This window comes from Providencia sp. PROV150 (assembly GCF_028481025.1).
Taxonomy (GTDB): Bacteria; Pseudomonadota; Gammaproteobacteria; order Enterobacterales; family Enterobacteriaceae; genus Providencia; species Providencia hangzhouensis.
On the sequence record NZ_JAMPPJ010000027.1, the window covers coordinates 1 to 115,343 of the forward strand.

The window sequence follows — 115,343 nt, forward strand, 5'->3', positions numbered from 1 at the left end:
ACATTACAAGAGTATTTGGGCAGTGAAATATATCTTAAATAATCAAAAACCGAGTTATTGAGATATTTATTTACATCCGTTTATGAGTTTGAAATGACTTTATCGCGTTAGATTAATTAACTCGCATAGAAAACTAGTCTAATCGTTTGTTTTATAATGTTATTTTTGATGGGGTTAAATGAAGGCGATATTCTGATGTTTTTCACTTATTTTTATCCGGTAAAGTAGATAAAACAAAATTTATTACAAAACAATTGGTTAGAATATATCATGTCTAATGGAACTATTACGGGACTTATTTATCCCATGCATTTCTAGGGCGAATATGGGATGAAAATGTGGGTTTTCTACTATTAAAGAAAAAAGGATTACAACCTCAACGTAACAATAGCTTGTCACTTTATGCAAATCAGTCGACAGGGCTATTACAAAATACTGGATAGGATTGAGGAGCGAAAGAAAGCTGATCCATCATTAAGGTCGGGGGATACAATCTTGTTCTTCGGAGTATCAGGAAATACATAAAGAACATAATATTCAATATTCTATGATAGATAGCTACGATTGTTGCCAAAATGCTTTAGCGGAACGAATTAATGGAATATTGAAAATGGAGTACTTTCTGATAAAACCGAGTAATCTAGAGCTAGTGAGAAAATTAGTTGAAGATGCCAAAAACGAAGGTAAAAAATTCATACTAACTAGGAGGCGCCGACCAAAAGACTCTGCTTTTAGTGCTGCCTTAAATTCAGATGTACTTGGCGCACCATGTTTAAGAATTTAAAACATTTCTACGATTCTTGAGAATATTGTTTTTATTCCATTTTTTTATTCTATTATGGTTAACTAATAAAAATGATATGGATAATAACGAAATATTTAAAGAATGTAGGAATGAATAATCTTAATAACTTCAATAGGTAGGGCATTTAGTTAAGGGCTTAATAAAGCCTCAAGAAAGTTTATAGTCTTAAAGTTTATTATTTTTTTAGGTACGGGTATAACCAAGTTTTGGTGATATAAAATTCCATTAAAAAGAAAATGTTAACATCTTGTTAATTAATGACATGTGGCGTTTAAGACTTGTTGGATAAAAAAACTGTTTTTTTTAAATATATGAGATAAGTAACTATATTTAGTGATGGTGTTTACCCGAAAAATGACGAGTTCGTTAGACATTGTTTCATAAACCTTACTTATATTAAGGGTAACCAGATATTAATAGTTAATAATCAGCATTTTCAATAAATAAAATTAATGTTTGGTTTTATTTATTACTCGTATGTGAGTTTGTTATTTTTATTTTATTTAATTAGTATTGCTCGCAGTTAGTTATTCTTACGTTATTCAGTATCTACTTTGTATTTTTCAGAAAGGAAATAAAAATGGCAGCTAGATATCCTATTGCCAAAATAGTAGGGAGCAGAATAAAGAAGCTTAGAAGGGAGTATGGATTAACAGGAACTGAAGTGGCAATGGCTTTGAATGTTAGTCAACAGCAGTTTTCTCGCTATGAACGAGGTATTAACAGAATAGATATTGATTCTTTAGTTATGATTGCAGACTTCCTTAAAGTCAGTGTTCATTATTTCCTTGAAGATATAGATTTAGAACAATCAAATAGCTGGACCTCTGAATATAACTCATTATTAAGTCATGGTTTTTATTCAAACAATAAAAAAAATGAAGGTTAGTATTTGTTTTAAGGATCTCCTTATATTTACGGTTCATATTAGTGGTTATATTACTTCACATGTTATCGAACATCTCAAGTCATTAAAATAATGATAAGAATAAAGTTAACTAAATTCTAGTTATATCAATAAAACTATTGATATGGCTGTGTACCAACTAAGGTATTGCCTTAGTATATATTAATAATATCATGAAATAAGGGTTTAAAATGAAAAAGACGCTATTAGCATCTTCAATTATCGCATTAACATTCACTGCTGCATCAACTTCATTTGCTGCGGATGTAGGAAGCGGTACTATTGAATTCAATGGTACTGTGAATACTGGTGCTTGTACCATTGCTCCTTCTTCTGTTAACAAAGAAGTTCAATTAGGTTCTGTTCCAGCGGCATCATTACAAACAGCTGGTTCACAAGGTCCAAATGTTGATTTCACATTAGAATTAACGGATTGTATTTTGGACCCTACCGCAAGTGGTACTGATTATTCTAAAGTAACAGTTAAATTTACGGGCCAAATGGATGCAGCTGGCACCTTATGGGCAAGTACTGGTACTGCTACCAATGTTGGTGTGTTATTCCAAAATGCAAGTGGAACAAATTTAAAAACAAATGATACTGTTGAGCAAAGCTTAAACGCAGGGACAAATGTTATTAATTTATCTGCTCGTATGCAGGCATTAGGTGCAGCTACAGCCGGTTCTGTTAAATCTACAGTCGCTTACGTTTTAGATTACCAATAAGTATTAATATAAAAACATTAAAAAAATAATAAATCTTATATTTGCTGATTATGCTGTGTATAGCAATTGCTTCACAGCATTTTCAGTTATATGAGTTCATTCAATAAATTCATTATAGAATATTGCGGCTAATGAAAAAGAACAATTTTAATAAAAACATAGTGACTAGTTTAGTATCTAGTTTATTATTTTACACTTACTATGTTAATGCGGATTCTGTTCAATTTAATGAAGACGCATTATCTATTTTGGGTAATACTAATATAGATTTAAGTGCATTTGAGAAAAATAAAATTAGTGAAGGTTCTTATTTTTCTAATGTATCGGTAAATGGTCGAAGAATCAATTATTTTGATCAAATAAATTTTTTAAATAAAGACGAAAATATACAACCTTGTATTTCTAGAAACTTAGTAGAAGTTATTGGGTTAAAAGAAGAATTTATTAAAGAAGTACCAACATGGGAAAATGGTCAGTGTTATGATCTTGCATCACAGGATAAAAATATTCAGGCAAGATTCGATGATGAAAAGCAAGAGTTAATGCTTTCAATACCTCAAGCTTATTTTCAGTATTCTGATGACAATTGGGTTCCGCCCATGCAGCGGGAAGTTGGAGTTAATGCACTCGTATTGGATTACAACTTTGTTGAAAACTATATTAAGTATAAGAATACTCGAGATATTAATAATTTTAGCTCATTCGGTTCTATTGGTGCGAATGTAGGGCGTTGGCGTGTTCGCAGTAATTATCAATATCAAAAAGATTTTAATGATAATAAAAATGATAATTTTAAATGGGTGCAAACTTATTTATTTACAGATTTACCTAGTTTATCCGCAAAATTTTTTGCGGGTAAGTATTATACAGTAAGTAATGTATTTGATTCTGTACGCTTTAGCGGCGTTAGTGTCTTTACGGATGAGAACATGCTACCGGCTTCTCTAAGGGGGTATGCACCGAGTGTCACAGGAACCGCGACAAGTAATGCGACAGTCACTATCTCACAAAATGGACGTATCTTGAATCAAATGAAAGTGGCACCAGGGCCTTTTTCAATTGATAATTTGAGTTCCTCTTTATCAGGGACTCTTGATGTTAAAATTACAGAAGAAGATGGCTCTATACGTGAGTACCAAGTTTCCTCGACCAATATTCCTTTTTTAACACGCCCAGGCATGGTGCAATATAAACTGAATGCAGGCCGGTTAGACCCAATGGGATATAAAAACATCAATGATGACTTTATATCAACTGAAGCTTCTTGGGGGATCCTCAACAATTTATCTATTTTTGGTGGTATTTTTGCAACCTCTAATGATGAATATCATGCCTATAATGCAGGTGTTGGGGTAAATATGGAACGCTTTGGTGCAATATCTTTTGATATTACACAGTCGAAGAATCAACTACAGGATATCGCTTTACGTACTGGTGAAAGTTACCGTATTAATTATGCAAAACGTTTTTCGAATTCAAGTCGATTGGATTTAACAGGGTACCAGTTTTCTAATGAAGGCTTTATGTCAGTGAATGATTATATTAGCTTAAAAGAAACTCCGTTAACGCCACATTATCGGCAGAAAAATGTATTTACGACTTCTTTTACACAACAACTCCCTGATTTACAGGCAGATATAAGTTTAAGTTACTCACGGGAAAGTTATTGGAAAGAATCAAAAAATAACAATACTCTCAATTTATCGTTTAATAAAACCATAAATACAAGTTTTATAAATAATGCGATTTTATCATTATCAATTGGTGAAAGTAGCTACGTAAAAGGTAAACGCTCTAAGCAAGCATATCTTTCGTTAAGTATACCATTTGGTGGTGAAAGAAACTCACGGATTCAATACTTTAGTTCTTATAATGATATTGATAAAAAATATAATAGTAATATTAATTACAATTCTAAAATTAATGACAATAATGTTAGCTTAGGTTTATCAAGTAAAGACCTTTTTGAAAATGCGGCAATGAATGCATCCGTTTATCGTGATACGCAATATGGTACTGCACAACTAACGGGATCGTATGGTGAAGATTACCATACATTAAGTGGGTCACTAGATGGCTCCTTGACGATTACCAACCAAGGCCCAGTCTTACACCGACGAGTTTATGATAACCAAGCTCGTATGGTTATTGATACAGATAAAGCGAAAGGGGTATCAATTAATAAAAATGAATCAGTTACGAATGGGTTTGGTTTAGCCGCAATTAGTAATGTTCCAACCTATTATAGGTCGACCCAGTATGTAGACCTTAATAATGTACCAGACAATGTCAGCATTGATGACAGCGTGATTGAATCAAATTTAACTGATGGTGCGGTTGGTTATTCAAAACTCAATACATTAGTGGGGGAAAAAGCGTTAGTTACAATTAAATTCCCTGACGGAAATACGCCTCCATTTGGTGCTTTAGTTTATGGCTCTGATAATAATAGTGTATTGGGAATGATTGCAGAGGAAGGGCAAGTTTATTTAACGGGCTTCCAACCAGATCAAAAATTAACGGTTAAATGGAGTGGTGACCAGTCATGTCGAATTATGTTAGGAAAACAAAGCCATTTAGCCAGTAAGAATATAACCTGTAATAAAGAATAGAAAATCATGAAAAAATTTAAATTAATAATAAGTGCTTTAATCTTGATTAGCACATACACACATGCATCAATTTCTGTTGACCGTACTCGCGTTATTTATGATGAAGCAAGTAAAGGTGTTAGCGTTGTGATTGAGAATATTGATAAAAAAGACCCTTATTTAGTTCAGTCATGGGTCGAGAATGAAAATGGTGAAAAAATTTCAGAGCCACTAATTGCTTTGCCTTTACTGCAACGTGTTGAAGCGAATCAAAAGAAACAGGTTAGAATTAGTTTATCAAAAAATGACGTGAAAATACCGAACAACCAAGAGTCTTTATTTTACTTTAATGTCTTGGGTATTCCACCGAAAACTAAACTAGAAAATGCTGTTGAAATTGTTATTCAATCACGCTTTAAATTATTTTATCGTCCAAGTGAATTGAAAAAATACCCTAACAATGACTGGCAGAAAGAATTGAAAGTGGAAAAAATGGGAAACTCGTTAAAATTAACTAACCAGACACCCTATCACATTGTTGTGATTAATGTTAATGATAATGAATCTAAAGTTCCTGATTTTAAAGAAATTGTCATAAAGCCAAATAGCAATTCAACATATTTTCTATCAGATAAACAAGTGAAATCGCCGAAAATGGTTATTACTTATATTGATGATTATGGAACACCAAACTTATTGAAATATACATGTAATACAACTTGCTCCTTATCAAATGAAAAGGATAAGAGATAAATTATGTTAATTTTTAATAAAATAAATTCATTCGCTATATTATTTTTATTTTTGCTAAGTTTTCAATCAGTAGCTGCGGTTAATAATTGTATACCGAGTTCAGGAGCTACAACTATAGAACAAGAATTAACCTTTGATATTACAAATAGTAGTACTTCAATTCCAAATGGTACCTTATTGACATCAGCATTGAGCTCATATATATCAGTGAGATGTGAGTTTACTGGCTCATCAAGTACAACTAATGCCGTTTACTTTAAAAATACAATGCCAACTGCAATTAAAACATTATTGATTAATAGTGGTGTCAGTGTGACGCAACAAAATGCAATTTCATCTCCTAGTCCAGTAACGATAACCAACCCAACTGTTCCAAATATTTATTTGGGGTATTGGAGTCAACCAGAAACAGGAATTACACGCAATATTGCTTTCATGTATAACTTTTATGTTTATAAGGGGGCAAACGCTCTTAAACCTTTTGATACAGGGCTATTTTTATTAGGAACCCATGTGGATTATTTAGGTAAGGATTTAGGCGGGCCAACTTATGTGCGCATTAAAGGTAACTTAACCTTGCTCTGCCCTGCACCTGCGGTGAATATCACGGCTTCTAATGGGGGAAGTGTAAACTTTGACTCAATTTCACCTAAACAAATGAATGCGGGAGAAGTGGTTAGCCGAACTTTTAATTTAGGTATGTCAGTGCCACAAGACTGCGAAACAGGGCTAAATATATCAGTACGTTTTGAACCCAATAATAATACGGTGCTAGGTGGAAAATATCTTGATATGGGCAATGGGTTACAAACACTATTAACCCGTAATTCAACTGATATTAACTATAATGAAAGCTACAGTATTGGTGAAATCATGCCACAATCACCGATTAATGTCCCTTTTACTGCGACATTAAGCAAGATAGCGGGCAGTACTATCGCTTCTGGTCCGTTTTCTAAAACAGTTCGAGTTGTTGTTTCATATTAAGAGTGTTAATTGACATTTTTTCTATGGTGTTATATTGAATATACATATTCTGATGCTGAGTATTATTAAATGAAAAAACTCAAATTAGTATTAGTTGATGATCATCCCATTGTGCTTTCAGGTTTGAAAGATACACTTTCTCAATCAATGAATTTAGACATTTTAGGTGCTTACACTCAGGATGCTGAACTATTTGCTTTTTTGAAAAAAAATGAGGTTGATGTGATCGTAACTGATTATATGATGCCTAATAATACCCAATCTAGCGATGGACAGAATTATATTCAATTTTTACGTCGTCAATATCCAAATATTGCAGTGATTGTATTAACGATGGTTTCTAACCCAATGATTGTACAAATGTTATATGATTCTGGGGTGAGTGCGGTGGTGTCAAAAGAGGCACCATTAGGTGACCTAATGAAAGCTATCACATTAGCGGGGCAAGGTCGCCAATATCGTGTTCCTGTTGCAGATATGACAACGACATTAAAAAGCCGTAATGCAGTAACATTAAATGATAGGGTAAAGACATTATCACCTCGTGAACTTGAGGTACTGCGCCTTTTTGTTCAAGGTAAGCCTATTGTTGATATTGCTAAGCAATTAAACCGCAGTGATAAAACTATCAGCCTACAGAAAAATGCTGCAATGCGTAAATTGGGTGTTGATAATAATCAAGCGTTAATTAGTTATTGCCTCACACATCATTTGTTTGACTAATTTTTTTTATCCAATTAGCTAATTGGTTGCAGATATTCTGACTAATCTGGGTATCAATGTATGTTGATGTCCGTGAATCTAATGCTGTTTCAAACTCACGAAGCTGATTAGCTAACTCACGTTGTTCAACACTAATTAATGCACCACGGATACGATGGGATAACTGTTTTAATTCTTCTGTGTTGTTATTTTCAACCGCTTGGCAAAATTGAGTAATATCACTCACAAAATGACGAATAATTTTTTCTCTATCTTCCCCATTTAGCGGGTTAATCACTTTTATTGGCCCTATTTCTGAAGCTGAGGAGGAGTAAATCGGGAATAAACGGTTGAACAATTGAACTAAGGTTTCTAGCTCTATAGGTTTTACAAGCCATGAATCCATTCCAGATTCTAGGCATCGCTCTTCTTCTTCTTTTAATCCATTAGCAGTAACACCAACAATCGGGCATGTTTCGCCTTCACTGCGCAGCTGCTGTGCAAGCTCATAACCATTACGATAAGGCATATTAACGTCTGTAAGGATGATATCAACAATTTCGTTATCCCAGATCACCAACGCTTCTTCACCATCATTGGCAATAAATACCTTACAACCAAGTAGTTCAAGTTGCTCTTGTAGAACAACTTGGTTAATGGGGTTATCTTCAGCAATTAAAACGCGAAGCGGGTATTTATGCATATGAGTTTGTATACGAGATGTTGGACAAATAAGGGGTATCGGTTCTTTATTATTTTGTAGTAAGAATAACTGCTGATTTAACTCGGATAGTCTGAAATTCATTTCAGTGCTTACCCATTGTTGCCCATCCCAATTAGTTGGCAGAGGAAACGATGGAATTAAGATGCCGACGGCAATAACGGATGAGGTATCTATGGGGAGGCTATTTTCTGTGAAATATACATTGGCCCCCCAACGTTTTAGCCATTGCGTTATATTTTCAGTCAATAATGGGTTTGGGGTTTGCAACCAAATATTGGTGTTTTTGAGTGATAGCCAGTGTGTTTGCTGTATATCGAGTGCTAAAGGTAGTGTCACGAGAAACGAGCTACCAACTCCAGTTTCGCTTTGTAAGCTTATTTGCCCATCCATCAATTTGATAAGCTTAGAGCAAATAAATAGGCCTAAGCCAGTACCACCATAAGCATGAATTTCTGAATGAGCTTGATAAAATGGCTCAAATAATTTTATTTGTTGTTCAGGGCTAATTCCAACACCTGTATCACTGACACGTAGTAATATATTATTTTTATTACTTCTTTTAAGTTCAATAGTAACAGTACCTCTGTGGGTAAATTTAATCGCATTACTGAGTAAATTACCTAAAATTTGTTGCAGTCGGGCAGAGTCACCAATTCTATTTGCTTGTACATTTGGGTCAATAATAGCAAATAGGAGCAACCCTTTTTGCTGAGCAATTCCTTGATATAGTTGGACAGTTTGTTGTACTAGTTCTAATAAATCAAATGGTTGATTATGAATTTGAATTTGATTAGCTTCTATTTTGCTAATATCTAAAATATCACCAATTAACTGCATAAGTAATTGGGATGTTGTTGATATTCGATCAATAAAGTGAGCTTGTTGAGATGAAAGAGAGGTATTTGCCAGTAATTCTAATGTACCTATTAGACCATAAAGTGGGGTTCGTATTTCATGGCTCATTGTTGCTAAAAATGTGGATTTAGCTCGGTTGGCTTCTTCTGCAAGTCGCTTAGCATCATCAAGTTGTTTTTCAGTTTCTGCTTGGATCGTAATATCAGTAAATGCGCATAAAATAACAGGGCGCTGCTGGTAATAAGTTGCTGTGCTTACGACATAAAGAACATGTTCCCCAGACTTTAAATTAGTTTTAACCTGTCCTGTGTCAGAAAGAACCTTGATAAGTAATTCATTATATTCATTTGAGTCGTGGGGAGTAGATATATTGGTTATTTTTAGCCAATAACGAGCTAACTCATTCGCAAAGCGTAACTGCTGGGTTTCTTTATCTATTACACATAAGCCGATAGGGGTTGTCGCAATAAGTGTTTGGTTAAAAGATTCATTTTCTAAGATAGCTTGCTGGGAGTCTATTGCGGGTTGTAATATTTTTCGTTGGTACCAGCGGTGATATCCCCATCCACAAAATAAGCTAAAGAAAAGTGCAATAACTAAACTGATAGGAAGCCACAGGTTGTCTTCAAAAAAAGCAGCATAACTAATTCTATAATATCCAGTCCATTCATCAGTTTTAGATGAAAGTTTAAGAACTAGGCCATCTCTGGTATAAAAAATACCTTCTAATGCTTCTTCCTCAGGTGCTTGGGTTGTTCCAAGTAGCTGACCATATTTTGCATGAATCAGCCAAAATTGATGTGTGAGTGTGGGGTTTAACATTCGCTCCAGCACGCTAAGCCTTGCTTGGCTTAACATACTGACTGCATAAATATTTTTAGGAGAAATGTGAGCATTCTGCCATAAATGTTCATCAAAACCAGCAGGGATGATCCCAATGAGAATATGATCAAATGGCTCAGGACGTAACCAGATAATGTCTTTTGAATCGCTTTCTTGTGATCCTAAAAATTGAGCATGAATAGTAGGTAAATTTTTTCTAATACTATCAATGACGGAGTAATACAAATTTGGAGAAATAGATTCATTTCCTAAAACTGTTCCAACGGAAGGAACGCTGATGCTAATTTGGTCGTGTTCGTTGACAAAAAATACTGCAGCAGCTGGAAAATATGAGCCTCCCCAAAAAGTAGAATAGTAATCAGCTAAATAGGCCCCTAAAGAAAATAATATACTGGGAACGTTGGAACACTCTAAACTCTTGTCACAAGCTAGGGTAAATGGCATTGCAACTAAAGATTCTTTACCTTCGAGTAGATATAATGGCGACCTTGTTGGTAAGAACTGTTCTTGTATTGCATAGGTTCGGCTTTCAACTAACTCTATTAAATCTTGATTTTGCTTATTTAAAGATCGTAAAAACTTTTCTTGTTCATTGATATAGCCTATTAGTGACCTAAAATCGACTTCTAGGCGTTTAGTTTCTTGTTGAACAATTCGCTCTGCACTCCAAATCAATGTTGTTATTAGAATAAATAACAAAGGAAAAGCAATGGTAAGTATGCTATTCGTGCGTCCTGATGTGCGAGTTATCCTTGAAAATGCAGTCGGAGAAGGGGTAGACATAGCGCTGTTCTCATCGATTATAGGCAAACTCCATGATTTTCATAATAATATAAAATAAAGAAATTAAACAATATTTCTTTACGCTAAAGGTTATACAATTGCTGAATTATAATAGTCTTTCAAATCATCTAATTCCCAGCCAAAACCATTTAAATTAGTGATATAGTGTGAAAGTTTAGGATGATGACTCACGACATAGAATAGCCTATGGTAAAAATCTGGGAAATTAATACCGAGTATAAGAATAAATTTAAACAATACATCTACGGTTAATGCATTCTCTCCTCGTTCATAGCGCGATAATTGCTGTTGGCTAATGCCTAACTCTTTCGCAATGTTCTCACCACTAATTCCTAATTCTTGCCGGTATTCTTGTAAGCATTTACCAACTAGTTGGCTGATATAATAAGTTGTATCTTTTTTCTTTTTCATGAGGAAACTTGACCCTAGTATCATTGATTCATAAAACTATTTTTATAGCTAAGAGTAAATTATGACGAAAAGAAAATTTTAGAATATAAGGTATTCCTTAATTGAAAGTTTTAAATAAGATTAAGTCATTTATTTTAGGTTCATATGCAGAGTCTTATTCTAAACATTATAGTTATTTGCACTTTGTTTTATGGGGTTATTTTTATTACTTAACAATATGTTAAGCAGAAATTGTGAGTTGTTCGGTAAGGTTGAGTAGGTTTTATTACATTAAGGCTTAGTTACCTTTTTATTACAAATTATTATTAGCACTTATTGATTAATATTGTATTTGATTATTTTTTTAGCTCAATAGCTAGGAATAAAAAATGATATTGTGGTTTTTTAATGATTTATTTTCATAACTATTAATATAAAAACTTATTTTTAGGTTCTTAGATAAGACAATAGGCTAATAAAAACACGTAATATGAGTTAAGCTTGGCTGTCTAATGGATGAAATGAGAAAAGGGTGAGAATAATAATCTAATTATAAACTTTAGTGTTTGGTTTTTTTTAGGTAATTCCTGGTTATTTGGTATAAGTCAAGTTAATTGACTTTATATTATAGCTGATTGTATATCAATATTCTGTATAGTGGCGGACTAACCATGTCTAGTAGACCGAAAGGGTATAGAAATAAGTGTTTAGGTTAGATAAAAAAAAGATTATAGATTTCAGATTCTTTAGCCGAGTACTCAACTTGAGCTTAGAAATATAAAAGCAAAAAACCGCCTTTTGGGGCGGGTTCTTTAAATATGTGGTGCCCAGACTCGGGAACATTCAGCTATTTAATGAATTGATTTTCAAAGTAAATCTATTTTATCTTTTTGTCAAGACCCATAATATGCCTCTTTTTTCTACATTGATTGCCATGTTCTGAGCTGACACCCCACCACGGTAAATAATTCAGCTCGGGTGGGGTGGTCTATGAAATCTACCCTCTCAGGCAAACTTGAACTGGCTGCACTTCTGTCGGGCCGGTTCAGGAAGTCATTCGCAGCTTGTTAGGCTATAGCAACCCCGTGAGTTCAGGCTTCCGGACCTTCGCTCCATGACCGGCGGTATTGTTGTTAGATGAGCCTTTGTCGAGCTTAGATCCAGGTAGCCGTTAACGTTTAGGGCTGGAAGTGAGAGATATCTTGCGGGAAGCTGGGCAAACAGCACTGTTAGTGACTCACAGCGAAGATGAAGCACAATTGATGGCTGAAAAATTAACTATCTGAAAAAGGGCAGATTAATTCAGAATGATGATCAATTGAAAGCTGTAAAGCATATGGGGAAGACATCTGATTCGGTATAGCCCAGATACAGGTCCCCTTGATCCGCAGTGGTGAAAATAGATTTGGAATTTAATATGAAAAAACGAGTTATAGGTTTGTTTTTATTGATAGGACTACCTTTGGTTGCAATAGCTGATAATATTCACGTGACGGTGAATTCCTCTATGTACTCTTACCCTGATAATCGGGCGTGTATTAACCCCATTTAACGAGATGTATGCCAGTGTTGATGTAAAAAATACAAGCACAATTCAATGCCAGTCAATCTTGTCAAAATAAAGAGGGCAGTAAGAGTATTTTTGTACACCAAAAGATTACAGCAACTGTGACACTGAGTAATGGAGATAGTTGTCACCAGAGGCTCTCTACCATTGCATTATTTCATGGATTTGATCAAACAGGTCAGTATTTGCTGGTAAATGAAAGTATTGATGATGTTAGTACATATAATTTTGGTAACAAGATCATGTCGTTTGATATTTCGGATGGACAATGCGGTTTTTCAAAAAAACTTTCAGGGTGACTATTATACCCGCTCTTCAGGAAAGGGAGATGCAGATGATTTTCCACACAGCGTTAGCTCAATGAAAATACTTCGAAAGAGGTAAACTGACAATAAAAATATAACTTGTTAATTTACTTGCGTGAATTATGTCCGCTTTAATCGTTATGATTACATCTCGTTATTTTGTATTTCATGATCTTGTGGGTTTTATCCAGTATCTGTGTAAATGGTTTCTGATAAATTATTTAGAAAGACATATGGTTTATGGTTATCACAGATGAAGCATACCAAAGATGATATGCATATTTATTGGTTTTTTGATTTGTTTTGTTAGGCTATGGTGTGAATGGGGCGAATAGATGGAGATATAGCTTTAGATGATTTTAATGGCGCATGTGTGAAATTGTCAGAGTTTTTTCCGATTAAAGATGGGATGTGATATAAATAACTCTGAATAATACCAAGTATATAATCCTACACTTATAGCATATGATAACCTGACTTATCACTCATTATTTTCGACTATTAAAATAAATAATAAAAAAATAATATATATATTTTCCATTATGGAGATTTTATGTCATTGAACACAAATGATGGTTCTAAAGTATATACACCTCTCTCTTTGGCTCTATATGATTGGTGGGTACTAAATATATCTAATAACTATGCATGGCGTTGTAATACTGATGAATTTTTAATTCCTCACTTTAAATCTCATCTTGGTAACAACCATATGGATATTGGTGTTGGGACTGGTTTTTATTTAAAAAAAGCTGCAGATGAAATTAATAAAATATCACTTTCCGATCTTAATATTCACAGTTTAGAATATGCTAAAAAATATATTTCTGATGAGAAATTAAACTCTTGTTTCTGTCATGATATTTTTAATAGATTTACTGGTGAGTTGAGAGGGGCATTTGATTCAGTATCCATATTTTATTTATTACATTGCTTGCCAGGGAAAATGAGTGATAAGAAACAAGCGATAATAAATATCAGTGAAACACTTAAGGATGATGGCACTTTATATGGTGCGACTATTCTTGGAAAGGGGGTTAAGCATAATCGTTTTGGAAGTAAGCTAATGTCAGTCTATAATAAAAAAGGAATTTTTAGCAATGTTTATGACTCTGCGGATTCACTTGAAACGACACTTGCTTCTTTGTTTGAAGATGTTTCTGTTAATATTCAGGGGGCGGTTGCATTATTCACTGCTAAAAATAAAAAAATCAAGTGTAGTAAAATATAATTATCTGTAATAAAAAATGATTTGCTTATATAGGTGACAATATATTCTTTTTTTGATTTTACACATGATGTTATTCAGCTTAATCGGATAACTGATTGGGGGAATATTTTAAGAAATAAAGAGTGGCTTTCACTTCGAAGGCCACTGTCATCATCAAATGGGGGAGATGTAAAAAAACAAGCTTGTGTTGTTAATACTCAACAAGAGTAAAGTTAATTATAGAAAACCGGCCGCTTTAAATTTTGCTAATGCATCCGTTTTTTGTGCTGCAGTTAATGGGCGTAGTGGACGGCGGGGGTCACCAACATCAATACCATGTAATTGCATTGCAACTTTACCTGCAGCAACACCACCGTATTCTACCAGCACACGAATAATTGCAATTACTTTATCCATACATGCAGCGATACCATCGTAATCACCAGTGTTAAATTTCTCAATTATTTCAAGATATAAAGGAGCCGCATAGTTATAGGTGCTTCCTACAGCGCTTAACGCCCCACAAGCTAACCCTGCCGGTATAAATTCATCTACACCAAATGGAATGTCGTATTTACCGCCATCAACACGTAAACAACGTTGAAATTCATACATATCAGGAGAATTAAATTTCATTCCGGATAAATTCGGAATTGTTTTTCCTGCCGCTTGTAAAAATTTTTCCATGTCAATGTTTAGACCTGACATAGTAGAGTGGTAGTAATAAAAGCCTTTAGAAGGCGAATTCATCGCTGCTAAACGACAATATTCAACTAAGTCATCTACATTGCTTGGTTTAAAGAAACAAGGACCAATTACTGATGTAGCTTGAATATCTAACGTTTCAGCATGACGGGATAGCTCTATAGTGTCTGCAATACTGAGTGCACCTGTATGAACAATGATATCTAGTTGTCCTTGACTGGCAGCAGCCCAGCATTCAGCGACTTTTTTGCGTTCTTCGACAGAACAATGGATACCTTCTCCTGTTGTTCCTAATACGTAAGCACCAGTGACACCACTTGCAATAAGATGTTCTGCAATTTTATCAATGACAGGATAATTAATACTGCCATCGGCAGCAAAAGGTGTATGAGGTGCAGCGATTAATCCAGAGAGTTTTTTCATTATCATTCCTTTTTTGGAGGTTGATTTCTTTATTTATTATGATATGGAGTTTTACTCTATATTAAGGCTCAATCGTTCAGAACGCAATAATGAAATTAGCGTTAAAGAAAGAGAAAAATGAAAGTGTGATCTTTAGCTGGTTTTTGTTCAAGACCACATAACACTGATTATAAACTCATGCTGAATTGGTATTTTTTAATGCATTTAGTGTACGCAGTTTTTGCTCTTTGACCATTTCAGGTTGAGCTTGGACAAGTAGGGTATATAGTAAGTCTAAAACGAACAGTTGTGCTGTTTTTGTACCAATAGAATCACCTTGTAATTTCCCCTGTCGATTACCATTAATCAGATAATAATTGGCATATTCCATAATGTGTGAACCTAAATTATGCGTTAGCGCAATTGTGGTAGCCCCTGCTTCTTTTGCAAGTTTCAGTGCATGAACTGTTTCCGGTGAGTTTCCGGAATGGCTGATACCAATCGCGATATCACCCGGTTTCAATAAGGAAGCCTGCATATACATAAAATGGTTATTGGTAACAGCATCCACTCGATATCCAATACGCATCAGTTTATTTTTTAGATCCTCTGCTGTGATCCCTGAGGAACCCACACCGCAGATAAAAACATAATTCGATGATAGCAACGCATTTACAGCATCTTGAACTTGCGTCATATCAAGTAAATTTAATGTTTCTGATAACACATTATTGATGGTTGCTTGTAATTTTAAACCTATAGTATGGATATCATCCTGATGGCTAACTTCAGCATCAAGGATTGGTGATTCTTCACTATCCGATGTCGCCATTTCAATGGCTAAATCCATTTTAAAGTCTTGAAAGCCCTTATAGCCTAAAGTGCGGCAAAAACGCACTACAGTTGCCTCACCCGCCTTAGTCGCTTGGGAAAGTTGTGCGATGGAAAGCTGAGTGACTTCAACAGGATGAAACAGGATATATTCAGCAATACGCTGTGATACTCGCGTCAGGCTATTTTTCATTGCCCCTAGTGTGTCGAGTATTTTACCTGGCTTCAGTCTGGTAACTGACTGTTTTGTCATGAAAATTATCCTTGTTTGCCGAAGTTCAAAGGGAATGGAATTCTGCTAACAAGAGTATCAATTCTGGCGGGTTAAAAAAAGCCTTGCTCTTATAATTATGTGATAATAACAAAACGCTTTATTCCATTTGCATCAATATACAATTTATTGATGCATTAGAAATAAAGCGTTTAATTGGAACTGATGAAAATTAACTTGTCAGCAAATTAAGGTTTACCTTAATTACTGCTTTTTTTAATATACTGTTTCCTTCCTCTGCTGCTATACCTGGTTTATGGGGTTCATAAGGCATAAAAATAGCAAACATAGAGGGTGTTAATGACAATGTTTGACAATTTTCAATGACATCTGTGAGTTGGTAGTCATCCGCTTCACTGTAAACAGTGGCATTTTTAGCCGAATTTCGAACGCCGTAATCTATAACTTCCTCACCGGATAGTAAAATTTGTATATCAATATAGCGATGATGTAATTCTGCACATTTTTGTTCTCGAGATTGTGTTTCAAATGACATTACATTCATGAATACATCATTATCATCAATAGGGTAGCTTCCCGGTTCTAAAGAGAATGGGTCGAGTGCGAGTGCCTTTTTAATTATATTACGTAATACCAAATTCATTTCAGGCATTACTGCCGCGTCAGATATATGACCAAATAACATAGATACCTCCTATGAGTTCCTTGATATTTCACTATCATCCAATGAAATTTGTTTTGCTGCCGAGAAAAATGGCGCAGTAATTGTACCAATAATGACTACTGACATAGCACCTATTACACCATAGAAGAAAAAGTTAAGGTCACTGCCATAACGGGCTGCTAATACAGCAATGATACTTACTATAATGCCTGCGACCGCACTACCTGCATTAGCACGTTTAACAAAAATACCTAACATAAATAGTCCGGTCATAGGGCCACCCATTAAACCGATTAAGCTGTTAAAAGCATCCCATATTTCAGACTCGTCAGATAAAACTAGCCAAATTGTGGCTAAACTACTGAATACTCCAGCTATAATTATAACTAATCTGGCGACTTTCATTTTTTGTTCTGAACGCCGTTCAACTTTACTTAAGCGAATATAGATATCAGAATTAAAGCAACTAGAAATACTATTTAAGCTACTAGATATGCTCGATTGAGCAGCGGCAAAGATAGCTGCAATGATTAGCCCAGAAATACCCACTGGCATTTCTGTAACAATAAATAAGGGTAAGATACCTCCGGTATTAAAACCTTCAGGTAACAAACTTGGATTTTGTTTGTAATACACAAATAGGGCTGAACCAATGGCAAAAAAGAAAATAGGAATAATGGCAACTAATTTAGCATTTGTGATTAAAGTACGTTTAGTTTGTTCGATAGAATCAGTCACAATGTAGCGCTGGACAACATCTTGGCTTGCAGTAAATTGTTGAATATTGGCAAATAAAAAACCAATCATTAATACAGGAATAGTACTGTCAGTCCAACTCCAGCGTAACTGTGCATCCGGGAAAAATTTATCAGCCTGTGCTGTTGTGGTAAAAATCTCACTAATACCTCCATCAACTTTAAAACAAATCATGATAAAGATTAAAACAGCACCACCTGAAAGTAACAATCCCTGAATAACATCTGTCCAAATAACGCCTTCAATCCCTCCCATCCATGTATAAATAATACATAATAGACTAATCAGTACAACTAATATAATAGGGTCTATCCCTATGAAAGGACGTAGTGCGAGTACGGTCAAATAAGTGATAATTGCAATACGACCAATATGAAATAACATAAATGACAGGCTGGCAAATAAACGACTTCGTATATCAAAACGGGCTTCTAAATACTCATAGGCTGAAGTAATTTTTAATTTTCTAAAGAAAGGAATATAGAAATAAAATACTAATGGCAAAATGGCGATCGCTAAATATTGGCCAATAATAAAAGTCCAATCAGAAGTATAAGCTTTCGCTGGAATTGACATAAAGGTAATTGAGCTTAATGTTGTTGCAAAGACAGAAACACCGGCAGCCCAACCGGGAACCCGCCCCCCGGCACGAAAATAATCATCCGCTGTTTTTTGGCGTTTAGAGAAATAAACACCAACGAGTAACATTGCGGCTAAATATCCAAATAGCACTGCATAATTAACGAAACCAAAATCATGTAATTGCATTTTTTTAGTCCTGCCATATGTAAGGTAAAAGGTAAGAAGTACGACAGTTTTTTAGTGTTTCCTAGCCCAAAGAACGGCTCCCCAAAGTCCAGCATTATGATGATAGTGAGCAGCTAAAATAGGGACTTGTAACGCCTCGGGCTGTTGTCTGATAGCTGCTTGAACAAGCTCGATATATCCATTTGCTAATCCAACACTTCCACCAAGAACAACACAGTCGGCATCTATTATTGCTTTAATATCAGCAACTAAATTAGCTATAGTACTTGCTGAGTTTTCAATTATTGTTTTCGCTTGAAGGCTTCCCTGGTAATAGGCAGTAAAAATAGCTTTAGCATCTTTACCTGCAAGTTCATTTACAGCTTGTGAAGCAATGGCACGGCCGGAAGCGATAGCTTCGACACATCCATAACGACCACAGCCGCAAAGAGGGCCATGAGGATCAGCTATAGTGTGGCCTAGATGGCCTGCAATACCTCGTTTTCCTAGCTGTAATTGTCCTTGTTGAATTAGGCCGCCCCCAACCCCTGTCGATACTGTAATAAATGCCATATCAGAGATATTTTCATGGCGGTAATCATATTCAGCCCATGCAGCAGCTTGAGCATCATTGAGTAACCAGCAAGGCAAACCGGTTATTGTAGAAAGTGTTTTTTTTAACGGGAAATTTTTTAATCCTCCCAAATTATTAGGATTTAATGCAGTTAATACGCCATCACAGATAATCCCTGTAGAGGCTACGGCGACACCATCTGCATACGCTTTTAGTGGTGTAGTTATCGCCACCAAAGCTTCATAGAGTTGAGTTGGTGATGCACTTGCAGGGGTTGTAATTTGAGTATGGTGCGTAAGTTGATTGTCTCGACTGATTAATGCAGCCGAAATCTTTGTTCCTCCAATATCAATTGCTAATATATTCATTTAACTAATTCCTGCTGTAACTTGAGGGCATGGGTAAACCAATCACAGACATGTTCAAGTCGGGTTAATGCGGAACCAACTGTGACAGCCCAAGCTCCAGCTTGTATAGCTCTTGCTGCAATCATAGGTGTGTTATAGCGGCCTTCGGCTATTACACGGCATCCATTTTCAGCGAGTGCTGCCACTAATTGTAAATCAGGTAATTTTGGTATTTCACCACCGGTATAGCCAGACATAGTTGAACCAATAAATTCTGTTCCTAATTCCTGGCAATACATTCCCTCATTAAATGTGGAACAATCTGCCATTGCCAACCTATTGAAGTGGTGTATGCAAGCCAATAACTCATTGACTGGAACTGGGCGTACACGATCCGTACCATCAAAAGCGATAATATCGGCACCTTCTGTTGCTAGTGCTTCTACATCACTTAACCAAGGTGTGATCCTGACAGGACTATCCAGTAAATCGCGTTTGACAATACCAATAATTGGCACATCAATAAGAGGGCGAGTTGCTTTTAAATTATCTATTCCCTCAATTCGTACTGCTACTGCACCTGCATTAACTGCAGCTTGAGCCATTGCAGCAACAATTTCTGGCTTATCCATAGGGCTATTATCGACAGGCTGGCAAGAAACGATCAGCCCTCCTTTTTGTTGAATATCCGTAGTCATCTTTTCAATCAATGCCATTTTGAACTCACCATTTTATTTTGAAGTATAACTCCAGTTAATGTTATTTTATGAAGCTAAATTCCTCAATTACGAAAGTCGTAATTTGTGAAGAAGATCAAATAATAAAATATTTTTCTTAATTTATTGATAAATATAAAAAAATAATATAGTGAGTAATGGAGTAATTACTCACTATAATTTTTGGCATCTTTTTACATAAGATTTAAAAGTGGAATTGTAATCCTAAACGATACCTAGTTTGACGGGCGTCACTGGTCGGGCTTACCGCAACATTTCCAACTTCAATATAAGGAGTGAATGTGTCACTCAATTGGTAAGAGAAAGAGACATTATGTTCATAATTACGTTTCTTATTATCATATTTTATGCCATCGCTATACATTTGTGTGTAGTCATATTCAATTTTGTATTTATTATATTTATAGCCAATAAACGCATCAAAGCGATTTGTTTTTTCGTCATCAACAGCTTTTTTTGTTTTTCTGGCATAATCAAAACGATAACGGCCTGCAATATATAAACCGTTATCAAAATTATATTGCGCCTTTAAATAAGGTTTATAAATTGATGTGTCTGTAACTGTTTCAAAAATTAATCCCGGTTGTAACGTTATACTTTTATTTATCTTATGGTTGTAACTTAGCCCCATTTCGATAGCATTATTAACAACATCACTAAATACTTTATCTTTTTCGCCGTCAACACCACCTGACTTTATACTGGCATCAATATAAAATCCGATACCATTTGAAAATGAATGAATAAAGGCAATGCGATCTTTATTTATTCTGGATGAATCTGAATATTCATGACGAAAGTCTAGTGTAGTCGCATTTAATTGAAATGACATAAAAAAAGTACAACATGCCAATAAAATTTTATTATTAAACATAGTTTTTACCTGAGTGGATAAGACTCCATAAATTTAATATGGAGTTCTTGGTTGGTTATTATAATTTATAAATTTAACTGGTTTAGTTAATAATTAGCTCTTTATCTTTTAATGTTAAAGTGATTACAGAATTAACTGCCTCACCTTTTGTAGTTTCACCTCCGATTAAATATAGTGAATTACCATGCTCAATAGTGATTCCATAACCAAGAGGGATCGGTAATTCACCAATTACTTTCCATTGATTATCAATCAACCCATAAATTTCTTTATGCCATTTTTTGTCTAAATCCTGATGTGCAAAATAATGTTTCTGTGAATACTTAGCCTGAGACCCAGGGAAGTTAGCACCCCCAGCAACAAGTAAGGTATGAGCACTATAACCTGCAAATGCACCAGCCAAGCCATCTTGCTGCTGCTCAGGTGATGGTGGAGGAAGTTTCTGTACAGTAGTATTCCACTGTAGTTGATTATTTTCTAATATAGCCGTTTGTATTTCACTAGTACGTAACCCAGGTTTTAATTCACCGTTAATCAAGGTTATTGAATTGTTATCATTTACTACTAATGAAGAACCCGCAGTTCCATTAAAAGGAATAGTGCCTAATGAACCCCATTGATTATTATCTGCATTATAAGTTAGTATGACTCGATTAAAAAAATAGCCTTCTATGGGTTTATTAAAGTAATCATTAATAACTTTATTTTTAATAGATGAATTGTTTTTAGCATTATTTAAATTAATGAAATATTTATCAAATATTTGCTTGTTTACTCCTCCAAGAATGATAGCTTTATTGGTGCTGATACTAACTCCTGCATGACCAACCAAGCCATAAGGTGAACTAGTATCTATTTTTTCCCATTTGTCTTCACTTGGTGAATAACGATAAACATCTGTTAATGAGCTTATTGTTTCACTATCAATATTTTCTTTTCCCGCTCCGCCGAATATATAAATATTATTATTTAACTTAATTGCTATAGCTTGGTCTCTTGGCGTACCCGGAAAATCAGCTATTTTTTCCCATTTTTTTTTATTTTCATTAAGATCAAGTTTATACCATGAGTTTCCTGTACTACCTAAACCTATGTAAATAATATTTTGGTTAATTACTCCGGTTCCATTTTTTAATGTCACAGGAAGGGCGGGGAGTTTCTCAGCAAAACTGGTCGATGAGAATATTGGTGAAGACAGTATTATGGTGAAAAAGAGATAAGATATTTTCTTTATTATTTTCATACGCGTTCACTCTTGTAGTGGTTATAAGTGAGATTTCTATTTAGAATTAAACTCCAATATAAAACATCAAATGAAGTGTAACTTCAAATTAATGTTTTATAAAATGTGAAGATGGTCAAGTTATCTTTTTAAACTCTATATTTTTTCCTTACCTGAAGGTTAGTCTTAATTTAATTTTGAATTAATACGAGCTATGTAAACATGTGTTACTAATTGATAATATTGATATTTATATTACGTTGGTGATATAAGAACACGCAAGCCATGCTAACGCTTACTGCTATAAAACATCCCGACATAGTTGAATATGCCGCTCCGGGTTTCTTTCCATATTTCGGATAAAACTCATTAAATAGCGCAGCATATTGCTACACATATTATTTTATGTATATCTGCCAGACACATTAAAGCGTAGCATGACTGTATCAGCTCAGATTTAAGCTGACAGGTTTCGTAGATAGAACACAATTCAATCTGATAGCCTAGTGTGAATGAAAAGCTGAAATTGACATATCTGTTAAAGTTAATGATTTGTTTTTATGGAATACTTACACAAGAAAATAAGAGATAGGTTTATGAGGGGGTATAGGTGTCTTTAACAGCAAAGAACATCTGCAAAAATGGCATGAAATCCAGTAAATAAATAACGTGTTGCAACGACCTGAAATCTACCGTAGCTAGAAAAGCAAAAAACCGCCTTTTGGGCGGGTTCTTTAAATAAGTGGTGCCCGGACTCGGAATCGAACCAAGGACACGGGGATTTTCAATCCCCTGCTCTACCGACTGAGCTATCCGGGCAACGGGGCGCATTAAACCGTATTCAGCCGTTTGCGTCAATGCATTTTTAATAAAAAACCACTTTTTTTTACTGAGTGTTTTCTTTTTCAGCAAAATGTGTGTGTTTAGTATGCGTTAGTTGTTTTTTTAACTTAACGCTCCTTTTTTACGGCATAGTGCGATTGTTAGGATATCCTCAGAAAGGTGTTGTGCAATCTCGACATCTTGAATGTCTCTTTGTACTAATAAACGGTTTAAACAGCCTTCAAGTACTAGTTCCATTTGGTTAGCAACCAATACAGAGTCTTCAATATCTAGCTCTTCTAATAGGTTTTTAGTGAAGTGAAACGAATTGTCTTTTTGCAAGCGACTTAATTGGTGGATAGGGTGCTCTGCATCTGGGTAATAATTACATGCAGAAATAAATAAACAGCCAGGGAAACGCCCTTGGCTGACTTTTTCTGATAATTGTTGGTAGCGAGCCATTAATTTTTGCTGTGGGCTTAGGGACTCATCTAGCAAAGTCTGTCGCTGCCATACTTCGATTTGCTGGCTATGATAGCGTAAGCAATCATAAATAAGCGCCTCATCGTCTGGCCAGAACTGGCGAATAGTAGAGAAATCAGATTCAATTTCACTGAGTAAATTCTCTGTAGATGCGGATAAGCCTTGAATTTCCAATTGATTTAACGCATGGCTCAAAATAATTTCGCGTTGGATAGGCATTGTTAACTCCATCACAATAATGTCTGATTTTTATCCATCATAACAATGTTCAATTGTGAATTATAGCGGTTTGCAGTGCTATTATGAGTCGTCGTTTTCGAAGGAGAACGAAATCAAATAGGAAATTAAGAGGGGGAGTTTAAAGCAAACAGGAGGGGGAAGAACCCCCCTGAAACGAACTTCATGGATTTATATCGGTCTTAGTTGATCAACTTAGCTTCTAATGCAGCATCGATATAATAAAACTGAAAGACTTTTTTCATAAAATCATCAATATCATGTGTTCGTAATTCGAGAGCTTGTAAAATATCTAAAAGACCTTGGATCGTAATCGCATTTTTACCTCTTTCATAACGAGAAACTTGTTGTTGGCTAATTTTTAAGCGAGAAGCTAATTGTGAGCCAGTTAAGCCCACCACTTTTCTACGGTGTTTTAAAAAGCTTCCAATATAAACGGTTACATTTGTATTTTCATTTCTTTGAGTATTTAGCATTACTCCTCCAAATATATAAATATTGAACAAATAAGTTATTTTTCTATTAAAGTTTCGTGATGTTTAATTTGTGTCACTCAGAGTGATTAAAAGATAATTATCAGACTTTTCGGATATTATTAAACAAGGGTCAGTTAATTATTACCAATATTTATGGCGGATTGATTTTAAATTTTTGATAGATGATTTCTATCTTTGGTACTCTCAATTCGTGTGTGATGAGAGGCTTTTTAGTGTTATTGTTTGTTTGTTTTTGTTTTATCAGTGATTTATTTTGATAGTTATTTGTTTTTACTTTATTTTTGAATTTATATTTCTATTTGTGATTTTGAAGAAATGAATGAAGCAGCTTGTCATTATATGATTATAGTCATTGTTTGTTACACTTATATGTAGAGTATTAATATAGATATATTGTTAGAAAAATACTTATTTCTGATTTTAATTTAATTATTAACAACCGAGTTCAATATATTTTAAATATATTTTTAATAAATGGCTTAGTTTTTTATCTGAATGATTATTATATTTTTATAATTTCCTCCGTGACTTTGTATAGAATAACAAAAATAATATGTTATATGTAGGCATAGAAAACCCGTGCGATTTGCACGGGTCTTTATAATATTAATTGATACTAATATAAACTATAGGATCATACCGCCGAATAAGAAGCCGAATGAAACAGCTAATGCGACAGCGATGGTACCTGGAATAAAGAATGGATGGTTAAAGACAAATCGGCCAATACGTGTTGTCCCTGTATCATCCATTTGTACTGCTGCAACCAGTGTTGGGTAAGTAGGCAGAATAAATAGGCCAGAAACCGCAGAGAATGATGCGATAGCCGTTAGTGGGCTTACATTCAGCGCTAATGCCATAGGCATCAATGCTTTTGCTGTTGCGGCTTGTGAGTATAGTAAAGCAGAGCAGAAGAAGAAAATTACCGCTAACATCCAAGAGTGCTCATGGATTAAATCACCAGCAGTTTCTTTGATCCAGTCAATGTTATGCTGTACGAAAGTATCACCTAACCAAGCAACACCTAAAATACAAATACATGCGCTCATACCTGCTTTAAAGGTACTTGAGTTCAAGATTGCATCAGTATTAACACGACAGAAAATAGTGATTAATGTCGCTACAGTCAGCATGATAATCAAAATAGCATTTGTGGTGTTCATTAATGGGGTTTCGACAATCCCTAAGCTTGGGCTGTTAATGATGGCATAACAGACAACGCCAACAACCCCAAGTAAGAACAGCAGTACAGAAGACTTAGCACCGGCTTTGATTTCTTTTACTTGGCTACCACGCAGTTCAACTAAACCTTCAGCTAAACGTTTTTGGTAGATAGGGTCATCGGATAATTTAGAGTTAAAAGTCCAAGAGATGATGAACGACATCAAAATGATAGCAAGGAATGTCGCAGGTAATAGAACACTTAAGAGAGAGATGTAACTGACTGTGTTACCTGCACCAACCATTGCAGGGTTTTCCATGACGGATGCCATGTAAACCACTGCAGCAGAAATTGGTGATGCTGTAATACCTATCTGAGCAGCAACAACCGCAGTTGATAATGGACGGCACGGTTTTACGCCTTGCTCTTTTGCAACTTCTGCAATAACAGGCAGTGTTGCTAAAGAGATATTACCTGTCCCTGCGAAAAGTGTCAGGAAGTAGGTAACAATGGGTGCAAGAATGGTGATGTATTTAGGATTGCGGCGCAGTAATTTTTCGGTTTGGGCAACTAAATAGTCCAGACCTCCAGCAATTTGCATTGCAGAGATAGCGGCAATAACAGCCATGATGATTGAGATAACGTCAAATGGAATGGTTCCTGGTTTTACGCCAATAGCAGCGAGTACCAGTACCCCAAGGCCACCGGCGAAGCCGATACCTATCCCACCTAAACGGGCCCCCAAAAAGATGGCCAGCAGAACAATAATAAATTCTACGGCTAACATAGTGTTTACTCCTCGACAAAATGAAAATTAAAATTATGAAACTGTTATGTTAATTATTTGTGTGTGTATCAATCAAAAAAGGCACGCTTTCTATTGAGAGGCGTGCCTTTATTTTTAAGTGTTATTTATGATAAACATAAATTTTTAGTCATCAAAGCGTTTTGCTTTATAAGCTGGGTGTTTTAAGTTCTCAATAGAGAAAATATCATCCAGTTCAGCTTCAGTCAGTAAACCGCGTTCTAAAACAACTTCGCGGACGCTCTTACCGGTTTCAGCACAAATTTTACCCACGATGTCACCATTATGGTGGCCAATAAATGGGTTTAAGTAAGTGACGATACCGATGGAGTTAAATACAAATGCTTCACAGATTTCTTTGTTTACTGTAATGCCGCTAATGCATTTTTCTTGCAGATTACGACATGCGTTGCTCATTAAAGAGATGGATTCGAACATCGCTTGGCCAATCGCTGGTTCCATTACGTTTAATTGCAATTGACCCGCTTCAGCAGCCATTGTTACGCAGATATCGTTACCAATAACTTTGAAACAAGCTTGGTTAACAACTTCAGGAATTACAGGGTTAACTTTTGCTGGCATGATAGAAGAACCAGCTTGTAACTCAGGTAAATTGATTTCTTTCAGACCTGCACGAGGACCGGAAGATAACAGACGTAAGTCGTTACAAATTTTAGACAGTTTCATTGCCAGACGTTTTAAGCCCGCGTGAACTGTGATGTAAGCGCCGCAGTCAGAGGTTGCTTCGATTAAGTCTTCTGCAGGAACGCATGGTAAACCAGTCACTTCAGCTAATTTTTTAACGGCAAGCTCTGAGTAACCAGGTGCAGTATTCAAGCCTGTACCGATAGCAGTAGCGCCTAAGTTAACTTCGAGCAGTAATTCGATGCTGCGTTTTAAGTTTTTCTCTTCTTCTTTTAAGAGAGTAGCGAAAGCATGGAATTCTTGGCCGACGGTCATTGGAACAGCATCCTGCAACTGGGTACGGCCCATTTTCAGAATGTCTTTGTATTCTTCAGCTTTAGCTTCAAAGCCTTTTCTCAGGTATTCAACAGATTCAATTAACTTCAGTACTGAGTTATACACTGCGATACGGAACCCAGTAGGGTAAGCATCGTTAGTGGATTGACTTTTGTTCAGGTGATCATTTGGGTTGAGGAATTCATATTCCCCTTTTTTGTGACCCATCAGCTCTAAACCGATATTCGCCAGTACTTCATTGGTATTCATGTTCAGTGATGTGCCCGCACCACCTTGGAATACGTCAACAGGGAACTGATCCATGCATTTGCCTTCATTCAACACAACGTCACAGGCTTTGATAATAGTCTCTGCGATATTACGAGGAATAGTTTTCAGTTCTTTGTTGGCTAAAGCTGCCGCTTTTTTTACCATAACCATGCCGCGGATAAATTCTGGGACATCGTTAATAGTGCGGTCGCTGATATAAAAGTTTTCAATCGCACGCAGAGTATGAACACCATAATAGGCATCAGCTGGAACTTCTTTTTTACCTAACAGGTCTTCTTCGATACGAGTATTGTTTGACATGAGAACCTTCTTAATTAGATTACAGTTACTGTCCGTTTATGCGCTTTAAAAATCTATACTTCGTAAAACAAAATTCACAGGTGATTAATATTGCAAAGTAAAACTTTACAAGCAATTAACACCGTCTACTACGTTGTCAGCATTATGATCTACTGATTTATGGGTAGATGATATGCTTTTAATCATCTATTGCCTTGAACCTAGATCACTATATAGTTTGATTTATGCAACAGATTTCACGTTGTGTGACATTCATCACAGATAAGTATCATTAATGAAAAAAATCTGTGAGTTGAAAAGCGTTATCTCTGCCCCAATTATTATGGCTATACTAAAGAAAAAAGCGAATATTGATAGTTGTCTCTTAGATGCAGTTCACAAAGGTTTCCCTAGGGGCGTAAAATAATCGATAGCTTATTGAAATAAAGGAGAACTTGTGCGCTGGTTACCACTCATTCTGATATGTATTCTCGTTTACATTGAATCCGTGATTTTTGTGCGGGTTGCATCCGAAGTTGGTGTTTTAATGACGCTAATTTTGGTCGTTTTGACATCCTGTTTAGGTGTGTCACTCGTTAAAAATCAAGGTATGAAAAATGTACTACAAATCCAACAAAAGTTAGCATCGGGTGAAAGCCCAGCAGCTGAAATGATCAAGAGCGTTGCATTGGTTTTAGCGGGCTTCTTGTTGATTGTGCCGGGGTTCTTTACAGATTTTATTGGCTTACTATTGTTACTTCCGCCAATTCAAAAGCTTATTGTAATGCGCTTAATTCCTCATATTCGTTTCTACCAGCCGGGTTCAGGTTTTAACCAAACAGGAAATAGCGGCTTTCAACGTGGCGATACTTTTGAGGGGGAATTCCAACGTAAGCAAGATGATCCTTCTTTTACAATCGATAATTCAGATAAAACAGATTCATCAGATAAAGACGAACGCCCTAAACCATAAAACCACCCTATTTATGGGGAGATAAAAATGAAAAATTTTTTATCTCCCCCCTTGAAGTCCCTCTTCTTCGCCCCAATCTGCTCAAACATGGTACTAGTTTATTTAAGACATGCTGGTATCGTCCTTTTACCTAGTATGGACTTTATTTATAGGAGAACTATTAATGAAAATTCGTCCATTGCATGACCGTGTTATCGTTAAGCGTAAAGAAGTTGAATCAAAATCTGCCGGCGGGATCGTTCTGACGGGTACTGCTGCAAGCAAATCAACTCGTGGTGAAGTTCTTGCTGTTGGCAACGGCCGCATCCTCGAAAATGGTGAAATCAAAGCACTGGATGTGAAAGTTGGCGATATCGTAATTTTTAACGATGGTTATGGCGTGAAAGCTGAAAAAATCGACAATGAAGAAGTTCTGATTATGTCCGAAAGTGACATTCTGGCAATTGTTGAAGCGTAATTTTCACTTAAAACTTCTCAACGAACGAAAAGAATTTGAAGGAAAGAGATAATGGCAGCTAAAGACGTTAAATTTGGTAGTGATGCACGTACGAAAATGCTTCGTGGTGTGAATGTTCTGGCAGACGCAGTAAAAGTTACTTTAGGTCCTAAAGGCCGTAACGTAGTTTTAGATAAATCTTTTGGTTCACCAGTTATCACCAAAGATGGTGTTTCAGTTGCACGTGAAATCGAATTAGAAGACAAATTCGAAAACATGGGCGCTCAAATGGTGAAAGAAGTTGCTTCTAAAGCTAACGACGCTGCAGGTGACGGTACAACAACTGCAACTGTACTGGCTCAAGCTATCATTACTGAAGGCTTAAAAGCGGTTGCTGCGGGTATGAACCCAATGGACCTGAAACGCGGTATCGATAAAGCAGTTGTTGCTGCAGTTGAAGAACTGAAAGCCTTGTCTGTTCCTTGTTCAGACACTAAATCAATCGCACAGGTTGGTACTATTTCTGCAAACTCCGACGAAACCGTGGGTAAATTAATTGCAGAAGCTATGGATAAAGTCGGTAAAGAAGGCGTTATCACGGTTGAAGAAGGTACTGGTCTGGAAGACGAGCTGGATGTGGTTGAAGGTATGCAATTTGACCGCGGTTACTTGTCTCCTTACTTCATCAATAAACCAGAAACAGGTGCTGTTGAGTTAGAAAACCCATTCATCCTGTTAGTTGACAAAAAAGTCTCTAACATCCGTGAATTACTGCCAGTATTAGAAGGCGTTGCTAAAGCAAGCAAACCACTGTTAATCATCGCTGAAGATGTTGAAGGTGAAGCACTGGCAACTCTGGTTGTTAACACCATGCGTGGTATTGTTAAAGTTGCAGCGGTTAAAGCACCGGGCTTCGGTGACCGTCGTAAAGCCATGCTGCAAGATATCGCAATTCTGACTAACGGTACTGTTATCTCTGAAGAGATCGGTATGGAGTTAGAAAAAGCGACATTAGAAGATTTAGGTCAAGCAAAACGTATTGTTATTAACAAAGACACTACCACTATCATTGATGGTGTGGGTGAAGAATCTGCGATTGCGGGCCGTGTTGCACAAATTCGTCAACAAATCGAAGAATCTTCTTCTGACTACGACCGTGAAAAACTGCAAGAGCGCGTTGCTAAATTAGCAGGCGGTGTTGCTGTTATTAAAGTGGGCGCAGCAACTGAAGTTGAAATGAAAGAAAAACGTGCTCGTGTTGACGATGCTCTGCATGCAACTCGCGCAGCGGTTGAAGAAGGTGTTGTTGCTGGTGGTGGTACTGCACTGGTTCGCGTTGCAGCGAAACTGGAAGCACTGACTGGTGAAAACGAAGAACAAAACGTAGGTATTCGTGTTGCTCTGCGTGCGATGGAAGCGCCAATGCGTCAAATCGTTACTAACGCAGGTGAAGAAGCCTCTGTTGTTGTTAACAACGTGAAAGCAGCAAAAGGTAACGAAGGTTACAACGCGGCGACTGATACTTACGGCGACATGATCGACATGGGTATCTTAGACCCAACTAAAGTAACGCGTTCTGCTCTGCAATTCGCAGCGTCTATCGCAGGTCTGATGATCACCACTGAAGCGATGATCACTGAACTGCCAAAATCAGACGCACCTGACTTAGGTGCTGCTGGTATGGGCGGCATGGGTGGAATGGGCGGTATGATGTAAGCCAGCTGGCGACATCAAGCTTAAGTAGTTACTAACTCAGTTAGGGCTACCCACCACAAAACCGGTATCGTTAGTGTTCCTAGCGGTGCCGGTTTTTTATTGGTTTTTAATAAATATATAACCATTAATTATTGATGAATGTAATACCTCGAAACGATGTACAATTAATGCGTTATACGATTTATTTTTGCGTCAATGTTGCTTCACAGGTTATATTTAACGTAAGGTAAATGGTTTGAATTAGTAAAGAATAGAGCAGGTTCTTGGTTAATTTGTGGTAAACTCTATTCGGCTGGTGATGTGCGGCAATTATGGCGCTGTATGTTAATCACCTCCTAGATATTTCAATTAATAGATTATTGAAACTAAAGCGATTTTCAAACCAGCTGCAAAAACACAATGAAAAAATGAGGGAAAACATGCGAATTAAAGTCTTGCTTGGTGCTGCTGCATTATTGCTTTTAGCAGGTTGTTCAACAACAACTAATTTGACTGCGGCAGGCTCACAAGTTCGTTTTGTTGAGAATCAACCAGGAAGTGATTGCCAACTTCTCGGTCAGGTTGCAGGGACTCAAAGCAACTGGTTGAGTGGTGTGAATAATGAATCTAGCTCAATGCGCAGCGCAGCAAATGATTTACGTAATAAAGCCGCGGCAATGGGCGGTAACGTGATTTTTGGTGCATCAAGCCCAAGTGAAACTGTGTTATCTAGCTTCATTCCATTAGATAGCAAAATGGTTGGCCAAGTTTATAAGTGCCCCTAAAATGAATTCATAGCGCCCAAATGATGATTTGGGCGTTTTGCTTTCTAGTTCTGCCTTAAATTAAGGTCAAGCAGTGTTTTACTTGGCTCTCCCCCAATTTCCCGAGCGAGCTTAGGTACAAGGTACCCTGAGACTTTACTCAATAATTGCTGTATTAATTGTCTAGCTTCAGTATCACTCACTAAAAAGTGAGCGGCACCTTGGACTTTATCTAATACATGTAAGTAATAAGGTAAAATACCCGCATCAAACAGAGCATTACTTAAATTCATCAGAGCTGTCACGTTGTCATTAACTTGGCGCAGTAATACGCTTTGGTTTAATAATGTCACACCTGATAACTTTAGTTTTTGCATAGCATTGGTGAATGACTCGTCGATTTCGTTAGCATGGTTAACGTGTGTCACCATAATTACTTGTAACCTTGAGCTAGCAAGGCGTTTACAGAGAGTTTCAGTGATACGTTCAGGTATCACTACAGGCAAGCGAGTATGAATTCTAAGGCGTTTTATATGTGGGATCGCCTCTAATTGGCTGATAAGCCAATCGAGTTCATGGTCTTTTGCCATCAATGGATCACCACCTGAGAAGATGATTTCATTGAGTTCGGTGTGGTTTTTTATATAATCCACAGCCATCAACCAGTTATTTTTATTTCCTTTGTTGTCTTCATAAGGAAAATGCCGGCGAAAACAGTAGCGACAGTTGACTGCACAGCCACCTTTTACCAGCAGTAATGCGCGGTTGTGGTATTTATGCAGTAAACTTGGAATTTCATTATCCTGCTCTTCTAGTGGGTCAGTAGAAAAACCTGGATGTATATCAAACTCTGCTTTTGCGGTTAATACCTGCAATAACAGAGGATCTAGTGGATCGCCTTTCTTCATACGGGAAATAAAGGGCATTGGAACGCGTAAAGGAAATAGTTTACGTGCCTCACTGCCTTCTTTTGATAAAAGGTGATTTTCTAGGTTAAGTATTTGCAGCAATTCATCTGGATTAGTGATTGCTTCTGCAAGTTGTTGTATCCAGACTTCTCTGGATGAGGTATTTTGAGTTACAATATCGACCATTTTTTGGCTATGCCATTTTTAGTTTATAAATTAGAGGATCACCATGGCTACTTATAGTACCAATGAATTCCGCTCAGGTCTTAAAATCATGTTAGATGGCGAGCCTTGTGTCGTTTTAGAAAGTGAATTCGTCAAACCGGGTAAAGGTCAAGCGTTCGCACGTGTGCGTATCCGTAAACTGATTTCTAACAAACTGTTGGAAAAAACATTTAAGTCTACTGACTCTGTTGAAGGTGCAGATGTCATGGATATGAACTTAACTTACCTGTATAACGACGGTGAGTTCTGGCATTTCATGAACAACGAAACTTTCGAACAGTTAGCAGCGGACGAAAAAACCGTTGGCGATAACGCGAAATGGTTAGTTGACCAAGCAGAATGTATTTTAACACTGTGGGACGGCCGTCCTATCGCGGTCACTCCACCTAACTTTGTTGAGTTAGAAATTACTGATACTGACCCTGGCCTGAAAGGTGATACCGCAGGTACAGGTGGTAAACCTGCAACACTGAGCACTGGCGCAGTGGTTAAGGTTCCTCTGTTTGTTCAGATCGGTGAAGTGATCCGTGTTGATACTCGTTCTGGCGAGTATGTTTCACGCGTAAAATAACGGTTGATCCTATACTGAATCGTTAAAAATAAAAAGCCGTGGTCGAATGCCACGGCTTTTTTTGTCTATTTTTTAAGGCCTAACAGCACTTAAACCCACCTTTACCACCGTAACGTGCATCTTGGCGCTCTTTAAAAAACTCTTCATAGGTCATGGGAGTTTGGTCAGGGTGCGTTTTTTGCATATGAGCGACGTAGTTGTCGTAATCGGGGACGCCGACCATCATTTTTGCCGCTTGGCCTAGGTAGCGGGCTGCTTTTCCCAGTTCTCCAAACATAAATCCTCGTCATACTTTGTGTTGTAGCGGTGTTGGCTGCTCTCGGCTACCCAAGTCACATACTGTTATGTATGCTCCTAGTTTCTCCTTCATACTTCACGCTATTGCTGCGTTGGCTTTATTCGCTAACCCTAGTCACATACTGGAGTATGCTCCTAGGGATTATCTTCTTTGCCGCCTTGCTCCAACGTGAATTATTTTGGAGAAAGAGTATATGCCCTAAACAGTGACAAGCTTTTCCGCGAAAATCAATGATGGCGTGTATTTGCCACGATTTCTTCATAGTTGGCTGGCATGGCTTCGTATGGTACTTCATTCGCTGTTGGTTGGTCGGATTTTAATGCCTTCAACGCAGTGCGGATGGAGAATAGAGCCAGCAATACCACAACAATCATAAAGAAAATAGTTAATCCTGCATCTAAGCGGTTATTGAAAATTAACTGAGTTAATTGAGATTCCGTATATTGAACTGGAATATTACCGCTATCAATCATTGCTTGGAATTTATTTGCGACAGCTAAGAAACCAACACGGGCATCTTCACTGAAAGTTTTCTCCCAGCCTGCAGTCATCGTACAGATTAACAACCATGCAGTTGGGACTAAAGCGACCCATGCATATCTTTGGCGCTTCATTTTAAACAGTACCACAGCACACAGCATTAATGCCATACCCGCTAACATTTGGTTCGCGATACCAAACAATGGCCATAAGGTGTTAATACCGCCAAGTGGGTCGACAACACCTTGGTGAAGAAAATAACCCCAAGCAAGCACACATAGCGCGGTTGCTATCAAGTTTGCGGGTAACGAATCGGTACGTTTCAAGGATGGAGAAACCACACCCAGTAAATCTTGCAGCATAAAGCGTGCCGCTCGAGTTCCTGCATCCACCGCGGTTAAAATGAACAACGCTTCAAATAGGATGGCAAAGTGATACCAGAAGGCGACATTCATTAGACCGCCAAGGGCACCGTGGAGAATATACGCCATCCCAACAGCCAGTGTTGGAGCACCTCCGGCACGTGAAATAATACTGGTTTCACCCACATCATTAGCAATGCTGTTAAGCTGTTCAGGGGTGATCTGGAAGCCCCAACTACTGACAACTTGGGCAGCAGAAGCGACTACATCTTGTGTACCTGCGGGGGCTAACATTGCCATGGGGCTATTCATGGCGAAATAAACACCCGGGTCAATCACACAAGCGGCGACTAACGCCATGATAGCTACAAAAGATTCCATCAACATGCCACCATAGCCGATAAAGCAAGCTTGGTTTTCATTCGCCAACATTTTGGGTGTGGTACCCGATGATATCAGTGCGTGGAAGCCAGAAACGGCACCGCAAGCAATGGTAATAAATAAGAATGGAAACAAGTCACCTGCCCAAACCGGGCCTGTACCATCAATATATTTGGTCAGCGATGGCATTTGTAGATTTGGATTGAGGATTAAAATACCAATTGCCAAACCAATAATAGTTCCGATTTTTAAGAAGGTTGATAGGTAGTCTCGTGGGGCAAGTAGCAGCCAAACAGGAAGTACAGCGGCAACAAAGCCATATCCCACTAACATCCAAGTGAGTTGAACACCAGTATAGTCAAAATAAGGTGCCCAAGTTTCGCTTTCAGCGACCCAACCCCCAGAGATAATTGCAAATACGAGGAAAACTAACCCTATAATAGAAACTTCACCAATGCGTCCTGGGCGTATATAACGGGTATAAATACCCATAAAAATCGCCAATGGAATAGTAAAGGCAACGGTGTAAGTTCCCCATGGGCTATGAGTGAGGGCTTTTACGACAATCATAGCGAGTACGGCTAAGATAATCACCATAATCATAAAACAAGCAATTAAAGCCAGAACCCCTGCCGTATTACCCATTTCTTCTTTAACTAATTCACCCAGTGAACGGCCGTCTCGACGTGTTGAAACAAACAACACCATAAAGTCTTGTACGGCCCCTGCTAGCACAACCCCGGCAAGTAGCCAAAGCATGCCTGGTAAATACCCCATCTGTGCCGCAAGTACAGGGCCGACAAGTGGGCCAGCACCTGCGATGGCAGCAAAGTGGTGGCCAAATAATACTTTTTTATCTGTTGGTACGTAGTCTAAGCCATCGTTATGACGAATTGCTGGTGTCATACGAGTTGCATCAACTTGGAGTACTTTTTTAGCAATAAAAAGCCCATAATATCGGTATGCAATCAGATAAATACACACGGCTGCAACAACGATCCACAGGGCATTAATCTGTTCACCTCGATTTAAGGCGATGTAACCCAGTGAAAAAGCACCAAGTAATGCGAGCACAATCCATATTAATTGTTTACCCATAGCCATCCCCATCTGTTCAGTTGATTACTTTTTGTTATTTGTTTAAGTAAAACTGAGAAAGGTATAACCATACTTAAGTCAAAGAAAAAGTAGCTAAACCGATACACCCAATTGAAATTTGAGATAAATTTCATAATTGTAGCCAGTATCACTAATTTAGGATTATTTATTGGATTTTATTTGGTTTTGAACTAGTGGTTGTCTATTGAATTGGTTTTTTATCTTGATTTATTATTTATTTTGAAATTAATGGCTATTGATGTATTTTTATCGATGAGGGGATGGGTAAAGGTAGGGGAAATAATCGGAAGTTAAAAAACCTCCGATTATTAATTGGTTAACTAGGTATGTCTTAATTTTTGAATTATTTTTTTGCCAAAAAGTGTAGTAATTAGGCCAAACATGATTAAAACAAGGCCAGCAACTTGTACGCCATTAATGTGCTCATCAAGAAATAATGCACTACTGCTTAAACCGAAGACGGGAACTAACAATGAAAAAGGAGCAACACGCCACGCTTCATAGCGACCGAGTAAGACACCCCAGATCCCATAGCCAACAAATGTTGATAAATAAGCTAAATAGATAATGACACCAAAGACCGACCAATTAAAACCAGATAGCCCTTCAATAATTGCTTCTTCACCTTCTAAAATCCATGAACTAATTAAAAACGGAATAATTGGGATCAGAGCACTCCAACTGACTAAAGATAGGGCGCTGCATTTCTCTGCGCCTTCCTGTTTCATAATAATTCTATTAGTGATATTACCACAAGCCCATGATAATCCAGCAATTAAAGTGAATGCTAATCCGAGTAATGGGATATCATCAAGCCCACCGGCAGTGGCACCATTGGCTAACACCGTCAGCCCTGCAATCGCGATAAACATACCAATAAAGTGGGTTGGCTGTAATGATTCCTTTAAAATCATTGCGCCAAGTAATAGGGTAAAGAAAGCTTGGGATTGCAATATGACAGAGGTTATACCCGCAGGCATACCAACTTGAATAGCACAAAATAAGAAGGCGAATTGACCAAAGCTAATTGTTAGCCCATAGAGAAGTAATAATTTGAATGGAATTTTAGGGCGTTTAAAAATAAAAATAGCGGGAAAGGCCACAAACATGAAGCGTAAGGCACCTAATAATAACGGTGGAAGTGCAGTTACCCCGAGCTTAATGATAACGAAGTTAACTCCCCAAATAATCACCACACAAAGGGCGAGTAAGATGTCTCTGAGACTCATGCTGTTTTCTCGATGAACTTGCCAGATAAGACACCTACTTTACCTGTGTATAATTTTGAGTGCGATGGTTATGATGCTTAATCATAAAAAACAGTATAAAAAGGTTAAATATTATTGCTGATTTGCGCTTATTTGTTATTTTTCGTTGCTTGAGTCTTGTTACATGAATGTTTATAATGAATTTTCACTTCATACGTATTCAGGACGACCTGAATTAACGTCATTTAAATATGGGGACGACCCCGAGTATTTAACGGGAGCAACCAGCTATGGCTTGGATCGTCCTTTTATTTGCGGGTTTATTAGAAGTTGTATGGGCTGTTGGCTTAAAATATACCCACGGTTTTACACGTTTAACACCGAGTATCATTACCATTATTGCGATTATTGCGAGTATGGGTCTGTTAGCTTACGCAATGCGTGACTTACCTGTCGGCACGGCTTATGCAATTTGGACCGGTATTGGTGCAGTGGGTACGGCAATTGTTGGGATTATTTTTCTTGGGGAATCAGCGAATATGTTTCGCTTATTAAGCCTTGCCTTGATTATTACAGGGCTAATTGGTTTAAAAGTATCAAGTTAGCTTTCAAATTAAGCATTTTTTAATTAAAAATGAATAATAAGCGGGTGACAGAGAAAGTTACCCGCTTTTTTTGATATTTTTGGGGACATAGAGAAAACAATTCTTATGTTATTTTTCGTTATAACGCGATGGCCAAATTTCAGATGGTGCAACATCCAAAAACTCGGCAATAATGCGCTCTCCTTTTGGCCAGCGTCTAGATAGGGCGTTATTTAATGTTGATGAGTTTAACCCTGCTGAACGTGATATTTGTGAAAGAGAAGAACCTTTTTTCTTTATTGCTGCAATAATATCAGCCGAGTGCCAGTCTTGTTTCATATGATCTCCAATAGTTAATATATAAATATAATTTAAATTATTTTAATGAACTGTAATTCAATTGAGATATAAAGATAAAAAAATAATTCTTAATTTTGAATACCTTTAAATTTTGGCCTTTGAATATTTATTTTTATGTGTTAAAGATATAGATTCAACGTTTTTATTATCTTTATTTTTATTTAAATAACTAAAAGGTGATTTTTATGGATATAGAAAACAATAGGATGGAAAAAATAAGTGCTAGTGTGAAATTAGACCTATGTAATTATTTTAATTGGAATGATATTGATGTTAATTATAATATTATTGATATTGACGAAAAAAAGATATATGCATTGTCAAGCGACTATGAATGGCAATTAATTTATTGGCATCATGATATGGATTTATCATTAAAAGAACGGTTATTTGCGGGTGTTCAATATTGGAGTAATTATTCAGATGCATACCAGAAAATTTTAACCAAATTAGATAAAGGAAATAAAAAAATTGATTTTTGCAATAGATACAATAATTTATTTGAGATATTTTCACTCAATGCGAATCATAAAGTCCCATATGATCATTTACTTTCATTGTATCGATGGCGTTCAATAGTTTCTGAATATGCATATGAAAAATGGTCTGAAAATAAAACGGTTGCATTACCGTTACGCCAAAAAATTGAATTAGACGAAACCGCACCTATTATTTGCAGGGGTAATGAAACCTCTAATTATATACGTTTTGGGCAGTTGTCATTTTCAAATAAAGAAGTATTAACCATCCGTTTGTTGCTTTCCCACCGAAATATAAATGAAATTAGCCGTATTCAAGGCTGTTCGGAGGAGGACGAATATATAAGGGTTAACAATATCAAAAAAAAATTAAGCTGTGAAATGGTATCTCAAAAGGAATGTTTTTCGGTAATGAAAGATCACGGGATTACATTAGCAAGCTTAGAAAAATTAATGCCTATTAATTAATTTAACTATTTGTTTCATATAGGGATATGGGATCATTTTATGAAATGGAAATTACGTTTTGGCGCTGTAGCAGGGCATACCTTAGAATTTTATGATGTTGCAATTTTTGCAGCGATTTCATCATATTTAAGTGCAGAATTAACTCGGCTAGGTTATCAGCAAGCAACGGAACTTGTGTGGGGGATTTTTGCTTTACGCTTTCTTATACGGCCACTAGGTGGGTATGTGATTGGCCGTTATGCAGATAAAGTTGGTAAAAAACCGGCAATGATTTTAGTAAGTATTCTCACCGGTAGTGCAACATTATGTATGGCATTTCTGCCAATTGAACTCTTAGGGGTATATACGCCTTTAGCCATATTATTTCTTCAAATGTTGCTATCTTTTAGTTTTGCGGGTGAAAGCCCATCACTGTCTACCTATTTATATAAAGACTCTAAGCCCCAAGAACGAGGTAGAATTTCGGCGTTGTTAACTGGAAGTGCGGTTGTTGGTGTTATTGGCTCGTTAGGAATCGTGTTAATTCTCGAAAATATATTAGACCCTGAAACCATGCAAAGGGTGGGGTGGAGGATACCACTACTATTAGGTCTAGGTAATATACTGATCTGTTTTTGGTTTCGCTATCGCTTACCAGACCAACCCATTGAGTATGATGGGTGCCAAAAAATAGATTGGCTTAAGGCATTTAATATTTTACTGGTTGTTATTCCTGGTTCGGTTATTTTTTATACCTTAAATTTTTCATCTTCGTTTTTACTTAAGGAGTTAGAGCTAGAAGAATTTAAAAGTATATATTCAATGATATCATCAACTTTATTATTGATTTTAATGGCAATAGTTGGCTGGTTAACAGATAAATACAGTTACTCTGAACGGGTGTTTAACTTAGGGGTAAAGTTAGCTGCCATACTATCAATTCCTATTTATTACCTAATGTCGACTAAGGTTTTATCATTAGTACTTATCTCCCAATCGTCAATTATTATTATTTCAGCAATGGTTTTATGTAATTGGAATTATGCCATGGCAAAACCAGCCAATGGACAAGTTACGACTTTAAGTATGGGATACAATCTTGCATCGACGATTATAGGCGGGTTAACGCCTTTAATTATCAACTATTTAGTCATCATTGATGTTTCCTTGGTTGGTGTTTTTGTTTCATTGAGTTCGTTAACTCTATTTGTTTCATTGTTATTGAGTAAAAAACAAAGGTTATTAACTATTTAAATGTAAGGGTGACATATGAATATAGAAAATAAACACCTAGAACTTTCTTGTTCTGGTTTTGGTGATAAGTTTTTAAAGTATTTCGATTGGAATGATATAGATGTTACTTATAGTAGAGTAGATTTGATTAATCATTCTGTAAGGACTATTTCTAGTAATTATAATTGGGTTCTTATGGTTTGGGATGATGATTTAGATAAGAAAGTAAAGGAGCGATTAATCCCTGGTATTCAATATTGGAATAATTACTCTGCCGAATTTCAAAAAACATTATCTAAAACAGATAAGAAAGAAATGAAAGTGGATTTTTGTACTCAATATGGCGGTGTATATGAAATTACATCAATAAATTCAAGAAAGAAATTCTCATCTAATGAGTTATTAGAGCTCTATAAATTAAGAGCTGTTATTTCTGATTACTCCCAGCATGTCTGGAAAGATAATGAAAATATTATTTTACCACTTAGGGCGGACATAAGCTTATCTCAACAAATTGAAGATAATAACCGAGATATTTTAGATTTTCATCATTATATGCGTTTTGGTAACATTCGTTTTACCCGTAAAGAAATGATAACTATTCGTTTATTATTATCACATTGCCGAGTAAAGGAAATTAGTTATATTCAAGGTTGTTCGGAAGCGACAGAAAATAAACGTATTCTACGCATTAAAGAAAAACTAGGTTGCTCTTATACTTCACCTAGTGGTTTATTTCAGGCTTTAAAAGAAAATGGCATTACTCTTGCGTGTTTGGAATCTTTGGTGAGTTACCCTTAAATATGAGAATATTTTTCTACAAGGAAATTGATTAATAGAAAAGGGATAAATAATGAAATGGAGATTCATGTTTGGCGCCGTCGCAGGTAATGCTTTAAAGTATTATGATATTGCTGTGTTTGCGGCTATATCCACTTATTTAAGTACGGAATTAACTAATTTAGGTTATACACAAGCAACGGAAATGGTATGGGGGATTTTTGCATTACGTTTTTTTATCCGCCCACTAGGTGGGTATGTTATAGGCCGATATGCTGATACGGTAGGGGAAAAATCAGCTCTAGTATTAACAAGTATGATAACCGGTACGGCAACATTAATGATGGCACTGTTACCCATTGAATTATTAGGGAACTATACGCCATTAGTAATATTAATTTTACAATTAGCACTTTCTTTTAGTTTTGCTGGGGAATTTCCTTCTTTAATCACTTATTTATTTAAGGATTTAGATGGGAATATTCAATCTAGAGTTTCATCAATTATTGTTGGTAGTTCTTTATGTGGAGTAATCGCATCATTAGCTGTCGTTTTCATGTTAAAGAACACATTTTCTGAAGAAGCGATGCAGTCAATTGGCTGGAGGCTCCCACTATTAATTGGTTTAATTAATATTTTAATTAGTTTTTGGTTTAGAGCAAAATTACCGGATTATAAAAGTGAATTAGATGAAAAACCAATATTCAGTTGGCTCCATGTATTTTGGGTTTTCTTATTTACCATTCCTGGTACTGTCACTTTCTACTCTCAAAATTTATCAACTTCATTAATTATTGAAAAATTAATGATAGACGAGATAAAGAGTTTTTATGAAATATTTTCGTCCGGTCTATTGTTAATTTTTATGCTGATATGTGGTTGGTTAACCGATAAATATAGCTCAGTTAAATCTGTTTTTAATATGGGAGTCATTGGGATGGTATTGCTTTCAGTACCACTCTATTTTTCATTGCAGCTAGATAATTTACTTCTCGTCTTTTTCGCTCAAGTCGTTATGTCCGTATATTCAGCGATGATATTGTGTAATTTATCGGCCGTACTGATGGATAAATCTAATGGGCAAGCAACAATACTAGGCGTAGGGTACAATGGCGCCTCTGCCTCTATCGGGGGGATAACGCCTTTAGTCGTCGGTTATTTAGGTCACTTTAACTTAGGTTATGTTGGGCTATTTGTTGCGGTTTGTGGGCTTTCCTACTTTATATCTACTTGGTTGCCAAAACCAAATCCTGTTTAGTGTTAGTCATGATTTAATCCCCCTTAAGGGGGGTTAAATATCAATACATCATAGGGTTACAGTAACGAAAAATCAGATAGTTACCTTATTAACTATATAAATATTTTGCTTTTCGACATAGTATTTGACGCTATTTTCATACCATGATTTAAGTTCAGATGATGCGTTTATCAGGTTATCTAGCCTTTCTTTTGCAGGTTTCGTTCTCGGCTTTTTAGGTTGTATTGTCATCGAAATATCTCTTAACGTCATGTTCCAAAAGCAAATCTGATAAGGCCATCATAGCACTTGATATTAACATGCTAAAACTTAGCTCTCCGGCAGTTTCGTTATTTTAACTATCTGGCTGCTACTTCTATGAAAAGATAAAATAAATGCGATCAATAAAACATACATCATCGCACCAATCAGCCATACCCAGCCATCCCATGTTGCGAGTGTTTGACCAAAAATAAAACTAAATAATAATGGACCAATAACCCCAGTGGCATTGGTTAAACTGACTAAAATTCCTTGTAATTTACCTTGGTTAGCTTGATTAACTTGAGCTGACATCAACCCTTGTAGTGCTGGCAATGCAATACTGCCACCAGCGAGTAAGACCAATGTTGGGTAAATCATCCAGCCTTCTGTCAGTAATGACAAAATAATGAATGCGGCCCCATCCACGACAAAGCCGACAATGATTGTCACTTTTTCATTGAATCTTTTGGCTATTGCGCCTGCGACAAAGGCTTGAAACAAGGCATGCATAACGCCTAAGCCTGCTAAGGATAACCCAACTTGCATGCTATTCCATTGGAAGCGGTTTTCGGTAAATAACACCCAAGTTGTTGCAGGGATTTGGCCAATTAACTGTGCTATAAAAAAGACGAAAAGTAGCAAAATCACGGGTTTTACCACTTGCATGAAGGGAACAGGTGACGATAGCTCCGCATTCTGCTCACCCTGTTCAGCGACTTTGTGTTGATCTTTAAAAATAAACCAGATCACGACAAAAGAGCACGCATTCAAAATAGCCGCAATAACAAAAGGAAGATGAGGAGAGAGTTGTCCTGCAAAACCCCCAATCGCAGGCCCTGCGATTAAGCCAATACCAAAAGCTGCACCTAAACGACCAAACCACTTGGTACGTTCTTGTGGCAGTGTATTGTCTGCAATAACAGAAGCGGCTACTGCGCCTGTTGCACCAGTGATCCCTGAAATTAAACGGCCTAAATACAGCATCCAAAGTGAGCTCGATAAAGCCAACAAAGTGTAGTCCAGCGCTGCTCCGGCAAGGGAAAGAAGCAAAATGGGCCGGCGGCCGAATTTATCGGACCATTTACCCAATATTGGAGCAAAAAATACCTGCATGATGGCATAGAGCGCGAGCAGTATGCCGTAATGATTAGCCAAATGTTCTATGGAGACATATTCACGCAGTAAAGCAGGTAAAACAGGCATGATCAAACCGATCCCCATCGCATCAAGGGCTGTGATCATTAATGCCGTGATCGCAAATTTATTCATTATCTATTTCTCTATCATTGATAGAGTTGGAATATATCCCTATCAGTGATAGAGTGTCAATAGAAATTAAGGGGAAAACGATGGCACGATTGGATAAAGAAACCATTATTACGGCGGCATTAGATTTATTGAATGAAGTAGGAATGGAAGGGCTGACAACACGAAAATTGGCCCAAAAATTGGGGGTTGAGCAACCCACACTGTATTGGCATGTGAAGAACAAGCGCACATTGTTGGATGCATTATCTGTTGAAATGCTAAAACGACACCATAACCATTCATTACCCGTTGAGGGGGAATCGTGGCAGGAGTTTTTGCACCATAACGCATTAAGTTTTCGCCGAGCCTTGCTCAGTTATCGTGATGGAGCAAAGGTACATTTAGGAACACGCCCTAGTACAGAACAATACGCCACCGTAGAAAAGCAATTACAATTTATGATTGATAGCGGTTTTTCATTAAAAAGTGGCCTTTATGCAGTGAGTGCAGTGGGGCACTTTACATTGGGTTCAGTACTTGAGCAGCAAGAGCATTTAGCGGCAATGGGTGAGAGAGATGTTGAACAAGACGAGGCGATGCCATTGCTATTAAAGGAAGCTGTTCAAATCATGGATAATGATGATGGAACAGAAGCATTTTTGTTTGGTTTAGAATCACTTATTCGAGGCTTTAAGCCCTAAAAAAGAAAAGGTATGACAATGTGCTGTCATACCTTTTATTAAAATAATGTGTGATTGAATTATTTACAGAGTAAATACACCAATAATTGCAATAACGCTAATGATTGCTGAGCCGCCGTAGAAAACCCATTTTGTCGCAGGGACATGGATTTTAAAGTCGTGCAGCGTATGGTGGATACGGTGCATACCACACCAAACTGGCAAAATAATCATCAGTAATAAGAATACGCGGCCGATAAAGCTTTGGCTAAATGCCATAATGCGCTCATAGCTAAGCATTTCTGGTGCAACGCCGAGAGGAATTAAAATCCCTAACAGAATGATGATTGCAGGGCCAATTACGGCGCTCCACATACCACCAGCACCAAATAATCCCCAGAAAATCGGCTCATCGGAACGTTTAGGCGTTAGATTCATCAGATTCTCCTTAGATTAAAATAATAATGCGATAGCTAAGATTGCTGCCGTAACAACAATCGTGAGAGCCCAGAAGCCTTTAACGATAGGCTCATCAGACATTTTCTTATCTTTCACAATAATACTGACGGCTTTTGGTGCAAGATTGAACCATGTGGTGGTGTGCAATAATGTTGCTGCCAAAGTAATAATGTTAATGATAAGAATGATTGGGTTACTTAAGAACCCAACAAAGCCAGCCCATGATTCAGGGCCACTCTTGAGTGCAAATACCCCATATAGGACTAAGATACTAAACCAGACTTGAAGGACTGAAGTACTTTCACGCATGATATAAAAGCGGTAAAAACCTAGCTTTTGCCACCAATCGCCCTTCATTTCCCTTACATAGGGTTTACGTTTTGTTGTCATGACTTCAATTCTCCTTATCGTGGCTTCAGCATGGCGATAACAAAGTCTTGCGCACTGGCAACTTTACCTTGTTGGATCGCACCCGCAGGGTCGACATGCTTAGGACAGACTTCAGAGCAGTAGCCTACAAACGTACAACTCCAGACACCATTGTCACCGTTTAACAAGGTCATGCGTTCTTTCGCACCATGGTCTCGGTTATCTAAATTGTAGCGCTCTGCCAATGTAATCGCGGCTGGACCGATGAACTCTGGGTTCAGTCCAAATTGTGGGCAAGCTGCATAGCACAGACCACAGTTGATACAGCCTGAGAATTGATGGTATTTCGCCATCTGGGCAGGCGTTTGCTTATTTGGGCCTTCAGAAGGTTTACGGTCATTACCGATAATGTACGGTTTGATCGCCTCTAAACGCTCAATAAAGTGAGTCATATCAACAACAAGGTCGCGCTCGATTGGGAAGTTACCTAATGGCTCAACTTTCATGCCTTGCGGGTATTCACGCAGGAATGTTTTACAAGCCAGTTTAGGCACTTTATCCACCATCATGCCACAAGAACCACAAATCGCCATACGACAGGACCAGCGGTAAGACAGATCTGGAGCGAGATTATCTTTGATATAGCCTAACGCATCTAACAAAGAAGTTTGCTCGTCGTAAGGGACATCATACGTCACCAAATGGGGCTCACTATCCGTTTCCGGATTGTAACGCATGATCTCCATTTTTAGGTGTTTCATATCATCCATTAGCTTGCTCCTTCTTCGCCTTATCTTGAGCTTCAGCTTCGGCACCGTAAACACGTTTAGCTGGCTGAGATTTCGTGATTTTCACGTCACTGTATTCTAAACGAGGGGAGCCCTCTGGGTTATAGAATGCCAAAGTATGTTTAAGGAAATTAACATCATCACGCTCAGTACAGCCTTCATCGAGACGTTGGTGTGCACCACGTGATTCTTTACGGTTGATTGCAGAGTGAGCCATACATTCCGCCACATCAAGGCCAAAGCCTAATTCAATGGTGTACAGTAGGTCAGTATTAAATACGCTGCTATGGTCGGTAATTTCGACATGTTTGAAGCGTTCTTTCAGCTCAGCAATTTTATCAACGGTTTTTTGCATTAATTCAGGAGTACGGTAGATACCGCAGCCTTCTTCCATTGAAATACCCATTTCGTCGCGGATTTTCGACCAGCTCTCTTTCCCTTTTTGGTTCATGAGCTTGCTGAGGTCAGCTTCGATATCACGAGTACGGGCTTCGATAGCATTTGCATTGGCTGGTGTTGCTTCAGCAGCATGGCGAGCAGCTTCTTCACCTGCCAGACGACCAAATACGACTAATTCAGCTAATGAGTTAGAACCTAAACGGTTTGCACCGTGCAAGCCAACAGAAGAACACTCACCGACAGCAAATAGGCCTTTGATGCGTGTTTCTGTGCGTTGATCCGTTTCGATACCACCCATAGTGTAGTGAGCGGTTGGGCGAACAGGAATTGGGTCTGTTACTGGGTCAACACCCACGTAGGCTTTCGCTAATTCACAAATAAATGGTAAACGCTCATGCAGTTTTTCTGCGCCAAGGTGGCGAAGATCTAAGTAAACAACATCACCGCGGTGGGTACTGATGGTGCGACCTGCACGCCATTCGTGCCAGAACGCTTGGGAAACTTTGTCACGTGGACCCAGTTCCATATATTTATTTTCAGGTTTACCTAGTGGAGTTTCAGGCCCCATTCCGTAGTCTTGCAGATAGCGATAGCCGTCTTTATTGACAAGGATCCCGCCCTCACCACGACAACCTTCGGTCATTAAGATACCAGAACCCGGTAACCCAGTTGGGTGATATTGAACAAATTCCATATCACGCAGCGGCACGCCATGGCGGAATGCGATACCCATACCATCACCGGTTACAATACCGCCATTGGTGTTGTAGCGATAAACGCGCCCAGCACCGCCAGTTGCCATCACGATGGCATTAGCACGGATCTGGACTTTTGTTCCTTCCATCATATTTAACGCGACAAGACCACGGACTTGGCCTTCATCAACAATGATATCGAGAACAAAATGTTCGTCAAAACGTTGGATTTGTGGATATTTTAATGAAGTTTGGAACAGGGTATGGAGCATGTGGAAGCCAGTTTTATCAGCAGCAAACCACGTACGCTCAATTTTCATTCCACCAAAACGGCGAACGTTAACTGAACCATCTGGTTTACGGCTCCACGGGCAGCCCCATAGCTCTAGTTGGGTCATTTCTGTTGGGCAGTGTTCGACAAAATAGTCGACAACATCTTGCTCACACAGCCAGTCCCCACCAGCTACAGTATCATTAAAATGATAGTCATAGGAGTCATGAGCCTGAGTAACTGCTGCTGATCCCCCCTCTGCGGCCACAGTGTGACTACGCATTGGGTATACTTTTGAGACCAGAGCAATCTTGATATTGGGATTTGCTTCAGCGGCAGCAATTGCTGCACGTAAGCCTGCGCCCCCGGCCCCGATAATCGCTAAATCGGCATTGAAGGTTTGCACTGCGCTTCTCCATTGTTCAAGTGTAAAATTGATAAATTCTTTTAAATACTTTTGATAATTAGCTACGTCATTTTCAGTTCAACTTAAAGTTAAACTACGAAATATCTGTTTTTTAATAGTAAATAATATAATAGCTAATAATGACTTATCATGCTGTGAATTATAGCGAATAGTACTCAAGATAAATTTGATATAGAGGGGGGTTTTGGCCAAATTTAGCGATAAAGTGTGAGGTAGATCTTCTTTTTATAAATTGTTTTTACATTGCTCGATTTTCTAGGCTGTTAACATCGAATAAAAAGGAATTTCAAATAATTATCATTAAATTCACATAAAATCTTAGCGTATAAAACCAAGGAAATTAGTCAGGTTTTACCAATAATAAGTGAATAATACTATTATTATAGCTGAAGAGTTTCATTCATATTGAATGCTAATTTGCGAGGAGTCTCACTGTTTATTTTTAGAAGAAGTTCAATTTCGAAGAGAAAATTTTAAAATAGATTGAGAAAGCGAATCGTTTCGCTTTTCTAGTAACAGCTATGTCACATAATATAAGAAATAATCATGTTTTAGGCTGTTTTCTTTACGCCTTCCCATCAGCTTATGTAAAGCTAAAAGCAAAGGCTTTGCCTAATCGTATAAAGCAAGAGATAATCTGGTTATCTCTACTTACTCATCATGTCGACAGTTACAAGTACTTACGCCCAGATAAATGTGCATTATCAGTGTAAATGCATTGTGTGTTGCAAGTGAGGTGGGTACACTGCACGACTAAGTTTATTTTGGAGTCATCTTAATGAGTGATATAGCGAATTGGCAGCCAACCGCCCCCATCGCTAACCTGTTACAGCGCGCAAAAATAATTGCGGAAGTCAGACGTTTTTTTACTGATCGCTGTGTACTTGAAGTCGAAACCCCCGCAATGAGTCAGGCAACAGTCACTGACATTCATCTTGTTCCATTTGAAACGCGTTTTGTGGGTCCTGGTGCGGCACAAGGCATTAATTTATATTTAATGACTAGCCCTGAATACCACATGAAACGCTTATTAGCGGCAGGTAGTGGCCCTATCTATCAGTTAGGTCGTAGCTTTAGAAATGAAGAAGCAGGGCGACATCATAACCCTGAATTTACCATGTTAGAGTGGTATCGTCCGCATTTTGATATGTATCGTTTGATTAATGAAGTGGATGATTTACTGCAACAAGTTTTAGAATGTGAGAGTGCAGAGCTACTTTCTTACCAACAAGCGTTTTTACGTTATTTGGATATTGACCCGCTGTCCGCTGAAAAAAGCGAATTACGTGAGGTTGCAGCCCGTTTAGATTTGAGCAATATCGCGGATCAGGAAGAAGATAAAGATACCTTACTTCAACTGCTATTTACCATGGGCGTTGAGCCTCATATTGGTAAAGAAAAGCCTGCAGTCGTGTATCATTTCCCTGCGACTCAAGCTTCTCTTGCGGTGATTAGCACGGAAGACCACCGCGTAGCTGAGCGTTTTGAGGTGTATTATAAAGGGATGGAACTGGCGAATGGTTTCCATGAACTCACCGATGCAAGCGAACAACGCCAGCGATTTGAACAAGACAACCGTAAGCGTGCGGCAATGGGGCTCCCTACTGCGCCTATTGATGAGCACTTATTGGCGGCTTTAGAGCATGGTTTACCCGATTGTTCTGGTGTAGCAGTTGGGGTTGATAGGCTGATAATGATTGCATTAAATGCAGACAAAATCAGTGATGTGATCGCATTCCCTGTCACTATTGCTTAAATAAGGCGGTTAACTTGAAGAGAATGCAGCCAAATGAAATGGCTGCATTCTTGTTTTTGGTTCAGAAAACTATTTTTGCTTCTGCTGTTCTAAGAACTTAACCCCTAAGTCAGGGAAGTCTGTGAAGGCGCCATCGACATCGGCTTGGTTATAAATAATGTCATAAAGCTGTTGCCCATCTTTGGCGTATTTTGGCAGCTTATCAACACGGATAGTGAATGGATGAACTGCCATTTTATTATCATGAGCTTCTTTAACCATGCCATTCACTTTGATATTAGTTGGCGTAGATTCTTCACTAATTAGCATATGATAATCAGGGCCAATACCATCAGCATAGGTCGCAATTTCTTTCATGGCGCCGGGTTTCATCATCCAATCATAATTGTAATTAACCCAAGTTCCGTCAGGTTTTTGCTCTTGAGTTTCATTCCAATCGGTGTAAGCAATCAATTGAATTAATTTAAGATCCATTCCCATTTCTGGCATCAAGGTATTTTTGATACGTTTTAGGTCATTAGGGTCAAATGACTGTAGATAAACGTTGGAATCCTTGGTGGTATAGCCATACTCTTTAAGGACTTCGAGTGTTTTTTTGGTGATATCTTTGCCTTCTTGTAAGTGGAACCAAGGGGCTTTAATTTCTGGGTAGATACCAATATTCTTACCCGTTGACTTGTTTAATCCCTGAACAAATTCAATCTCTTCTTGGAAAGTATGAACGCGGAAGTCTGATTTGCCCATTGGGAAGCGGTTCGGATAGCTTTGCACTTTTTTACCATCAACAATATCAAATCCTTCTGTAAAATTGAGTGATTTGATTTCATCAAGGGTAAAGTCAATCGCATAGTAACGGCCATCTTTACGAGCGCGGTCAGGGAAACGTTCAGCAACATCTGTCACGCGATCGAGATAATGGTCATGTAAGACCACGAGCTCGTTATCTTTCGTCATAACTAAATCTTGCTCAAGAAAATCAGCACCTTGTGCGTAAGCCATTGCTTTTGCAGGTAGGGTATGTTCCGGTAAGTAACCACTTGCACCACGATGTGCAATGACAACTTTACTTGAAGCTTGAGCTACAGCAGACACTGACATCACTAAAACCATACTAGCCACCAATGTTTTTAATGGAAAGCTCATGATTATATCTCCTTGGCACTTTATTTGGGTAAAAAAATGGGCTACATCATTTTTTGATATAGCCCACGAGTCTAGCGATTAACAATGAACATTTGATGAATGTTTATTGTGAGTTTGCTAATTCGCGTTTATGTTTGCTTTCGCTCAACATCACGATAAACAGTAGAACAACGGCCAGTGCTGAACCACCGATCATGACTGCGAAGCCACCGTCCCAACCGAAGTAGTCTACGGTATAACCAACGATAGCACTTGCTGCTACAGAACCACCGAGGTAGCCGAACAAGCCTGTGAATCCTGCGGCTGTACCTGCTGCTTTTTTCGGTGCAAGTTCAAGGGCGTGCAAACCAATCAACATAACAGGACCATAGATTAGAAAACCGATGATCAACATACATGCCATATCAACATTTGGGTTACCAGCTGGGTTCATCCAGAACACGATAGTTGCAATGGTTACCAGAACCATGAAGAACACACCAGTGGCTCCACGGTTACCACGGAAGACTTTATCCGACATCCAACCACACAGTAACGTACCTGGGATACCTGCGTATTCATATAAGAAGTAAGCCCATGAAGATTTGTCCATTGCGAAGTGTTTAACTTCACGCAGGTAAGTTGGAGACCAGTCCAAAACACCATAACGCAGTAAGTAAACGAACACGTTCGCAATCGCAATCATCCATAATAGTTTGTTAGGGAAAACATACTTCATGAAGATTTCTTTTGCAGTTAACTCTTGCTCATCTGATGCTTTATAGTCAGTTGGATAGTCGTTTTTGTACTCTTCAATTGGAGGAAGACCACAAGATTGCGGGGTGTCGCGCATTAACGCAAATGCAATGATTGCAACAAGGATAGCAGCCAATGCAGGCATATACAGCGCAGCTTTCCAGTCGTTAAACCATGCCATACCTAACATGAACAGTAATGGAGGGATACCACCACCGACGTTGTGTGCACAGTTCCAAACCGAAACGATACCGCCACGTTCTTTTTGTGACCACCAGTGAACCATGGTACGCCCACAAGGAGGCCAACCCATACCTTGGAACCAACCACAAAGGAACAGTAATACGAACATTACCATGATGCTTGATGTTGCCCATGGTACGAAGCCCATAATTAACATCACTGCGGAGGCGAGAATCAAACCTGCTGGTAAGAAATAACGCGGGTTTGCACGGTCGGAAAACGACCCCATGATAAATTTAGAAAATCCGTAAGCAATTGAGATCCCTGATAATGCAAAACCAAGGTCACCTTTAGAGAAACCTTGTTCAACAAGATATGGCATCGCTAACGCAAAGTTCTTTCGGACTAGATAATACGCTGCGTAACCAAAGAAAATACCCATGAAGATCTGCCAGCGAAGCTTACGATAGACAGGATCTATCTTATCCGCTGGCAGCCTCTCTATATGAGGTGCTGGTTTAAAAATGCTTAACATATACGCCTCCGATGGCATGCTAATTTTTATTTACACTTCCATTTCTCTATTTCAGAGAAATATTGAGTGTTTATTATTGGTGAAGTAACAAAAACGAAAGTAATCGAGTAATTTAAGAGTCTTTATTTTCTTAATTGCTCTAAATTGTAGGCGTTAAAAAACAATTTATCTGTAATCCAACGCACAATTATTGATTTTGTTTATGAAGTTGCATAGTAAATGACATTTGTGAATAGAATGGAACTAGAAATGTTAATTATTTTGTGATTCTCATCACGATTTTGTTCTTTTGAACACTGAATATGCATCAATTGCTTTCGTTTTTGTTCCTTATCAAACATTGATCGCGTTTCTGGGCTATATTTAATAATAGATTATAAAAATAGAATCTATACTTATCGATTATAGAAATGTTTATTAATGTGAGGAATGCGACATGAATGGCTCATCTGTGACTGAGACGGATGTCATCATTATTGGTGGTGGCGCAACAGGTGCAGGAGTCGCTCGTGACTGCGCTCGCCGAGGTCTAAGAACTGTTTTACTCGAAAGGCATGATATTGCGACTGGCGCGACAGGGCGTAACCATGGGTTACTTCATAGTGGCGCGCGTTATGCAGTCACAGATGGTGAATCCGCCAGAGAATGTATAGAAGAGAACAAGATTTTAAAACGTATCGCGCATCACTGTATAGAGCGAACTGATGGTTTGTTTATTACTTTACCTGAAGACAGCTTAGAGTATCAGCAACAATTCATTACGGCTTGCCAAGCTGCGGGTATTGATGCGACTGCAATTGACCCCAAAGAGGCTATTCGCCTTGAACCTTCTGTTAACCCACATCTAATAGGTGCGGTTCGTGTTCCTGATGGCACGGTTGACCCATTCCGTTTGACTGCGGCAAATATGTTAGATGCCAGAGAGCATGGCGCGAAAGTGTTAACTTATCATGAAGTTATTGGTTTGATTCGTGATGGCGACACCGTACGTGGCGTTACGGTTTATGATCACCACGCCAAGAAGCAATATGATATTTACGCGGAAATTGTCGTCAATGCAGGCGGGATCTGGGGGCAAAAAATCGCAGAGTATGGCGAATTAAAAATTAAAATGTTCCCTGCGAAAGGGGCGCTATTAATTTTAGGCCATCGCTTGAACAACATGGTGATAAACCGTTGCCGCAAACCTGCAGATGCCGATATTTTAGTTCCCGGCGATACGATTTCCCTGATTGGGACCACATCGACTCATATTGAATATGACCAAATTGATAATATGTATGTCACCCCTGAAGAGGTGGATATTCTTATTCGTGAAGGTTCAATGCTATCGCCAGCACTTGCAACAACACGTATTTTACGTGCATATGCAGGTGTTCGGCCATTAGTTGCCAGTGATGATGACCCATCAGGGCGTAATGTCAGCCGCGGTATTGTGCTGTTAGACCATGCTAAACGCGATGGCTTAGAAGGGTTTATCACTATCACTGGTGGTAAGTTAATGACATATCGTCTGATGGCTGAGTGGGCTACTGATAAAGTTTGTGAAAAATTAGGCCACAGTGCCAAGTGTACAACAGCAGAAGCGCCACTACCGGGCTCGCAACATAGTGCAGAAGAAGCCTTACGCAATGTTGTTTCTATCCCAGCCCCTATTCGTGGCTCAGCGGTTTACCGTCATGGTGACAGGGCTTCTGCAATTCTCAGTACGGATAGGCTCGATAAAAGTTTAGTTTGTGAGTGTGAAGCCGTTACTGCTGGTGAAGTACGCTATGCCGTTAATTCATTAACGGTGAATAATTTACTTGATTTAAGGCGTCGTACTCGTGTGGGGATGGGAACTTGCCAAGGTGAATTATGTGCTTGCCGTGCTGCGGGGTTACTCAATCGTTTTAATGTCACAACGCCTCATGAAACAGAGCAACAACTGAGTCACTTCCTTAATGAACGTTGGAAAGGTGTACGTCCAATTGCTTGGGGTGACGCATTGCGTGAAAGTGAATTTACCAGCTGGGTATATCACGGGTTATGTGGCATGAATGAAGCGACACTTGGCAAGGATGCACAGAAGGAGGCGGACAATGAAATATGATGTAGTGGTAATGGGCGGCGGTTTAGCTGGATTAATGAGCGGTATCCGTTTGACCCAGTCTGGTCTATCTTGTGCAATTGTTAGTGCAGGGCAAAATGCATTACATTTTTCATCAGGCTCCTTGGATTTATTAACCCATTTACCAAATGGACAAGTGGCTGAAAAACCACTAGAAATGCTTGATGCGCTAAAGGAACAGGCGCCAGCACACCCTTATAGTTTAATCGGAAAGACGCAAGTTACTGAGCTAGCGCATATGGCTCAGTCAATATTGCAGCAAGCAGGAGTTCATTTAAAAGGCTCTTGTGAAGAAAACCATTATCGTATTACACCTCTGGGCCATAAACGGATGACTTGGCTTAGTCCTGAGTCTGTTCCGACTGTCGGTTTGCACCATAAAATGGATGTTAGCAAGATTGCTGTGGTTGGTATCGAAGGTTTCTTGGATTTTCAACCTCAGATGGTGGCTGATGAGCTACAACGTGAGGGGTTACAAGCAACATCGCATTATGTGCATTTACCATTATTAGACCGATTAAGAGAAAACCCGAGTGAGTTTAGAGCGGTTAATGTTGCTCGTTGGCTTGATAGACCAGAAAATATGGCACAAATGGTTGCTGAAATTTCTCCGTTGGTCACAGATGCAGAGGCGATTTTTATGCCAGCCTGTATCGGACTCGATAGCGATGAACCTTTACATGAATTACAAATGAGCTTAGGTAAGCCATTATTTTTACTACCGACTCTTCCTCCTTCGCTATTGGGGATTCGTTTGCATGAAATGTTACTGCGTCAGTTCCGTCGCCAAGGTGGAATTGTGATGCCTGGTGATAAAGTTACCGCTGTGAATTGTGTTGATGGCCGAATTGAATCTGTCCAGACTCGTAATCATGGCGATATCTCTTTAAAAGCTAAGCATTTTGTTCTGGCGACGGGAAGCTTTTTTAATAATGGTTTGGTGGCAGAGTTTGACCGTGTCTATGAGCCTTTGATGCAATTGGACCTGTGTGAAATTTCAGAACGTGCAAAATGGACTAACAAAGAGTTTTTCGCTTCCCAGCCCTATATGGCTTTTGGTGTGAAAACCGATGAAAAACTACGCGCACAAAAAGAGGGGAAAGCCATTTCTAATCTTTATGTAGCCGGCGCTGTTTTAGGCGGTTTTGACCCTCTCACTCAAGGTTGTGGTGCGGGCGTATCGATAATTAGCGCATTATATGCCGCTAATGAAATTATTAATGAACTGAGTAAGAATAAAACTATGCAGGTGGAGGTGGCACAATGAGTATTCAAGATGCAAGCTTTGAAAGCTGTATTAAATGCACTGTGTGTACCACTTATTGCCCTGTTGCAAAGGTTAATCCTCTGTATCCTGGCCCTAAGCAAGCAGGGCCAGACGGTGAGCGTTTACGCTTAAAAGATCCGATGCTGTATGACGAAGCGTTGAAATATTGTACTAACTGCAAGCGTTGCGAAGTCGCTTGTCCATCAGATGTGAAGATTGGCGATATTATTGCTCGTGCGCGTAATACTTACAGCCAACAGAAACCTAAAATTCGTGATGCTATTCTCAGCCATACGGATTTAATGGGGTCGTTATCGACGCCATTTGCACCAGTTGTCAATACTATTACAGGGTTAAAACCTGTACGTCAAATCCTTGATAAAGCATTGAAAATAGACCACCGCCGTGAATTACCTAAATATTCGTTTGGGACTTTCCGCCGTTGGTATGCAAAACAAGCCGCTGAACAAGCTAAATTTGAAGAGCAAGTTGCGTTCTTCCATGGCTGTTATGTGAATTATAACCACCCTCAATTAGGTAAAGACTTAATTAAAGTCTTTAACGGCATGAATATTGGTGTTCAGCTACTTAAACGTGAAAAATGTTGTGGTGTGGCATTAATAGCCAATGGCTTTATGAAACAGGCTAAGCGCCAAGCCAATGTTAATTTAGAGTCATTGCAAGAAACTATCCTTGAAAAACATGTACCTGTTGTTGCAACTTCATCAACCTGTACGTTTACCATCCGTGATGAATATACGCATGTACTTGATGTTGATACTTCTGCAATGAGGGATAACATCGAGCTCGCAACGCGTTATATTTATCGTTTACTTGAAGAAGGGCGTGAACTCAAACTGAAACATACGCCTTTAAAAGTGGCTTATCACACACCATGCCATATGGAAAAAATGGGGTGGTCTTCCTATACGTTAGAGTTAATTAAACGTGTACCAGGGGTTGAGCTAATTGTGTTGGATTCACAATGTTGTGGTATCGCAGGAACCTATGGTTTCAAAAAAGAAAACTATGAGGTTTCTCAAGGAATAGGGGCAGGGCTGTTCCGTCAAATTGAAGAAAGTGGTGCGGATATGGTGATTACAGACTGCGAAACTTGTAAGTGGCAGATTGAGATGTCGACGAGTAAGAAGTGTGAGCACCCGATTTCACTTCTAGCAAAAGCTTTGTGATCTGTTACTTATCGAATTGTAGGGTTGTTATTTTTTGTTTTAGCTCAGTTAAACTTATTTGGAGATAGCATATAACTATCTCCTTTTTTTGTTTTTAGTGTTGATTGGCTAACTGTTTTTTATCTGAGTTTGCAAAGAAAGACTTCAAGATAAAGTTCAAAAGCACACCATAAGCAGGCAAGAAAAATAGCATGCAAATAAGTAGCTTAAAGACATAGTCAACTAAAGCAATCTCTACCCAATTTGCAGCCATAAATGGATCGCTACTACGGAAAAAAGCAATAAAGAAAAAGGCGATAGTGTCAATCAAGTTACCAAAGAACATTGCACAGGCAGGTGCTACATACCAACGTGCATTTTGGCGTAATCGATTGAAAACACTGACATCTAATATTTGACCCAGTACATAAGCCATAAAACTCGCTGCGGCAATACGTGCTACAAATAAGTTAAATTCAGATAATGCGGTAAAACCTTGCCATTCACCTTGGAAATATAAAGCTGAAATAACGTATGAAATCAGTAATGCGGGCAGCATAACTGCAGTGATAATTCTGCGTGCAAGCGGCGCGCCATAAATACGAACGGTTAAATCAGTAGCTAAGAAAATAAATGGAAAAGTAAATGCACCCCAAGTGGTATGGAAGCCAAAAATATTAATTGGCAACTGCACGAGGTAGTTACTAGAAGTAATGATTAAAATATGAAATAACGAAAGCCAAATTAACGCAGTGGCTTTTTGCTGCGCAGTAAAATCAAACATATTGTACCTTTTTAGTCACAATGGGGTGAGGGAACCCATGAAATACATCCCAACACTTGGGAGCAGCGCATCATACTCTTGTTGCGCAACAAATGCAAAACTGTTCATTTATCAATGGATATTTTATTATATAATCAGTCTATTGATCCCTTTTAGAAGTGTTTTTTAATGTCTGATTTATTTGCTAACCCAACGAAAACCCTTGATACACTAGGGCTGCGTTGCCCTGAGCCTGTGATGTTAGTGCGTAAAACGGTTCGTAACATGGCCGATGGTGAAACGTTGTTAATTATTGCTGATGACCCAGCAACCACACGTGATATCCCAGGTTTTTGCCGCTTTATGGAGCATGATTTATTAGCAGTAGAGGCTGACAACGCACCATATCGTTATTTGTTGCGTAAAAAATCGAGCTAGTTGTTACTAGCTAATTTCTTTTTGTATGTTAATCCCTGCCAAGAGGTAGGGATATTATTGTAGGCTTAATACTTCCTGATAGCTTAACCCAGTAAGTTGGCAGATAAGTTCAATACTTGTACCAAGTTGCAAACCTTTAAGTGCAACTTCATGTTGTTTTTTGTTTGCTCCAATATCAATGCCTCTATTTACACCAATATCAATGCCTCTATTTACGCCAATATCAATGCCTCTATTTACACCAATATCAATTCCCTCTTGTAACCCTTGATTTTTTAATCGTTGCGCGATGTTCATAATAGCCTCTTGGTTATTTTCTAATTGGTATATAAGTTGATTAACCACTGTCTCAAAATGAGGTGAATCCATAGTAATAAATAAATAGTTGAAAATAGTGATGATGTCATCACTATGATGATAATTTTGATTCATCGCTTCAGCTAGTAACTGCGTGACTTTTTCTATGTTATCTCTTAAGTCTCTGTGCTTCATTGCGAGTTCCATGACGGCAACTTTGCGATGATTTACGAGTTCGTTATCATCAATAACAGTAATATCAACGAGCGGAAATGGCTGACTATATAAGTTTGATGCAATTTCTGGCCATGGGAAACAGTGTGTCCATGGTTTAGCATATGGATAAGGCGTTATCTTCCCATGATAAAATAAAACAGGCACAACCAGCGGTAGATCACGATGACCTTGTTGTAAATGTTGGTTCATGGCAAGGAATGCATAATGCATCATTCTCCAACCCATTAGTTTATCTGGTGTTGATTGGTGCTCAACTAACATATAAATATACCCTTCACCTTGCTGTGTCTCGACAGTGTAGAGAACATCTGAAAGACGAGTGCGTAGCTGGTTATCAATGAAAGAAGAGTTTGTTATCGCTAATGTTTTGAAATCACATAATTGCTTAATATGGCCGGGTAAATGGATATCAAAAAAATCACGTGCATTATCAATTTTAGACATAAACCCTTTAAATGCAGCATCATGTGGTGTTGAACTGTGATTTTTTACCATGCCAAGTACCTGCTAAACGTCATGCCGAAATAATCTATTTACAAAACGTATTTTAGCGAAGATTGAGACTGATGGAGAAAAAGTTAGTCCTAATTCTCTAATTAAGATTGTATTTAACATATTGTAATACAACAAAATATTGGAATGGTTGTAAATAAAAACGCCACTAAGTGTGGCGTTTAAATCAATTGGTATAAATTATTTTTTCACTTGAGGTAACTTGACTCGCAGTAAACGTACAGCGTTCGCAGTGACGAGTGCTGTTGCACCTGAATCAGCAAGTACGGCGACCCAAAGCCCGGTAATTCCCAATAAACTGGTCACCAGAAATATTGCTTTTAGCCCCAAGGCAATCGCTATATTTTCACGAATAATTTTCCGAGTCGCACGAGATAATGCAATAATCTCTGCAAGTCCAGTCAAACGGTTATGGGTTAATGCAGCATCGGCGGTCTCTAATGCCACATCAGTACCACTACCCATGGCAACACCGATACTAGACGCTTTCATTGCAGGGGCATCGTTAATACCATCACCGACCATCATTGTGCTGTGGTTACGATTAAGGGCCATAACTGCCGTCACTTTATCTTCTGGTAATAACCCTGCGCGGTATTCCATGCCTAATTGGTCTGCAATAGCGCTTGCAGCACGAGGGTTATCGCCTGTTAGCATTACAGCATTCACATTGAGCGCTTTCAGCATGCTCATCGTATCTACTGCATCGCTGCGCAATGTATCTTGCAGTGCGGTTAAACCAATTACGCGGTCATTTTCGAGTGTGACAACAACCGTTTTTCCTTCAGCTTCTAATGTTTCGACCTTATTTTGCCATTCACTATCGAGTGGAATATCAAGGCGGTTTGGCGAACTCACTAGTATACGCTTACCATCAAGTACACCCTCCACTCCTTTTCCAGCCAATGCTTTACGATCTTGTGCTTCAACAATGCCTAACGATAACGCCTCTGCTTTATTCACCACCGCTTTTGCCAGAGGATGATGTGAACCCACTTCAACGGAGGCGGTAATTTGGACTAATTCAATTTCGGTCATGCCTTCTACAGGAATAAGGTCAGTGACATGAGGTTTACCTTCCGTGAGTGTGCCTGTTTTATCTAAAGCAATTGTCGTGATAGTGCCCAGTTGTTCAAGTGCCGCACCGCCTTTAATTAATGCACCTCGGCGTGTTGCTGTTGCCAGTGCAGACGTTATCGCCGCAGGGGTTGAAATCACTAATGCACAAGGACAACCGATTAATAACAGTGTTAAACCTCGGTAAATCCAAGTCTCCCATGGTGCACTGAAGAATATTGGTGGAATAATAATCACTAGTGCTGAAATAAGCATAATGATTGGGGTATAAACTCGACTAAAGCTGTCAATAAAGCGTTCTATCGGCGCACGGCGTTCTTCAGCTTCCTCAATTAGCTGTAAAATGCGGTCAATCGCATTTTGACCTTGCTCTGATACCACCTGCATTTGAACGGCTCTATCAATAGATAAGCAGCCTGCAGCCACCTTTTCACCGACATTACGCTCTACAGGAACGGACTCACCTGTTAACGCACTTTCATCAAAGCTGGCAAAACCTGACACTAACACCGCATCGGTAGGTAAACGCCCACCCGGTGCAATCTCAATAATGTCTCCTGGTCGTAATTGCGCAACAGGAATCGTTGTTTTTTGCCCATCTTTGATTAAAACGGCGTCTTCTGGTACCAGTGCCATTAAGGCGCTAACCCCTCGTCGGGCCCTTCCGGCAGAATAGGATTCCAACATTTCGCCTAACATAAACAGTAAGATAACCATTGCGGCTTCTTCTGTTGCTTGAATAAAGATTGCGCCTATTGCGGCAACGGACATCAAAGTTTCGATAGCAAAAGGGGAACCCGTTCTCATTAAGCGCAATGATTTACGTGCGATCGGGTATAACCCAAATAGAGTGGTTAAAATAAAGGCGATATTACCCAACTGTGGATTGATAAACTCAATTCCCCAACTAATCGCCATTAAAATCGCTAATATAATAACGGGCTTAGCTTCATTGAGTAAGCTTTGTGGTGGCGCGATAGTTGCCGCACTGTTGCCACCGACTTCAAGTAATTCATAACCCGCAGTTTCAACGGTAGAACGCACTGCTGTACTAATATCGGTGTTGGCATCAACCACCAGTTTTTCCGTAGCAAATAACACTTTAGCTTGTTTTACTTCACTTATTTGCCTAACTGCAGTTTCAATTTTGTTTGCACAGCTTGGGCAATCCATACCACGGATGATCCAGCTAAAGCGCTGGCCTGCCGCTTGGGTAGGCTCAACTTCATTGCTGATATCCGCAGTTAACCCGCAGCTATTGCCATGTTTGTGATCATGACCAGTATGGTCATTGGCGGCGTGATCATGAGTTGAATGACACTCACCACTGTGCCGGTGAGTGCCTTCATCGTCGTCAGGATGTTTCTTCACACTGCCATGTTCATGAGTATGTGAGTCATCACTAACTTTTTGGCTATTGCCCGCTACAGTAGATGAACAGCAACTGTTGCTAGAGCAGCAGCTACTTGTGTGATTATGTGTTTCTTTATGGGAATGTGAGTGCATAAGCGCCCCCTTATCAAACAATGTGTTCTATCATTGTGGATAAGTTTACACTCTGGAGTCTACTCCAGAGTCAAACAAAAATAGGGCGGCCAATTGATAAAATTCTCAAATAGCACTTTTTATCAATTGGCATGGTATGACTAAAAGGTGTGATTATAAGTAAATCGCTCGCACAATGAAAAATTGCCCAAGGAAGTATAGTGCTGCAACAACGGCTTTTGAGGCTTTAAAGGGAATACGGAATCGAGCAATTAGCCAAATACAGTTAGAAAGAAATAGCAGTGATGCGCCAATCATGATTGAGAAGTTGTATTCACGACCGAGACCAAAATATTGGTCACCAGCAACCCATGCCATAATCATGCACATTATTAATGATGCAAAAACAATAGCTTGTAGGCCTTCAAGCTTGCCCCAAATGAAAACTAAAGTAACGGCAGCGACAATCAGAGGTGCGGCAAGCCAAGGTAGATAGAGCCCGAAATTAAATTGCATTCCGAAGCTGATGGTATAAATCAAATAACTCAAGAACATCAACGCGACGGAAGCTAGTAAGTGCTCACTTGAAAGCATGCGAGAAAGATCTGCAACGAGAGAAACTAGCAGCCCCGCAAGAATAAGATAATTTTGCAGGTTAAGGTCGTCGGAGCTCCAACCCCAAAGTAATAAAAGTAGCAGTGTGATTGGGCGAAATAACCAACGTTGCCACCCGGGTCCTCGATAGGCGGCATCGACATATAACCAACCGGAAAAGAGTACAGCGAGGAATGGCCAACTAATCATATACACATCCTTATATGTTCAATGAATGACACGGCAGGGATCCGGTAACTTAGAAACGTGTCCTGTTTAGTTAAATAAGATAAACTATCATGACGGACTTTTTAAGCAAAATGCACACATTATGAATAAGCCAATATTACTGATTATCGTTTTAGCGATTATTGCGGTGCTCGCCACTAAGCGTTTTTTTGACCAACGCAAGCAAAATGAACTTAATGATAACGCTTTGCCTGTAAGCTACTTAGTAAAGGTTGATAGCAAAAAAGACTACCCTTATCCTAACATGCGTTCTCGAGAGCGGGATGTTGTTTCACCTGAAACTTTTCGCTATGAGATTCACTTTAAAACGCTATCAAGCGGCGAAATTATTAAAACTATTGTAACGGAAGAACAGTATCAAGGCGTTGAGCTTGGCCATGAAGGCAAGCTCATTATGCAAGGTACTCGGTTTATTCGTTTTGAGCCAGCGTAGAATAAGTTATTCACCTGATTGTTTTTTCTTTGCTTCTTCTAAATCGGCTTTATTTTTTTTCTGCATGGCTAGCATTTCGAATACGCCAAAAAAGAAAATGCGTAATTGAACTAAACCAGAGATTTTCTCTCCTTTTGGCAGCGTTGCTTTTAGGAAAATAGTTTGTAGTGCGTGCATGAAAATCATAAAAACCATTGCAATATCCATAAAATATTTCAATGGTTTAGGGAATGGGTGGACGAGATTAAAGACCATAAAGCCCCAAACGCAAATCATGAGCAGGCGTCCAATATTTATAAACATGTTTTTGTCCCTAAAGTGAAGTTCGAATAAAAAGGCGATATGCGACTTGCCCTGCTATTTTTTCGCGATGAAGTTGCCAATTAGCTGGGATGTCAGTAAGTGGTGACTCCGCTTCTGACTCAACGTATATCCAGCTTTCTTCAGCTAACCATTGGTTTTTTTCTAACAATTGAATGGTTTCATTGAGCAGCCCTTTGCGAAATGGTGGGTCAATGAAAACGACGTCAAAAGGTATACCTGCTTGGCTTAAAAAATTTAGGCTATTGTGATTCACTACGGTTGCGTTATCGGCTTGTAAGCGAGCTTTATTTTCAGCCAGTAATTGTGCGTTTTGTTTATCGAGCTCAATAAAGGTGACCGTTTCTGCAAAACGAGAAAGTGCTTCAAAGCCCAGAGAACCACTGCCTGCGAAGCAATCTAAGCAACGCGCATCCCGAATAATTGGCATCAACCAGTTAAATAATGTTTCTTTAATTCTGTCTGTGGTTGGGCGCAAGCCCTCACTATCACGAACTGGCAGCTTTCTTCCGCGCCATTTCCCACCGATAATACGAATTTGCCCTAAAGAGGGAGATTGTGGTTTTTTTGCCATAATGTTTATTGTTGCTTAACGGGTTTATGTACTTAAATTTGATTGTTACTATTGTATACCTGTCAGGCGATAAGTTGCAGTGTTGTTATCTCTGATTGGCTGTATTTCAATTATAGTGCTTCATTTTCACAGTTTTAACACGAAAATTCAGATTAAATTGGCAGGATTTTTCTTTCAGATATGTGTTGCTGAGCGATGAAATGGTAGACTGCATATAATTTTATTGCGATTTGATTATCGAGTGCCATATTTTTACCGCGAGGAGTGTAGTGGCAAATGGCTAAAGACAAGAAAAAAGGTTTTTTCTCATGGTTGGGGTTTGGGCGTAAAAATGAAGAAGAAACCCAGCAACAAGAAGCTCAACAGAATGATAATGATATAGTCAAGGACGTTGAAAAACAATCAACCCATGAAGCTGCGGTAGATGCCGCAACAGCCGAAGTAGAACGCCAACATCAAGCAGAGCAAGCCGCGATTAAAGCCGCTGAAGACGAAGCTGAACGTCAGTATGAAGCACTGCAAGCTGAGATTGAGGCAGCAACAGAGCAAGCAGAACGTGAGCGAGAAGCGAAACTAGCAGAACTCCAAGCCGCCCAAGAGCAAGCAGAACAAGCGCGTCAGGAAGCCCAAGAGAAAAAACTAGCGGAAGAAAAAGCTGAGCGTGAGCGTCAAGAAGCTGAAGCAATGCGTATTGCTGAAGAAGAAATGGAACGTCAGCGTCAGCTTGAGCTAGCTGCGATTCAAGCGGCAGAGGAGGCCGAAGAGCAACGCCGTCAGGCGGAGTTAGCTGTCATTCAAGCAGCCGAAGAACACGCGGAACGTGAGCGCCAAGCAGCAGAAGTCGCACGTTTAGCCGAAGAACAAGCGGAACGTGAACGCCAAGCAGCAGAAGCGGCACGTTTAGCCGAAGAACAAGCAGAACGCGAACGCCAAGCAGCAGAAGCGGCACGCTTAGCCGAAGAACAGGCTGAACGCGAGCGCCAAGCAGCAGAAGCGGCACGCTTAGCCGAAGAACAGGCTGAACGCGAGCGCCAAGCAGCAGAAGCGGCACGTTTAGCGGAAGAACAAGCCGAACGCGAGCGCCAAGCAGCAGAAGCAGCACGTTTAGCGGAAGAACAAGCCGAACGCGAACGTCAAGCAGCCGAAGAAGCCCGTTTAGCCGAAGAACAAGCGGAACGTGAGCACCAAGCAGCAGAAGAAGCGAGAATTGCAGAGGAAGAAGCTGAAGCTGAGCGCTTACGTTTAGAAGAAGAAAAAAATAATTCACCAACAGAGCAAGAAAAACCTAAAAAAGAAGGTTTCTTTGCTAGGCTAAAGAAAGGGTTATTAAAAACTCGCCAGAATTTAGGTTCAGGTTTTTTTGGGCTGTTTTCAGGTAAAAAAATTGATGATGACTTATTTGAAGAGCTAGAAGAACAGCTATTGATTGCCGATGTCGGGGTTGATACCACTCGTAAAATCATTGATAACTTAACGGCACATGCAAGCCGTAAAGAACTCAAGGATGCAGAAGCGTTATATGGCAAATTGCGTGAGGAAATGTCTGATATTTTAGCGAAAGTGGATAAACCACTCGTGATTGAAGATAAAAAACCCTATGTTATTCTTATGGTTGGTGTTAATGGGGTCGGGAAAACGACTACAATTGGTAAATTAGCACGTCAATATCAGTCGGAAGGAAAAAGCGTCATGTTAGCCGCGGGGGACACTTTCCGTGCAGCAGCCGTTGAGCAACTTCAAGTATGGGGTGAGCGTAATAAGATCCCTGTGGTAGCCCAACATACTGGTGCAGACCCTGCATCTGTTATTTTTGATGCGATTCAATCAGCACAAGCGAAAGGGGTTGATGTTTTAATTGCAGATACCGCTGGACGTTTACAAAATAAATCGCACTTGATGGAAGAGTTGAAAAAAATTGTTCGGGTAATGAAAAAACTCGATGAAAATGCTCCCCATGAAATTATGTTAACGCTAGATGCAAGTACTGGACAAAATGCGGTAAGTCAGGCAAAACTTTTTGATGATGCGGTCGGTCTAACAGGTATCACATTGACTAAACTCGATGGCACAGCAAAAGGTGGCGTAATTTTCTCTATTGCCGACCAATTTGGTATTCCAATTCGTTATATTGGTATTGGTGAGGGTATTGAAGATTTACGTCCATTTAAAGCAGATGACTTTATCGAGGCTCTATTTGCCCGAGAGGAATAATTTTCGATGATTCGCTTTGAACACGTTAGTAAAGCTTATCGCGGTGGCCGCCAAGCACTCCAAGGGGTTGATTTTCATCTTCAACCTGGAGAAATGGCATTTCTAACAGGCCATTCAGGCGCAGGTAAAAGTACATTACTTAAACTGATTTGTGGTATTGAACGCCCAAGTGCGGGTCATATTTTATTCAATGGTCATGATATCAGCCGCTTGAAAAATCGAGAGATCCCGTTTCTGCGTCGGCAGATCGGGATGATTTTTCAGGATCACCACCTGCTTTTTGATCGAACGGTATATGACAATGTCGCAATGCCGCTAATCATTTCTGGTGCCAGTACCGAAGATATTCGTCGCCGAGTTTCTGCGGCATTAGATAAAGTCGGGTTATTGGACAAAGCTAAAAACTTTCCAATTCAGTTATCTGGTGGGGAGCAACAGCGTGTCGGTATTGCCCGAGCGGTAGTGAATAAGCCAACGATGTTATTAGCGGATGAACCAACAGGTAACCTTGATGGTGAATTGTCAGAAGGGATAATGCGTTTATTCGAAGAGTTCAACCGTGTAGGGGTGACCGTTTTAATGGCAACCCATGATATTGCATTGATTGAGCGCCGTAACTACCGTGTTCTTACATTAAGTGAAGGCCGTATGCTTGGAGGTCAACATGGCTAAGAATGTCCGAAAAAGTAAGCCGGAACGAGCCAAGCAATCGAAAAGTAAAGCATTAAAAGGCGGTTGGAAAGAGCAGTGGCGTTATTCGTGGTTGAATGCGCTCGCTGATATGCTTAGACAGCCTTTAGCCACCTTTTTGACTATCATGGTTATTGCCATTTCACTCACGTTACCGAGTCTTTGCTATATTGTGTGGAAAAATGTTTCGCAAGCTGCGGAGCAATGGTACCCAACACCACAACTCACTGTTTATTTGGATAAATCTCTTGATGAACAAGGTGGGCAAAATGTGGTAACGCAGTTGCAAGCGCTTGATGGGGTTGACCATGTGAATTATCTTTCACGTGACCAAGCCATGAGTGAGTTTCGCAGTTGGTCTGGTTTTAGTACTGCGCTCGACATGCTAGAGGAGAACCCACTGCCTGCGGTGGCCATAATTACGCCTAAAATTGATTTTGAAGGTTCTGATGTATTAACAACACTGCGTGATAGGGTTAGCCAAGTCGATGGCATTGAAGAAGTTCGCATGGATGATAGCTGGTTTGCACGGTTAGCCGCACTAACAGGTTTGGTGGGGAAAGTTGCTTCTGTCATTGGGATTTTAATGATTGTGTCACTGTTCCTTGTGATAGGAAATAGCGTACGGCTCAATATTTTTGCTCGCCGTGATACAATCAATGTGATGAAGTTAATTGGTGCTACCGATGGGTTTATCATGAGGCCATTTTTAAATGGTGGCCTTGTCTTGGGCGCATTAGGTGCCATTATTTCCTTGATTATGACCTTTCTACTTGTTTGGCAGTTAGCAGACGGTGTTGCAAAAGTAGCCAGTGTGTTTGGTACACAATTTCAGATTGAAGGGTTGTTATGGGAAGAGTCTTTATTGATTCTATTGTTATCGGCTATGGTTGGTTGGATAGCAGCATGGTTAGCAACACTTCAACATTTACGACACTTTACACCTGAGTAACGAGTTGTTTTCTCATCATTTTTATTAAAGAGTCATGATTTAATTATATCATGACTCTTTGATTCCATTGCAAATTTGCGTTAAAAATGAACTTAGTCTGAATTGTTTTGTCCTACATTGACCTACTGTTAACAAATTTTGTATATAATTTATTTAACGCGGTTAAACTGGTAGACTAAAAGTGTTTGCCTCATGGTTAACCAATGCGGTTATCAATACAAACTAATCTGTTTTCTATTATTTTATTGAGGATCTGAATGACCAAAGACATGCAATCATTAGCTCTTGTTCCACAGGGGAGTATTGAAGCCTACGTTCGGGCGGCTAACTCTTACCCGATGCTTACCGCTGAGGAAGAAAAGGAACTCGCTGAACGGCTGCATTACCATGGTGATCTGGATGCTGCAAAGCAACTGATCTTATCGCATTTGCGCTTTGTTATTCATGTTGCTCGTAGTTATGCAGGGTATGGTTTACCGCAAGCTGATTTAATTCAGGAAGGTAATATCGGCCTGATGAAAGCGGTGCGTCGTTTCAATCCTGAAGTTGGCGTTCGCCTTGTTTCCTTTGCGGTTCACTGGATCAAAGCTGAAATTCATGAATACGTTTTACGTAACTGGCGTATTGTGAAAGTCGCGACGACAAAATCGCAGCGTAAGTTATTCTTTAATTTAAGAAAGAATAAAAAACGTCTTGGTTGGTTTAACCAGGACGAAGTCGATATGGTTGCCCAAGAGTTAGGGGTAAGTACTAAAGATGTGCGTGAGATGGAATCACGTATGGCTGCACAAGATATGGCATTTGATATGTCAGATGACGATGACAGCAGTGATTTTGGTGGTCCGGTAGCCCCAGTCTTATACTTACAAGACAAAGCATCAGACTTTGCTGGCTCAATTGAAGATGATAATTGGGAAAGCCATGCAACTGATCGCTTAGCAGATGCACTAGACTCTTTGGACGAGCGTAGTCAGGATATCATCCGAGCTCGTTGGTTAGACGATGACAACAAAACAACGTTGCAAGAACTTGCTGATAAATACGGCGTTTCTGCAGAACGCGTTCGTCAGCTTGAAAAGAACGCCATGAAGAAGTTACGTTTGGCGATGGAAGAAGACGAAGACAGCGAAATGTAATTTATTACTGGCTAATTCGTTGCTCACTAAAATTATCTGCATTTATTGCCTGTTAAGAGGTGGATAAATGCAGATAATCATTTCTACTTTTACATTTTTAATTGTTCAATTAATCACTGTATAACTCTAGCGGTAAGCCATCTGGATCTGTGAAAAATGTAAAACGCTTTTGCGTGTAGGGGTCAACCCGTATTGCTTCACAAGCCACACCTTGTTCAGTTAAATAAGCGACCCATTTATCTAAATCATCGACACCGAAGGCTAAATGACGTAGCCCTGTGGCTTCGGGGTAACTTAGTCTCGCTGGTGGATTAACAAAACTGAATAACTCAATTTGGTAATGCTCACCAAAAGCTAAGTCTGCTTTCCACGAATTATTTGCTGGACGGTAATGTTCTTCAAGTAAATTTAAGCCCAAAATACGGCAATAAAAATCCTTACTGACGTCAAAATTGGATGCGATAATAGCAACATGATGAATTTTATTTAACTTCATGCTGTTTTTCCCATATATCAGGTTGTGCGGTGGCATTGAAGCCATTTGCCGACAAGAAAAGCTGCATTGCTTCTTTTTCTTGCAGGGCAACCCCACTAATGTCAAATTTCCATAGTGTAATATCAGGGATTGTTTGGCAAATTTCTTCTAATAAATATGATCCTACACCTCGTCGGCGAGTGACCTCTCGCACACAAAAATCCCACAAAGTGGCAGTGCTATGATCCACAGTAATTTTTGCTGCGCCAAGAAGGCGGTCATTAAAGCGAGCTGCATAAAATTGCTCACCTGCTTTACACATTTTGGCTAGCTCAAAAGGGCTCTGGTCAGGCCAGATTTTATGTAAGTCCAGATATTGTTGCTCAGTAGGATTGACCAGCGGGATAATAGTGAGTCTCATGATATTTTGTTTGTTTCCCTGTAAGAGTTGCAGTCACTCATCCTGCCAGAGTGATCTACAACCGATTTTTTGATTTTAGAGAGAAAAATTTGGTGATACTGAATTTTCCGAATTTCACTCGGATTAATTTAAATTTAACCCGAATATAACACTAGTATTTACAAAAAACCTACTTTAACACATCAGTTTTTTATTCTGCTTCTAATGTAAAAACCTGCCATATCCATTTGCTATTTAGCATAATTATCTTGTTTAATGTTATGAAATATATAGCCTTATTCGCTGTATTTTGAAATATCAGGCATTGTACCTGTCAACCATAATAATCTACTACAAATCAAACACAAACACTCAGAACCATGAAGACGGGGACGATAAAATGAAGAATATGAATAAAGCATTATTAGCGGGCTGTATTGCGATGGCATTCAGTTCAGCAGGATGGGCAAAGGAAATTAAAATAGCGGTTGTTGGCGCGATGTCAGGGCCTGTGGCTCAATATGGTGATATGGAATTTACAGGTGCGCGCCAAGCGATTGCAGATATTAATGCTAAAGGTGGCATTAATGGAAACACATTAGTGGCAGTCGAATATGATGATGCTTGCGACCCAAAACAAGCGGTTGCGGTAGCAAACAAAGTCATTAACGATGGTATCCGCCATGTTATTGGGCATTTATGTTCCTCTTCAACACAGCCTGCATCCGATATTTATGAAGATGAAGGCGTCATTATGATCACCCCGGCAGCAACCAATGCGGATTTAACCACGCGTGGTTACCAGATGGTGTTGCGTACAACAGGTTTGGATTCAGACCAAGGACCAACAGCCGCTAAATTTATTATGGAAGAGATCAAACCAACCCGTATTGCTGTTGTTCATGACAAACAACAATATGGGGAAGGTTTAGCACGTTCTGTACGCGAAAGCCTCAATAACGCCGGCGTTAAAGAAGTGATGTTTGAAGGGGTAACAGCGGGTGACAAAGACTTCTCTGCTTTAGTCGCAAAATTGAAAAAAGAGAATGTGGATTTTGTTTACTTTGGGGGATATTACCCAGAAATGGGGCAAATCTTACGCCAAGCTAAACAAGCTGGCTTGAATATTCGCTTTATGGGGCCTGAAGGCGTCGGTAACTCTTCATTATCGAATATTGCAGGTGATGCTTCGGAAGGCATGCTGGTAACTTTACCAAAACGCTATGACCAGGTCGCGACTAACCAACCGATTGTTGATGCCATCAAAGCGAAGAAAGAAGACCCAACAGGGCCATTTGTTTGGACAACTTATGCTGCTATCCAAGGTTTAACGACGGCAATGGAGCGTACTGGCAGCATCGAGCCTGAAGATTTAGTGAAAGACTTGAAAGCAAATCCGGTCGAAACTGTCATGGGAACATTAAGCTGGCAGCCAAACGGTGACCTGAAAGGGTTTGAGTTTGGTGTATTTGAGTGGCACAAAGATGGGACTTCCACCTCTGTAAAATAGTACTCAGCAGTGTTCCAGCATAGTGAATAAGAACCGGAAGTAAGTCACTTGCTTCCGGCTTCTGTTCTCTATAGAGGACAAGTAGTTCGAAAGGATAGTCTTATGTCAGATCAAATTCTGTATTTTATTCAGCAACTTCTGAATGGTTTAACCCTCGGTAGCACTTATGCACTGATAGCTATCGGCTATACGATGGTGTATGGCATCATTGGGATGATTAACTTCGCCCACGGTGAAGTGTACATGATTGGTAGCTATGTCTCTTTTATTGTGATCGCAGGTTTAATGATGCTTGGGATTGATATCGGTTGGATCCTTGTTGCTGCGGCCTTCATTGCGGCAATTGTGGTCTCTAGTGCCTATGGTTGGAGTATTGAACGGGTTGCTTATCGGCCGGTCCGTCATTCTAAGCGATTAATTGCATTGATCTCTGCGATCGGAATGTCTATTTTCCTGCAAAACTATGTCAGTTTGTCACAAGGTTCGCGTGATTTAGCCCTACCCAGTTTGATTACGGGGCAATGGGTTCTCGGTGAAAGCGATGGTTTTGAAGCCACGGTGACTAAGATGCAATTGACCATCTGGGTGGTTACCGTGCTTGCGATGTTAGCTTTGACGCTATTTATTCGCTATTCAAAAATGGGAAGAGCCTGCCGAGCTTGTGCAGAAGATCTTAAAATGGCTAGCTTATTAGGCATTAATACCGATCGCGTCATTTCATTGACCTTTGTTATCGGTGCTGCAATGGCTGCTGTGGCTGGTGTGCTATTGGGGCAATTTTATGGTGTGATTAACCCCTATATTGGTTTTATGGCAGGAATGAAAGCATTTACTGCGGCGGTATTAGGGGGAATTGGGAGCATTCCCGGCGCCATGTTAGGTGGTTTAATCTTAGGTGTTGCAGAAGCGATGACCTCTGCATATTTAAGTACAGAATATAAAGATGTTGTGTCATTTGGTTTATTGATTGGTGTGTTGTTAATCATGCCAACCGGCATTCTGGGACGCCCGGAGGTCGAAAAAGTATGAGAAAAGAAAATTGGATTAATGCCATTGTGGCTTCAGTGACTTTTTTCGTATTGGCACTGTTCATGATGGGGTTGCAGCTCGCTCTTGATGGCACAAAACTGGTTGTTACGGTTGGGGATTCTGTACGTTGGAACTGGATCATTGCGGGTATTATTGTCATCTTTGTTTACCAGTTGGTTCGTCCGACATTAAATAAAGTATGGCAAGGAGTTCCTAAAAAGGCGTGGGCGATCCCTGATTTTGATGGTTCGACAGCCAAGCAAAAGATTCTTGCAGCTGTAATTATTATTGCCGCAATTATTTGGCCGTTTATTGTTTCTCGCGGAAGCGTGGATATTGCCACCCTGACATTAATTTATGTGATGTTAGGCTTAGGGTTAAATGTGGTTGTTGGGTTATCTGGGTTACTGGTTCTTGGGTATGCCGGCTTTTATGCCATTGGTGCTTATACTTTTGGTTTATTAAATCATTACTATGGTTTTGGTTTCTGGGAAAGTTTACCGATTGCAGGGTTAACCGCTGCGTTAGCCGGTTTTTTATTGGGATTCCCTGTTCTAAGGTTGCGGGGGGACTATCTTGCAATAGTGACGCTCGGCTTTGGGGAAATTGTTCGTATTTTATTACTGAATAATACCGAAATCACGGGTGGGCCAAATGGGATCAGCCAATTACCGAAACCGACTTTTTTTGGCTTGGAATTCAGCCGTACCGCGAAAGAGGGTTGGGACACCTTCCATAACTTTTTCGGCTTAGATTACAGCCCGGGTGACCGAATTATCTTCCTGTATTTTGTCGCTTTACTATTAGTGGTTTTAACCTTATTTGTTATCAATCGGTTACTGCGTATGCCATTAGGTCGTGCATGGGAAGCATTACGCGAAGATGAAATTGCCTGTCGCTCATTAGGGCTAAGCCCAACTCGAATAAAATTAACCGCATTTACTATTAGTGCGGCCTTTGCGGGATTTGCAGGGACGTTATTTGCCGCACGACAAGGCTTTATCAGCCCAGAATCTTTTACCTTTGTGGAGTCGGCATTTGTGTTAGCCATCGTCGTTTTAGGGGGAATGGGCTCACAAACTTCCGTGATTTTAGCCGCAATTATCTTAGTCGTATCACGGGAAATGATGCGTGACCTTAACCAATACAGCATGCTGTTATTAGGGGCATTGATGGTGCTGATGATGATCTGGCGACCACAAGGCCTATTACCGATGAAACGTCGTCAAATGCAGGTGAAAAAAGTCCCTGAAGGGGAGGGCGTATGAGCCATATAACAACGCCTTTGCTACAAGTTAATGGCTTAACAATGCGTTTTGGTGGGTTACTTGCCGTCAACAATGTTGAGTTAACCATTAATCAAGGGGAAATAGTTTCACTGATTGGCCCGAATGGGGCGGGTAAAACCACCATTTTTAACTGTTTAACGGGGTTTTATAAGCCGACCAGCGGCACGATCTTATATCGTGAAAAACATCTTGAGGGACTGACCGGGCAGGCGATTGCACGCCTTGGTGTTATCCGAACATTTCAGCATGTGCGGTTGTTTAAAGAAATGACGGTGATTGAAAATTTACTTGTGGCGCAGCATCAACATTTAAAAAGTGGCATTTTTTCTGGGTTATTGAAAACCCCTGCATTTCGTCGAGCAGAGTCTGAAGCGCTTGATAATGCGGTAAAATGGCTTGAGCGTGTTGATTTACTCCCCTTTGCAAATCGCCAAGCGGGTAATTTAGCCTATGGTCAGCAGCGTCGGTTAGAAATTGCTCGCTGTATGGTCACTCGCCCTGAAATTTTAATGCTGGATGAACCTGCGGCAGGTCTTAACCCTAAAGAAACCAATGATTTGGATGACTTAATTGCTGAGTTGCGTACTCATCATAATGTTTCAATTCTATTAATTGAACATGATATGAAATTAGTCATGGGAATTTCAGATCGTATTTATGTCGTGAATCAAGGAACGCCATTGGCGAATGGCACACCGAGTGAGATTCGCCAACATCCAGATGTGATAAAAGCCTATTTGGGGGAAGCTTACTGATGCTAGAGTTTAAAAAAGTTTCTACCCATTATGGAAAAATTCAAGCGTTACATGAGATTAGCTTGAATATCCAAAAAGGTGAAATTGTGACCTTAATCGGAGCAAATGGCGCTGGGAAAACAACGTTGCTCAGTACCCTTTGTGGCGATCCACGAGCATCGGAAGGCCAAGTCATTTACCGAGGCGTGGATATCACTCAATTGCCCACTTCGAAAATTATGCGTGAAGACATTGCTCTAGTACCAGAAGGGCGGCGTGTATTTTCTCGTATGACTGTGGAAGAAAACCTCGCAATGGGGGGCTTTTTTGCTGATCGCCAACAGTACCAAGAACGTATTGAGCGGGTTTATAAGTTGTTTCCAAGGCTATATGAGCGCCGAAGCCAACGTTCAGGAACGATGTCAGGTGGTGAGCAACAAATGCTAGCGATAGGCCGTGCTTTAATGAGCCAGCCAGAGTTGTTGTTGCTTGATGAGCCATCCCTAGGCCTTGCCCCCATTATCATTATGCAAATTTTCGATACAATCCAACAGCTACGTGAAGAAGGTATGACGATTTTCCTTGTTGAGCAAAATGCCAACCAAGCGTTGAAGCTCGCAGACCGTGGATATGTACTAGAAAATGGGCATATTGTATTGGAAGACAGTGGTAAAGCGTTGCTAGCTAATGAGGCAGTACGCAGCGCTTATCTCGGTGGCTAAAATTTTCGTCATCCTTCACGCTGTGGCGTTGTTGGCTTCATTCGGCTGTTTGGGGCACATACTTGTGTATGCTGCCCCAATTTTCGTTATCCTTCACGCTGTGGCGTTGTTGGCTTCATTCGGCTACTCGGGTCACATACTTGTGTATGCTCCCCGAGATATCCTCATTTTGCCGCCTAGCCACAACGCGAATGATTTAGAAAATTATTAATTAAATCATTAAATCATTAAATCATTAAATCATTAAATTGCTATTGGCTATGCTGCCGAGTGATAGCTGTGGTGGGTTCGTTTCAATTTTTATTTTTAGTGTTAACTTGTCCTGTTTTTCAGCAATTAACTTATCCTGTTCATCAAATGTAAAATGAGTCGTCGTTACTGCCATAACCTCTGAATTATTAACTTTTTTTCCAGTTTTTGTATTGATTAAATTAAAGTAACCTTCAGATTTTACCTGATAGCTATTATTATCTAAAATATTAATCATGATTGATGATTTGCCATGATCTTGAAATAAAAATTCGGATTGGGTTTTACTTATCATTTCCGAGGCTTTAATAGTGCCTTCTGCCAAATGGGCTTGATTTGCAATATTACAAATATGGCATATATGTGAAGGCGGTAATTTTCCTAGGTATTTATTAATATCAATTATGGATTGTAGTTTTATTGGATTATCTTTTTGATTTTTAATAAGAATATTCATTCTTGGTATGTCAGAGGCGATTTGTTTAAAGTGGGATTCTTCTAATTCAATATATCCACTTGATCTTATTTCATTTTCAATTACAAAAAAAGGATTTATATCTTGTTTTATTTCTAAATTAATTACTTGATTTTCATTTGATATATTATCGAATGAGATATGGCAATTTTTTTTAGATGATGAGAATAGTGGCAAATAGTAATGCTTTCTAGCAAAATTAATAGCTTCTTTCTCTTCGGTGATATAAAACCAAGATTTATTTTTAATTAAATATGGCAATAGGCTGTTTAAATTAATAACTTTATTTATATCAAAATTTCTTTTGTTTTTTGGGATAAAATAATTTCTTACCCGATTAAAAAAATTAGTAATGTTGATGCTCATAAAATTCTCCAATTTTAAACAGGAGGAAAAATAACCTGTTTTTAGAAGAAATAATTGCAAGAAGCGTGAATAGCTAATGAATAGCGCATCTACTTCTATACATCGTTACAATGTTCTGTGAAGCGACTCTCAATTTTGTTATTTGCTTGTTTCTATATACAAAAACAAATGTATATACAACTTTCTCTCTAGAAACATACAGCTACTTGTTGTTGTATAACATCCCTCGTATTCCAACCTTCACACTTCCTACAAAATTTCAAATTTAAATGTATATACTTTGTGAAGTAAATGTATATATATTTAAATCATCGATAAACGCTCTCAATGAATAGATAGTATCGAGCAAGTTGATAGAAAAATAATCTGTTGATTTATAATCAATTAATTAGTTTGAAGACGCACGTGCATCGCCACTAACTGGGTATCTCGCAGATTATTATAAATAAAATTGTTAATTTTAAGTTAATTAAAAATGGATGATAGGGGATACAACCATGTTAAATCGTACTGACTCAACTCGAGTGATCCGCGCACCACGTGGCAGTGAGAAAACCTGTAAAAGCTGGCTGACAGAAGCGGTATACCGAATGATCCAAAATAATTTAGACCCAGATGTTGCTGAGCACCCTCAAAGCTTGGTGGTCTATGGCGGTATCGGCCGTGCAGCACGTGATTGGGAATGTTATGACAAAATTTTAGATGTGCTGACCACATTGGAAGATGACCAAACATTACTCGTGCAATCAGGTAAACCTGTTGGTGTGTTCCCTACCCATCCAGATGCCCCACGCGTGTTGATCGCAAACTCAAATATTGTTCCTCACTGGGCGAATTGGGATCACTTTAATGAGTTAGATCGCAAAGGCCTAATGATGTATGGCCAAATGACGGCCGGCTCTTGGATCTATATTGGTTCTCAAGGGATCGTTCAAGGCACCTATGAAACCTTTGTTTCGCTTGCTAAACAGCACTTTAATGGCAACGCCGCAGGGCGTTGGATCTTAACTGGTGGACTTGGAGGGATGGGAGGTGCGCAGCCATTAGCCGCAACTATGGCAGGTTTTAGCATGATAGCGGTCGAGTGCGATGAAAGCCGTATCGATTTTCGTCTAAGAACCCGTTATGTAGACAAAAAAGCGACTTCTCTTGATGAAGCATTGCAATATATCGACGATGCCAAAGCCAATGGCCAACCCGTTTCTGTTGGGCTATTAGGTAATGCGGCTGATGTTTACAGTGAATTGGTGAAACGCAATATCACCCCTGATTCAGTGACCGACCAAACGAGTGCTCATGACCCAGTACATGGCTACTTACCACAGGGCTGGACACTCGCCCAATGGCGTGAAAAACAACAAACTGCCCCTGCTGAAGTGACCAAAGCTGCGAAAAAAAGCATGGCAGTACAAGTAGATGCGATGCTAACGATGCAAAAACGTGGCTCAGCAGCTTTTGACTACGGCAACAATATTCGCCAAATGGCAAAAGATGAAGGGATTAGCAATGCCTTTGATTTCCCAGGTTTTGTTCCTGCTTATATCCGCCCATTATTTTGTGAAGGTGTTGGACCATTCCGTTGGGTCGCGTTATCAGGTGACCCAGAAGATATCTATAAAACAGACCAAAAAGTAAAAGAATTATTACCAGATGACAAACACTTACATAATTGGCTCGATATGGCACGTGAGCGTATCGCATTCCAAGGGCTCCCTGCTCGTATTTGTTGGGTCGGTTTAAAAGACAGAGAAAGATTAGGCCGTGCTTTCAACGAAATGGTGAAAAGTGGTGAGTTAAAGGGCCCGATTGTCATCGGTCGTGATCACTTAGATTCAGGCTCTGTTGCGAGTCCACACCGTGAAACGGAATCCATGAAAGATGGCTCTGATGCCGTATCAGACTGGCCTTTATTAAACGCACTGTTAAATACCGCAGGTGGGGCAACATGGGTCAGTTTACATCATGGTGGTGGTGTTGGCATGGGCTTCTCGCAGCATTCAGGCGTCGTCATTGTATGTGATGGAACGGACGCTGCTGATAAACGTTTAGCGCGCGTTTTACATAATGACCCTGCAACGGGCGTTATGCGCCATGCAGATGCAGGTTATGACATCGCCATTAACTGTGCGAAAGAGCAAGGCTTGAACTTGCCGATGGTGAAGTAATGTCCTTTGCCGGCTGCTTAATCGGTCGGCAACTTTCTGGAATATAAGGAATTCAGTATGAATGCTGCGTTAACTCAGAAAAGACAAGGGCCACTGGCGGGGATCAAAGTGATCGACTTAAGCCGTGTGTTAGCAGGTCCTTATTGCACCGGTATGATGGCCGATCTTGGTGCTGAAGTGATCAAAATTGAAGTGCCCAACCACGGTGATGACAGCCGCCATTTAGGGCCATTTATTGATGGTGAAAGTGTTTATTACGGTTTGATTAACCGAGGTAAACGCAGTATTGAATTAGACCTTAAAGCGGATGAAGACCGAGCAATTTTATTTCAATTAGTCAAAGAAAGTGATGTGGTGGTTGAAAACTTTCGCCCTGGTGTGACTCAACGACTTGGTATCGATTTTGAGAGCTTAAAGCAGCACAACCCTAAATTAATTTACGCCAGTATTTCAGGGTTTGGACAAAACAGCCCACTTGCCAGTTACCCGGCTTATGACATTGTGGCACAAGCGATGTCAGGCCTAATGAGTGTCACGGGGTTCCCAGAAACAGGGCCAACACGTAGCGGTGAGTCAATTGGCGATGTGTGTGCAGGGATGTTTGCGTCATGGGCGATAAGCAGTGCGCTATTTGCGAGAGAGCGTCATGGCGAAGCGGCACAGTATATTGATGTGGCGATGGTAGATGTCTTATTGAGCATGCAGTTAACTGGGCTTTCAAACTTATTTGCAAATGATAAGGCCCCGAGCTTAGTGGGGAACCGCCACCCAGTATCCACGCCATTTGATACCTATCAAGCAAAAGACGGTTTAGTCGTTATCGCGATTGCGAGTGAAAAGCTATTTCAACGCTTTTGCGAATGTATGGAAAAACCGCAGTTATGCCACGACCCGCGCTACGGTGATGACCCAAGCAGAACGCAGTATCAAGCTGAACTTAGAAAAGAAATCGAAAGTTGGACACGCCAAAAAACGGTTGAAGAGGTATGTGACATATTATTAAACGCGGGGGTTCCTGCTTCACCCATTCATAATTTGCACCAAGCCACACAAAGTGAACATGCCGAAGTGAGGAAAGTACTGACGTACCTGAATGATGGAGGAACACCATTGGTTTCTCAACCGGTTTTTTTTAATGGAAATAAACCTCATTCGACCCGCCGTGCCCCGAAATTAGGTGAGGCAAACTTAGTTTATAAACCAGCGAAAACAACAATTAAAAATGCGGAGACGATGCAATGAGTTTTGATATTAATGAAACGGAACAAGCGGTTGTAGATGCGGTAGAAAAAGTTTGCCATGACATTTTACAGCCAAATGCACAAAGATACGATGAAACCGAAACCTTTTGTGCTGAAAGTTTACAAGCGTTAGGGGAAATGGGCTGTTGGGGAATTAATTTACCTGAACAGTATGGCGGTTTTGGTATTGGCAGTGTGGCGATGAGCAAGGTCGTGGAAGCGGTTGCAGCAGCTTGTGCATCGACGTCATCGGCTCTAACGGCGCATTTTTTGGCGACAGATTCAATTTTAATTGGTGGGACAGAAGAGCAAAAAAATCATTGGTTACCAAAAGCCGCTGCTGGGGAATTATTAGGTGCATTCGGCTTAACTGAGCCGGCTGCGGGCTCTAACCCTGCGGATATGCGTACTGTGGCTGTACGTGAAAATGGCGGATGGCGTATTCGAGGAAATAAACACTATATCACAAACGCCAAAGAGGCTGATTTTATTGTGTTATATGCTAAAACCGATGTTGAAGCGGGAGCCCGTGGCATCAGTGCATTTATGATCCCTAAAGGCACTGAAGGTGTGGCATTTTCTCAACCTGAAAAAACCATGGGATTAAGGGGTAGCACGATTTATGAATTAGCGCTGAATTGTTGGCTACCGGAATCGGCATTACTGGGAGAGGAAAATAAAGGGTTCCACACCGCCATGGAAGTTTTAGATAAAGGGCGTGTTGAAGTGGCCGCAACGTCACTCGGTATTGCTCGGGCTGCGATGGAAAGTGCTTTAGGTTGGGTAAAAGAACGCCAAATTGGTAAAAAACCCTTAGCTGCATACCAAGGAACTCAATGGCGTATTGCGGATATGCACACGCAATTGGAGGCGGCTCGTATGTTGACCTGGCAAGCTGCGGAATTACGTGATTCAGGGGAGCGTTTTAGTTTGCAATCCGCTACGGCGAAATTGTTTGCTGCTGAGTGTGCGGGTTTTGTAACGGATGCGGCTTTACAGCTTCATGGCGGCTACGGCTATATTCGTGACCTTCCCCTTGAACGTTATGTGCGTGATGCACGGATTTTACGGATTTTTGAGGGCACATCAGAAATACAAAAAATTATTATTTCACGTGCCGTTTTAGATGCCCACTAAGTTATTTTAAGTATTGAGCCGAGTAAGCGGGACAGGCGTTTACTGGTTTATGGAGCACCATAGGAAGCACTACCTGACAACAGGATCATGGAATTAAAAACACAACAACAATCAGGTTTAAGAATGTATTTCAATTAGTTATTTAGGGTGAATAACAGATAAAACATCACCCAGCGTAATGCTTAATAACTGTACCTTACAACTGTAGTTATTGCGGTTCCATTACGATTAATTGGTTCATTCTTTAAGCCAGCCTTGCTTAAAGAGGAGTTACCATGACAGTTTCAAACGACATCGCTACAGGGCAAAAAAACCGGCAGGAGAATGTACCCTTAATCGAAGCGCGTTCCATCGATTACATTCCAGAGTCCGAGCGCCATGGCACTTTATCGAGCCAATTCACACTTTGGTTCGGTTCTAATTTGCAAATAACGGCAATTGTAACGGGGGCCTTGGCAGTCGTGCTTGGCGGAGATGTATTCTGGTCATTAATTGGCTTGTTTATTGGCCAATTATTAGGTGGTGCGGTGATGGCCTTGCATGCGGTGCAAGGGCCGAAATTGGGGTTACCACAAATGATCTCGAGTCGTGTACAGTTTGGCGTATACGGTGCCGTCATCCCTATTTTATTAGTTTGCATGATGTATGTCGGGTTTTCTGCTAGTGGTACCGTGCTGGCAGGGCAAGCGGTTGGTCAGTTGTTACATGTGACTGATTGGGTTGGAATTATTATTTTTGGTGTGGTGATTATCGGCATTACAATTTGTGGTTATCGCATCATTCATATTTTAGGGAAAGTAGCGAGCGTTATCGGCGTGATTACGTTCTTTTATCTATTTTTCCGTCTATTTTATATGAATGATGTTTCGGTATTACTGGAAAACCGCCATTTTAGCTGGACGAACTTTTTATTAGCGATGTCATTGTCTGCTTCTTGGCAAATTGCATTTGGGCCTTATGTTGCGGACTATTCTCGTTATTTACCGACTAAAACCCCGACAATTAAAGCCTTCTTGGCTGTGGGTTCAGGCACAGTAATTGGTACGCAAGCCTCAATGATTTTAGGGGTTTTTGCCGCAGCGCTTGCTGGCAATAAGTTTGCCGGTAATGAAGTCTCGTATATTGTGGGCTTAGGCAGCACAGGTTTAATCGCGGCGTTGCTATACATCAGTATTTTCTATGGGAAAGTGACAATAACTGCATTGAATGCCTATGGTAGCTTTATGTCTATGGCTGCGATTTGGTGTGGCTTCCGTGGGAAAAGCCAAATTTCTCGTGGCCAAAGGTTGTTCTTTATTATTCTAATGGTCAGTTTTTCAACACTACTTGGGTTAGCGGGCCAGCACTCATTTTTAAAACTCTTCTCTGCTTTCTTATTGTTTTTACTTGCATTCTTTACCCCTTGGAGTGCAATTAATTTAGTTGACTACTATTGGGTCACTAAAGGTCGCTACGACGTTCCCGAACTTGCAAACCCAAATGGCCGCTATGGGCGTTGGAATAAAGTCGGGATATTCACTTACATTGCCGGTGTATTAATACAATTACCATTTATATCAACAGGTTTTTATACCGGGCCTTTAGTCGAAAAACTCGGTGGTGTCGATATTTCATGGATTGTTGGCTTAGTAGCAACAAGTATTCTTTACTATGTTGCGATTAAAAAATGGCCTATGTCAGTCGCAGATCGGTTGATATTACCGACAACAAAATAACCATTTCATAAAAAACTAGCATTAAAAAGCGTAAAAATTGAGATAGCCAGTAGCAGTGTAACTATCACTGTTACGGTTTCTCTCAACCTAAAAAACGGTTTTAGAACATTACCATACCCACCAATCGTTGAAGAATTGGGATAGGAGTTGCTATGAAAATTTTAGTCGCAGTGAAGCGAGTGATAGACCATAACGTCAAAATAAGAGTAAAAGCCGATGGTTCAGGGGTTGAATTGGCGAATGTCAAAATGGCAATTAATCCATTTGATGAAATTGCCGTCGAAGAAGCTGTGCGTTTAAAAGAGGCGGGAAAAGCAACAGAAGTGATTGTGGTTTCCATCGGTGACATTGGTTATCAAGAAACATTACGTAGTGCGATGGCGATTGGCGCTGATCGTGGGATTTTAGTACAAAGATCTGGGGAGTTAACACTAGAGCCACTGGATATAGCGCGTTTACTTCAACAAATCGTAGAAAGGGAACAGCCAGATCTTATTTTATTAGGCAAACAAGCTATTGATGATGATTGCAATCAAATAGGCCAAATGCTCAGCGCATTATTGGATTACCCGCAAGCGACATTTGCTTCTCAAGTTAAGCTTGAAGGGCAATCACTGCAAGTTACGAGGGAAATTGACGGTGGTTTAGAAACGTTAGAAATGCCATTGCCAGCGGTCATCACAACAGACTTACGGCTCAATGAACCTCGTTATGCAACTTTACCTAATATCATGAAAGCGAAGAAAAAAACGTTAGATATTATCGATATTACTGATATGGATTTTACCCCATTAGGGCAAATTAAAACACTTAGTGTCTCAGAACCCAAAAAACGAGCGGGGCAATGTACATTGCTAAGCAGTGCGACAGAGCTAGTCAGTGCATTACAAGCGAAAGAAGTGATTTAATCGAGGAAAATACCTATGAGCCAAATATCTGTATTAGTGGTTGTCGAGCATGATAATCAAACAATAAAAACCTCTACTTATCATAGTATTAACGCTGCAAAACAACTTCTCACCGCAGGTGGTCATTTGCACTTATTAGTTGCAGGAAGTGAGACAGAATTGGTCGCTCAGCTAGCTGCGAGTATAAAAGGCGTGAGTAAAGTCCTAGAAATACAATCAGATAACCTTAAAAACCAACTTGCAGAACCGATGGCTCATGCGGTGGTGAATATTGCAGAAGAATATACTCATTTACTGTTTCCAGCGACGACATTTGGTAAAAATATTGCCCCACGGGTTGCTGCAAAGTTAGGGATCGCACAAGTTTCAGATATTACTCAATTTATTGATTCACAAACTTTTGTTAGACCTATTTATGCAGGGAATGCGTTAGCAACGGTACAAAACAATGGCCAGAAAGTGGTCATTACGGTGCGTAGTTCGGCATTTTCAGGGGGATATGAAACGCAAAATAGTGCTGAAATAGAGAAGGTTTCCCTTGCCGATATACCGCTGCGTAGTCAATTAAAAAGCCAATCGTTAACTCAAGTTAGCCGTGCGGAATTGAGCTCTGCAAAAGTGGTTATTTCAGGCGGGAGAGGCCTGAGCTCAGGTGAAAATTTTGCGTTATTGGAAACGATAGCTGACAAGCTAGGGGCTGCGGTTGGGGCTTCACGTGCTGCGGTAGACGCTGGTTTTGTGCCAAATGACTACCAAGTAGGACAAACAGGGAAAATTGTCGCACCTGATTTGTACATAGCTGTAGGAATTTCGGGGGCAATTCAGCATGTTGCAGGAATGAAAGAAAGCAAAGTGATCGTTGCTATCAATAGTGATCCTGAGGCGCCGATTTTCCAAGTTGCGGATTATGGCATTGTTGGCGATCTGTTTGAGATCTTACCTGAATTTGACAAAGCATTAGCGTAAGAGGTGGACGAATGGCTATCGACAAGATTGATAAGATAAACGAGGCTCCCGAGCGGGAATCGATGGAGTTCGATGTCCTGATTGTCGGTGGTGGGCCCGCGGGGTTATCTGCAGCAATACGTTTAAAGCAGCTAGCGGCAAAGAAAGGAACAGAAATTTCGGTTTGTTTAATTGATAAAGGTGCACAGATAGGAGCTCATATTTTATCTGGTGCAGTGATAGACCCACGTGCTCTCGATGAATTGCTACCAGATTGGCAGCAAAAGGTTTCGGCTTCTTTAACACCTGTAAGTCATGACCGTTTTTTATGGCTAAAAGAAAATAAAGCGAGTCATTTACCCCTCTCTTTATTGCCAAACTGTTTGAAAAACAATGGTAATTTCATTGGTAGCTTAGGGGAGATAAGTGCTGCACTAGCCGTGGAGGCAGAAGAATTAGGTGTTGATGTTTTTGCCGGTTTTGCTGCCACAGAGGTGTTATTTGATGATAAAAACCAAGTGATAGGCGTCACAACTGGAGATATGGGGCTTGATAAATTAGGCAACCCAACACAGATGTACCAACCGGGTATGAATTTACTGGCAAAAATGACCTTTTTTGCGGAAGGATGCCGTGGTCAGCTAGGTAAGCAATTGATAAATCATTTTAATTTAGCCACAGAGAGCGGTAAACAAACCTATGGTTTGGGGATCAAGGAAATTTGGCAAATTCCAAAAGAGCAACATCAAGCAGGGTTAGTTGTCCATTCTGTTGGCTGGCCGCTAGATAACCACACCTATGGTGGTGGCTTTGCTTATCATTATGGGGATAACTTAGTCGCAGTGGGTTTGGTGGTCGGGTTAAATTATGAAAATCCGTATTTATCACCGTTTGATGAGTTTCAACGCTTAAAAACCCATGCTGCTTTTAGTGATTTCTTATCGGGTGGAGAACGGATCAGCTATGGTGCTAGAACGATGGTGGCGGGTGGGTTAGCCGCGTTACCTGAACTAAGCTTTCCCGGAGGTGTGTTAATTGGTGATGATGCAGGTTTTCTTAATGCAGCCCGAATTAAAGGCACCCATTGTGCGGTGAAAAGTGGGTTATTAGCAGCAGAAGCTTGGTTCAGTGCTAACCAGAATGGAATGGTTGACTATTTACAGTTTAAAAAGCAATTTCGCCAGCTATTTGAAGAGAGCTGGTTATATCAAGAGCTTTATCAAACACGCAATTTCAAGCCCTATATGAAAAAAGGGTTAGTGGTTGGTTCAATGCTATTTGGTGCAGAACAACTGTTATTAAAGGGGCGTACCCCGTGGACGTTGAAATTAAAACAATCAGATCATGAAGGAATAAAGGAAGCCAAGGGTTTTACACCGATAGATTACCCAAAACCCGACGGTAAATTAACGTTTGATAAGTCTTCTTCCGTATTTTTATCGAATACTAACCATGAAGAGGAACAACCTTGCCATTTAAAACTGGCTGATATTAATGTCCCTATCCAAGTTAATTTAATGAAATATGCTGCACCCGAGACGCGTTATTGCCCCGCGGGAGTTTATGAAATTGTAGGGAATAAAAGTGAGGAAAAACTGCAAATTAATGCGCAAAACTGCCTGCATTGTAAGGCTTGTGACATTAAAGATCCGTTACAAAATATCACCTGGACTGCTCCCCAAGGAGGGGAAGGGCCTATTTATCAAGGAATGTAAAACGAATTTATTGTGATGTAGTTGTGCTTGATATTTTTTGTTTTATCAGTCGCTTTGGGGCAATTTTGCCCCATTTTTTTATTTTTGCATTAATTCTCAATTCGAGAATGTAATTTTAATTTGTAACGAGAGCCAGCTGTGATCATATTAACATAGCTAATTAGAGTGTTACCTGTCCAAGTGCGACGGCTAAGTTGTAAGCAAGGTGAGTTTTCTTTAATTGATAATGATTGAGCAATAGATTTTGTGGCTAATGCAGCTTCAATGGTATGTTCCATTTCACTGACAGGAAAATGGCGTTGCAAATAACCGCTAGGAGTTTCAGTGTCACCATATTTTTGCTTAACAAAGTCGGGCACAATGGCGTGGTTAACATAGCGTTCTTCTAACATTAAAGGAATATCGTTTTCAAAATGTAGTACTTTACAGTAGCCCACATCACTTCCTTCACTAATCCCGAGCTGTAGTGCAATTTCTGCTGATGCGGGAATAATTTTTAGTTGCAGCTGGTGGCCGCTATATTTATTACCACTTGTTGAGATCTCATCAAAAATATCAAACGCTTTTGTTACGGGAAGCTCATGTTTTTGAGTGGCGACAAATGTGCCTTTGCCCGCAATACGATGTAGGATCCCTTTTTGACTTAACTCTGAAATGGCTTTATTCACGGTCATACGGCTTACATTGAATTGAGCACATAGCTCTAATTCTGTCGGTATTTGTGTTTCAGGCTTAAAAATACCTAAATCAATACTGCGTAAAATGTAAGACTGAATTTGCTTATATGCAGGTTGTAATGTCATCGCTGTTATTCAAAATTATTGTTAAAGGAAGGAGTGGTAACATTGTTTTATTGCCACATTTCACTCACAAACTTTTTATTGAATGCAAGTTTATCAGTAATTACTGGCTTTGCTAGTAGGAGATACCTATTTCTAATGATTAACCTGAGTTAAATAGCTGTTTAAGGTGCTCGTCCTTATCTGAATTATTTAATTATAAGGTAAGTTTTACTAGGGCTATATACCTTTATTTATTATCATAATGTTAAATTTACTTAGCGAAATAGGCATTTATTCATGCGAGTTCAATATTTCCATGTCAGTCTTACTCAATGTGACTATCAAAATGTCAGCCCAATGGGAATGGTAAGATTGATTGCCTCCCAAAAAGTATTTTTCTTTAATCAAGGTGATTTTTCAAATAGTGAAATTTTTTTAGAACGCTTACAACAAGGCGATACCTTGGTTATTTGTGCAGAAGAGATGAATGATGGCAGTTATTGGGCTGAGTGGGTTTACCATGAAAAGCATGGTCGACTTGAGCCAGATAGAACCATTAGTTTTAATCGCTCACTAGGAAAACAGTATTTAATTTCGTTAGCCTTAATGGCCCTGATACCTGCAGTGTATTACTGTTTTATTAATGCAGATGATAGCTTCTTAATGATTATCTTAGTCTCACTTTTAGGTTGTGCTGCCTTTGGTGGAATAGTTTTGTTTGCTCTTGCACTGGCCGAAACTAAACATATTTTAAGTCCAAAACGAAAATCAATTTTAAAAGCGTTGGATTTAGTTATTGATGGGCAATATCAAAAGAGTGAACAAGGGCAACAAATTGAAATTTTAGGAATTAAAAGCTCAAAAAATAAAGCCAATAAATTACGTAAATCAGTAGATAACTATCGTGATAAAGCGTCATTACTCGTCACCCGTGGGAAGGTTAATATTACATCAACCCTTAGCTTAACTGTTGCGAGAGGGGATGCAGAGCAAAAACTCAATCATATCGGTTTACAGATAAATAAAAGTCATATGGATGTTCTAGTGTCAGCAAATGAACCCTTATTCAACAACCATAATCTATTTATTGCTCAAGGTGATGAACTTGAAGTTTTTCATAAAAATATCCAAGCGCATTCAAAAGAACAGGTGATTTTTGGTATTTATAACCATCAGGATGGGCTTGCCTACAGCCTGATTGGCAAAGGAGCACCACAAGAAAGAGGGTTTTATACTGGTTTATGGGGTTTCATTTGTTGCATTTTGGCTATTTTCATTCTAGTTGTAGGTGGATTATCTATTAGTGAAACCTTTGAAAAAGGCGGTTATTGGGATCATTGGGACTGGATGAACATTATTGATACTGGTGTCATGTATATCAGTTTTTCTGGAACCATTTTATTAGGAATAAGTTTCCTTATTGCTTTATGTGTGGCGATTTATTTTAAAGTATCAAAACGTGGTAATGCTTACTATCAATCTCAATATTTATTAAAACAACTTCGTCGGCAGCACGGTAAAACAGATTATGTGACGGAGGTGCGTTCATGAACCCATTTCTCAGTAAGCGGTTTCTTATTGTAACTTTTATCTTTGTGCTCTGTTTATTTTTCACTTTCTTTATTTTTACTCGAGGTAGCACGGAAGATTGGCAATGGCAAAACCATAATGAAAATAGCTCTCCAATTGGAAGCTATGATTTTACAACGACATTTCCAGCTGAAAATGGGATGTTAATTGTAGCTAAAAAAAGTGGCCGTTCTAATTATTATTACTCTTCTTATAATACTTATATGCCTTCAAGTGAATATGATAACCAGATTTTATTTGCAGATAATAATGGCGTGCATTTTATTACTTATAGCGATCAAAGTTTTTATAATGCAGTCTGTGAAAGAAAACAATGTTTAATGATGTTCAGTGATGGCTATCAAAAAATTAACTTAACTGATTTTTCAGTGAGTGAATTTACACCTTGGAGTAAAAAAACTGGCAAGCTATTTTCAACGTTGATTATGGGAAAAATCTACTTATCTAAAAGCTCTCCTTTCTATGTTGTTGCGGATAATGAAAATATTTTTATCAGCGCTGATAAAGGAATGACATGGGAACATTTTATGAATGTTCGTGATTTAGCTAAATCATTATTCCCTGAAGAAATTGAAGGTAATTCAAATTTTTCCTATGCAACATATCGAGATAAAATCGTAATGTGGTACAGCTATGGTAATCAAATGGGCTCATTAGAAGTTATCATGGATATCCCGACTAAGCAGGTTATTAGTAGCAAATGGTTGCCTGTTAGAATTAATGAAGCTGCACAAAATCTTAAAGGCGATATTTTTGTGGTTGCTCAAGAGCCTTCACGTCGTTTGTTTTCTTTGATGCAATTTCATACAAATGGTCATTTTGAAGTAATCGCAGAAAGCGGTTATAACCACTTGAATAGCTTAAACGTTGGAAATCAAGGGTTGATTGTTTCGAATTCAATTAGAGGTTCACAACAATATCTAATGATGGATTTTGTAACAAAAGAGATCAGTTATCGTCCTGAATTTCCTTTGTATAACAAAATATACAATATGGCGGACCAATCCTTGATTGAAATAGAAAGTACTTATTCAAATGAAAGTGCGCTGACTAAAGGAGCACAAGTTTCTTATCAATCATTGCATTGATGCGTAAAGATGATTTAGTGTGTTCTCATTCAATAAGGATAGGGTTTTCCCTATCTTTTTTGTTATTGTTATTTAAAGGTTAAGCTAATACTAAAATAGGTATAGTTTGCAGTTTAAGGAGAGGAAGAGTACGTTTTAATGATAGACTAAAAATAGATAAAAATTAAACGATTTTAACTCATTATATGGAAGTAAGTTGTATAATTAGAAATATATAATAAAAATAAAAGAAATGTAGTTAATAATATATAGTATTAACTATAGATGATGATATTCAATATCATCATTAAAGATTACTAGCTAATTATTCTTTATAGATGTATTAATATTTAATCAACCATTTGATTAAATATTAGTAAACCTTGGTTACTTTATGAGTATTGCAGTCATTAAAAAACAAACTAAATGTCAGATAAAAAATAAGTAAGATTGACTAGACCCTACTTTTCATTTAATGCAAAATAGCAATGCAAAAATTAATTCTAATTCTAATTTTATTTTAATTGAGATAGCTAAATGAATATATCCAAAATCAGCATTGCATCTATTCTTATTGCAAGTGCATTATTAAGTGGCTGTGCTAAAGAATCATCTCGTTCTTTAGCCGTAGAAAAAGTTGCGACATATAATACTCAATATTCAGGTCCAAAAAGCCCAATATCAATAGGGAAATTTGATAATCGTTCTAGTTATATGAATGGCATTTTCTCTGATGGGGTTGATCGTTTAGGTAATCAATCTAAAACCATTCTGATGACACATTTACAGCAAACGGGTCGTTTTAATGTATTAGACCGTGCAAATATGCAAGAACTTAAAGAAGAAGCTAGTATTAAAGGTCAGTCGCAACAGTTAAAAGGTGCAACTTATGTAATTACTGGTGATGTTACTGAATTTGGACGAAAAGAAGTTGGGGATCGCCAGTTATTCGGTATTTTAGGTCGTGGTAAATCACAAGTAGCGTATGCCAAAGTCAATTTAAACGTTGTTAATGTTCAAACATCTGAAGTGGTCTTTTCTTCACAAGGTGCTGGTGAATATGAATTATCAAATAGAGAAGTGATTGGTTTTGGTGGCACTGCCAGTTATGACTCAACATTGAATGGTAAAGTATTAGATTTAGCAATTAGGGAAGCGGTAAATAACTTAGTTTCTGGTATAGAAAGTGGTGCATGGCAGCCAGCTAAATAAGGAAATACGATGAAAATTAAATTATTGGCTATGGTAGCCGGCGTAATTTTATTAAATGGCTGCGCTAATGAACCCAAACCACTATATAACTGGGATGGTTATCAAACAACGGTCTACCAATATTACCAACAAACAGAAACTGGCCCTCAAGAACAAATTCAAGCTTTGAAAAAGAATTTGGAAATGAGCAAAGCAAAAGGTTTAGCAACTCCGCCAGGGTTGCATGCGCATTTAGGGTTATTGTATTCAACAACTGGAGCGGTTGATCTTGCAATGCAAGAATTTACTGCGGAAAAAGCATTGTATCCAGAATCTGCGGCTTACATGGATTTTCTCATGAAAAATAAAGGAAAAGTAAAATGAAACATTTACTTATAGTCTGCGGATTGGTGATGACATGGTTATTAACGGGATGTGCTCAGCCAACTAAAGTTGATTACACGGCATTTAATCAAAGTAAGCCTAAAAGTATTCTGGTGCTATTACCACAAAACAGTTCACCAGAAGTACAAGCAAGTCATGGTTTATTATCACAAGCGACTCTTCCTTTAGCTGAGGCTGGCTACTATGTTTTCCCTGTTGCTGTTGTTGAGGAAACATTTAAGCAAAATGGGATGACAAATGCAGGTGACATTCAAGCTGTTCCACCTGCAAAATTGCGCGAAATTTTTGGTAATGATGCCGTACTTTACTTGAATATCACTGAATACGGTACAAGTTATCAGGTTATTTCTAGTGATACTCGTGTCACTGCGGATGCGAAATTGGTTGACGCTAGAACAGGAACGTTATTATGGAGTGGCTCAGCGACTGCATCTAGTGCTGAAAATAATTCCTCGTCAAATGGTATTATTGGGGCGTTAGTATCTGCTGTTGTTAACCAAATCGTAGATACAATGACAGATAAAAGCTATGCAATTGCAGGTATAACAAGTGTCAGGTTATTATCTGCAGGTAAGCCTAATGGTATCTTATATGGGCCTAGATCGCCTAAATATGGTAAAGATGCTCAGTAATTATTAATTATTGAATAATGGGCAAAATAGAATAAAATATTTTGCCCATTTTATTTAAGTTAAATATTATTTAAGTGAAATTAACTTATTTAATTATCGTGTTACATTGTTTATACGTTTTTTAATTGGGATGATTAAACTAAAAATAATAATATTAAACTCTTATTTAATATATGGGTTAATACTGTGACTTGAATCAAGTTGTTCTAGTCTATCTCACTAATAGTGTGATATAGGTACAATATTATGACAATAGCGATTACTTTGGTAACCCAACTGTTATATATATAATAATAGTCGGTTGTACTAATTCCTCGTTGATAGGAGTCATAGTATGTTCTTGTTAAACGAATCACTTATATCAAGGTATTTCTTCTATATGAAGAAATGGTTCAATATTGATATTTCTTTAGCCTTCTTCTTTCCAAACAAATAACCTTTCTCTTTTCCTTTCTTAAAATTTTTTAACTTATTTAACTATAGGTTAGATCTCTAATATTTATTATTTAATGAAAAATTAAAGGTATTATCATGGCTAAAAGAATTGTAGAACCATTCCGTATTAAAATGGTAGAAAATATCCGTATTCCATCAAGAGAAGAACGTGAAGCGGCGTTAAAAGAAGCGGGATATAACCCATTCTTATTACCAAGTAGTGCAGTTTATATTGATTTATTAACTGACTCAGGCACCAATGCGATGAGTGACCACCAATGGGCAGCAATGATCACCGGTGATGAGGCATATGCAGGATCTCGTAACTATTATGATTTAAAAGATAAAGTGAAAGAGATGTTTGACTATGATTATGTCATTCCTGCTCACCAAGGTCGTGGTGCTGAAAATATGTTATTCCCTGTTTTATTAAAAGTAAAACAGGAACAAGGTGGAGCTAAAAAACCGGTCTTTATTTCTAATTTCCACTTTGATACAACAGCAGCTCATGTTGAATTAAACGGTTGTAAAGCAATTAATATTGTTACCGAAAAAGCCTATGACTCGGATACTTACGATGACTGGAAAGGCAATTTTGATATCCAAAAATTAAAAGATAATATTGCTGAGCATGGTGCAGAAAACGTAGTCGCAATTGTATCTACTGTAACTTGTAATAGTGCAGGCGGTCAGCCAGTATCAATGGCGAATTTGAAAGAAGTTTATGAAATAGCTAAACAGCATAATATCTTTGTTGTCATGGATTCTGCACGTTTCTGTGAAAATGCGTATTTTATTAAAGAGCGCGACCCTAAATATAAAAACTCGACTATTAAAGAAATTATTCTTGATATGTATAAATATGCTGATGCATTAACGATGTCAGCGAAAAAAGACCCGTTATTAAATATTGGTGGGTTGGTTTGTATTAAAAATGACGAAAAAATCTTCACACTGGCAAGACAACGCTGTGTTCCAATGGAGGGTTTCGTGACCTATGGTGGCTTAGCGGGTCGTGATATGGCCGCAATGGTACAGGGTCTTGAAGAAGGGGCTGGTGAAGAATATCTGCATTATCGTATTGGCCAAGTTAAATATTTAGGTGACCGCTTACGTGAAGGTGGAATTTCAATTCAATATCCTACAGGGGGACATGCCGTATTTGTCGATTGTAAAAAGCTGGTTCCTCATATTCCTGGTGATCAGTTCCCTGCGCAAGCGGTGATTAACGCACTTTATTTAGAATCAGGTGTCCGTGCGGTTGAAATTGGTTCATTTTTATTAGGGCGTGATCCTGAAACTGGTAAGCAAAAACACGCAGATATGGAGTTTATGCGGTTAACCATTGCAAGACGTGTTTATACCAATGACCATATGGATTACATTGCAGATGCTCTGATTGGTTTAAAAGATAAATTTGCAACCCTCAAAGGGCTGGATTTTGAATATGAACCGCCAGTATTAAGACACTTTACTGCTAGATTAAAACCAATTAAATAATAGGTCGCTCGTATGGTTCCCGTGCAATGCGGGAACCTCATCCTTATTCTTAAGGTAAACACCATGAATAATTCGGCAGCCAAAAAAGAACCCTCCATAATGGTAGGGGGTTTTGTGCTAGGCGGTGCCATGATTGGGGCGGGGATGTTTAGCTTGCCTACTATTATGGCTGGAGCTTGGTTTATTAACTCTGTAGTTATCTTGTTAGTTGTTTGCTTTTTTATGTTTCATTCAGGGATTTATATTTTAGAATGTATATCGAAATATGGAGCAGGAACGAATTACTTTTTTATCTCTAAAGAATTATTACCCAGATGGGCATGCTATATTGCAAATATGGCATTAATATTTGTACTCTACATACTAATTTATGCCTATATATCAGCAGCAGGTTCAGTTATTAAAGAAGCTGCCGCCATTTACGGATACAATATTAATTTAAGATTAATATTTATTATTTTTACATTAATTCTAGGTGCGAGCATCTGGTGGAGTGGTGTAGGGGCAAGTCGTCTAACATCATTATTTTTATTCATTAAAATAATTCTGTTTATTTTAGCTTTCTCCGGTTTATTTTTTATCGTAAAAACAGATTTACTATTAACTTCCCCCGTTGAAGGAGGACAAACAGCGTTATTACCTTTTGTTTTTATTATTATTCCTTATGCAATTACTTCTTTTGGTTATCATGGGAATGTTTGTAGCTTGTATAAGCTGTATCATGAGAATGAAAGAAAGGTCGTTAAAAGTTGTGTTATCGGTTGTGTATTGGCATTGGTGCTCTATTTTCTCTGGATCATGGGGACAATGGGAAATCTACCACGGGCAGAGTTTTTAACAATTATTAATAAAGGCGGTAATTTAGACGCATTTATTGAATCATTATATGCAGTGCTGAATAGCAAAAATATTGCGACATTCTTACTGTGGTTTTCTATTAGTGCTGTATTCTGTTCATTCTTAGGTGTCGCAATTGGGTTATTTGATTACATTCTTGCTTCGCTAAATTTTAAAGATAACCCATCAGGTAGAATGAAATCTGCATTATTATGTTTCTTGCCTCCTCTTATTCTTTGCATGTTATTCCCAAATGGTTTTTTGATCGCAATAGCTTATGCAGGTATGGCGGCATGTATCTGGGCGATTATTTGCCCTGCAGTTATGGCATTAAAGGTAAGAGAGCGTTTTCCTGATTCGAGATTCAAAGTGTGGGGCGGAAAAGGGTTAATCTATGCCGTTATCGCCTTTGGAGTAGTCGGCATTATTTGCCAATTGTTAGCGCAGTTTAATTTGTTACCGATATACCGTTAATTTTTCAAAATACAAGCTGTAAAATAACTGCAAAGGTACAGTGAGGGTTCGCTGTACCTTTTTTCTATCCAACGATATGGCGGATTGTAGGCTAATATTGAAATATAACGGTCTTTTTAAAGTACATTTTAATATTTTGACCTTGATAAATAATGGGTTTAAAGGCCATTTTTTTAATTGCTTTAACCGCTTCTTCTCTAAAACCTAAATCAGGAATTTTGTTATTTAGTATTTCAACGGATTCAATTTGACCATCTAATCCAACTAATAACCGAATTTGCACTTTAACAACTTTTGTATAGCCTAAGGAACGAGCCTCTTTCGGATACCTGGGAGCCGCATCCTGTAAAATTGTATAGGAAATACCACTCGAACCGAGTGCGGTATAGCTGCCATCACCATTAGCAGCAAATTGGCTATTACCAGATAATCTATTATTCCCTTTACCACTTTGACTACTTTCTGAAGCTGATGGGCTTGTGGAAGATTGATTTTCAGCAGTTGAATGGAGTGGTATTTCTTTAGCTGCTTCTTGTGAGCCTTGCTGCGTTTCATGGCTTATCTTATTGGCAATAAGTTGATTTTCTGTGTTATTTTTAGTGTTATTGTTCAGTAGCTTACTTTGTTCTTTTGGCTTTTTCCCTTGTACGGACTGACTGATTTCCGGTTTTGTTTTTTCTTTTGTTTTTTGTGTGAGTAAAGGCGATTCAACCGTGTTATCAACGGGAATATTCACAGGAATCAATGAATTTTTAAGTTGAGTTTTTGAAGGTATTTTACTTTCATTAGGTTGAGACTTGCTCATCTGCTTCTGTTGGGAAGCAGCTTCAGCCTTTGAAGGGGATTCTGATATAACTTCATGTGATTGCACTTGTTTTTTATTGCTCTGCTCTCCTGTGCCCCCTGAGGAGCCCATTTGTCCCCCTAGAGATAGAGTTATCGTTTCCATACCCTCGACTATAGGTATCGCCCTACCTGTTTGTAGGGCGATAAACATAATGGCAATAATATGGATAACGAGTGACAGTGCTAAAGCAAGTTTATAACGAATAGTCACTGAAACATTTCCTGTTTTAATTAATAGGTAGCTTTAATGCCTGCAAAAAATGAGCGCTCATTTCCAGGAATTAAAGAGCCATAACCTGCGGTAACATAGTCGTAGTAAGTTTTGTTCATTAAGTTAGTGACCCCGCCATATAATTCGATGTGTTCAATCGGCGCGTAACGAACACTGAGGTCAATGAGTTCACGTGATTTAACTACGCCATCTTCTTCTTTATTGGCATCAGAAAGGAAATTATTGTACGAACCATAATAGGTATACTGAATGTCTCCCGATAAATCATCGGTAAAATCGTATTTTACTTTTAGTTTAACGGAGTGCTCTGGCACTTTAGTTAAACCACTTTTCGTGTAATCAATGGTATTTTTGCCGTTTTCTTCCAAAAATTGGCGGCCATGATTGTTATAATCAGAACGTCCTCTGAGCCATGAATATGATTCTTGGAAGGTGAAATTACCGAGCGTTTGTTGGAAGTCAACATCGGCTCCCCAACGGCGAGTTTTCAACAAATTCATTGTCTTCGCATCATTGACACTAGTGAGATAAATACGATTTAGCTGGTTATTCGTATTAGATGTCCAGAATGTGATATTGACAGTACTAAATGCTAATTTATCTCTTAAACCGATCTCAAATAAGTCATATTTCTCATCTTCGGCCTTAGTCGGAGTATAAATTTTCTCACCATTAACGACAGATTGGTCGCTGATTTGCAAGCCATCGGGAAGGGTGTAGCCTCGTTCATATCGCCCATAAATTCGGCCAGTATCGCGATAAAGGTAAGCAAGAGAAAGTTCAGCTGCCGTATTCCAACGGTCTGAAGTGCCAGACCCATTTACTGTGCCACTTTTATCAAATGACCATTCCGACAATTCACGTCTCAACCCTTGGGTAAATACAAATTGATCTGATTTAAGACTGTTAAGAGCATAAATTGCCTTTGTTGTTTTATCATAATCAAAATTATGAGGAACCCCATAATATCGGCCTTTACTATCTTTTTTATAGCTCCCAATATAATGAATAGAAGCCTTTTGTTTGGCATAATCTACGCCAAAAAGTAGATTGCTATCATCGAGATAGCCGATATCTAATTTGATTTTTGTTCCGTGGCTTTTTTGATTAACTTTTTGTTCCCAGTTGGCATTATTAGTATAAAAACCATCAGTGTAGAAAACATCTGTAGCAAAATTGAGTTTTTCCGTAAATGCATTTTGGTAACTTAAATTATAGCTATCGACTTCGCGGTCACCGATCAAATAACCACTGATCGTTTTTTTAATTAGTTTACCATTCTCATCAATACCGACAGTGACGGTTTTGTCTGGTGGAACGTAGTCTTTACCATACTTTTTGATATTACGTGATGTGAGCGTTTTTACGTACTGAGAACTTTCAGTGAGATGACTTCCTCTCAACATGAGGCTTTGATCTGGAGTCAGATCCCATCTACCGCCTAGTGAATAATATTCTGAATTACGGTAGGTATCTTTATAGTAAAGATCACGGTTTAGTTTACTGGCAGTACCTAAAATTGAAAAGGTATCACTCACCCGAGCTCCCAAATTAGCATTTAAGCGATATCCTTCTGAGTTCCATTCAGATAAAACACTTGTTTTGGGATTAGCCATACTTCTCAGGTTTGACGTTATATTAATGACTCCACCTGCAGTCCCTGAGCCGTAAATAACGCTTCCGCCACCGGGAATGATTTCAATACGCTCAAGTTGTTCAACGGGAATAATATCGTAGTTAGTGGTATAAGGGTGATTTGCTAATGTGGTAATTGGAGCCCCATCAAGTAACACTTGTAGGTTACGTTGTGAGGTTTCAGCTCCTTGCCCCCGCAAGTCTATGTTGCCCTGCCCAGAGGTATCGACACTAATACCAGGAACAGATTTAAGCACATCAGAGATTGTGCGGTTTCCTTTACCTTGAATATCTTCTTTTGAAATAACAATAATTTGCTTGGTATCTCGTAAACGTTCAATTTCAACATAGTCAGGTCGTGCATAGCTATCTTGTAGCTCAATTGCATCAGCAGCTTCTTGAAGCTGTGGTGATTCAAGTTCTTTATTGGTTGCATGAGTCGTAAAAGAAAGTGTTGATAAAATAATGAAACAAATAAAATTTGGCTTAAATTTAACCATATTGTTTCCAACGGAGGAAATGTTTTTCATTGGAGTAGACTTGCCTTTTGTAATGATAATGCAAATGATAATCAATCTTATTATATTGTTATTGATTTCAAGATCAATTAATTTAAAACAATTTATAATATGGCTAATTATTTGATTTAAGTGGAAATAAATTGTTGACTTAGGCGGTATATCTTACTGAGTGGATAGTAACTTTTACGCGAGGTTAGGTGTGAAAATAGAGATAGGGGGACATTTACTCAGGTTGGATGCTCTCATTTAGCGATCTACTTCAAATTACTCAAATTAATTTCAAATTTTTAATTTTCTCTGATTCCCAAAATCAAATAGTAACCCTCTTGAAATGTAAGTATTTTTACCTATATCGAGTGCTGATTAATCAAATCTAGGGATTAAAATATTTTTCTATAGCGCCGATAAAGTTAAATATTGTCAGATTATCCCACCAAAAGAGAAATTCTATGCAGAAACTTCGAAATTACTCAATTCGCACTGTGGTCTTCGTATTATTAAGTATTTTGTGTCTGATCTTGGGGGGAACGAATGTATACAGTGGTTGGTCATTATCACGCATTGCTGATGGAAATGATATTGATAGGCAATTGGTGCAACAAATGACCGTCCTTAGTCAAGGAAATGATCAGTATTTTCGTTTTGTCACACGACTAACTCGAGTCATGGAAAGTAAAAACCAAGGGAAAGATGTGGATTATGCCCCTGTAAAAGAAGCGATGTCCAATATGGGGAAATATTTAGAGCAAATGAAGTCGATTTCTCCTGGACCGATGGATCCTGAAGTATCAGATTTGGTGATCAATAATTGGCAATCACTGCTAGATGATGGCGTCACGCCTCAACTCGCATTGAGTATGGACAACGATTCGGACAAATATTTAGCGCATGCCCATAATGTAACACCTGCATTAAGCCGAGCTTTTGGCGCTTCAATTCAGCAATTTAATCAGACGGCTGATGAATTGATCAGCCATACTCGGCAGAATGTTGATAGCGTGATAGATATTACACAAGTGGTCATGATCGTCACTGCAATATTAGGGATCTTCATGCTCATTTTTACGGATCGCTATATGGCAGAGATGATGCAAAAACCATTAGGGCTACTGAGGCAACATTTTACTCAAATTGCGAAAGGGGATTTAAGCCATCCTGTACAGCCATTCGGAAACAGCTGTGTAGGAAAATTATTTCCAATACTTGAAGGGATGAGAAAAGATTTAAGTGAATCGGTCAATACAATCCGACAAGGAAGTGAAAATATTTATCTGGGGGCAAGTGAGATTTCAAACGGTAATAGCGATCTTTCATCTCGAACAGAAGAGCAGGCCGCCGCTTTAGAAGAGACGGCTGCGAGTATGGAGGAAATTACCGCTGCAGTTCAACTGAATATGGAAAACACACACCAAGCTAATCAATTAGTAGGCGAAGCGTTCGTGGTCGCTAATAAAGGGAATAGCATTGTTGATTCTGTTGTCGTGACCATGACTGAAATCTCCCAAAGCTCACAAAAAATAGCAGATATTATCAACATGATTAACGATATTAGTTTTCAAACGAATATCTTAGCGCTCAATGCGTCTATCGAAGCGGCTCGTGCTGGTGTGCATGGACGCGGTTTTATGGTAGTCGCTGCGGAAGTGCGCAAGTTAGCGAGCCACAGTGCGGAAGCCGCGATGGAAATTGAACGACTAATTGCCGATTCAGGAGCTTGCGTTCAGAAAGGAACGGGTTTGGTGAATGAAATGGGAAAAACGATGGAGAATATCTTACAGGGAATTAATGAGGTAACAGCAATTATGGAGCAAATCACCGTGGCTTCAGAAGAGCAGAGCAAAGGAATAGCCCAAGTTGGAGTCGCGATTACACAGATGGACGGCGTTACACAGCAAAATGCCTCTTTAGTTGAACAAGTGGCAACTGCAGCTAGTTCATTAGCGGGGCAAACGCAAGAATTACAACAAGCGGTTCAGCAGTTTAATTTATCCACACAAACGGTCTAGCACATTATTTTTTGCAAATAAAAAGCCCTCACTGCATAACAGTGAGGGCTCACAAAAACACTGCATTAACCGACTAGGATTAGTTCATGCCGTATTTTTTCAGTTTCTTACGCAGAGTGCCGCGGTTGATACCCATCATCAGGGCTGCACGGGTCTGGTTTCCACGGGTATATTGCATAACCATGTCCAACAAAGGCTGTTCTACTTCAGCCAATACCAGCTCATATAAATCATTAACATCTTGATTATTTAATTGAGCAAAATAGTTCTTCAGTGCTTGCTTAACTGAGTCACGTAACGGTTTTTGAGTTACTTGATCTTGTGAATTTACAGTAGCAACGGTTAGTACGTCAGAATTTACGCGTTGTTCGAACATAGTTCTGTCAGCTCTTATCTTTATTTACGCAAAAATTTTCAAAAAATGCTTCCAACACCTCCAGCTGTTCGCTGGCATCCTCAATGGTGTTGAATGAGCGCCGAAACTGGTCATCAGGTGCATGTTCTTTTAAGTACCAAGAAACATGTTTGCGCGCTATACGGGCTCCTTTGCCTTGACCGTAAAAGTCGTGCAATTCCTGTACATGCGCTAGCATAATACGCTTTACCTCTGCCATTGGCATTGGTGGCAATATTTCACCTGTGTCCAGATAATGCTGGATTTCCCGGAAGATCCAGGGTCTTCCCTGAGCCGCTCTGCCTACCATCAAGGCATCCGCCCCTGTGTAGTCTAAAACAGCTCTGGCTTTTAGCGGGTCAGTAATGTCGCCATTGGCAATAACCGGAATGGTAACAGTCTGCTTAACTGCCCGAATATTGTCATATTCAGCTTCCCCATTAAACAGACAGGCTCTAGTTCTGCCATGAATAGTGAGAGCTTGAATGCCGCAATCTTCGGCCAATTTGGCAATCTCTATGCAGTTTCGCTCTTCAGGTGACCAGCCTGTGCGGATCTTAAGGGTGACAGGCACATCCACTGCTTTGACGACACCTTCAAGAATCGATTTAACGATGTCTGGATAGCGTAGTAGTGCAGAGCCTGCAAGCTTACGATTCACTTTTTTAGCTGGACAGCCCATGTTGATATCGATGATTTGAGCGCCACTCTCAACGTTGATTTGAGCCGCGGCAGCCATTTCATCGGGATCATTGCCAGCTATTTGCACGGAACGAACCCCAAGTTCATCGCGATGAACCATTCTGAGTCTAGATTTGTCGGTCTTCCAAACTTGAGGATTAGAAGAAAGCATCTCTGATACTGTCATCCCAGCACCCATGTCATAACAGAGCGACCTAAACGGTTTATCTGTAATGCCTGCCATGGGGGCAGCAATAAGACAGTTTCTCAACTGATATTGTCCGATTCGCATAACTAAATGGGGGCCATACTGTGACTGCAAGGGCGCGTATATTACGCATTTTTTACGAGATATGAAAGGACAAACTTTGAGCAAACGGTTATTTATCACTAATTTTTTTATCTTGCATCTCTGCAATTATAAAATTAGTTATATTTAACAAATAGTTAATTAGATATTATAACGATTTATTAAAATAACTGTTGTGCTGTTCAAATCTCGTGCAGAACAGATTATCGCCAGCTATTGAGCAATATTTGAGCTATAAGATAATCTATTCTGGCGTTGTTTTCAAAGAAATTATTCTCTAATTTTAATAAAAAAACTCATTAAAAATGCTTGACACCCGTAATCCTGCACCATTCTTCTTTTTCAGCAACAGGGTCGATTTCAAAAGTTGAACGATAAGCGTCAGCCACTCCTTCTGCTTGAGTGGCGAGCACGCCAGAAAGACCTAATAACCCACCTGGGCGGGGTAGCACGCTAATCATCGGGGCGAGCTCACGCAATGGGCCAGCAAGGATGTTAGCAACCACGACATCAGCTTGTAAGTCATTAGGCTGGTCTTTTGGTAGGTATAGGGATAAACGCTCTGAAACACCGTTACGTTGCGCATTATCGCGGCTTGCAGTGATAGCTTGAGGGTCGATGTCGATCCCGATCGCATGAGCGGCACCTAATTTTAATGCGGCGATCGCTAAAATCCCAGATCCGCAACCAAAATCGATCACAGTTTTACCTTCTAGATCAAGGCCATCTAACCATTGGAGGCACAATGAGGTGGTTGGATGCGTGCCAGTACCAAAAGCGAGGCCAGGATCTAACATTACGTTGACTGCCGTTGGATCGGGCACATCGCGCCAACTTGGGCAGATCCACAAGCGTTCCCCAAAGCGCATCGGATGAAAGTTATCCATCCATTCTCTTTCCCAATCTTTGTCTTCTAATTGTTCGATTTTATGGATAAAACCTGGACTCAATATCGGACTATTTTCTAGTTGAGCGACGACAAATTTCATGTCGGTTTCTGCGTCATATAGACCGATAACATCGGTGTCACCCCAAAGGCGCGTTTCCCCCGGAAGCGGCTCAAAAACAGGAGTATCGTGGCTGTCTTGAAAGGTGACAGACACAGCACCGCTTTCGATTAACTCATCGCCAAGGGCTTCGGCATCTTTTGCGGTTGAGTTTATTTTGATTTGTATCCAAGGCATTGTTTTTTCTCTTCTAAAATGCTCGTCATTCTTCACGCCATAGCGTTGTTGGCTGCGCTCACTAACCCTAGTCACATACTGGTGTATGCTCCTAGGGATTAGCTCGTTTGCCGCCTATCTATGACGCGAATTATCTAGAGCATTGCATTTGTTCATTTACATTAGGTAACGCCAAATTCACCTATCAGTAGATAGGAATCAGTGAGTGCTAGTTACCTGTTCATTTGCTGGTGATTGTACTGGATTTTTGCCAAAAAGATTACCTAGAAGGAAGGCAATAAGACTAAAAATCAGTGATGGGACGATAGCGTGAAAGCCCATGATTTCAATTTTAAAACTTGCCAATATGGCATAACTGACGCCTCCGATGACCATACCACTGATAGCACCTGTTCCATTGGCTTTTTCCCAGTAGAGCCCGAGGACTAATGGCCACAAGAAAACAGCTTCTAAACCACCAAAAGCCAGTAAATTCAGCCAGATAATCATCTGAGGCGGGTTCCATGCTGCAACTAAAAGCAATGCACCTAAGACCAAAGTGGAAAGGCTAGAGATCCGTGCAAGACGCTTTTCATTTTTGATTTGTGTTGGCATGGTATTCAGATAGATATCTTTTACGATGGTTGCCGAGGACTGTAGTAGTTGTGCGTTGATCGTTGACATAATTGCGGCCATCGGTGCCGCTAAGAAAATTCCCGCTGCAAATGGTGGTAGAACTTGTACCATCAAAGTAGGGATCACTTGGTCTGGGATTGTGAGGTCAGGTAAAATTGCACGACCGAGAGCTCCCGCAAAGTGCATACCAAACATCAGTATCGCCATGACGATGGTTCCCAAAATAATACCTCGATGAACTGCTTTACTGTCTTTATATGAAATACAACGTACCGCAGTATGAGGTAAACCAATCACCCCAAAACAGACTAAAACCCAAAACGAAGCTAAAAATGGCCCGCTTAAAATGTCATCTGCACCTTCAGGTGAAACCAATTTTGGGTCTATGGTATGCATTTTTTCTATGGCTGCGGGTAAACCACCTGCATGGTAAATAATTGCAACCAGCAGGATCACCGTACCTAAAAGCATCACTAGGCCTTGCAGTGCGTCATTCAGGACGCTGGCTCTAAACCCACCAATTGCGGTATAGAGTGCGATAGATACCCCAAAAATTATTAACCCGTAAGTATATGGAATACCTGCTGCCGTTTCTAATAAGCGCGCACCACCAATAAATTGCACTGTCATCGCGCCAAAAAAGGCAATGAGTAGGCTAACACTGGCAAACCACACTAAAAACCGACTTTGGTAGCGTGCATACAGCATATCGTTGAGTGTAACGGCATTATAGCGACGCGCCAAAATAGCAAATTTTTTACCTAGCACGCCGAGGGAAAGCCAAATCGCGGGGAGTTGGATCATCGCCAATAGCACCCAACCTAGGCCATATTTATAGGCAGCTCCCGGTCCTCCAATAAAAGAACTCGCACTGATATAGGTTGCTGTGATGGTCATCGCAAGGACAAAGCCGCCCATTGAACGATTACCTAAAAAGTATTCATTTAAAAACTCGCCTTTTGTTCGTTTTTTATATGCATAAATGGATAGCAAAAAGACGAGAGCTAGGTAGCCGACGAGAGGCAGGAGAACTTCAATCTGCATCATTCTCCTCCAAAGAGATGTCTTTAAAAATCAGTTTAACCATCATAATGCAGAGCAAAATAAAAATGATGGGTAAGATGAGACAAGACCATTCAAACCACAGTGGTAGCCCTGTAATTCCAAGCGTGTTGTCCGGTAGGTAGGCACTAATAACCCAGCCGACCAGATAGGCGATAGTCAAATAAAATGACCAGCGCGCTTCTTTATTTGATTGAAGAAAACGTTTATCCACCCGTTATTCCCCTTCATTCCCATAAAAATAATCAGCAATTGTACGATAATCTGTGGACTGAGTGTGAAAAATACCAGAAGAAAAGTGCACTAAAGCGTATTTAACACAAAAAAATACCGTAACGCAGGGCGTTACGGTATCGATTGACGATAAGTTAAACAGGTTATCGCTGACTTATTCAGCAATACCCAGTTTTTTCTCTAAATAGTGGATATTAGTTCCACCTTTTTGGAAGTTTTCATCGTTCATAATCATTTGGTGCAATTCAATATTGGTTTTAATACCATCGACGATTAATTCGTTTAACGCATTTTTCATACGAGAAATAGCGATTTCACGAGTTTCACCATAGGTAATTAATTTACCAATCATTGAGTCATAATACGGAGGTACAGTGTAGCCTGCGTAAATATGAGATTCCCAACGTACGCCAAAACCACCAGGTGAGTGGAAACGGGTGATTTTACCCGGGCTTGGGATGAAAGTATTCGGGTCTTCTGCGTTGATACGGCACTCAACAGCATGGCCATGCACCACGATATCTTCTTGCTTCACAGATAATGGTAACCCAGAGGCAACACGCAGTTGCTCTTTAATTAAGTCTACACCAGTGATCATTTCAGTTACTGGGTGTTCAACTTGAATACGGGTATTCATTTCAATGAAGTAGAACTCACCGTTTTCGAATAAAAATTCGAAGGTACCTGCACCGCGATAACCGATTTCAATACATGCATTAGCACAGCGCTCACCGATATTACGGCGAATTTCAGGCGTAATACCCGGTGCTGGTGCTTCTTCAACCACTTTTTGGTGGCGACGTTGCATTGAACAGTCACGCTCAGCCAAGTAAACCGCATGGCCTTGGCCATCAGCCATGACTTGAATTTCAATATGACGTGGGTTTTCAAGGAATTTTTCCATGTAAACCATATCATTATTAAAAGCGGATTTCGCTTCAGCACGTGTCAGGTTGATCGAAGATTCTAAATCTTTCTCATTGCGTACGACACGCATACCACGACCACCACCACCACCAGATGCTTTGATGATGACAGGGAAGCCGATACGTTTTGCGATGGCTTTATTTTTTTCAGTGTCGTTCCCTAATGGGCCATCAGAACCCGGAACACAAGGTACACCGGCTTTTTTCATCGCGTTAATTGCAGAAACTTTATCACCCATTAGGCGGATGGTTTCAGCTTTTGGACCGATAAAAACAAAACCAGAGTTTTCAACTTGTTCTGCAAAATCTGCGTTTTCAGCCAAGAAACCATATCCTGGGTGAATCGCTTGAGCACCTGAAATTTCCGCTGCGGAAATAATCGCAGGGATATTTAAGTAACTTTTCGCTGATGCTGCTGGGCCGATACAAATTGTTTCATCAGCCAGTAACACGTGTTTTAGATCGCTATCTGCCGTAGAGTGAACCGCTACTGTTTTGATGCCGAGTTCTTTACAGGCACGCAAAATACGTAATGCGATTTCTCCGCGGTTAGCAATAACAATTTTTTCCAGCATGGAAACGCCTCGTTATTCGATGACAACTAATGGCTCGTCAAATTCTACTGCATCACCGTTTTGCAACAGAATGGCTTTAACAACGCCTGCTTTATCTGCTTCGATTTGGTTCATCATTTTCATCGCTTCAACGATGCAAAGTGGGTCACCAACGCTGACCGTTTGACCAATCTCAACGAATGGTTTCGCTTCAGGGCTTGGTGCGCGGTAGAAAGTACCGACCATTGGTGAGCGAACCTGGTGACCTGCAACTGCAGCAGGTGCAGCTGGCGCTACCATAGCTTCAGATGGTGCAACCGCATTAGCCAGAGCAGGTTGTTGTGCAACCGGTGCTGAGTAATATTGTTGAGGTGCAGCCATAACCTGGGAAGCAGGTGAAACGCGGCTGATACGTACTGACTCTTCACCTTCAGAAATTTCCAGTTCAGAAATGCCAGACTCTTCGACCAGCTCGATCAGCTTTTTAATTTTACGAATATCCATGGATATGATTCCGTACTCTTATATTTGGATTGAATTAATTAGGCGCAGACGGTTAACCGCTGCCTGTAAAGCAAAACTATAACCATCAGCACCTAGACCACAAATTACACCGATTGCTTTATCGGAGAAATAAGAATGTTGGCGAAATGATTCCCTAGCGTGCACATTAGACAAGTGGATCTCGATAAACGGGATACTCACCGCGAGTAATGCATCACGTAGTGCAACACTGGTATGTGTGAATGCAGCCGGATTGATGAGAATAAAATCAACATCATGACGTGCAGCATGAATTTTATCGATTAGTTCAAATTCTGCGTTTGACTGAAAATGACTCAGTTTTACCCCTAACTGACTAGCCTCTGACTCCAGCTTGGATACGATATCGGCAAGAGTTTGGTTGCCGTATTTATCGGGTTCCCGTGTACCTAGCAGGTTTAGGTTTGGCCCATTCAAGAGTAAAATGTGAATATCTTCTGCCATTATGCTGCTAACTCCGACGATATTATCAATAGCCCGACAACATAACGCGATGCTAAGCGTTTGTCATCTTTTATCATAAAAATAAATGGATTTTCTACTGACAAGGTTCGTCATTATAATTATTTCGTGACATATAGCAGCAAAATACTGGTCTTATCAGAGAAAATACCCGAATTTATTTTAGAAAATGTGCGGTAATCCCTATTTAGGCGAAAGTACCGCAATAAATTGGTGACTAACCTCGCAGGTTAACTAGCGTACGCCCAGTCACTTCATTTTTTAAGAGTTTTTTTGCATATTCGACAGAATCTTCTAATTGAATCTCATTGCTGACCTGCTCATAGAAAGAAGGGGGAAGAAGTTCCGCGAGTCGTTGCCATACTTTAGGGCGATTTGCGGCAGGGTAGTAAACCGAATCTACACCTTGTAGGCGGACATTACGTAAAATAAATGGCATGACACTGGTTGGTAAGTCGAAGCCACCCGCTAAGCCGCAGGCGGCAACAGTCCCATTATAGTGTGTTTGCGCAAGAAGATTAGCGAGTAATTCACCACCTACTGTATCAATCGCACCCGCCCACAACTGTTTGTCTAATGGTTTAGCAGGATGTGTGAAATCACTACGAGGTAATACCCTCTTGGCACCTAAACTTTGCAGGTAGCTGCTGTTTTCTTCACGACCTGAAATCGCGACAACCTCATAACCTAATAAAGAGAGTAATTGCACGGCAGTACTACCAACACCACCGCTTGCACCACTTACGATGACTTCGCCTTTATCAGGAGTCACACCAGCTTCTTCTAGGGCATTTACGCAGAGCATTGCTGTAAAGCCGGCGGTGCCAATAACCATCGCTTGTTTTAAGGACAAATTTTCTGGAAGAGGGGTTAAATACTTTGCGGGGACTCTTGCTTGAGAGGCTAACCCGCCCCAATGCGTTTCACCCACCCCCCATCCAGTCAGTAGTACATGTTGGCCAACTTGGAAACGAGGGTCTTCACTGTGGTGGATCACACCTGAAAAATCGATGCCGGGTACCATCGGGTATTGGCGAACAACGCCCGCTTTTCCACAAATAGCTAATGCATCTTTATAATTAAGTGTAGACCAATAAATATCGACTATAATATCTCCGGCTGGAAGCATTTCTGTAGTTAATGGTTGAATGCCAGAGACGATTTTTTCGTCAGTTTGTTGTAGGACGAGAGCTTTCATCTTTCACTCCTATATAATGATTAAATATGTATTTTGAAAATGACTAAAATTTGAGTGTATTTCATTGACGTAGTAACAGTATTTAAGCTATTAATATTGTAATTAATTTGTAAAAATTTATTTTTTTCTGGCATAAATAGGCTTTTATCATGCAAAATATCGCATCTTGACGGATTCATTTTGCATATTGACATAAATTTGCCGCGTTTCTGGTAGATAATAGAGCGAACACTCAGCGAATTCACCCAATTTGTATTGGAAATAGCCAGTGTGTAGCAATAATAAAAAGAACTAAATAATATTTGAACTTGTTGCCATAATAACTTGTCACACTGGGAAGAAAAAGATGGAGTATATAACAACCAAAGAATAGGTGTTTTTTTGTGTGTTTTTATCCTGTAGGTAAATAATACAATTAATATCTGTTTTTGGGGTTTTTATCTGCTTCGTTTAGATAAGAAGCATGTACAGTACGGTACGTGAAAAATAGATGAATTAACCATATTTTAGAAGCAGCTCATTAACGCCTTGAGACCGCTTCAAGTGGTTGGTAGAGTAGACGGGTTTAAATTCGTCCCCAGCTTGCAGGATAACTCTTTCGTTATGTTTAAAAAATTTCGTGGCATGTTTTCTAATGACTTGTCTATTGACTTGGGTACGGCCAATACCCTTATTTATGTCAAAGGACAAGGCGTAAAATTAAATGAACCCTCTGTAGTTGCTATTCGTCAAGACCGCTCTGGATCGCCAAAAAGCGTTGCTGCTGTCGGTGGTGAAGCGAAGCAGATGCTGGGACGTACACCAGGTAATATTTCGGCAATCAGGCCAATGAAAGACGGTGTTATCGCCGACTTTTTCCTGACTGAAAAAATGTTACAACACTTCATCAAACAAGTTCATAGCAACAGTTTTTTACGCCCAAGTCCGCGAGTCCTTGTTTGTGTCCCTGTTGGTGCAACACAAGTTGAACGTAAAGCCATTCGTGAGTCAGCGTTAAGTGCGGGCGCACGGGAAGTCTTCTTAATTGAAGAACCTATGGCCGCAGCTATTGGTGCCGGGTTACCTGTATCAGAAGCAACAGGCTCAATGGTTGTTGATATTGGTGGTGGTACTACAGAAGTCGCTGTTATTTCGTTAAATGGCGTTGTTTACTCTTCATCTGTACGCATTGGTGGTGACCGTTTCGATGAGTCCATCATTAACTATGTACGTCGTAACTATGGCTCACTGATAGGTGAAGCGACAGCAGAACGCATCAAGCATGGAATTGGTTCTGCATTCCCAACAGATGAAGTTTACGAGATTGAAGTTCGCGGCCGTAACCTTGCGGAAGGTGTGCCACGCGGATTTAAGATGAACTCCAATGAAATTTTAGAAGCATTGCAAGAACCGCTTACAGGAATTGTCAGCGCAGTCATGCTAGCACTTGAACAGTGTCCTCCTGAATTGGCCTCAGATATTTCAGAGCGCGGTATGGTCTTAACCGGTGGTGGCGCGCTTCTTCGTAATTTAGATCGCTTATTGATGGAAGAAACTGGTATCCCAGTTATCGTTGCTGAAGATCCTCTAACTTGTGTCGCTCGTGGTGGCGGTAAAGCGTTAGAAATGATTGATATGCACGGTGGCGACCTGTTTAGCGAAGACTAAATGGCCTTTTAGAAACAGTTGGGGCTGTCCCCAACTGTTTTGACTATTTTTTGTTCCTCTGACATTAGTGAAACTTAGCCACACATGAAGCCAATTTTTAGGCGAGGTCCATCCCTACAGCTACGCATTTTTATTGCGGTAATCATTGCACTTGTACTGGTGGTGATTGACCATCGCTTTGAGCCTTTCAATAAAGTCCGTAACTACTTAGACACGGCGGTTAGCCCATTCTATTTTTTAGCCAATGGCCCACGTCAATTTCTAGATAATATCTCCGAAAGCTTCTCTTCAAGAGAACAATTGCAATTCGAAAATAAAGCCTTACGCCAAGAGCTATTACTGAAAAAAGCGGACAACTTGCTTTTAGAACAACTTAAGCAGGAAAATGCGCGGTTAAGGGAGTTACTTGGTTCGCCACTTCGTCAAGATGAACACATGATGGTCACGCAAGTTATTTCAGGCGCGAATACGCCATATCGTGACCAAGTGGTTATAGACAAGGGCAGCAATGAAGGCGTTTATGAAGGGCAGCCCGTTATTAGTGATAAAGGCGTAGTTGGTCAAGTGGTTGGGGTTAGTAACTTTAATAGTCGTGTCCTGTTAATTTGCGACACTACCCATGCACTGCCAGTACAAGTATTACGTAATGATGTCCGTGTTATTGCTGCAGGTTCTGGATGTGCTGATGATATCCAATTAGAACCGTTGCCTGAAAATACCGATATTCGTGTTGGTGATGTCCTTGTCACGTCAGGGTTAGGAGGGCGTTTCCCCGAAGGTTATCCTGTAGGGGTGGTCTCTGCCGTAAAACACGACACACAACGTGCTTATACTATTATCAGCGCGAAGCCGAGTGCCGAATTGCAGCGTTTACGCTACCTTTTGCTACTATGGGGAAATGATAGCGACCCTAAAACGCCACTACAGCCTTCGGAAGTTTATCGTGCAGCAAATGAACGATTAATGAAAGTATTGCCGCAAGTGTTACCTAATCCGAATGAAATTCAGGGGCCTCCATTGCCACCATCAATGGCTCCGACGTCACAACCATAAGTAGAGGAAACACAGTATGGTTATGGGCAAGAGAGTAAATTAGCATGGATGAGTATCGCGGAAATGGCCGTGCCATCATTTGGTTATCGTTTTTTATTGCGTTGATTTTACAAGTCATGCCTTGGCCGGAACAACTCAGTTTTTACCGGCCATCATGGCTTCTGTTGATTCTCACTTATTGGGTGATGGCATTACCACACCGAGTGAGTGTTGGCACGAGTTTTATTTTAGGGATTATCGTAGATTCCATTCAGGGCTCTGCACTGGGAGTGCATGCTCTTTCTTTTAGCATTATTTGCTATCTCGTCTCTTATAAACACCAATTGTTGCGTAATATGGCGTTGTGGCAGCAAGCTCTGGTGATTATGTTACTCACTATCATTCAAGATCTTGCTGTTTTTTGGGCTGAATTTCTATCATCACAAGTATTATTCCACCCGCAAGTATTTTGGAATAGCTTAGTGAATGGTATTCTATGGCCATGGCTATTTTTGCTTTTACGTAAAATACGTCGGCAATTTTCAGTATGTTAGGGTGTTAGTTGTCGGTCTGACTGGGAATACAGTTTATGTGTTTAATTTATCTTGCGTCCGGCTCACCCCGTCGACGTGAACTTGTTCAGCAACTTAATTATACCTTTGAGGTTTTACGTCCAGAGGTAGAAGAACAGTGGCAGGAGGGGGAGTTGCCTCAAGACTATGTTCAACGTCTTGCACGAGATAAATCTTTAGCTGGTGTTGCGATTGCACCCGATAATCAACCGGTTTTGGGCGCAGATACAATCGTTGTTCTAGCAGGGCAAATTTTAGAAAAACCGCGAGATAATCAGCACGCAGAAGAGATGCTAAGTGCATTATCAGGAAAAACCCATCAGGTCATGACGGCTATTGCCTTATCCAACCGTCAACAGACAATGCAGTCACTAATTGTGACAGATGTGACATTCCGCGAGTTATCTTTAATCGAAATACGGGACTATATACAATCTGGTGAGCCAATGGATAAGGCAGGCGCTTATGGAATACAAGGAATTGGTGGGCGTTTTATACGTAAAATTAATGGCAGCTACCATGGGGTTGTTGGTTTACCACTGGTTGAAACAGACGAGCTAATTCAGCGATTTTTAGCGTTAAGTGATGGTAAGGGGAAGTCATGACTGCGGAACTATTAGTAAACATTACGCCATCTGAAACGCGCGTTGCTTATATTGATGGTGGGATATTACAAGAAATTCATGTTGAACGAGAAGCAAAAAGAGGGCTAGTAGGGAATATTTACAAAGGCCGTGTGAGCCGAGTCTTACCGGGGATGCAGGCGGCCTTTGTTGATATTGGTCTAGATAAAGCGGCCTTTTTGCACGCTTCGGATATTATGCCCCATACGGAATGCATTGCGGGTGACGAACAAAAAAACTTTCATGTCAGGGACATCGCTGAGCTCGTTAAGCAAGGGCAAGATTTAATCGTTCAAGTCGTCAAGGACCCCCTTGGTACCAAAGGTGCTCGCCTAACTACGGATATTACACTCCCTTCTCGCTATTTGGTCTTTATGCCAGGAGCTTCCCATGTGGGAGTTTCACAACGTATTGAAAGTGAAGATGAAAGAGAACGCCTAAAAGAGTGTGTTTCACAGTATTGTGATGAAAATGGGGGCTTTATCATTCGTACGGCAGCAGAAGGGGTCGGGGAAGAGGAAGTTAAACAGGATGCTGCATTCTTAAAACGCCTGTGGGCAAAAGTGATTGAACGAAAAAAACGCAATGTGACTCGCACTAAAATTTATGGTGAATTAGCACTTGCTTACCGTATTATTCGTGATTTTGCCGGCGCTCACCTTGATCGCATTCGTGTTGACTCTCGTTTGACCTATACTCAATTACAAGAATTTATCGAAGAGTATGTGCCAGAAATGACAGCTAAGCTCGAACTCTATCAAGGGAATCAGCCGATATTTGACTTGTTTGACGTTGAAAACGAAATTCAGCGAGCAATGGACCGAAAAGTGGAGCTAAAATCAGGTGGTTATTTGATTATCGACCAAACTGAAGCCATGACGACCATTGATATTAATACGGGCGCATTTGTTGGGCACCGTAATCTTGAAGAAACCATCTTTAATACCAATATCGAAGCAACCCAAGCGATAGCAAGGCAACTGCGTTTACGCAACTTAGGCGGCATTATTATTATTGATTTTATTGATATGGCTGACCCGGAACATCGCCGCCGTGTATTAGCGTCATTAGAGCAGGCATTGAGTAAAGATAAAGTTAAAACAACCATTAATGGTTTTTCGCAACTGGGCTTAGTCGAAATGACGCGTAAGCGTACAAGAGAAAGCTTAGAACACGTATTATGTGATGATTGCCCGACTTGCCAAGGGCGCGGAACCGTTAAATCGGTAGAAACGGTATGTTATGAAATTTTACGTGAAATAGTTCGTGTTCACCGTACTATCGATGCAGATAGGTTCTTAGTTTATGCATCCCAAGCGGTGGTTGATGTCCTTAAAGGGGATGAGTCACACGCCCTTGCAGAAGTTGAAATTTTTGTTGGAAAGCAAGTTAAAGTTCAGACTGAGCCTCTTTACAGTCAGGAACGTTTTGATGTCGTAATGATGTAAAAGGAGATTTGAGTGAGACGACTGCCACGTGTAGCACTGGTGACGACTGCGGTTATATTATTGCTGTGCGCGTTAGTGCTGTCAGGGCTGCGTTTTCTTCTGCCAAATATCGACAACTATCGGCAAGATCTGATTGATTACGTTGAAAAAAAGACCGATGTATCGGTACAAATTGGTAAAATTGAAGGGGCTTGGCAATCTTTTGGCCCTGTACTGACGTTGTCCGATGTCGTTTTACAGAATAAAACTACCGATATTACAGCGAATACTATTACGGTTGAATTAGATATTTGGAGCTCGTTATTTTCTCTGCGCTGGCGTTTTCGTGACTTAACCTTTTACCAGTTAAATGTTGATCACAAAGTCCCTTTCAGCCTTGGCGATTCCTCGGAAGGGCAGTCTTTAGATGGTATTGAAGAGCTATTTTTAAGGCAATTTGACCATTTTGTACTAAAAGAAAGCCAATTAACTTTCCTCACACCTTCAGAACAAAAAACGACGCTGATTTTGCCTGAACTTTCTTGGCTCAACGATAACGACAGGCATCGCGCTCAAGGTTTTGTTAGTCTCGAAACCATCAATAAGCAGCATGGTTATCTGCAAGTAAAGCTTGATGTGTCAGATAAAAATGGCGTGTTAAGCGACGGTATTTTTTATTTGCAAGCGGATAATATTGATATGCAGCCATGGCTTAGCCGCTGGCTACGGGATAACACGTCATTACGGGACGCAAATTTTAGCCTGTCTTCTTGGGTAACACTGAAAAATAACCGGATTGATAGCGGCCTTATTCAATTACGGCAAGGGGAAGCCAATTGGGGAACCGGCGAATTAGCGCAAAACTTGCAAGTCAATGATTTGCTTTTGCGAATGAAAAGGCAGGGGAATGGGTGGTTATTTAACATTCCTGAGCTTGATACCTTGAAAACCAATGAGTTTATCTGGCCACGAGGGAGCGCCTCTGTATTGTATTTGCCTGCCAGCAAAAAATATCAAGATAATGACCATTGGCGCATCCGTGCAAAAGATATTGAACTTGAACGTTTAAGTGAGATTTTACCCACTTTTTCCTTTTTAACGCCTGAAATGGTACAGGATTGGCAACATCGCCAACCAACTGGTGTGGTGAGTGAATTTGCGCTTGATATCACGCAAAATATGCCTGAAAACGTACAAATCAACATGGACTGGCAAAATGTTAGCTGGAAAAAATGGAAGGAGCTGCCTTCAGTTAATCACTTTTCAGGTGTTTTAATCGGTGGGATGCAAAGTGGTAGTGCCACCGTTAGCTTACAAGATAGTGAAGTTGACTATCGTGATGAATTTAAAGCGCCTTTCTCGATAAAAACGGCAACAGGTCAGTTCCATTGGGTCAATAATGCCAGTGAATTTAAGTTGTGGAGCCCATCATTAGAGCTACAAGCTCAGTCTCTTTGGGCAAATGGTGAGTTTCGTTACGCAAAAGCGAAAAAAGGAAATTATGCCGATCTCGCCATTCTTGCCGGAATCCGTTTAGATGATGCAGGGGATGCATGGCGTTATTTCCCACAAAAATTAATGGGCCAAGATGTGGCCGATTACCTGACGAAAGCGATTATTGCCGGTAGTGTAGATAATGCGACTTTAGTCTATAAAGGCGACCCTGCTCATTTCCCCTATGATAACAATGATGGGCAATTCCAAGTTTATGTCCCTTTGCGTGATGCAACATTCGAATATGACAGTGAATGGCCTGCGTTATTGAACTTAGATATGGACTTAGACTTTAGGCGTGCAGGGTTATATATGCATGCGCCAAGCGTGAAATTAGCGGATGCCACAGCAACC

General features: G+C 39.6%; 101 protein-coding genes, 1 tRNA gene and 1 pseudogene (1 of these 103 running past the window's edge). 55 read left to right on the forward strand and 48 right to left on the reverse strand.

The features are described 5' to 3' along the window. The first annotated feature begins 1,385 nt into the window (after nucleotides 1-1,385). The 6 genes from PSE83_RS16795 to PSE83_RS16820 all read left to right on the forward strand — a co-directional run bounded on the left by PSE83_RS16795 (nucleotide 1,386) and on the right by PSE83_RS16820 (nucleotide 7,491). Nucleotides 1,386-1,694, forward strand: coding sequence for a helix-turn-helix domain-containing protein (locus tag PSE83_RS16795; RefSeq protein WP_004258958.1), 309 nt, complete (start codon nucleotides 1,386-1,388; stop codon nucleotides 1,692-1,694). A 209-nt stretch (nucleotides 1,695-1,903) separates the two neighbouring features. Further along, a complete protein-coding gene (locus tag PSE83_RS16800) occupies nucleotides 1,904-2,437 on the forward strand; it encodes a fimbrial protein (RefSeq protein ID WP_004258955.1) in 534 nt (177 codons plus the stop codon). A 131-nt stretch (nucleotides 2,438-2,568) separates the two neighbouring features. Beyond that, nucleotides 2,569-5,049 (forward strand): fimbria/pilus outer membrane usher protein, encoded by a 2,481-nt coding sequence (locus PSE83_RS16805; protein WP_004258952.1) that lies wholly within the window; start codon nucleotides 2,569-2,571, stop codon nucleotides 5,047-5,049. A 6-nt stretch (nucleotides 5,050-5,055) separates the two neighbouring features. Then, entirely contained in the window at nucleotides 5,056-5,781 is a 726-nt protein-coding gene (locus tag PSE83_RS16810; protein WP_164565540.1) for a fimbrial biogenesis chaperone, read from the forward strand. Nucleotides 5,782-5,784: 3 nt separating this feature from the next. After that, nucleotides 5,785-6,768 carry a fimbrial protein gene (locus tag PSE83_RS16815; protein WP_096864370.1) on the forward strand — a complete coding sequence of 328 codons (984 nt, stop codon included), beginning with the start codon at nucleotides 5,785-5,787 and terminating at the stop codon, nucleotides 6,766-6,768. A gap of 69 nt (nucleotides 6,769-6,837) precedes the next feature. Then, nucleotides 6,838-7,491 (forward strand): response regulator transcription factor, encoded by a 654-nt coding sequence (locus tag PSE83_RS16820; RefSeq protein WP_004258940.1) that lies wholly within the window; start codon nucleotides 6,838-6,840, stop codon nucleotides 7,489-7,491. Here PSE83_RS16820 and PSE83_RS16825 read toward each other — a convergent pair. After that, nucleotides 7,469-10,675 carry an ATP-binding protein gene (locus PSE83_RS16825; protein WP_272660998.1) on the reverse strand — a complete coding sequence of 1,069 codons (3,207 nt, stop codon included), beginning with the start codon at nucleotides 10,673-10,675 and terminating at the stop codon, nucleotides 7,469-7,471. The genes PSE83_RS16820 and PSE83_RS16825 overlap by 23 nt on opposite strands. A gap of 90 nt (nucleotides 10,676-10,765) precedes the next feature. After that, nucleotides 10,766-11,107 (reverse strand): helix-turn-helix domain-containing protein, encoded by a 342-nt coding sequence (locus PSE83_RS16830; protein ID WP_036958050.1) that lies wholly within the window; start codon nucleotides 11,105-11,107, stop codon nucleotides 10,766-10,768. 1,097 nt (nucleotides 11,108-12,204) lie between these two features. On the opposite strand from PSE83_RS16830, the pseudogene PSE83_RS16835 reads away from it, so the two are divergent. Beyond that, a pseudogene (locus PSE83_RS16835) lies at nucleotides 12,205-12,449 on the forward strand (hypothetical protein); the annotation flags it as partial. Nucleotides 12,450-13,511: 1,062 nt separating this feature from the next. After that, nucleotides 13,512-14,189, forward strand: coding sequence for a class I SAM-dependent methyltransferase (locus PSE83_RS16840; protein WP_110591177.1), 678 nt, complete (start codon nucleotides 13,512-13,514; stop codon nucleotides 14,187-14,189). Between the two features lie 216 nt (nucleotides 14,190-14,405). Here the strand turns inward: PSE83_RS16840 and PSE83_RS16845 are convergent, their stop codons facing one another. From PSE83_RS16845 to aspA, 13 genes are all read right to left on the reverse strand, one after another. Next, nucleotides 14,406-15,296, reverse strand: a complete 891-nt coding sequence (locus PSE83_RS16845; protein ID WP_036958048.1) for a dihydrodipicolinate synthase family protein — start codon at nucleotides 15,294-15,296, stop codon at nucleotides 14,406-14,408. 175 nt (nucleotides 15,297-15,471) lie between these two features. Further along, nucleotides 15,472-16,359, reverse strand: coding sequence for a MurR/RpiR family transcriptional regulator (locus tag PSE83_RS16850; RefSeq protein ID WP_004258907.1), 888 nt, complete (start codon nucleotides 16,357-16,359; stop codon nucleotides 15,472-15,474). 190 nt (nucleotides 16,360-16,549) lie between these two features. Next, nucleotides 16,550-17,023 (reverse strand): N-acetylneuraminate anomerase, encoded by a 474-nt coding sequence (gene nanQ, locus PSE83_RS16855; RefSeq protein WP_004258903.1) that lies wholly within the window; start codon nucleotides 17,021-17,023, stop codon nucleotides 16,550-16,552. A 9-nt stretch (nucleotides 17,024-17,032) separates the two neighbouring features. Continuing rightward, a complete protein-coding gene (locus tag PSE83_RS16860; protein WP_004258898.1) occupies nucleotides 17,033-18,526 on the reverse strand; it encodes a sodium:solute symporter in 1,494 nt (497 codons plus the stop codon). Between the two features lie 51 nt (nucleotides 18,527-18,577). Beyond that, nucleotides 18,578-19,447, reverse strand: coding sequence for an N-acetylmannosamine kinase (nanK, locus tag PSE83_RS16865; protein WP_004258893.1), 870 nt, complete (start codon nucleotides 19,445-19,447; stop codon nucleotides 18,578-18,580). Continuing rightward, complete coding sequence (locus PSE83_RS16870; RefSeq protein ID WP_004258889.1) at nucleotides 19,444-20,142, reverse strand: N-acetylmannosamine-6-phosphate 2-epimerase; 699 nt, start codon at nucleotides 20,140-20,142, stop codon at nucleotides 19,444-19,446. The genes nanK and PSE83_RS16870 overlap by 4 nt, the downstream gene beginning before the upstream one ends. 205 nt (nucleotides 20,143-20,347) lie before the next feature. Then, nucleotides 20,348-21,037 carry an oligogalacturonate-specific porin KdgM family protein gene (locus tag PSE83_RS16875; RefSeq protein ID WP_036958047.1) on the reverse strand — a complete coding sequence of 230 codons (690 nt, stop codon included), beginning with the start codon at nucleotides 21,035-21,037 and terminating at the stop codon, nucleotides 20,348-20,350. Nucleotides 21,038-21,119: 82 nt separating this feature from the next. Continuing rightward, nucleotides 21,120-22,280 carry an N-acetylneuraminate epimerase gene (locus PSE83_RS16880; RefSeq protein WP_004258885.1) on the reverse strand — a complete coding sequence of 387 codons (1,161 nt, stop codon included), beginning with the start codon at nucleotides 22,278-22,280 and terminating at the stop codon, nucleotides 21,120-21,122. 722 nt (nucleotides 22,281-23,002) lie between these two features. Continuing rightward, nucleotides 23,003-23,078: transfer RNA gene (locus tag PSE83_RS16885), tRNA-Phe, on the reverse strand. A 126-nt stretch (nucleotides 23,079-23,204) separates the two neighbouring features. After that, nucleotides 23,205-23,777 carry a division control transcriptional repressor DicD gene (dicD, locus tag PSE83_RS16890; protein WP_409201109.1) on the reverse strand — a complete coding sequence of 191 codons (573 nt, stop codon included), beginning with the start codon at nucleotides 23,775-23,777 and terminating at the stop codon, nucleotides 23,205-23,207. 206 nt (nucleotides 23,778-23,983) lie between these two features. Then, the gene (locus PSE83_RS16895) at nucleotides 23,984-24,277 is read right to left on the reverse strand and encodes a helix-turn-helix domain-containing protein (protein ID WP_004258707.1); all 294 of its coding nucleotides are present in this window, start codon (nucleotides 24,275-24,277) and stop codon (nucleotides 23,984-23,986) included. Between the two features lie 647 nt (nucleotides 24,278-24,924). Next, a complete protein-coding gene (locus PSE83_RS16900; protein WP_004258703.1) occupies nucleotides 24,925-26,247 on the reverse strand; it encodes an anaerobic C4-dicarboxylate transporter in 1,323 nt (440 codons plus the stop codon). Between the two features lie 144 nt (nucleotides 26,248-26,391). Beyond that, nucleotides 26,392-27,816: an aspartate ammonia-lyase gene (gene aspA / locus PSE83_RS16905; protein ID WP_004258700.1), complete on the reverse strand. Its 1,425-nt coding sequence runs from the start codon at nucleotides 27,814-27,816 to the stop codon at nucleotides 26,392-26,394. Between the two features lie 436 nt (nucleotides 27,817-28,252). Between aspA and PSE83_RS16910 the strand changes: the two genes are divergently transcribed. The 4 genes from PSE83_RS16910 (at nucleotide 28,253) to PSE83_RS16925 (ending at nucleotide 31,684) form a co-directional block, all read left to right on the forward strand. Continuing rightward, the gene (locus PSE83_RS16910; protein WP_036958041.1) at nucleotides 28,253-28,768 is read left to right on the forward strand and encodes an FxsA family protein; all 516 of its coding nucleotides are present in this window, start codon (nucleotides 28,253-28,255) and stop codon (nucleotides 28,766-28,768) included. 163 nt (nucleotides 28,769-28,931) lie between these two features. After that, nucleotides 28,932-29,225: a co-chaperone GroES gene (locus PSE83_RS16915; RefSeq protein WP_004908085.1), complete on the forward strand. Its 294-nt coding sequence runs from the start codon at nucleotides 28,932-28,934 to the stop codon at nucleotides 29,223-29,225. 51 nt (nucleotides 29,226-29,276) lie between these two features. Next, a complete protein-coding gene (gene groL / locus PSE83_RS16920) occupies nucleotides 29,277-30,920 on the forward strand; it encodes a chaperonin GroEL (RefSeq protein ID WP_004258673.1) in 1,644 nt (547 codons plus the stop codon). A 419-nt stretch (nucleotides 30,921-31,339) separates the two neighbouring features. Further along, the gene (locus PSE83_RS16925) at nucleotides 31,340-31,684 is read left to right on the forward strand and encodes a DUF4156 domain-containing protein (protein ID WP_004908089.1); all 345 of its coding nucleotides are present in this window, start codon (nucleotides 31,340-31,342) and stop codon (nucleotides 31,682-31,684) included. Between the two features lie 44 nt (nucleotides 31,685-31,728). Here the strand turns inward: PSE83_RS16925 and epmB are convergent, their stop codons facing one another. Beyond that, nucleotides 31,729-32,757 carry an EF-P beta-lysylation protein EpmB gene (gene epmB, locus PSE83_RS16930; protein WP_110591180.1) on the reverse strand — a complete coding sequence of 343 codons (1,029 nt, stop codon included), beginning with the start codon at nucleotides 32,755-32,757 and terminating at the stop codon, nucleotides 31,729-31,731. A 43-nt stretch (nucleotides 32,758-32,800) separates the two neighbouring features. Between epmB and efp the strand changes: the two genes are divergently transcribed. Next, complete coding sequence (gene efp, locus PSE83_RS16935) at nucleotides 32,801-33,367, forward strand: elongation factor P (RefSeq protein ID WP_004258667.1); 567 nt, start codon at nucleotides 32,801-32,803, stop codon at nucleotides 33,365-33,367. Between the two features lie 79 nt (nucleotides 33,368-33,446). Here efp and PSE83_RS16940 read toward each other — a convergent pair whose 3' ends face one another. The 3 genes from PSE83_RS16940 to PSE83_RS16950 all read right to left on the reverse strand — a co-directional run bounded on the left by PSE83_RS16940 (nucleotide 33,447) and on the right by PSE83_RS16950 (nucleotide 37,236). Further along, entirely contained in the window at nucleotides 33,447-33,644 is a 198-nt protein-coding gene (locus PSE83_RS16940) for a YbdD/YjiX family protein (protein ID WP_004258665.1), read from the reverse strand. Between the two features lie 248 nt (nucleotides 33,645-33,892). Next, a complete protein-coding gene (gene cstA / locus PSE83_RS16945) occupies nucleotides 33,893-35,986 on the reverse strand; it encodes a pyruvate/proton symporter CstA (protein ID WP_094961461.1) in 2,094 nt (697 codons plus the stop codon). A gap of 341 nt (nucleotides 35,987-36,327) precedes the next feature. Then, on the reverse strand, nucleotides 36,328-37,236 hold the full coding sequence (locus tag PSE83_RS16950; RefSeq protein ID WP_004258651.1) for an EamA family transporter: 909 nt from the start codon (nucleotides 37,234-37,236) through the stop codon (nucleotides 36,328-36,330). A 269-nt stretch (nucleotides 37,237-37,505) separates the two neighbouring features. On the opposite strand from PSE83_RS16950, the gene sugE reads away from it, so the two are divergent. Then, nucleotides 37,506-37,820 carry a quaternary ammonium compound efflux SMR transporter SugE gene (sugE, locus tag PSE83_RS16955; protein ID WP_004258648.1) on the forward strand — a complete coding sequence of 105 codons (315 nt, stop codon included), beginning with the start codon at nucleotides 37,506-37,508 and terminating at the stop codon, nucleotides 37,818-37,820. A 108-nt stretch (nucleotides 37,821-37,928) separates the two neighbouring features. Here sugE and PSE83_RS16960 read toward each other — a convergent pair whose 3' ends face one another. Continuing rightward, nucleotides 37,929-38,138 carry a helix-turn-helix domain-containing protein gene (locus PSE83_RS16960; protein WP_004258645.1) on the reverse strand — a complete coding sequence of 70 codons (210 nt, stop codon included), beginning with the start codon at nucleotides 38,136-38,138 and terminating at the stop codon, nucleotides 37,929-37,931. A 206-nt stretch (nucleotides 38,139-38,344) separates the two neighbouring features. Between PSE83_RS16960 and PSE83_RS16965 the strand changes: the two genes are divergently transcribed. The 4 genes from PSE83_RS16965 to PSE83_RS16980 are packed head-to-tail and all read left to right on the forward strand — an operon-like array spanning nucleotide 38,345 to nucleotide 42,356. After that, the gene (locus PSE83_RS16965; RefSeq protein ID WP_181489358.1) at nucleotides 38,345-39,106 is read left to right on the forward strand and encodes a hypothetical protein; all 762 of its coding nucleotides are present in this window, start codon (nucleotides 38,345-38,347) and stop codon (nucleotides 39,104-39,106) included. A 39-nt stretch (nucleotides 39,107-39,145) separates the two neighbouring features. Beyond that, nucleotides 39,146-40,339, forward strand: coding sequence for an MFS transporter (locus PSE83_RS16970; RefSeq protein ID WP_004258638.1), 1,194 nt, complete (start codon nucleotides 39,146-39,148; stop codon nucleotides 40,337-40,339). A 15-nt stretch (nucleotides 40,340-40,354) separates the two neighbouring features. Continuing rightward, nucleotides 40,355-41,119: a helix-turn-helix transcriptional regulator gene (locus PSE83_RS16975; protein ID WP_004258635.1), complete on the forward strand. Its 765-nt coding sequence runs from the start codon at nucleotides 40,355-40,357 to the stop codon at nucleotides 41,117-41,119. 52 nt (nucleotides 41,120-41,171) lie between these two features. Next, entirely contained in the window at nucleotides 41,172-42,356 is a 1,185-nt protein-coding gene (locus PSE83_RS16980) for an MFS transporter (RefSeq protein ID WP_272660999.1), read from the forward strand. A gap of 309 nt (nucleotides 42,357-42,665) precedes the next feature. Here the strand turns inward: PSE83_RS16980 and tet are convergent, their stop codons facing one another. Then, nucleotides 42,666-43,868: a Tet(A)/Tet(B)/Tet(C) family tetracycline efflux MFS transporter gene (gene tet / locus PSE83_RS16985; protein ID WP_096864381.1), complete on the reverse strand. Its 1,203-nt coding sequence runs from the start codon at nucleotides 43,866-43,868 to the stop codon at nucleotides 42,666-42,668. Between the two features lie 80 nt (nucleotides 43,869-43,948). Here tet and tetR point away from each other — a divergent pair, with 80 nt between their 5' ends. Beyond that, nucleotides 43,949-44,548 (forward strand): tetracycline resistance transcriptional repressor TetR, encoded by a 600-nt coding sequence (gene tetR, locus PSE83_RS16990; protein WP_164565534.1) that lies wholly within the window; start codon nucleotides 43,949-43,951, stop codon nucleotides 44,546-44,548. Between the two features lie 63 nt (nucleotides 44,549-44,611). Here the strand turns inward: tetR and frdD are convergent, their stop codons facing one another. From frdD to frdA, 4 genes are read right to left on the reverse strand one after another with little or no spacing between them, the layout of a single operon-like run. Further along, the gene (gene frdD, locus PSE83_RS16995) at nucleotides 44,612-44,965 is read right to left on the reverse strand and encodes a fumarate reductase subunit FrdD (protein WP_004258620.1); all 354 of its coding nucleotides are present in this window, start codon (nucleotides 44,963-44,965) and stop codon (nucleotides 44,612-44,614) included. 15 nt (nucleotides 44,966-44,980) lie between these two features. Continuing rightward, nucleotides 44,981-45,376, reverse strand: coding sequence for a fumarate reductase subunit FrdC (gene frdC, locus PSE83_RS17000; RefSeq protein WP_004258617.1), 396 nt, complete (start codon nucleotides 45,374-45,376; stop codon nucleotides 44,981-44,983). A 14-nt stretch (nucleotides 45,377-45,390) separates the two neighbouring features. Continuing rightward, nucleotides 45,391-46,125, reverse strand: coding sequence for a succinate dehydrogenase/fumarate reductase iron-sulfur subunit (locus tag PSE83_RS17005; RefSeq protein ID WP_004258616.1), 735 nt, complete (start codon nucleotides 46,123-46,125; stop codon nucleotides 45,391-45,393). Further along, on the reverse strand, nucleotides 46,118-47,914 hold the full coding sequence (gene frdA, locus PSE83_RS17010; RefSeq protein WP_004258614.1) for a fumarate reductase (quinol) flavoprotein subunit: 1,797 nt from the start codon (nucleotides 47,912-47,914) through the stop codon (nucleotides 46,118-46,120). Before frdA ends, PSE83_RS17005 begins: the two co-directional genes overlap by 8 nt. A 799-nt stretch (nucleotides 47,915-48,713) precedes the next feature. On the opposite strand from frdA, the gene epmA reads away from it, so the two are divergent. Then, nucleotides 48,714-49,691, forward strand: a complete 978-nt coding sequence (gene epmA / locus PSE83_RS17015) for an elongation factor P--(R)-beta-lysine ligase (protein WP_004258613.1) — start codon at nucleotides 48,714-48,716, stop codon at nucleotides 49,689-49,691. A 69-nt stretch (nucleotides 49,692-49,760) separates the two neighbouring features. Here epmA and glpQ read toward each other — a convergent pair whose 3' ends face one another. Together glpQ and glpT are read right to left on the reverse strand one after the other, a co-directional pair. Next, complete coding sequence (gene glpQ, locus PSE83_RS17020) at nucleotides 49,761-50,834, reverse strand: glycerophosphodiester phosphodiesterase (RefSeq protein ID WP_004258611.1); 1,074 nt, start codon at nucleotides 50,832-50,834, stop codon at nucleotides 49,761-49,763. 103 nt (nucleotides 50,835-50,937) lie between these two features. After that, nucleotides 50,938-52,287: a glycerol-3-phosphate transporter gene (gene glpT / locus PSE83_RS17025; protein ID WP_036958039.1), complete on the reverse strand. Its 1,350-nt coding sequence runs from the start codon at nucleotides 52,285-52,287 to the stop codon at nucleotides 50,938-50,940. 436 nt (nucleotides 52,288-52,723) lie between these two features. Here glpT and glpA point away from each other — a divergent pair, with 436 nt between their 5' ends. From glpA to glpC, 3 genes are read left to right on the forward strand one after another with little or no spacing between them, the layout of a single operon-like run. Further along, nucleotides 52,724-54,379, forward strand: a complete 1,656-nt coding sequence (gene glpA / locus PSE83_RS17030; RefSeq protein ID WP_004258606.1) for an anaerobic glycerol-3-phosphate dehydrogenase subunit A — start codon at nucleotides 52,724-52,726, stop codon at nucleotides 54,377-54,379. Then, the gene (gene glpB / locus PSE83_RS17035) at nucleotides 54,369-55,664 is read left to right on the forward strand and encodes a glycerol-3-phosphate dehydrogenase subunit GlpB (protein WP_110591191.1); all 1,296 of its coding nucleotides are present in this window, start codon (nucleotides 54,369-54,371) and stop codon (nucleotides 55,662-55,664) included. Before glpA ends, glpB begins: the two co-directional genes overlap by 11 nt. Continuing rightward, nucleotides 55,661-56,854: an anaerobic glycerol-3-phosphate dehydrogenase subunit GlpC gene (gene glpC, locus PSE83_RS17040; protein WP_272661000.1), complete on the forward strand. Its 1,194-nt coding sequence runs from the start codon at nucleotides 55,661-55,663 to the stop codon at nucleotides 56,852-56,854. The genes glpB and glpC overlap by 4 nt, the downstream gene beginning before the upstream one ends. Before the next feature lie 94 nt (nucleotides 56,855-56,948). On the opposite strand, the gene PSE83_RS17045 is transcribed toward glpC, so the two are convergent. Beyond that, nucleotides 56,949-57,617 (reverse strand): 7-cyano-7-deazaguanine/7-aminomethyl-7-deazaguanine transporter, encoded by a 669-nt coding sequence (locus PSE83_RS17045; RefSeq protein WP_004258598.1) that lies wholly within the window; start codon nucleotides 57,615-57,617, stop codon nucleotides 56,949-56,951. Nucleotides 57,618-57,785: 168 nt separating this feature from the next. Here PSE83_RS17045 and tusA point away from each other — a divergent pair, with 168 nt between their 5' ends. Beyond that, entirely contained in the window at nucleotides 57,786-58,034 is a 249-nt protein-coding gene (gene tusA / locus PSE83_RS17050; RefSeq protein WP_004258596.1) for a sulfurtransferase TusA, read from the forward strand. Between the two features lie 54 nt (nucleotides 58,035-58,088). Here the strand turns inward: tusA and PSE83_RS17055 are convergent, their stop codons facing one another. The 3 genes from PSE83_RS17055 to PSE83_RS17065 form a co-directional block, all read right to left on the reverse strand. Continuing rightward, nucleotides 58,089-59,063, reverse strand: coding sequence for an Rpn family recombination-promoting nuclease/putative transposase (locus PSE83_RS17055; protein ID WP_004258594.1), 975 nt, complete (start codon nucleotides 59,061-59,063; stop codon nucleotides 58,089-58,091). 198 nt (nucleotides 59,064-59,261) lie between these two features. After that, the gene (locus tag PSE83_RS17060; protein WP_272661001.1) at nucleotides 59,262-61,664 is read right to left on the reverse strand and encodes a zinc/cadmium/mercury/lead-transporting ATPase; all 2,403 of its coding nucleotides are present in this window, start codon (nucleotides 61,662-61,664) and stop codon (nucleotides 59,262-59,264) included. A gap of 153 nt (nucleotides 61,665-61,817) precedes the next feature. Then, nucleotides 61,818-62,447 (reverse strand): lysoplasmalogenase, encoded by a 630-nt coding sequence (locus tag PSE83_RS17065; RefSeq protein WP_004258589.1) that lies wholly within the window; start codon nucleotides 62,445-62,447, stop codon nucleotides 61,818-61,820. Between the two features lie 121 nt (nucleotides 62,448-62,568). On the opposite strand from PSE83_RS17065, the gene PSE83_RS17070 reads away from it, so the two are divergent. Beyond that, nucleotides 62,569-62,919 carry a DUF2500 family protein gene (locus tag PSE83_RS17070; protein ID WP_004258585.1) on the forward strand — a complete coding sequence of 117 codons (351 nt, stop codon included), beginning with the start codon at nucleotides 62,569-62,571 and terminating at the stop codon, nucleotides 62,917-62,919. Nucleotides 62,920-62,925: 6 nt separating this feature from the next. On the opposite strand, the gene PSE83_RS17075 is transcribed toward PSE83_RS17070, so the two are convergent. Next, nucleotides 62,926-63,222, reverse strand: a complete 297-nt coding sequence (locus PSE83_RS17075; protein ID WP_004258582.1) for a DUF1145 family protein — start codon at nucleotides 63,220-63,222, stop codon at nucleotides 62,926-62,928. 10 nt (nucleotides 63,223-63,232) lie between these two features. Then, nucleotides 63,233-63,814, reverse strand: a complete 582-nt coding sequence (rsmD, locus tag PSE83_RS17080; protein ID WP_004258577.1) for a 16S rRNA (guanine(966)-N(2))-methyltransferase — start codon at nucleotides 63,812-63,814, stop codon at nucleotides 63,233-63,235. A 276-nt stretch (nucleotides 63,815-64,090) separates the two neighbouring features. Here rsmD and ftsY point away from each other — a divergent pair, with 276 nt between their 5' ends. The 4 genes from ftsY to rpoH all read left to right on the forward strand — a co-directional run bounded on the left by ftsY (nucleotide 64,091) and on the right by rpoH (nucleotide 68,803). After that, nucleotides 64,091-66,025, forward strand: coding sequence for a signal recognition particle-docking protein FtsY (gene ftsY, locus PSE83_RS17085; protein WP_164560887.1), 1,935 nt, complete (start codon nucleotides 64,091-64,093; stop codon nucleotides 66,023-66,025). Nucleotides 66,026-66,031: 6 nt separating this feature from the next. Beyond that, entirely contained in the window at nucleotides 66,032-66,697 is a 666-nt protein-coding gene (ftsE, locus tag PSE83_RS17090) for a cell division ATP-binding protein FtsE (RefSeq protein ID WP_004258545.1), read from the forward strand. Further along, entirely contained in the window at nucleotides 66,690-67,667 is a 978-nt protein-coding gene (gene ftsX, locus PSE83_RS17095; RefSeq protein ID WP_004258540.1) for a permease-like cell division protein FtsX, read from the forward strand. Before ftsE ends, ftsX begins: the two co-directional genes overlap by 8 nt. Before the next feature lie 257 nt (nucleotides 67,668-67,924). Continuing rightward, nucleotides 67,925-68,803 carry an RNA polymerase sigma factor RpoH gene (gene rpoH, locus PSE83_RS17100; RefSeq protein WP_004258535.1) on the forward strand — a complete coding sequence of 293 codons (879 nt, stop codon included), beginning with the start codon at nucleotides 67,925-67,927 and terminating at the stop codon, nucleotides 68,801-68,803. A 109-nt stretch (nucleotides 68,804-68,912) separates the two neighbouring features. Here rpoH and gloA2 read toward each other — a convergent pair whose 3' ends face one another. Together gloA2 and panM are read right to left on the reverse strand one after the other, a co-directional pair. Then, a complete protein-coding gene (gene gloA2 / locus PSE83_RS17105; RefSeq protein WP_004258531.1) occupies nucleotides 68,913-69,299 on the reverse strand; it encodes an SMU1112c/YaeR family gloxylase I-like metalloprotein in 387 nt (128 codons plus the stop codon). Then, nucleotides 69,286-69,699, reverse strand: coding sequence for an aspartate 1-decarboxylase autocleavage activator PanM (panM, locus tag PSE83_RS17110; protein WP_004258529.1), 414 nt, complete (start codon nucleotides 69,697-69,699; stop codon nucleotides 69,286-69,288). The genes gloA2 and panM overlap by 14 nt, the downstream gene beginning before the upstream one ends. Before the next feature lie 379 nt (nucleotides 69,700-70,078). Between panM and PSE83_RS17115 the strand changes: the two genes are divergently transcribed. The 5 genes from PSE83_RS17115 to livF all read left to right on the forward strand — a co-directional run bounded on the left by PSE83_RS17115 (nucleotide 70,079) and on the right by livF (nucleotide 74,962). Then, nucleotides 70,079-71,188 carry a branched-chain amino acid ABC transporter substrate-binding protein gene (locus tag PSE83_RS17115; protein ID WP_004258526.1) on the forward strand — a complete coding sequence of 370 codons (1,110 nt, stop codon included), beginning with the start codon at nucleotides 70,079-70,081 and terminating at the stop codon, nucleotides 71,186-71,188. 102 nt (nucleotides 71,189-71,290) lie between these two features. Beyond that, the gene (gene livH / locus PSE83_RS17120; RefSeq protein ID WP_004258523.1) at nucleotides 71,291-72,217 is read left to right on the forward strand and encodes a high-affinity branched-chain amino acid ABC transporter permease LivH; all 927 of its coding nucleotides are present in this window, start codon (nucleotides 71,291-71,293) and stop codon (nucleotides 72,215-72,217) included. Next, nucleotides 72,214-73,485, forward strand: a complete 1,272-nt coding sequence (locus tag PSE83_RS17125) for a high-affinity branched-chain amino acid ABC transporter permease LivM (RefSeq protein WP_115167939.1) — start codon at nucleotides 72,214-72,216, stop codon at nucleotides 73,483-73,485. The genes livH and PSE83_RS17125 overlap by 4 nt, the downstream gene beginning before the upstream one ends. Further along, nucleotides 73,482-74,261, forward strand: a complete 780-nt coding sequence (gene livG / locus PSE83_RS17130) for a high-affinity branched-chain amino acid ABC transporter ATP-binding protein LivG (protein WP_004258513.1) — start codon at nucleotides 73,482-73,484, stop codon at nucleotides 74,259-74,261. Before PSE83_RS17125 ends, livG begins: the two co-directional genes overlap by 4 nt. Beyond that, nucleotides 74,261-74,962 (forward strand): high-affinity branched-chain amino acid ABC transporter ATP-binding protein LivF, encoded by a 702-nt coding sequence (gene livF, locus PSE83_RS17135; protein WP_004258508.1) that lies wholly within the window; start codon nucleotides 74,261-74,263, stop codon nucleotides 74,960-74,962. Before livG ends, livF begins: the two co-directional genes overlap by 1 nt. Before the next feature lie 235 nt (nucleotides 74,963-75,197). On the opposite strand, the gene PSE83_RS17140 is transcribed toward livF, so the two are convergent. Beyond that, nucleotides 75,198-76,052, reverse strand: coding sequence for a hypothetical protein (locus tag PSE83_RS17140; protein ID WP_272661002.1), 855 nt, complete (start codon nucleotides 76,050-76,052; stop codon nucleotides 75,198-75,200). A 497-nt stretch (nucleotides 76,053-76,549) separates the two neighbouring features. Between PSE83_RS17140 and hutU the strand changes: the two genes are divergently transcribed. From hutU to PSE83_RS17175, 7 genes are all read left to right on the forward strand, one after another. Then, nucleotides 76,550-78,217: a urocanate hydratase gene (hutU, locus tag PSE83_RS17145; RefSeq protein WP_036958037.1), complete on the forward strand. Its 1,668-nt coding sequence runs from the start codon at nucleotides 76,550-76,552 to the stop codon at nucleotides 78,215-78,217. 57 nt (nucleotides 78,218-78,274) lie between these two features. Further along, nucleotides 78,275-79,459 carry a CaiB/BaiF CoA transferase family protein gene (locus tag PSE83_RS17150; protein WP_164560888.1) on the forward strand — a complete coding sequence of 395 codons (1,185 nt, stop codon included), beginning with the start codon at nucleotides 78,275-78,277 and terminating at the stop codon, nucleotides 79,457-79,459. Further along, on the forward strand, nucleotides 79,456-80,595 hold the full coding sequence (locus PSE83_RS17155; protein WP_004258492.1) for an acyl-CoA dehydrogenase family protein: 1,140 nt from the start codon (nucleotides 79,456-79,458) through the stop codon (nucleotides 80,593-80,595). The genes PSE83_RS17150 and PSE83_RS17155 overlap by 4 nt, the downstream gene beginning before the upstream one ends. 275 nt (nucleotides 80,596-80,870) lie before the next feature. After that, entirely contained in the window at nucleotides 80,871-82,310 is a 1,440-nt protein-coding gene (locus PSE83_RS17160) for a purine-cytosine permease family protein (RefSeq protein ID WP_096864389.1), read from the forward strand. 152 nt (nucleotides 82,311-82,462) lie between these two features. Next, nucleotides 82,463-83,218: an electron transfer flavoprotein subunit beta/FixA family protein gene (locus tag PSE83_RS17165; RefSeq protein ID WP_164456037.1), complete on the forward strand. Its 756-nt coding sequence runs from the start codon at nucleotides 82,463-82,465 to the stop codon at nucleotides 83,216-83,218. A gap of 15 nt (nucleotides 83,219-83,233) precedes the next feature. Further along, a complete protein-coding gene (locus PSE83_RS17170) occupies nucleotides 83,234-84,184 on the forward strand; it encodes an electron transfer flavoprotein subunit alpha/FixB family protein (RefSeq protein ID WP_136135047.1) in 951 nt (316 codons plus the stop codon). An 11-nt stretch (nucleotides 84,185-84,195) separates the two neighbouring features. Further along, nucleotides 84,196-85,878: an electron transfer flavoprotein-ubiquinone oxidoreductase gene (locus PSE83_RS17175; protein ID WP_164565532.1), complete on the forward strand. Its 1,683-nt coding sequence runs from the start codon at nucleotides 84,196-84,198 to the stop codon at nucleotides 85,876-85,878. Nucleotides 85,879-85,967: 89 nt separating this feature from the next. On the opposite strand, the gene PSE83_RS17180 is transcribed toward PSE83_RS17175, so the two are convergent. Next, a complete protein-coding gene (locus tag PSE83_RS17180; protein WP_004258469.1) occupies nucleotides 85,968-86,681 on the reverse strand; it encodes a UTRA domain-containing protein in 714 nt (237 codons plus the stop codon). Nucleotides 86,682-86,957: 276 nt separating this feature from the next. Here PSE83_RS17180 and PSE83_RS17185 point away from each other — a divergent pair, with 276 nt between their 5' ends. The 7 genes from PSE83_RS17185 to PSE83_RS17215 all read left to right on the forward strand — a co-directional run bounded on the left by PSE83_RS17185 (nucleotide 86,958) and on the right by PSE83_RS17215 (nucleotide 94,791). Continuing rightward, nucleotides 86,958-88,211: a hypothetical protein gene (locus PSE83_RS17185; RefSeq protein WP_036958034.1), complete on the forward strand. Its 1,254-nt coding sequence runs from the start codon at nucleotides 86,958-86,960 to the stop codon at nucleotides 88,209-88,211. Further along, a complete protein-coding gene (locus PSE83_RS17190) occupies nucleotides 88,208-89,338 on the forward strand; it encodes a hypothetical protein (RefSeq protein ID WP_164565531.1) in 1,131 nt (376 codons plus the stop codon). Before PSE83_RS17185 ends, PSE83_RS17190 begins: the two co-directional genes overlap by 4 nt. A 516-nt stretch (nucleotides 89,339-89,854) precedes the next feature. Further along, nucleotides 89,855-90,529: a CsgG/HfaB family protein gene (locus PSE83_RS17195; protein ID WP_164565530.1), complete on the forward strand. Its 675-nt coding sequence runs from the start codon at nucleotides 89,855-89,857 to the stop codon at nucleotides 90,527-90,529. 9 nt (nucleotides 90,530-90,538) lie between these two features. Further along, entirely contained in the window at nucleotides 90,539-90,892 is a 354-nt protein-coding gene (locus PSE83_RS17200; protein WP_094961483.1) for a DUF4810 domain-containing protein, read from the forward strand. Further along, nucleotides 90,889-91,545 carry a DUF799 domain-containing protein gene (locus tag PSE83_RS17205; protein WP_094961484.1) on the forward strand — a complete coding sequence of 219 codons (657 nt, stop codon included), beginning with the start codon at nucleotides 90,889-90,891 and terminating at the stop codon, nucleotides 91,543-91,545. Before PSE83_RS17200 ends, PSE83_RS17205 begins: the two co-directional genes overlap by 4 nt. A 531-nt stretch (nucleotides 91,546-92,076) precedes the next feature. After that, complete coding sequence (locus PSE83_RS17210) at nucleotides 92,077-93,480, forward strand: tryptophanase (protein ID WP_004908186.1); 1,404 nt, start codon at nucleotides 92,077-92,079, stop codon at nucleotides 93,478-93,480. 63 nt (nucleotides 93,481-93,543) lie between these two features. Further along, nucleotides 93,544-94,791, forward strand: coding sequence for an aromatic amino acid transporter (locus PSE83_RS17215; protein WP_036958033.1), 1,248 nt, complete (start codon nucleotides 93,544-93,546; stop codon nucleotides 94,789-94,791). Nucleotides 94,792-94,882: 91 nt separating this feature from the next. On the opposite strand, the gene PSE83_RS17220 is transcribed toward PSE83_RS17215, so the two are convergent. Further along, nucleotides 94,883-95,848, reverse strand: a complete 966-nt coding sequence (locus PSE83_RS17220; protein WP_004258445.1) for an energy transducer TonB — start codon at nucleotides 95,846-95,848, stop codon at nucleotides 94,883-94,885. Nucleotides 95,849-95,868: 20 nt separating this feature from the next. Then, nucleotides 95,869-98,004, reverse strand: a complete 2,136-nt coding sequence (locus PSE83_RS17225) for a TonB-dependent receptor (RefSeq protein ID WP_198524589.1) — start codon at nucleotides 98,002-98,004, stop codon at nucleotides 95,869-95,871. 470 nt (nucleotides 98,005-98,474) lie between these two features. On the opposite strand from PSE83_RS17225, the gene PSE83_RS17230 reads away from it, so the two are divergent. Then, the gene (locus PSE83_RS17230) at nucleotides 98,475-100,031 is read left to right on the forward strand and encodes a methyl-accepting chemotaxis protein (protein ID WP_004258440.1); all 1,557 of its coding nucleotides are present in this window, start codon (nucleotides 98,475-98,477) and stop codon (nucleotides 100,029-100,031) included. A gap of 79 nt (nucleotides 100,032-100,110) precedes the next feature. Here PSE83_RS17230 and fis read toward each other — a convergent pair whose 3' ends face one another. From fis to acuI, 9 genes are all read right to left on the reverse strand, one after another. Beyond that, on the reverse strand, nucleotides 100,111-100,407 hold the full coding sequence (gene fis / locus PSE83_RS17235) for a DNA-binding transcriptional regulator Fis (protein ID WP_004258438.1): 297 nt from the start codon (nucleotides 100,405-100,407) through the stop codon (nucleotides 100,111-100,113). A gap of 7 nt (nucleotides 100,408-100,414) precedes the next feature. Next, on the reverse strand, nucleotides 100,415-101,398 hold the full coding sequence (gene dusB, locus PSE83_RS17240; RefSeq protein WP_004258432.1) for a tRNA dihydrouridine synthase DusB: 984 nt from the start codon (nucleotides 101,396-101,398) through the stop codon (nucleotides 100,415-100,417). 317 nt (nucleotides 101,399-101,715) lie between these two features. Then, nucleotides 101,716-102,600, reverse strand: coding sequence for a 50S ribosomal protein L11 methyltransferase (gene prmA / locus PSE83_RS17245; RefSeq protein WP_036958031.1), 885 nt, complete (start codon nucleotides 102,598-102,600; stop codon nucleotides 101,716-101,718). A 198-nt stretch (nucleotides 102,601-102,798) separates the two neighbouring features. Next, nucleotides 102,799-104,259, reverse strand: a complete 1,461-nt coding sequence (gene panF / locus PSE83_RS17250) for a sodium/pantothenate symporter (protein WP_036958029.1) — start codon at nucleotides 104,257-104,259, stop codon at nucleotides 102,799-102,801. Then, complete coding sequence (locus tag PSE83_RS17255) at nucleotides 104,249-104,491, reverse strand: DUF997 family protein (RefSeq protein ID WP_004258419.1); 243 nt, start codon at nucleotides 104,489-104,491, stop codon at nucleotides 104,249-104,251. The genes panF and PSE83_RS17255 overlap by 11 nt, the downstream gene beginning before the upstream one ends. A gap of 174 nt (nucleotides 104,492-104,665) precedes the next feature. After that, nucleotides 104,666-106,012 (reverse strand): acetyl-CoA carboxylase biotin carboxylase subunit, encoded by a 1,347-nt coding sequence (gene accC, locus PSE83_RS17260; protein WP_004258411.1) that lies wholly within the window; start codon nucleotides 106,010-106,012, stop codon nucleotides 104,666-104,668. Nucleotides 106,013-106,024: 12 nt separating this feature from the next. Next, on the reverse strand, nucleotides 106,025-106,495 hold the full coding sequence (accB, locus tag PSE83_RS17265) for an acetyl-CoA carboxylase biotin carboxyl carrier protein (RefSeq protein WP_004258405.1): 471 nt from the start codon (nucleotides 106,493-106,495) through the stop codon (nucleotides 106,025-106,027). Nucleotides 106,496-106,513: 18 nt separating this feature from the next. Next, on the reverse strand, nucleotides 106,514-106,978 hold the full coding sequence (gene aroQ, locus PSE83_RS17270; protein ID WP_004258402.1) for a type II 3-dehydroquinate dehydratase: 465 nt from the start codon (nucleotides 106,976-106,978) through the stop codon (nucleotides 106,514-106,516). Nucleotides 106,979-107,213: 235 nt separating this feature from the next. Next, nucleotides 107,214-108,194 carry an acrylyl-CoA reductase (NADPH) gene (gene acuI / locus PSE83_RS17275; protein ID WP_004258399.1) on the reverse strand — a complete coding sequence of 327 codons (981 nt, stop codon included), beginning with the start codon at nucleotides 108,192-108,194 and terminating at the stop codon, nucleotides 107,214-107,216. A 603-nt stretch (nucleotides 108,195-108,797) separates the two neighbouring features. Here acuI and PSE83_RS17280 point away from each other — a divergent pair. From PSE83_RS17280 to yhdP, 6 genes are all read left to right on the forward strand, one after another. After that, nucleotides 108,798-109,841 carry a rod shape-determining protein gene (locus PSE83_RS17280; protein ID WP_004908213.1) on the forward strand — a complete coding sequence of 348 codons (1,044 nt, stop codon included), beginning with the start codon at nucleotides 108,798-108,800 and terminating at the stop codon, nucleotides 109,839-109,841. An 84-nt stretch (nucleotides 109,842-109,925) separates the two neighbouring features. After that, a complete protein-coding gene (gene mreC, locus PSE83_RS17285) occupies nucleotides 109,926-110,894 on the forward strand; it encodes a rod shape-determining protein MreC (protein WP_004258388.1) in 969 nt (322 codons plus the stop codon). A 44-nt stretch (nucleotides 110,895-110,938) separates the two neighbouring features. After that, nucleotides 110,939-111,427, forward strand: a complete 489-nt coding sequence (mreD, locus tag PSE83_RS17290; protein ID WP_004258382.1) for a rod shape-determining protein MreD — start codon at nucleotides 110,939-110,941, stop codon at nucleotides 111,425-111,427. 35 nt (nucleotides 111,428-111,462) lie between these two features. Continuing rightward, entirely contained in the window at nucleotides 111,463-112,050 is a 588-nt protein-coding gene (locus PSE83_RS17295) for a Maf family protein (RefSeq protein WP_004258377.1), read from the forward strand. Beyond that, nucleotides 112,047-113,516 (forward strand): ribonuclease G, encoded by a 1,470-nt coding sequence (rng, locus tag PSE83_RS17300; protein ID WP_004258373.1) that lies wholly within the window; start codon nucleotides 112,047-112,049, stop codon nucleotides 113,514-113,516. The genes PSE83_RS17295 and rng overlap by 4 nt, the downstream gene beginning before the upstream one ends. A gap of 12 nt (nucleotides 113,517-113,528) precedes the next feature. Further along, nucleotides 113,529-115,343, forward strand: the 5' end (the start) of a protein-coding gene (gene yhdP, locus PSE83_RS17305) for an AsmA2 domain-containing protein YhdP (protein WP_071585864.1). Its footprint extends 1,977 nt past the window's final position; 1,815 of the gene's 3,792 nt are visible here — the first part of the coding sequence; the start codon lies at nucleotides 113,529-113,531; the stop codon falls past the right edge of the window.

Bases quoted from the DNA above. Each gene is read 5' to 3' on its own strand.
- PSE83_RS16795 (WP_004258958.1), top strand. From the start codon at position 1,386: ATGGCAGCTAGATATCCTATTGCCAAAATAGTAGGGAGCAGAATAAAG.
- PSE83_RS16800 (WP_004258955.1), top strand. From the start codon at position 1,904: ATGAAAAAGACGCTATTAGCATCTTCAATTATCGCATTAACATTCACT.
- PSE83_RS16805 (WP_004258952.1), top strand. From the start codon at position 2,569: ATGAAAAAGAACAATTTTAATAAAAACATAGTGACTAGTTTAGTATCT.
- PSE83_RS16810 (WP_164565540.1), top strand. From the start codon at position 5,056: ATGAAAAAATTTAAATTAATAATAAGTGCTTTAATCTTGATTAGCACA.
- PSE83_RS16815 (WP_096864370.1), top strand. From the start codon at position 5,785: ATGTTAATTTTTAATAAAATAAATTCATTCGCTATATTATTTTTATTT.
- PSE83_RS16820 (WP_004258940.1), top strand. From the start codon at position 6,838: ATGAAAAAACTCAAATTAGTATTAGTTGATGATCATCCCATTGTGCTT.
- PSE83_RS16825 (WP_272660998.1), bottom strand. From the start codon at position 10,675: ATGTCTACCCCTTCTCCGACTGCATTTTCAAGGATAACTCGCACATCA.
- PSE83_RS16830 (WP_036958050.1), bottom strand. From the start codon at position 11,107: ATGAAAAAGAAAAAAGATACAACTTATTATATCAGCCAACTAGTTGGT.
- PSE83_RS16840 (WP_110591177.1), top strand. From the start codon at position 13,512: ATGTCATTGAACACAAATGATGGTTCTAAAGTATATACACCTCTCTCT.
- PSE83_RS16845 (WP_036958048.1), bottom strand. From the start codon at position 15,296: ATGAAAAAACTCTCTGGATTAATCGCTGCACCTCATACACCTTTTGCT.
- PSE83_RS16850 (WP_004258907.1), bottom strand. From the start codon at position 16,359: ATGACAAAACAGTCAGTTACCAGACTGAAGCCAGGTAAAATACTCGAC.
- nanQ (WP_004258903.1), bottom strand. From the start codon at position 17,023: ATGTTATTTGGTCATATATCTGACGCGGCAGTAATGCCTGAAATGAAT.
- PSE83_RS16860 (WP_004258898.1), bottom strand. From the start codon at position 18,526: ATGCAATTACATGATTTTGGTTTCGTTAATTATGCAGTGCTATTTGGA.
- nanK (WP_004258893.1), bottom strand. From the start codon at position 19,447: ATGAATATATTAGCAATTGATATTGGAGGAACAAAGATTTCGGCTGCA.
- PSE83_RS16870 (WP_004258889.1), bottom strand. From the start codon at position 20,142: ATGGCATTGATTGAAAAGATGACTACGGATATTCAACAAAAAGGAGGG.
- PSE83_RS16875 (WP_036958047.1), bottom strand. From the start codon at position 21,037: ATGTTTAATAATAAAATTTTATTGGCATGTTGTACTTTTTTTATGTCA.
- PSE83_RS16880 (WP_004258885.1), bottom strand. From the start codon at position 22,280: ATGAAAATAATAAAGAAAATATCTTATCTCTTTTTCACCATAATACTG.
- PSE83_RS16895 (WP_004258707.1), bottom strand. From the start codon at position 24,277: ATGCTAAATACTCAAAGAAATGAAAATACAAATGTAACCGTTTATATT.
- PSE83_RS16900 (WP_004258703.1), bottom strand. From the start codon at position 26,247: ATGTTAGCCGTAGAATTTATTATTGTTCTGCTGGCCATCTTTTTGGGG.
- aspA (WP_004258700.1), bottom strand. From the start codon at position 27,816: ATGTCAAACAATACTCGTATCGAAGAAGACCTGTTAGGTAAAAAAGAA.
- PSE83_RS16915 (WP_004908085.1), top strand. From the start codon at position 28,932: ATGAAAATTCGTCCATTGCATGACCGTGTTATCGTTAAGCGTAAAGAA.
- groL (WP_004258673.1), top strand. From the start codon at position 29,277: ATGGCAGCTAAAGACGTTAAATTTGGTAGTGATGCACGTACGAAAATG.
- PSE83_RS16925 (WP_004908089.1), top strand. From the start codon at position 31,340: ATGCGAATTAAAGTCTTGCTTGGTGCTGCTGCATTATTGCTTTTAGCA.
- epmB (WP_110591180.1), bottom strand. From the start codon at position 32,757: ATGGTCGATATTGTAACTCAAAATACCTCATCCAGAGAAGTCTGGATA.
- efp (WP_004258667.1), top strand. From the start codon at position 32,801: ATGGCTACTTATAGTACCAATGAATTCCGCTCAGGTCTTAAAATCATG.
- PSE83_RS16940 (WP_004258665.1), bottom strand. From the start codon at position 33,644: ATGTTTGGAGAACTGGGAAAAGCAGCCCGCTACCTAGGCCAAGCGGCA.
- cstA (WP_094961461.1), bottom strand. From the start codon at position 35,986: ATGGGTAAACAATTAATATGGATTGTGCTCGCATTACTTGGTGCTTTT.
- PSE83_RS16950 (WP_004258651.1), bottom strand. From the start codon at position 37,236: ATGAGTCTCAGAGACATCTTACTCGCCCTTTGTGTGGTGATTATTTGG.
- sugE (WP_004258648.1), top strand. From the start codon at position 37,506: ATGGCTTGGATCGTCCTTTTATTTGCGGGTTTATTAGAAGTTGTATGG.
- PSE83_RS16960 (WP_004258645.1), bottom strand. From the start codon at position 38,138: ATGAAACAAGACTGGCACTCGGCTGATATTATTGCAGCAATAAAGAAA.
- PSE83_RS16965 (WP_181489358.1), top strand. From the start codon at position 38,345: ATGGATATAGAAAACAATAGGATGGAAAAAATAAGTGCTAGTGTGAAA.
- PSE83_RS16970 (WP_004258638.1), top strand. From the start codon at position 39,146: ATGAAATGGAAATTACGTTTTGGCGCTGTAGCAGGGCATACCTTAGAA.
- PSE83_RS16975 (WP_004258635.1), top strand. From the start codon at position 40,355: ATGAATATAGAAAATAAACACCTAGAACTTTCTTGTTCTGGTTTTGGT.
- PSE83_RS16980 (WP_272660999.1), top strand. From the start codon at position 41,172: ATGAAATGGAGATTCATGTTTGGCGCCGTCGCAGGTAATGCTTTAAAG.
- tet (WP_096864381.1), bottom strand. From the start codon at position 43,868: ATGAATAAATTTGCGATCACGGCATTAATGATCACAGCCCTTGATGCG.
- tetR (WP_164565534.1), top strand. From the start codon at position 43,949: ATGGCACGATTGGATAAAGAAACCATTATTACGGCGGCATTAGATTTA.
- frdD (WP_004258620.1), bottom strand. From the start codon at position 44,965: ATGAATCTAACGCCTAAACGTTCCGATGAGCCGATTTTCTGGGGATTA.
- frdC (WP_004258617.1), bottom strand. From the start codon at position 45,376: ATGACAACAAAACGTAAACCCTATGTAAGGGAAATGAAGGGCGATTGG.
- PSE83_RS17005 (WP_004258616.1), bottom strand. From the start codon at position 46,125: ATGGATGATATGAAACACCTAAAAATGGAGATCATGCGTTACAATCCG.
- epmA (WP_004258613.1), top strand. From the start codon at position 48,714: ATGAGTGATATAGCGAATTGGCAGCCAACCGCCCCCATCGCTAACCTG.
- glpQ (WP_004258611.1), bottom strand. From the start codon at position 50,834: ATGAGCTTTCCATTAAAAACATTGGTGGCTAGTATGGTTTTAGTGATG.
- glpT (WP_036958039.1), bottom strand. From the start codon at position 52,287: ATGTTAAGCATTTTTAAACCAGCACCTCATATAGAGAGGCTGCCAGCG.
- glpA (WP_004258606.1), top strand. From the start codon at position 52,724: ATGAATGGCTCATCTGTGACTGAGACGGATGTCATCATTATTGGTGGT.
- glpB (WP_110591191.1), top strand. From the start codon at position 54,369: ATGAAATATGATGTAGTGGTAATGGGCGGCGGTTTAGCTGGATTAATG.
- glpC (WP_272661000.1), top strand. From the start codon at position 55,661: ATGAGTATTCAAGATGCAAGCTTTGAAAGCTGTATTAAATGCACTGTG.
- PSE83_RS17045 (WP_004258598.1), bottom strand. From the start codon at position 57,617: ATGTTTGATTTTACTGCGCAGCAAAAAGCCACTGCGTTAATTTGGCTT.
- tusA (WP_004258596.1), top strand. From the start codon at position 57,786: ATGTCTGATTTATTTGCTAACCCAACGAAAACCCTTGATACACTAGGG.
- PSE83_RS17055 (WP_004258594.1), bottom strand. From the start codon at position 59,063: ATGGTAAAAAATCACAGTTCAACACCACATGATGCTGCATTTAAAGGG.
- PSE83_RS17060 (WP_272661001.1), bottom strand. From the start codon at position 61,664: ATGCACTCACATTCCCATAAAGAAACACATAATCACACAAGTAGCTGC.
- PSE83_RS17065 (WP_004258589.1), bottom strand. From the start codon at position 62,447: ATGATTAGTTGGCCATTCCTCGCTGTACTCTTTTCCGGTTGGTTATAT.
- PSE83_RS17070 (WP_004258585.1), top strand. From the start codon at position 62,569: ATGAATAAGCCAATATTACTGATTATCGTTTTAGCGATTATTGCGGTG.
- PSE83_RS17075 (WP_004258582.1), bottom strand. From the start codon at position 63,222: ATGTTTATAAATATTGGACGCCTGCTCATGATTTGCGTTTGGGGCTTT.
- rsmD (WP_004258577.1), bottom strand. From the start codon at position 63,814: ATGGCAAAAAAACCACAATCTCCCTCTTTAGGGCAAATTCGTATTATC.
- ftsY (WP_164560887.1), top strand. From the start codon at position 64,091: ATGGCTAAAGACAAGAAAAAAGGTTTTTTCTCATGGTTGGGGTTTGGG.
- ftsE (WP_004258545.1), top strand. From the start codon at position 66,032: ATGATTCGCTTTGAACACGTTAGTAAAGCTTATCGCGGTGGCCGCCAA.
- ftsX (WP_004258540.1), top strand. From the start codon at position 66,690: ATGGCTAAGAATGTCCGAAAAAGTAAGCCGGAACGAGCCAAGCAATCG.
- rpoH (WP_004258535.1), top strand. From the start codon at position 67,925: ATGACCAAAGACATGCAATCATTAGCTCTTGTTCCACAGGGGAGTATT.
- gloA2 (WP_004258531.1), bottom strand. From the start codon at position 69,299: ATGAAGTTAAATAAAATTCATCATGTTGCTATTATCGCATCCAATTTT.
- panM (WP_004258529.1), bottom strand. From the start codon at position 69,699: ATGAGACTCACTATTATCCCGCTGGTCAATCCTACTGAGCAACAATAT.
- PSE83_RS17115 (WP_004258526.1), top strand. From the start codon at position 70,079: ATGAAGAATATGAATAAAGCATTATTAGCGGGCTGTATTGCGATGGCA.
- livH (WP_004258523.1), top strand. From the start codon at position 71,291: ATGTCAGATCAAATTCTGTATTTTATTCAGCAACTTCTGAATGGTTTA.
- PSE83_RS17125 (WP_115167939.1), top strand. From the start codon at position 72,214: ATGAGAAAAGAAAATTGGATTAATGCCATTGTGGCTTCAGTGACTTTT.
- livG (WP_004258513.1), top strand. From the start codon at position 73,482: ATGAGCCATATAACAACGCCTTTGCTACAAGTTAATGGCTTAACAATG.
- livF (WP_004258508.1), top strand. From the start codon at position 74,261: ATGCTAGAGTTTAAAAAAGTTTCTACCCATTATGGAAAAATTCAAGCG.
- PSE83_RS17140 (WP_272661002.1), bottom strand. From the start codon at position 76,052: ATGAGCATCAACATTACTAATTTTTTTAATCGGGTAAGAAATTATTTT.
- hutU (WP_036958037.1), top strand. From the start codon at position 76,550: ATGTTAAATCGTACTGACTCAACTCGAGTGATCCGCGCACCACGTGGC.
- PSE83_RS17150 (WP_164560888.1), top strand. From the start codon at position 78,275: ATGAATGCTGCGTTAACTCAGAAAAGACAAGGGCCACTGGCGGGGATC.
- PSE83_RS17155 (WP_004258492.1), top strand. From the start codon at position 79,456: ATGAGTTTTGATATTAATGAAACGGAACAAGCGGTTGTAGATGCGGTA.
- PSE83_RS17160 (WP_096864389.1), top strand. From the start codon at position 80,871: ATGACAGTTTCAAACGACATCGCTACAGGGCAAAAAAACCGGCAGGAG.
- PSE83_RS17165 (WP_164456037.1), top strand. From the start codon at position 82,463: ATGAAAATTTTAGTCGCAGTGAAGCGAGTGATAGACCATAACGTCAAA.
- PSE83_RS17170 (WP_136135047.1), top strand. From the start codon at position 83,234: ATGAGCCAAATATCTGTATTAGTGGTTGTCGAGCATGATAATCAAACA.
- PSE83_RS17175 (WP_164565532.1), top strand. From the start codon at position 84,196: ATGGCTATCGACAAGATTGATAAGATAAACGAGGCTCCCGAGCGGGAA.
- PSE83_RS17180 (WP_004258469.1), bottom strand. From the start codon at position 86,681: ATGACATTACAACCTGCATATAAGCAAATTCAGTCTTACATTTTACGC.
- PSE83_RS17185 (WP_036958034.1), top strand. From the start codon at position 86,958: ATGCGAGTTCAATATTTCCATGTCAGTCTTACTCAATGTGACTATCAA.
- PSE83_RS17190 (WP_164565531.1), top strand. From the start codon at position 88,208: ATGAACCCATTTCTCAGTAAGCGGTTTCTTATTGTAACTTTTATCTTT.
- PSE83_RS17195 (WP_164565530.1), top strand. From the start codon at position 89,855: ATGAATATATCCAAAATCAGCATTGCATCTATTCTTATTGCAAGTGCA.
- PSE83_RS17200 (WP_094961483.1), top strand. From the start codon at position 90,539: ATGAAAATTAAATTATTGGCTATGGTAGCCGGCGTAATTTTATTAAAT.
- PSE83_RS17205 (WP_094961484.1), top strand. From the start codon at position 90,889: ATGAAACATTTACTTATAGTCTGCGGATTGGTGATGACATGGTTATTA.
- PSE83_RS17210 (WP_004908186.1), top strand. From the start codon at position 92,077: ATGGCTAAAAGAATTGTAGAACCATTCCGTATTAAAATGGTAGAAAAT.
- PSE83_RS17215 (WP_036958033.1), top strand. From the start codon at position 93,544: ATGAATAATTCGGCAGCCAAAAAAGAACCCTCCATAATGGTAGGGGGT.
- PSE83_RS17225 (WP_198524589.1), bottom strand. From the start codon at position 98,004: ATGGTTAAATTTAAGCCAAATTTTATTTGTTTCATTATTTTATCAACA.
- PSE83_RS17230 (WP_004258440.1), top strand. From the start codon at position 98,475: ATGCAGAAACTTCGAAATTACTCAATTCGCACTGTGGTCTTCGTATTA.
- fis (WP_004258438.1), bottom strand. From the start codon at position 100,407: ATGTTCGAACAACGCGTAAATTCTGACGTACTAACCGTTGCTACTGTA.
- dusB (WP_004258432.1), bottom strand. From the start codon at position 101,398: ATGCGAATCGGACAATATCAGTTGAGAAACTGTCTTATTGCTGCCCCC.
- prmA (WP_036958031.1), bottom strand. From the start codon at position 102,600: ATGCCTTGGATACAAATCAAAATAAACTCAACCGCAAAAGATGCCGAA.
- panF (WP_036958029.1), bottom strand. From the start codon at position 104,259: ATGCAGATTGAAGTTCTCCTGCCTCTCGTCGGCTACCTAGCTCTCGTC.
- accC (WP_004258411.1), bottom strand. From the start codon at position 106,012: ATGCTGGAAAAAATTGTTATTGCTAACCGCGGAGAAATCGCATTACGT.
- accB (WP_004258405.1), bottom strand. From the start codon at position 106,495: ATGGATATTCGTAAAATTAAAAAGCTGATCGAGCTGGTCGAAGAGTCT.
- aroQ (WP_004258402.1), bottom strand. From the start codon at position 106,978: ATGGCAGAAGATATTCACATTTTACTCTTGAATGGGCCAAACCTAAAC.
- acuI (WP_004258399.1), bottom strand. From the start codon at position 108,194: ATGAAAGCTCTCGTCCTACAACAAACTGACGAAAAAATCGTCTCTGGC.
- PSE83_RS17280 (WP_004908213.1), top strand. From the start codon at position 108,798: ATGTTTAAAAAATTTCGTGGCATGTTTTCTAATGACTTGTCTATTGAC.
- mreC (WP_004258388.1), top strand. From the start codon at position 109,926: ATGAAGCCAATTTTTAGGCGAGGTCCATCCCTACAGCTACGCATTTTT.
- mreD (WP_004258382.1), top strand. From the start codon at position 110,939: ATGGATGAGTATCGCGGAAATGGCCGTGCCATCATTTGGTTATCGTTT.
- PSE83_RS17295 (WP_004258377.1), top strand. From the start codon at position 111,463: ATGTGTTTAATTTATCTTGCGTCCGGCTCACCCCGTCGACGTGAACTT.
- rng (WP_004258373.1), top strand. From the start codon at position 112,047: ATGACTGCGGAACTATTAGTAAACATTACGCCATCTGAAACGCGCGTT.